Raw genomic sequence first — 112,277 nt, 5'->3', positions numbered from 1 at the left:
GGGCCGTTCCTGTCCGACGTCAACCAGCCCAAGGCCGACCACGTCACCAGTGATGGCGCCGGCATCGCCGTGGATGTGCGCCCCGAGGCCAGCGGACGGCGCCAGGTCCTGTCGTTCCTGTACGGCAACTACGACGTGCTGGTCGATCCGCGCCGCTTCGTCGATGTCATCGCCGACCCGAACGTGCGCCTTGCCCTGGCCAGCCCCGATGGGCGTCTCCTGGCCAGGCAGGACGGCATGGATCCGGCATTGCTGGAGACCCTGCTGCGCGCCCCCGATGAAGGCCTGGACCACCACACCCTGTATGCCACCGCCCGCAACGAAGAGTGGTTGGCGATCGCGACCATGCCGCGTACCGCGCTTGCCGCGACCTTCCGCCAGCAGGCGTGGCTGTTCGTGCCGATCGGCGTTCTGCTGGCCGCTGCCGGTGCCGGCCTGGTGATCTGGCTGTCGCGCCGCCGCCTGTCCCTGCGCGGCGAGCTGGCCACAGCGATCCGCCGCCGCGAGCTGTACCTGCACTACCAGCCGATCATCGAGCTGGATACCGGCATCTGCGTCGGCGCCGAAGCGCTGGTGCGCTGGCAGCGCCCGGATGGCACCCAGGTGCGGCCGGACCTGTTCATTCCGCTGGCCGAAGAGGCCGGCATGATCGGCGCGGTCACCGATCTGGTGATCGAGAACGTGGTGCGCGACATGCGTGAACTGCTGGTGGCCGACCGCAGCGCGCACATCGCGATCAACCTGGCCGCCGAAGATATCAGCAGCGGCCGTGCGCTGAAGATGATCTCCAAGCACATGGCTGGCAGCGGCATCCTGCCGCAGCAGATCTGGATGGAGGCCACCGAGCGCGGCTTCCTGGATCTGGACCGCGCCCGCACGATGCTGGCGCAGGCGCGTCGGGCCGGGCACAGCGTGGCCATTGACGATTTCGGCGTCGGCTTCCCCAGCCTCCAGTACCTGGAACAGCTGCCGCTGGACGCGTTGAAGATCGACAAATCATTCATCGATGCGATCGACACCGAGAGCGCCACCAGCCCGGTAACCCCGCACATCATCGACATGGCCAAGGAGCTGGGCCTGTGGGTGGTGGCCGAGGGCGTGGAGACCGAGGCACAGCTGGCGTATCTGCATACCCGGAAGGTCGAGTTCGCGCAGGGTTGGCTGTTCTCGCGGCCGCTGCCGCGGGATGAGTTCGTGGTGTTCCATCACAAGCGGCAGCAGCGCTATGGCGCGGCGCGGGAGCACATGCAGAACCCGCGCAGCGTGCCGATCGAGCGTGAGGGGATCGAGTAGGACGGCCAACGGCAGAGCCCCTCGTGGTGGGTCGCGCCCAGTGGATCCATCAGTTGGGGCCGGGTGGATGGGTCGCGCAGGGGGCGCTGCAAGTACGTCCATGTAAGCTCGGTCGCCGCATCCATGCGGCTCACGCCCCTGCGCAACCCACCCACCCGGCCACGGACACATTGCGGCGGCGTCCCACCACGGAATCAACAGAAGAAAGCAAAAGCAAAAGCAAACGCGGGTCGCTGCGCTCGGTAGATCCACGCCATGCGTGGATGACATGGACCACGGTAGTGCCGGCCGCTGGCCGGCACCACATCACCGATGATCGCCGCCTACGCCCAGGCCTTCGGCCGTGCCAGCAGCCACACCACGGTCACCGCCAGCAGCAGCAACGGCAACCATCCCAGCTGGCTCGGGCCACTGGCCTGCAGCAGCACACCGCCTGCTACGCCACCGGCGGCAATCGCCAGGTTCCAGCCGGTAACCAGCATCGACTGCGCCAGGTCGGCGGCAGCACCGGCACGGCGTGCGAGCGCGGTCTGGAACAGGGTCGCAACCGACCCGAACGCCACACCCCACAGGATCGTTGCCAGCAGCAGCGGTGTGGCCTGTCCTGGCCACAACAGCAGGGCCAACACCGGAAGAATGAAACCGATCACGGCCGCCCACACCAGCGTGCGCAGATGACGGTCCACGCCCCAACCGGCAATGCCGATACCAACGATGGCAGCCACGCCGAAGGCCAGCAGCAGGCGGTCCAGCCACCGGCCGGCGCCTGCCTCCACCGCCAGCGGTTCGATGTAGGTGTACAGCACGTTGTGCGCCAGCACGTACAGCACCATCACCGCAAGCGCGCTGCGCACGCCGGGCATGCGCCACACCGTACCCAACGACGTGCGCTGACCGGCCGCGGCCGCCGGTAGCGCCGGCAGTGCCCAGCGCGCGTACGCCAGCAGGCCGACCCCCAGCACGCTCATCAACGCGAACGCCCAGCGCCAGCCGATCTGCTGGCCCAGCAACGTGCCCGCCGGTACACCCAGCGACAGCGCCAACGGCGATCCAACCATCGCCACCGCGATTGCCCGGCCCTGCAGCGACGGCACCACCATGCGCGCCGCATAGCCGGCCACCAGCGACCACAGCAGGCCACCACTCACACCGGCCAGGAAACGCGCGGCAAGGATCAGCGGATAGCTGCTGCTCACGGCGGTCAGCGTGTTGACCACCACGAAGCCGGCAATGGCGGCCAGCAACAAGGGGCGTCGCGGCAGGCGCTGGGTCAACGCGGTCATCGGCAGTGCGGCCATCACCGATCCCAGCGCGTACACGCTGACCAGCTGGCCCACCGCCGCATCACTCACGCCCAGGCTCTCGCCCATCGGCCGCAGTACACCGGCCGGCAGGGTTTCGGTCAGCAGGGTGATGAAGCCGCCGCCGGCCAGCGCCAGCAGCCCCGCCCACGGCAGGCGCGTGGCTTCACCGGCCGGGCTGGCCGCATCAATGGCATGGCCGCTCATCGCGCAGCCTCCAGATCGGCGTAGACCGCGTCACGCAGCTCATCAACGAAGGCACCGTCCATGCCTTCGTACAGGGTGTTGGTCAGCGCCACCACGCTCAGCCCACGCGCAGGATCGACAAACCAGCTATGGCCGTAGGCACCGCCCCAGCGCCAGGTGCCTTCGCTCTGCGGTGTGCCACTGGCGGCGGCATCGCGCAGCACCGCAAAGCCCAACCCGAAGCCCCAGCCGGCCGGTTCCGGCGGCCCCTGCTCGCCCACCTGCGGGCTGGCCATCTCCGCCACCAGCGCGGGCGGCAACAGATTCGAAGCTTGCACATCGCGCAAGGCCTCCAACACCGCCATCACCTCGTCGGCGCTGCCAATCAGTCCAGCACCGGCCGAAGGAAAACGTCTGGCATCGGTGGCGCGCGCGAGGCTGTACTCAATGCCGACGGTACCCTCGAACGGTGCGACCACTTCGCCTTCCTGCAGGCGATGCGGCTGCGGCGTGTCACTCACATACGGCGTGGCCAGCCGCGCGGCATCGGTGGTCGCGAATGCGGTGTCGGCCAGCCCCAGTGGCGCGGCCAACAAGCGCTCGAACAGTGCCTGCAGCGTTTCACCGGTCGCGGCTTCAGCCACGGCGCCCGCGACGTCCACGCCCAACGAGTACAACCATTGGCTGCCCGGCGCGAACAACAGCGGCGCCTGCGCGATGCGATGCACGTTGTCGGTCAGTGTCAGCGGATTCGCATCCATGCCATCGCTGACGCCGGCCTGTGCGTACGGGCCATCCGCATCGGCTTCGAGGAAGCGGTAACCCAGCCCGCTGCTATGGCTGAGCAGTTGGCGCAGGCTGATCGGCGGCGTGCTGCCATCGGCCAGCGCCGGGCGGAAGTCCGGCAGCCAGCGCTGTACCGGCGCATCCAGGTCCAGCACGCCTTCGGCTACCAGGCGCAGGATCACCGTGGTCAACAGCGGCTTGCTGACCGATGCCAGCCGGAACAACTGGTCGCGCTGCATCGGCGTGGCCGTCTCGCGATCGGCCAGCCCGGTCGCGCCGGCGTGGCGCAGCACACCGTGCTCGCGCACCAGCACCACCGCGCCGACCAGGCGCTGCGGGTGCACCTGCTGCAGCAGCCGCTGCACCGATGGCAGTGTCGGCGTGGGTTCAAGGGAAGGAGCGGCATTCATCGCGGGAATCCGTGGGGGAGAGGCCCGCCACGTTAGGCAGCACGGCGCAGCGCAAAAAGCCGGTTGCCGCTCCGGGCATCATGGACCGTGCAGTCCGCAATCGGCATGATGGCCGGAACTGCTAGGCCGTAACGGCCCCCGCGCCACCCCGCACCACAGTGTTGCGATGGCGGAGCCGTCCACTACGGCCGCGCCGACCTACCCTGCCGCTTTCGTTGCCCACACGCCCATGTCAGTCCTGGACAACCTCGCCAACCTGCAGACCTTCGTGCACGCGGCCGATACCCGCAGCTTCGTCGACACCGGGCGCCTGCAGGGCATCTCGGCCTCGGCTGCCGGCAAATGCGTTGCCCGCCTGGAGCATGCGCTGGGCGTGCGCCTGTTCCACCGCAGCACGCGCAGCATCACCCTCACCGCCGAAGGCCAGCTGTTCCTGGCGCGTTGCCGGCGCATCCTCGACGAGCGCGATGCCGCACGCACCGAGCTGGCACAGCCGCACGCCACGCCTCGCGGCACGCTGCGCATCGGCCTGCCGTTGGTGGGCGACCTGACCCTGCCGCTGATGGCCGAGTTCATGGCGGCCTATCCCGATATCCGCCTCGACCTCGATTTCAGCGATCGGCTGGTCGACGTCATCGAGGAAGGATTCGATGCCGTGCTGCGCGTCGGCGAGCCCAGCGACTCACGCATGAACGCACGACGCCTGGGCGTGTTCCCACGCCGCATCGTCGCCTCGCCGGCGTACCTGCAGCGGCGCGGCACGCCGCGCACACCGGCTGATCTGATGCAGCACACGCTGCTGCACTATCGCTTCCCCAGTACCGGCAAGCTGGAACTGTGGCCTGTCCACTGGCCCGACCATGAAACTCCGCAGGAGCTGCCGGTGCACATGGTGGCCAACACCATCGAAGCGCGGGTAGCGCTGGCACTGCGCGATATCGGCCTGGCGTTCGTGCCCGTGCACTCGGTGCGCGATGCACTGGCCGACGGCCGCCTGGTTACCGTGCTGGACGAGCACGTGCACTCCTGCGGCATCTTCCACCTGCTGTGGCCCTCCGGCCGCCACGTGCTTCCGAAGCTGCGGGTGTTCATCGACTTCGTCAGCGCGCGCCTGGAAACCGTGCCGTAGGAGATCGATCCACCCCATGCCCGGCCCACAGTAGTTCCACGCCATGCGTGGATGCCTTTGTAGAGTCGCGCCATCAAACCATTCAGCCAGCCCCGCTATACTGGCCGCTCATTCCTCCCAGAGGCTCGCGACCAATGCGCCATTGATGCCGCCGTCTTCCCACCAGACGGCCTGACTCTTCCCGCCCCTGCGCGCAGGGGAGAACCCGGCATCCATGGAGGTCGCATGACCCCGCATTCCCTCACGCTCGATCGCGTGTCGTATCGATTGGCCGACGGCCGCCCGCTGTTTTCCGATCTGACGTTTTCCTTCGAACCGGTCGCCACCGGCCTGGTCGGTGCCAATGGCGCCGGCAAGAGCGTGCTCGCACGCCTGCTGGTCGGACGGTTGCTGCCCGACACTGGCCAGGTGCGCGGCAGTGGCCGCGTGTTCCTGTTGCCGACGCCCGGCTATCCGCCCGCCGGCACGGTCGGTGAACTGGCCGGCGTCGGCGCGGAACTGGCTGCACTGCAACGCATCGAAGCCGGCAGCGTGGACGAGGCCGACTTCGCCTGCGTCGGCGACCGCTGGGATCTGCGCGAACGCCTGCAGCAGCAATGGCAGGCGCTTCGACTGCCCGACGATCTCGATCCCGCCCAGCCGGCCGCGCGCCTCAGTGGTGGCCAGGCCATGCAGGTCGCGCTGTCCGGTGCCTTGGCCAGCGGTGCCGATTGGCTGATCCTGGACGAACCCAGCAACCACCTCGATGCACGCCATCGCCAACAGCTGTACGAGCAGTTGCAGCAGTGGCGCGGTGGCCTGCTGGTGATCAGTCATGATCGCGAGCTGCTGGCGCACATGCAGCAGATCGTCGAACTCGATGGGCGCGGGCTGCATCGTTACGGCGGACCGTGGCAGCACTATGCCGATGCGCGCGCCGCCGAGCGCGAAGCTGCCGCCGCCCAGCTCGATCATGCGCGCGCCCAGCACCGCCAGCAGCAACGCAGCGCGCGCGAACAGCACGAACGGCAACAACAACGCCAGGCGCGTGGCAACCGCGATGCGAAGCAGGCCAACCAGGCCCCGATCCTGCTCGGCCGGCAGAAGCAGCGCGCCGAGGCCAGCCACGGCCGCGCACAACAGGTGCAGGCCGAACGCCTGCAGGCCAGCGCAGAGCATCTGCGCGCAGCGGCATCGGCGGTGCACGCGGCGCCGGAACTGGCACTGTTCGCCGGTGCGGGTGACCGTGGCAGCATGCGCCTGCTACAGGCCGAGGCGCTGGTGCTGCCACATGGCTGCAGTGCACCGTTGCAGCTGGAGATCCGCCGCGGCCAGCGCATCGCCGTGGTCGGTGACAACGGCAGCGGCAAATCGACCCTGCTGCGTGTGCTGGCCGGCCAGCTGCCTGCACGCAGTGGCGCCGTGCAACGGCATGCGCCACTGGCCCTGCTCGACCAGCAGCTGCTGGGGCTGTCCGGCGAGCGCAGCATCCTCGACACCGTGCAGGCCGCCAACCCGGGCGCGGACCCAGGCGAGCTGCGCACGCGGCTGGCCCTGCTCGGGCTGGATGCACAGCGCATCCAGCGGGCAGCCCACAGCCTCAGCGATGGCGAACGCGTGAAAGGTGCGCTGGCCAGCGTGCTGTACGCCGATCCCGCGCCCCAGCTGTTGCTGTTGGACGAACCCGGCAATGCGCTGGATCTGAGCGCATTGCAGGCATTGGAGGAACTGCTTGCGGCGTGGCCGGGCGCGCTGGTGATGGTGAGCCACGACCGGCACCTGCTGCAGGCATTGCGACCGACGCAGGTGTTGCAGGTCACCGCCAACCACTGGCAATGGCGCGACAGTCCGTAGAGTCAAGCCATGCTCGACTCCGCCATGCATCCATCCACGCATGACGTATCGACCAGGGGTAGTGCCGGCCGCTGGCCGGCAACCCATGGATCCTCAATGCACCGTCAACGCTTCCACACCGGGAACGCCTGCGGCAACTGCTGCCACAGCAATGGCCCCGCACGCAGCTCCTGGTCGTTGAGCAGGCACGCATCCAACTCCGCACGCACCGCGCGCTCATCCATGTGCACGCCAATCACCACCAGTTCCTGGCGACGGTCGCCCCACAAGGGATGCCACAGCCGTTGCATCGCCGCGTGCGCGGCCGAATCCGGGAATTCTTCCGGCCCCGGCGGCGGCGCGCTCCAGCAGTCGGCCTGCTGCCGCGCCCATCCCAGGTCGCTGTAAGGCAGCGGTGTCGGCGGCAACAGCGGTGTGGTGTCCTCGATGCCCGCACGCACGCGATCGCGCGCGGCGTACCAGAAGCCCGCCGCCTGCGTCCGCGTCGCGGCACCCACGGTGTTCAGCTCACCCACCCAGTCCATGCGGTTGGCCAGCCAGAACCAGCCTTTGCTGCGGATCACGCCGGGCATGCCGGACTGCAGCGCGCGGGCGAAGCGCGCCGGGTGGAACGGACGTCGCGAGCGGTAGACGAAGCTGCCGATGCCGTACTCCTCGGTTTCCGGTGTGTGCTCGCCCCGCAGTTCCTTCACCCAGCCCGGCGCACGTTGCGCACGCTCCATGTCGAAGCGGCCAGTATCCAGCAGCTCGGCCAGCGGCACATCGCCGAAGCTGGACAGCAGCAGCTTCGCGTCGCGGTTCAGGCCACGCAACACGGCCAGCGTGTCCTGCAACGCTTCGTCATCCACCTGGTCCACCTTGCTGACCACGATCACGTCGGCGAACTCGACCTGCTCGCATAGCAGGTCAACCACACCTCGATCATCCTCCGGGCCGGCCTGTTGGCCGCGCTCGGCCAGTCGCGACGTCGAGCCGAAGTCGGCAAGGAACGCGCTGCCGTCGACCACCGTCACCATCGTGTCCAGCCGCGCGATATCACTCAGGCTGAAGCCATGTTCGTCGCGCACCGCGAAGGTGGCCGCCACCGGCATCGGCTCGCCGATGCCCGTGGATTCGATCAGCAGATAGTCATAGCGACCGGCATCGGCCAGGCGCCGCACTTCCTGCAGCAGGTCGTCGCGCAGCGTGCAGCAGATGCAGCCGTTGCTGAATTCCACCAGCGTCTCTTCGGTGCGGCGCAGCTCGGCGCCACCTTCGCGCACCAGCTGCGCATCGATGTTGACCTCGCTCATGTCGTTGACGATGACCGCCACGCGCAGGCCCTCGCGGTTGCGCAGGATCTGGTTGAGCAGGGTGGTCTTGCCGGCCCCCAGGAAGCCGGACAGCACGGTGACCGGCAGGCGACGGTCGGCGCGGGAAACAGTGTTCATGTCGGAGCGGGTTGGCTGCGGAACGGAAATGTTACTGTATAACAATTGTTGCGCAAGGAACCTCCCCCGATGAAGTCGCCTTCTGCCGCCCTGCTTGATGCCGGCGCGGTCGCCCTGTCCAGCCTGTGCCTGCTGCATTGCCTGGCGCTGCCCCTGCTGGCCGCCGCGCTTCCCCTGTTCGGCACCTGGGCCGAGGCGGAATGGGTGCACCTGCTGTTCGTGGCCATCGCCCTGCCACTGACCGGCTACGCGCTATGGCGCGCCGAGCGCCGTCACCCGCTGCCGGTGCTGGCCTGGGCCGCCGCTGGCGTCGGTCTGGGCCTGTTGCTGGCCGGCGCGCTTGCGCTGCCCTCACATGACTGGGAAACGCCGATGACGGTCACCGGCAGCCTGCTGCTGGCCGCAACGCATATCTGGAACGCGCGGCACCGGCACGCGGGGTAGAGTCGACTGTTAGTCGACTGCTCTTCGCTCGGGCTGCATAGAACCCCGCGCTTCGCGCGATAGTCGACTAACAGTCGACTCTACCGCCCCCCGGCCTATTTGCCGTAGCGGCGCAGCAGCTCCACCAGCACTTCGGCCTCGTCCGCCCGCTGCTGCGGGTCATCGGCACCCACCACGTGTTCCTGCAGGTGCTCGTGCAGCAGCTCCATCAGCAGGCTGTGGGCGGCGCCGCGCACGGCGGCAACCTGCACCAGCACGTCCGCACAGTCGCCGGCTTCACCCTCGGGCTGGTCCAGCGCCTGCTCCAACGCCGCCACCTGGCCCGCCATGCGGCGCACCCGGGTCAGCAGCTGCTTTCGATTCCTGTGTACATGCGCCATGGCCGGATCATATACCCTATGGGGGTATCCACTCCAGCTCCCGCCACCATGCACTTGGACGCCCTCGCCGCCGCCCGTCGCCACGAACACCGCTTCGACGACGGCAACCCGCTGGCCGAACGCAATACCCGCCGCGCCCTGTGGCTGACCGTCGGCATGATGCTGGTGGAGATCGTCGGCGGCTGGTGGTTCAACTCCATGGCCGTGCTCGCCGACGGCTGGCACATGAGTTCGCACGCGCTGGCGCTGGGCCTGGCGGTGTTCGCCTACCGCTGCGCGCGCCGCTACGCGCACGACCCGCGCTTCGCCTTCGGCACCTGGAAGATCGAGATCCTGGCCGGCTACACCAGCGCCATCGCCCTGCTCGGCGTCGCCGCGCTGATGGCCGTGCAGTCACTGCAGCGGCTGTGGGTACCGGCGCCGATCCACTACAACGAAGCCATCGCCATCGCTGCGGTCGGCCTGGGCGTGAACCTGCTCTGCGCATGGTGGCTGCACGACAGCCCGGGCCACGCGCATCACCACCACGGGCATGACCATGGCGATCATCACGGGCATGACCACCAACACCACGATCACGGCCATGCGCACGGTCACGACCTCAATCTGCGCTCGGCCTACGTGCACGTGCTGGCCGACGCCGCCACCTCGGTGCTGGCCATCGTCGCCCTGCTCGGCGGCAAGCTGCTGGGCCTGACCTGGCTGGACCCGGTGATGGGCCTGGTCGGCGCCGTGCTGGTGACGGTGTGGGCGGTGGGCCTGCTGCGCGACAGTGGCCGCATCCTGCTCGACGCGCAGATGGACGCACCGGTGGTGGCCGAAGTTCGCGAAGTGATCGAACAGGGCCCCTGGCCGGCGCGCCTGGCCGACCTGCACGTCTGGCAGGTCGGTCGCGGCAAGTACGCGGTCAGCGCCAGTGTGGTTACCAGCGACGCCCGTCTGGATGCCGATACCGTGCGCAATGCACTGGCGATCCATGAAGAGCTGGTGCATGTCACCGTGGAAATCCACCGCAGCACCTGACCCGCATCCGGTAGTGCCGGCCGCTGGCCGGCAACCTCATGGGCTTCGGAAACAATCCAGCGTTGCCGGCCAGCGGCCGGCACTACCGCTAGAGCTTCAACATCATCCGCAGCAGGTACATCAGCAGCGGTAGCGCACTCAGCACCGCACCACCGATGCCGATCCACGGCCAGCGCTCGCCGCGCACGCGCGAGGCCACCGCCAGGCCGCAGCCCACCAGTGCCGCGCCCAGCACGCCCACGCCCAATCCCGCAGCCATGCCATTGCCGCCTGCGGCCACCGCCGCCTGCGCCGCCAATGTGCCGGCTCCCCAACCCACAGCGATCCCCAGCCAACTGGCCATGCCGCACCACGGTGCCTTGCCCTGCGCCATCCGAAAACCCCTTTGTTCTTGCCGAATTTCTGTACGGGCGACGCCCGAGTGCCGCCTACACTAGCCGCACCTGCCCTGTAGGGACATCCCATGCGCATGCTTCGCCTGCTGCTGCCCGGTGCCGTCCTGCTGCTCACCGCCTGCAGTGGCGATGCCGGGCTTCCTTTCAGCGCCGATCCGTTGCAGGGCTGCTTCGCCACCGGCGCGCGCAAACCGGCCGACTTCCGCATCGACAAGGAAGGCGGCCAGTACTTCGTCTCCTTCAGCCGCGGCGACCAGTGGCAGCGCGAGCCGAATGCCCTGCATAAGGCCACCCGCAGCGAGATCAGCCGCTACTTCCGCGATGACGCCGAGCAGATCGACAGCGCGTTGATCCGCATGGCGGGCGGCTTCGGCATCTTCCACTTCAACAAGGACGCGACGTTGAAGGGCAAGGCCAGCGATAGTGACTACATGGCGTTGATGCTGATCGGTGCTGGGCCGGTGTATGCGGTGAAGTGCCCGTAAGAGGCAATGATTCTGATGGCGGCTCAGGGCACTATGGGCGCATCCTGTCTTCTTTGAGGAGCGATGCCAATGCTGCTGTTTCTGCTGCTTGCGGTAAGCGCGCCGAAGACCGAGGGGGCCTATGACGAAGTCCGGCAGCTGCCCGATGGCCAGACCCTGGTCATGCGCACCCTGGACTGGGATCTCGGTGATGGTCGCCACGAACGCGTTACCGTGCATTGGCTGCTGCAGGAAGACGGCAGCCTGCGCTACGACTTTGATCGGCAGCCACCGGAAACCCAGGACGTCCATCGTCGGTCGTGCGCGCTGCAGGGCATGCAGCCCTCACGCGGCGTCAACATGATTTCAGGAGAAGGAGCCACGCACGGCTTCAGCTGCACCAGCCAGCGGTAGCGCCGAGCCCACGCTCGGCTCCACCCGTCTACATCCACGCATGGCGTGGATCTACTGCAGCGGCCACACGTGGCCCCGGCAACAGCTGCGGTACCATGCCCTCCCCCGAACCGCCCCGGTACCCGCCGTGCCCCATTACACCGGCCCCCTGCTGACCCGCGACAGCGCCGATACCCTGCGCCGTGCCCATGACAAGGGCGCTGCCGACTGGCAGGGCTCGCTCGACCTCGGCCGCAGCGAGGACAGCGTGGTGCTGGATGCCGACGGCTTCCGCTTCCGTGACCAGCCCTACCCGTGGCCGGGCAAGCTGAAGGACCGCACGCTGTACTACTGGGACGGCGAGGACTTCGCCCCGATCTCGCGCTACAGCGGCTCGCTGATCAAGCTGGTGCCGACCGAATGGGGCGCACCGACCTTCGAGATCGACGGCATCAAGATGCTGCCGACCTCCAAGCTGTCACCGTTCGAGGACGCGCGCCGCAAGGTCGAGCTGGTCGCCCCGGCCGGCAAGGTCATCCTCGATACCTGCGGTGGCCTGGGCTACTTCGCCGCCTGCGCGCTGGAGGCCGGCGTCGGCCAGATCCGCTCGTTCGAGAAGAATGCCGACGTGATGTGGCTGCGCACGCTCAACCCGTGGTCGCCGGATCCGGACTCGGCTGCGGCCGGTGGCCGGCTGCAGTTCAGCCACGGCGATGTCTCGCAGCAGATCGAACAGGTGGCCAGCAACAGCGTCGACGCGATCCTGCACGACCCGCCGCGCTTCGGCATCGCCGGCGAACTGTACTCGCAGGTGTTCTACGACCACCTCGCCCGCGTCATCCGCAAGGGCGGGCGCCTGTTCCACTACACCGGCGCGCCGAACAAGCTGACCAGCGGCCGCGACGTGCCGCGTGAAGTGGCCAAGCGCCTGGAAAAGGCGGGGTTCAAGGCCGAACTGGCGCTTGACGGCGTGCTGGCCGTCAAGCGCTGAGCCTCATTCCGAGTCCACCTTCGCCAGCTTCATCACCCACTTCGGCACTTCCGGTTCACCGGCGTAGAAGTCCTTCGGCTTCTTCTCCGCCATCGCCCAGCGGTGCAGCCAGCTCGGGCCGTAGCGACCGCTGTAGCCCTCGGCGCCCCGCGCATAGGCCGGGTCATGCATCGCTTCGTCCAGCGAAATGAAGCGATAGCCGCGCCGCTTCGTCGCCGCCACCAGTTCGGCGAACGTGGCTGCATTGAGTTCGTTCGCATGCATCAGCCAGACCTGCGGCAGCGCGTAGCCCAGCAGCGCCTGGGACTGCTTCTCGTAGTAGTCCAGCTTGTTCAGCATGTACGGCACATAGCCCTTGCGCAGCTGCGCCAGCGTCGCCTCGCGCGCCGGGGAATCCGGCTGCTCGTTCATCACGTTGGCATAAGCGAACGCCCACACCCACTCGCCGTTGTCGACCGTCACCGGTGCCACGCGGTAGCCATGCTGCTTGAAGAACACGTCCATCTCCGCGCGTTCTTCCGGCGTGCGCCCGGCACGCAGATAGGGGTGACGCATCCACTGCGGCTTCAGCCCGCGCTCGGCCAGCAACGGCCGCAGCACCGTCTCGCCACGCAGGAAATCCTGCTGGAACGCCGGCACGCCCTTGGCGTTCAGGTCCATGTGCGAGTAGGTATGGTTGCCCAGCACATAGCCGGCCTCCAGCCAGTCGCGCAGCATCTGCACCCGCGCCGGCTGCACCTGCCCTTCGATCTCAAGCTTGTTCTCGTTGACGAAGCCAACTACCGGCACACCCGCCTGGTGCAGCTGCGCCATCAGCGCTTCATGCCGCGCCTGAAGATCCGGCGGAACGATCTCGTCCACCCGCGCCCAGGGCAGGTCGTCGATGGTCACCGCGATCCGGCGATCCACTTCAGCGGCGTGTACCGCCAACGAACACAGCAGCAATGGCACAGCACGCAGCAACCAACGCATCAGCACATCCTTGCAGGAGCGAAGCGCAGACTGTAGCGCGATTGCGGGCGCGTGGTCGGTCACACACCCGTTATGGGCTGGGCGACTGCACCTGACGTTCGCGCACGATCGCCCGCCACAGCATGAATCCTGCAGCCATTGCCACCAGCATCAACGCGACCAGCACCAGGGCAAGGTCATCGGGATTGCGCAGCAGCGGCGCATGCTCATGGGTGAGGATCTCGAACACCACCTGCTGCGCCTGTGCCAGCGGTAGCCGGCCCTGCTCGCCCAGTTCCACCAGGCACGCCGCTGGGGACAGCTTGGCCACGCTGGTCCACGCCATGTCGTACAGGTGCAATGCCCTGAGCGCCAGCGCCAGGATCGCGGCGTGCAGGGCCATCACCCCCCAGTTGGCGCGTCGCAGGCGTTCGGACAGACGCCCCAGACGGTAGACGCTGATCGACATCGCGCCCAGCAACGCCAGTACCACGCCTGCCATCGGAATCCACTGCAACGGTTGCCATGGTGCAAGCGCAGCGGACCGCGCCAGCAGCTGTTCTGCGACCTGCATGCGCGCGACAGGATCAGGCCCACCGCATGCGTCATCCACCGGCTCCAGCAGCAATCCCACGCGGTAGTGGAAGAAGCCGGCTGCAAGGGCTACCGCCAGCAGCGCCACGACCTGCAGTGCCAGCAGAATCGGGCCAGGACCACAGATACGACAGAAGCGGGCAGCAGCAGAGACCATCGGTTCATCCGTGACAACAAAGGACCATCCTAACCAAGCGCCCTGTGCTTGTCGGCTGGCGGATACGACAACCGCCGCGTGGTCCCGGTAGGATGTGGATGAGCATGGATGGTCGCATGTAGAGGTGTTGTGGATGGTCACGCTGTATCTGTGGGTGCGAACGCTGCTTCCGCTGCTGGCGTTCGTGATCGCGTGGATGCTGCTGTCGCGCCTGATCAAGGCCCGCGTGGCGCGCCTTCCACGGGTGCCCTTGAACCTGCCCGAGCACAGCAGCAGCCCGCGCAGGAAGGACCGGCGCATCTACGCGCGCAAGCTGCGGCGCAGACCGGGCCTGCGCACCGCAACGCGCCCGGCCACCGCGCCGCGCAGCTGGAACCTCGCGGCGGTGTTCGTTTCGTTCTCTGCGTTGATTGCCGCCGTGCTGGTCATGCCGGATGGCGCGCGCTTCCAGGTGCTGGTCGAGAGCCTTACGGGCTACCCGGCCACGATTGCTGAAGTACATGTTCCCGCTGCCGGGCAGCCCCTCGTGCTGCAGGCGTGGCAGCCCGCACTGGCGCAGCTGTCACGGCCGGTAACAATGCGCTACCCGATCGGGCGCACCGGCGGCCAGCATGACGCGTACGCCACGCTGCCGGTACAGGTGAGGCATCAGAGTGATCGGCTGCAGGTGGCTACGGCCGCGCCGGTGGATTCCGAGCTGTTGCGTGCAGAGCTTGCGCGCTTGGCGGGGCTGCCGACGGAGGCAATCACTGTCCGCCAGAGCGAGATCTCACCGTGGCTGGAACCCGGCTGGACGCCGCTGGACGGCATATAGATGCCGGACCAGGCCAGGCTGCTGTTGCAGTAGATCCACGCCATGCGTGGATGGGCACCGTGCGGGGTCGAACACGGCTCGACTCTACAGATCAGGATCCGCGCGGCAGCTTCGCGGCCCACATGTTGTCCACCAGATTCGGATAACGCCGCCCATTCTCTTCCGCCCGCTGCCGCGCCGCCTCTTTCTGCGCAGGCGACAGCGGCTGCGAGGTCTGGCCCTTGGGGTTGGGCTTCTTCCACGGGGGTGTCTTGGTCTGGCGCATGGCCGCAGCTTACCGCTTCAGGAAGTTCAGCAGCGCCAGATTGAAGCGGTCCGCATGGCTGGTATTGCACCCATGTGGTGCGCCTTCCAGGATCACCACTTCGCTGCCCGGAATGGCCCGGTGCGTGCGCTGGCCCGAGCCTTCAAACGGCACGATGGCATCGCTGTCACCGTGCAGGATCAGGGTTGGCACTGTGATCTTCTTCAGATCGTCGCGGAAGTCGGTAGTGGCAAACGCCTGCATGCAACCCAGCGCCGCCGTCTGGTCGGATTGATGGCAAAGCGCGATTGCGGCCTGGCGCTCATCCTCGGTTACCATCAGCTTGCCATTGGCACTGAAGAAATCGCGGGTGAAGCCATCGAAGAACGCCTCGCGATCCTTCTCCAGACCGCTACGCATTTCGTCGGCCTTGTCCTGTGTGAGCGGACCTTCCGGGTTGTCCTCGCCGCGCAGCAGATACGGCGGCACCGCTGCTGCAAACACCACGCTGTGCAGGCGCTCCTGCCCGTGATTGGCCACATACCGCGCCACCTCACCGCCGCCCATCGAGAAACCGACCAGGGTCACGTCGCGCAGGTCACGTTCCTCGATCACCCCGGCCAGATCCGCCGCCAGCGTGTCGTAGTCGTAGCCCTCGGCGGGCTTGTCGGAACGGCCGAAGCCGCGCCGGTCGTAGCTGATCACCCGGTGTTGGGCGTCGCGGAGGATCGACACCTGCGTCTTCCATGCATCGGCGGACAGCGGCCAACCGTGAATCAGAATGACCGGGCGGCCGTCGCCACCGGTGTCTTCAACGTGCAGGCGGATGCGGGAAGCAGGCATGGAACCTCCTGTGGAAGGGGAGGATTTCAGGCTACGGGCCGGCCCCTATCGCGACCGTGATGGAATCGCCGGTTGCCATGACATCCCCTGCACAGACGGCAGCCCTGGCGCTGGAGCCGAGCCGCCAATGCGGGCATTCACTCCGTGGAAGGGCCGTTTCGTCGGACGCCGGCTGCAGCGCCCCGAACGCCATGCGAGCCTGCGTGAACCCTCCCTGGAGACTCGCCATGCTGCTGCTCACCCTGCCCCTGCTGGCCGCCGGCCTCGCCGCCGCCCCCGCGCCCTCCGATGACCTGCGCGGGCAGATCCGCCAGGCCGACACCCAGCTGTTTGCCGCCGCCTTCGAGGCCTGCGATGCCGACAAGGCCGCCGCGATGACCACCCAGGACATGGAGTTCTTCCATGACAAGGATGGCAAGTCGGCCAGCAGCCGCGAAGACTTCCGCCGCAGCGTGGCCACCATGTGCAGCAATGCGCGCAAGGGCGGCTGGAGCCTGCGCCGCGAGCGGGTGGAGCCTTCGTTGCAGGTGTTCCCGCTACACGAGGAGCGGGCGCTGGAGATCGGCGACCACCGCTTCCATGAACGCGGCAAGGACGGCGTGGAGCGCTGGGTGGGCCAGGCCCGCTTCATCCAAGTCTGGCGTCGCGTGGACGGGCGCTGGTTGGCCGAGCGGGTGATCAGCTACGACCATCGGCCGGCAGACTGACCCCTCGGGCGCGCTTCACGGGTCGGATCTATACTTGGGGGGTTCACCCACGACCCACCGCTACCGTTCGATGGCCATGGCAGAGATCACCCCCAACCACCCCGACTACGGCCTCAACCAGCAGATCCGCCAGGGCGTGGCCGCACTGGATGCCCAGCACGGCCGTGCGTTCGACCAGACCAGCGAACGCCTCACCGCCAGCCTGACCGTGCTGGCCCGCGAGCAGGGCCTGCAGCAGGTCGACCACGTGCTGGTCAGCAACGCCACGGCCAATCATCCGGCCGGGCACAACGTCTTCGTCGTGCAGGGCGACCCGGCCAATCCGGCGCACCTGCGCGCGATGATGCCGACGGCTATGGCGGCGCAGACGCCGGTGGAGCAATCGATGCAGAAGCTGGGGCTGGGTGTGCAGCCGCAGGTCGAGGTGCAGGCGCAGGAAATGCAGAATCCTGCGCCGCGGATGGGATAAGCGCTGCAGCTTGAAAAGGGGGCAGCGCATCGCGGCCTGCCCCCGCGTCTACAGCCTGGGCACCGCTTACAGCTGGATGCGCGCGACGCTCTCGTCAGCGCCCTTGTCATCCTTCTCGCCGTTCTTGATGCTCACGAACAGCACGTTGTTCTTCGCATCCAGCGCCAGGCTGTTCGGGTGGGTCGGCACCTTGTAGGTCGCCACCTTCTGGTAGGTGTCACTGTTGTACGCCGTCACCGTACCCGCTTCGCGATTGGTCACGTACAGGCGCTTGCGCGGTGCATCCAGCAGGATGCCCAGCGGGCCGGCACCGGTCGGGATGCTGGCCAGTTCCTTGCCGGTACTGCGGTCCAGCACCAGCACGCGCTGGCCCGGATGCTTGCTGACCAGGCCGCTGCTCTTGGCCTGGTAGCCACGCAGGAATTCCGAGCCCTGGTCGGTCACGAACAGGCGCTTGCCGGCCGGGTCCAGCGCGATGTTCATCGGCTGCTCGGCGGCGATCCTGTGCTGCGCCACCACCTTGTTCGAATCGGTGCCCACCACCACCAGGTCGGCCAGCAGGTTGCTGGTGTAGACGCGCTTGTTGGCCGCATCCAGTGCGAGGCCCGGCGCCTTGGCATTGCCCAGGCCGTCGATGGTGTTGATCACCTTCAGCGTGGTGGTATCGATCACGAACAGCACGCTGCTCACGTCCGGCTGGCTGCTGTGGCCGGTCACGTACAGGCGGTTGGCCACGCTGTCGACCACCAGCTCGCGCAGGTCGTGGGTGTAGGCGGCCTTGCCGTCCTTGCCGGTTTTTTTCTCCATCAACTGGATGGTGCCGACGGCCTTGTTCTGTGCGGTGTCGACCACGGTCACCGACAGGTCCACGGTGTTGCCCACGTACAGGCGGTTGTGGGCGTCATCCAGCACCACGCCGAACGCCTTGCGCTCCAGCGGGATGCGGGTTTCCACGGCCAGCGTGGTCGGGTTCAGGCGCAGCACCTGGGCCGGGTCGGCGTCATCGCCGAAGCCGCCGGAGGAGGCCACGAACACGGCGTTCTGCTTCGGGCTGTAGGCCAGCTCGTACAGGCCCTTGGCCACGGCCTGGCGCTGCACGGCAGTGGTGGCGCTGGCGGCGGGTGCGTTGTCGGCGAACGCGGAGGGCGCGCCGAGGCTGAGCGAAACGGCAACGGCCAGCGCGGCCGAGCGGAAAAGAGGATTACGGAACATGCGAGCGTCCTTGAATGGGCACGGGAAGGTGTCCTGGCTCGCTGGGCCGTACTGCGACGGCCCGACCTGCATCTGTCTGCGCAGGGTGGGCTGGCTGGGGTTGCCGGGGAATGGTAGCAGGTGGGGGGCGTGGCGTGCGCCGGCGCGCGCATGGCAGGCGCGCGGATTACTGCTCCTTCAACCGCAGCGAATCAGCCACATCGGTCTTGGCCGCCACCTCGGTGGCGATACTGGCGCGGCGGTGCCCCGGGTCGTTGCGGTCGCCCTGCACGATGAAGATGCTCTCCGCCGCATGGCTGCTCTTCGTCGGCTGGCTGAGCAGCACGTGGTCCACGCGCGAGAGATTGTTCTGCTTGGCCAGCACCAGCAGGCTGGCGCTGATGCGCTGGCTGGCCGCATCGAACGGGCGGCCATGCGCGGCATCCAGTTCGGCCACTTTCTGGATCAGCTGCGAGAACAGGCGATGGTCGGGATGAGAAGGGTCCAGCAGCGTGCCGGCCACTTCAATCGGCGTCGGCGGCGGCTCATCGCTGGCGCGGTCACCCTGGCGATGGTGCTCGGCCTCGCGCTCGGGCATCGCATGATGGGTTTCGGCATTCAGATCGCTGCCCGGGAACGGCGCGGCAATGCACTGGATTTCCGGCAGGTTGAACAACACCGCGAACTCGCCCAGGTTGCTGCCGCCATCCAGCGGCGCCGGCAGCGGATGCAGGCCGGCGTAGTGCAGCGCCGCCCAGACGAAATCGCTGCAGCGATTGATGGTGGCCGGGCGATCCACATCAAATTCGAACTCGGCCGGTTCCTCAGCGAAATCACGCAGGCAGCCGTAATGCTCCTCGGTGATTTCCAGGGTGCGGCTGTAGTACGGGTCCAGATGCTCGTCCGCATCATCGTGGCGAACCTGCGCGTACTGCACGCCGGAGCGGGTTTCGCCCGGCACTTGGCGCGGTGGTGCGAAGCCATAGCTGTGGGCCTCGTCGCCCGCGGCCACCTGCAGATACATATGGCCGCGCGGCGAAATGCCCCCACTTCTTAGCGGAGTGCCGGGGGCGGCCAGGTACAGCGTTGCGGTGTAGCGTGTTGCCTGCTCCATGCCTGTTCAGCCTTGATGGGTGCTGCGGTCCTGGCCGGATGATGGCATAGGTGGGATGGGAGGCAGGTGGAGAGGCCCAAGCTGCGGGATCGGCTTTCTGAATGTGTGAACCAGCGTGCATTCCGGCGGCGTAGGGCCGAGGATATGGAGTGCGGCGGGAGGGAGTCGTATATTCTTTGGAAACAGAGCAATGGAATTGCTGATGAACACATTTTCGCAAGTCCGCGTGCCGCAATCTGAGCATCCCAACGGGACAGCGGGCAGAATGCATTCTGTCGTGTGTGATCAGGAAGATCTCGGGGGGCACAGACCTTGGCCACTGACGCGACGCCTACTCCACCCCCTTACAACGGTTTCGGCCGGAATTGATGTATGGCGCATCTCGTGATTCCTGAACCTGTGCAGCTACAGCGCCTGTTGGCGGAAGCTGGCAACGCACAGGCGCGCCACATTCATCACCAGCACCAATCAATGCCAATCTCAGGAAAAGGCGATGCCCATTGAATTCAGGCCCGATTCCAACTCTGCATTCGATGCACCCAGCGCGGTGAGAATTTCTTACCCGCGGGTTCTACCAGCCACTCTGCCCGATGGACGCGAAGTCACTGAGTATCAATACACTTTCCGTCGTGACGGTGAGCGGGTAGCGTCGCTTGGCATCTTTGGAAGAGAAACGCTTACGATTGACGAGGACGGCCGTGAGCGCATTTACACGTTGGACCTTGGTACCAGTGAAGTACTGAAATCGATCATCGATTTCAAAGAGGAAATAGGAAATTCCGATGAAGTTCCTGCATTCATCCGCGCCGTCGCGCAGGGACTTCTTAATGTATTCTCCAATCAACCCAGCATTTTCGAGAGCATTCGCTACATCGCAGTAGCTCGGGCTGATTCATTGCTTCAACTTGGCATCGCGACGCCAGCGGACAGAATTCAGCTACGGAACGAGGAAGTAGTTCTAGGCAGCTTGTTTGTTCCGCAGAAGCAGGCTGAGGCAGGGTGATATGCCCCAGTTCTCATTTGAAAATTTCGCACTGACGACCCTGATGCCTGCCACAGATGCGGCCAGTGGGGCACAGCTCACCGACCAGCAGAAGGCAGAGATAGTCAGCTACCTGAAATCCCCAGGCTCCGGGCCCGACGGAGTAACGAGCTACGAAGACTTCGTCAACTCAAAGCTACGCAGCTTCCCCGCTGAACTTCCGTTCGGCGTTGACTATGTAGCGTTCTCGGGCACGGACAGCTTCGACAAGGGCAACTATTTCAATGCAACGGACTACGGTAAGAGTTTGCAGGGAAGGGCAGGTATCATCGGGGATACCCCGTGGGGAAAGTACATTGAAGAGATTGTAGACAAACCTGAGGCTCATCCGGACTTTCACACGGTTGCCGACAAGTTCCAGGCATTCATGGATGCTCGGGGCTTCAAGCCGATGGGTAACGGCGTCGGCGCGCTCCAAGACATGATGTGGAACGCTGGCAGCCCCAAGTTTTTCGAGAACGCCATCGCCACAGGCAAGCCCTTGGTGGCATTTGTCGAGAATGCCAAGCCCGAGCGTGGCTTCCACAAATTTGAGCTAGCCACCGCCCTCGACCACCCCAACGTCCGCATCAACGGCTATCCCATAAGTGCCTTCGGGCCTGAGCCGCTGGCCTTCGCAAGCCAGTCCGCCGCCGAGTACCAGGCGCTTGAGCGCAGCCTCGCGCAGCATGCCACCACCAACAGCGCGCAACCCGTCGATGTTGCGCAGGTGCGCCTGCATCTCAAACCCATCGATGGCTATGACGCTGTCAGCAAGACGCTCTTCGAACGACCGCTGCACGATTACAGCGCGTTGAACCTGAGCGAGATGTCGACCACGCGTGCGAACTGGGTCGCCGCGCATGCCAACCTGGGCACAGGGCCACGTCTGTTCGCTGATCTTCCCGAACCACCATCGCACGCGCCCCTGCAGCCAGGAGCTCCACGCGGCCCTCCCCGTGCGGCGACGGTTGCCGAAGCAGTGGCCGACGTTGCACCGCATGGCATGCACGCCGGAATCAACCCCGCTATCAAGGTTGCCGGCGTTGCGGGCGTCGCACTGCTTGCGCACGACTTCGCCACCTCCGGGCACAAGTGGATTGAGCTGAACTCGCAAGGCAATGCCGCAGGCGCAGATTCCACCGCTGCACACTTCGTCGGCCGCAACGTCGGCGGTGCAGTGGGGGGCTTTCTTGGCGGCGCTGGTGTCGGCCTCGCTTCGGGCTCGTGGACGGGGCCCGGCGCCATTGCAACGGGTATCGGTGGCGGTGTCCTCGGTGCGTATCTCGGCGAACGCTGGGCCGAGCAGAAAGACATCGAACGCGTCTACTCCCAAGTTGACCCGATGGGGCGCACCTGGACGCGCGACCCCGCTGATCCCAATGGGCGCTGGCTGCGAGCCGGCGAACAGCAGCAGGTCCAGAGCACCGACCTGGGCACCGGCGTCGAAGTCCGCCCGGTGCAGACGGCACAGGGTGACGACGTCACCTTCCGCACCAGCTATGTTGCCACCGGCACATTGGAGCGCCAGTTGAACTGGCAGGCGGCCCGGGCCTCGTATGAGTTGGGCTTGTCGAATCCGCCACCCCCACAGAACCCCTACCGGCTGAACGCCAATGGCTTGGCCGAGCCGGCACGAGGCGCCTTCGAGACCGATCGCGCCTTTGTACGCGATGCCAGCTCGGGACAATGGGAACTTGAAATCAAGGAAATGGTGGATGGCCGAGTGCCCAACAGCCGCCACCTGCCAGTCTCGGCGGAGCAGGCGCAGGCTCTGGATGAACAGTCGCGCACGGTCATCGCCCAGAACGCGTCAAACACCAAAGCCGCGATGGCTGCGCGCTACATGGTTGCTCACGAGCAAGGACGTTGGAGCGACTTCGGCGACGCGAACAATCCATCCATTCCCCGTGCCATTCAGGACGCGCAAGCCAGCGCCGACACGTTGAAGGCGAGTGATGGCAATGCCTATACACGGCAGGCGGACGGCCAATGGGTCAGCAAGGGTGTGATCTTTGACAGCGCCGCCAACCGGAATCTGAGCGACGAGCTGGAGATCACCTGGCAAAGCCAGAATGACGGTATCGCCGGGCTGCACGACATCGCCAAGCAGCTCAAGGACACCGCACAGGTTGCACACGAGGGTATTCGCGGCCAGGTGGATGCGCTCTACGCGCGCCATGGCATCGAGCGCACCGAGCAGCAGCTTGCAGCTACAGCCGTCGCGGTGGAGCAGACGCTGAATCTGCAGGGCAGAACAGGCGACGTGGTTCTGGAACTGATGCCAGATCCCCGCACCCACGCGCCCAGCGCAGAAAGTGCCATCGCCACGTTCGGTGACGCCGGCGGAAACCGGATGGTGCTCACCGGCACCACCACCATTGAAGATATTGCGCGTGCTCAATCGCAGCTTCGGCCTGAGGCTTCACTAGCTGCCCAAGGCGCTGCGCCTGCAGATCAGGCGACGACGCCCGACGTACCCGAGCTACGCATTGCTGCGCTGACTGCAAGGGAGCAGGACGCGCACCGGCAAGCGCTGCAGGAGGCCAATCGTCAAGGCAGTGCGGCGGTGGATGCGCAGCAGGCAGCGTCTGCGGCCGTGCTGGAGGCGCGAGGGGTGCAGATCGACCCGGTTGAGGCACTGAAGGGCGACACTGACCTGCAACGAGGTGCGGCAGCCAGTGCTGTCGTTGAACCCGCTCGCGAGCCCACTCCGGCGCCCGCTCCTGTCATCGCCGCGCCCTCGGCGTCGATTGTTGAGCCAGAGCGCACGCGTCCCTCCCGTGAGAGTGAGCAGCCAGTAGAGAGTCGCCCTGAACGACAAGCCGATTCGGCGCAGCGTGCAGAGGATGCCGCCCGGCAGGACGTTCGGAAGGAGGAGCCGACACCGGCTGCACCGGCAGTGGGCCCTCAAAGTGCCTCGCAGCATGAACCGACCGCAGAGCGGGCCTATGAGCAGGGGAATGCCTCGGTCGCAAGTACTGCGGACAGTGCAGGCTCAACCCAGCCAGTTCACATGCAGGAGCGCAGGGCTGAGGGTCCAGCGCATCAGGGCGGTGCTGAGCCGCAGAAGCTTGCGGATGCACTGCCGGTGCAGCCTGCCGTCGCTACAGCTCAAGACAAAGCAGAGCAGCCGCTGCCGCAACCTTCTGAGAGCGAGCAGGCCCCAAGGACCGCCCAGGAAGTCCCGTTGGATCTCCCAGTTCCGCCACTACCGGCCCAGGACGATCCGGAGCCGGAACCTGCAGGCCCCAGAACGGCTGACGTTGGCGGAGACGCTACCCGTCAGGCAGCGCCCCCCTCTTCCCCTTCAGATGAGGAGCGCGACCTCCCTGAGCATGTAGCGCCGCCGTCGGCCGCTCTGACGGAAAGCAATCCAATGCAACCCGGTCATCCCGATCACCCGCTCTATCAGCAGATCCGCGAGGGCGTAGCGGAGCTGGATGCCCAGCACGGCCGAAGCTTCGATGCCACGAGCGAGAGGATGACGGCAAGCCTGCTGGTTCTGGCCAAGGACAATGATCTGTCCCACGTTGATCACGTACTCGTAAGCAACGCCACGGCAACGCATCCTGCCGGCCATACCCTCTTCGTGGTGCAGGGCGAGGCGAACGATCCTGCCCATCTGCGCGCCTCCATGCCAACGGCAGAAGCGGCGCAGACGCCTGTGGAGGAATCACTGCTGCAGTTCGATTCGGTCAGCAGGGAAGCGCAGCAGCGCGCACTGGCCAATCAGCAGGAGCAGCAACTGCAGGACGAGCGCGCACAGCAGGATATCCAGGTGCGTGCGGCAAGCATGGGGTGAGCACGGGTTCAGATGAAGGCTGCGCTCAATGGCTGACGCTGAGGATTCCAGCAGCTGACCTTCATTCAGCCCCTCGCTCAAACCCCGACCACCACCGTGAATTGCTCAGACAATTACCAGCGCAATGAGCGATTCGGGCCATTATCGGTCAAATCCCTCCGATTGCAGGCATCCCCAATTTTGGGATGCCTACAATCGGCGATTCTCACCTACTTACGCAGCAGCACATCTCGATGGTAGTTCAGGTAATAGATCTGCGCCGCGGAGAACGGAACGTTCGAAATCTTCTGCACAATATCCCACTTCAAGCGCACCGCCTCGGGCAACTGGCTGCTCACGACTAGTCGGCCGTCATCTTCAAACGAGATGTACCCGCGATCGAACAACCGATCGATATGAGGTGCCAGCATGAGGCCATTGTTCCCATCAAGACGCTCATCGTTGGTGCTCTTCGCCCAGGGCTTGATGTGGCTGGCGATCAAAAACTTGGGCTCACTCGTACCAGTAACGCGGCAGGATTCTTCAATTTCGCTCACGCGCTTCCGGTAGATACCCTGTCCCACTCTGGCATTGATCAGCTGGGCCCTTACGGTTTCACCAATATTGTTGTCTTCCTTAATTTGCTTGACCGACACCTCGTCCTGCCAATCACCCAGCTGGTCAATGTCAACGTTGAGCAGCGCCAACAGCTCAGTGGCCATCGCCTCGGGCACAGGGAACAGATAGGCCTGGTTAGCCTTTCCATCCAGCTTCAGCGGAGAGTACTTTTTCGGAAGACGCGGCCCAATCTTCACCATGTGATCGCTCACTTTTAGCGGGGCTTCCATTAGGTGATAGTCCACTGGAACGGCCCAGCCGTCCTTGCGCCATTCGTTGTCCGTCTTCTTGAAGTCATCAGGACGATCCCTCGCGTAGTGCACCCCATTGACGACCGCAACCGCCCTGATTCGAGTGTTGGCAAACGCAAAGACCACATCGCCCGGCTGCACCTGGGTCATGTGCTCATAGAAGGGATTCGTCTTTCCCTCCACATTAGTCTTCGGCGACCACAAATAGCCTGCCTTAACCGCCCGATCAAACGTCTGCTTTTGGTTCACCCACCAGTACGCCATCCCTGCTTCCCCTGTCTCATCTAGTGCGGCCAACTGTTGGCGCGCACTTAAAACTGACCCAGGCTGCGCGTTGAACTTTGACCCACCCGGTGTACGGGGCTGAGGGTATCAGTTGGTGGTCTGGGTGGTGGCCTCCTTTGCCCTGATTCTGGCTTTGGTCTTGTTGGCGGCGGTGCTGTTGCGCAGCCGCCAGGAGTCGTTGCCGGTCTCCAGGATGTGGCAGTGGTGGGTGATGCGATCCAGCAGCGCGGTGGTCATCTTGGCGTCGCCGAACACCTGACCCCATTCGGAGAAGGCCAAGTTGGTGGTGATGGCGAGGCTGGTGCGCTCGTAGAGCTTGCTGATCAGGTGGAACAGCAGCGCGCCGCCTGAGGGGGTGAACGGCAGGTAGCCCAGTTCATCGAGGATGACCAGGTCGGCATAGGTCAGGCGCAGGGCGATCTGCCCGGCCTTGCCCTGGGCCTGTTCCTTCTCCAGCGCATTGACCAGTTCGATGGTGGAGAAGAAGCGCACGCGCAGGCGATGCTGGCGCACGGCCTGGATGCCGATGGCGGTGGCCAGGTGGGTCTTGCCGGTGCCCGGTCCACCGACAAGGACGACGTTCTCGGGGGTGTGGATGAAGTCACCCTGGTGGAGTCGTTCGACCAGTGCGCGATCAACGGGACTGGCCGCGAAGTCGAACCCGAGCAGGTCACGATGGACGGGGAAACGTGCGGCCTTCATCTGGTTGGCCTGGGCACGAACCTGCCGTTCGGCGGACTCGGCCTGCAGCAGTTCGGCCATCCAGTGTTCGGGCTCCATGGTGTGCAGGCGCATCTTGGCCAGCAGTTCGGGCCACTGGCTGGCCATGCCGTGCAGCTTGAGCTGCTGCATGCGCAGCGGCAGGTCAGGCGTCGACATGATCTGCCTCCCGCAGGGCGTCGTAGCGGGCCGGATCGGACACCGGCGGATGACGCAGCGTCACTCGCGAGGCGACCGTCTCGATCGTGCGGTCCGGATGCTGCAATCGCCCCAGCACGTTGAGCACGTGGTCGGCGCGCACCAGGCCGGACTCGAGTGCCAGTTCCACCGCCACCAGTACCGCTTCGAGCCCGTGCACGGGTACGGCGGCCAGCACCTGGGCCATGGCGCGGTCGCCGTGAGGCTGGCGCAGCAACACCTGCTGCAGCTTGCGCAGCGGATCGGGCATGGACAGGAACGGCGCGCCGTCACGCAGTGCCCCCGGCTTGCGCTGGACCAGGGCGATGTAGTGCTGCCAGTCGTAGTGGACCCGATCACGCTCGAAGCTGCGCCGGTGGCGGGCGACCTCGGCCTCGCCGACCACCACGGCCAGTTCGAAGGGATACACGCGCAGGCTGGCGACGGCGTGGGCGTGTTCGCACGGCACGCTGTAGCGGTTGCGCTGGAAGCTGACCAGCGCGGTCGAACTGACCCGCACCGGCCGCTCGATGTAGCCGTCGAAGGGCGCGGGCATCGGCATCAGGTGGGGCTGTTCGTCCTCCAGAGCTTCGGCCACGGTGATGTCGGAGGCATCCGGATGCGCCTGCATCGGCCAAGCGGCGCGGCACTCGCTGGCGAGCCAGGCGTTGAGGGTGTCCAGATCTGGCCAGTGGCGGGCCCCGGCCTCGATCCAGATCTGTCGGCGCCGGTCCTGCACGTTCTTCTCGACCCGCCCCTTCTCCCAACCCGCGGCGCGGTTGCAGAACTCCGCGGCGAACAGGTAGTGGCTGGTCATGGCGTGGAAGCGGGCGTTGACCCGCCGTTCCCGGTGCTGGCCGATCCCGTCCACCGCCGTCTTCATGTTGTCGTAGATGCCGCGGCGCGGCACGCCACCGAAGGCGGTAAACGCCTGGGTATGAGCATCGAACAGCATCTCGTGGCTCTGGGTGGGATAGGCCACCAACCAGAAGGCGCGGCTGCAGGCCAGCTTCACGTGGGCGAGATCCAGCGGCATCTTGGCGTGGCTGCCGACGAAGGCGTACTCGCGGCTCCAGTCGAACTGGAAGGCTTCACCCGGAGGAAAGTGCAACGGCACGAAGGCCGGGCGGCGGCTGGCGCCGCCGGCCGCCTTCCACTGGCGGATGAAGGCCGTCACCCGGGTGTAGGTGCCCGGATAGCCGATCGCCTGCAACTGCGAGAACAGCACCTTGGCGGTGCGTTGTTCCCGCCGGGGACGATGGCTGTCGGCACGCAGCCACGTCTCCAACTGGGACCGGTAGGGATCGAGCCGGGAGGGCGAGGCTCGCCTGGGATAGACCGGCTCGGACTGGCCGCTGCGCAGCCATCGCCGGATGGTATTGCGGGATAGGCCCGTGCGCTTGGCGATCTCGCGCAGCGGCAGGCCATCGCGGAAATGCATCCGCCGGATCTTGGCCAACATGACCATGGTGATCACTCCTGAAATCCCCCGAGCAAAAGATGCTCAGGATGTGGGCTTCAGGTGGGTCAGTTTTACCCGCGCATCACCGCCGAAAGTGGGTCAGTTCTGGATGCGCGCCAACAGCCAACTGGCCTCCGAGACGGGATAGTACCTTTCGATGTCGCAATCAGCACGTTTCTGGCAAGCACAGTTCGGCAGAGGAAGCCCCGCCTTCCTTGCCTTGACGTGGCAACACGCCTTGCAACCGGCCCCGCACCGCGCGCTCGTCCACGCTCCTTTCGCTGGCCTTGACACTCACGAAGAGCACTTTGTTCTTCTTGTCGGGAGTCAGGCTCTACGGGTGGGTCGGGACCGGATAGATCGCCACCTTCTGGTAGCTAGCACTGCTTTCCGTTCTAGCCGTGCCCGCATCGTGGTTGGGCACGAACAGGCACGTGCCGCCCAGTCCAGTGTATTGGCAGAACGTAAGATCTCGGGAGAACTGAAGCTCCACGCCAGAAGTTCAGACCTGCGACACATGTTGTCGCAACTTCACACAGAATGGACTTCGATGGAATCGTTTGAGGCAGGGACGCCTACTCCCCTCAACCAAGAAGAGGAAGTGCGATGTTCAGAATCATTGGAGCAGTTGTTGTATACGGATTTGCGCTCTATGGCGTTGGCCACTGGTTGGCCAATCGCGATGACCCGTCGGTTTTCGATCAGGAACCGCGCTGATCAGCCCCTGGCGAAGCCTGTGCCTGCAGAAAGCGGCATGCCTGCACGTTGATCTCAACGAAGGCATCCCAAGACATTGTTGCCGCATAGTGCCTATGGAATTGAAGATCGACTCGACAAATGTCGGGTCGATCTTCGTATATGCCACAGCGCCGATTCTCTTCGCAGTAGTGGCGGCAGACTCCATCGCCTCTGTCCAGGAAACGCGTCTGCTCAGCCACGTGGACCTGCTGGCAACAAAGTCCACAGCCGCTGCACGGAAACGGCGCGTTCACGCCCTAGCCAGTCCAGAAAGCCACGCGCGCGTGCCAGATACATTGCCAACCTCGTATGGCAATTCAATGCCACGTCGCTCGATCTCAGTCGCCAGCACCAACGAGCGTTCGAACTCAGCGTTGCAGGCCGCCAGGTCCTGAGCAAATTCAACCATCGCGCACGGATCAACATTCAGTTCAATCGCAGCCAGTTCCATCAGGTAGGTATCAAGGCGACGGTTGATCTCGATGAAGTCCGCCAGAGTCTGGACATGTGCGCTGCGCGCCATGAAATCCCATATCTTTGCAGCCAAAGGACTGTGCAGAAGTGACCAGGTCAAGCCCAAGGTCACCACGCCACTCACCAGTGCCGCCAGGAACGAAACCAGCGGCCCGCCGATGATTGGGGTCGCAGAAAGCGCTGCCAGCTGGCTCAGAACCAGTGAAGCCGCGATCGCCCCTGCACCCACAGTAAGTGCTTCCAGTGCTGCCCGCTTCTGATCGATGTCATTCAACCTGCCCGGGTTGAGGCACATGATCTTGATCGACTTCACCAGCGACCCCCACATCTCGCGGATGATCTTGGCGGTGTTCTTGGCCGACCTTGCGAAGATATTGAACACCGTCGTGGTGATGCTGGCCGCAACGCCGCCGAGGAAGGAGTCTCCAAATTCAGCAAGCAAGTCGCCGAATCGGCGCTGCACCCTTCGCCAGATGCCACTAAGCAACGCACTTACCCTATAAAGAAATCGCTCGAACGTGAATCGCCGCTTCAACCCCTTCAGGGCTGACGGGAGTTTGGCCCGCAACTCAAACCAAACCTCGCTCGCAATCAACCCTAACACCTGGCGCAGCCCCATTCGCAGCCCGACGTTCGCGGACGCGTACGCTGTATTCTTGAGGAACTTGCTACCGGTGTAGTAAGCAACGTTGACCTCCCGCTCATAGGCATCACGCGCCTCGGCATCACGCTGACGCATTCCGTCCTGGTCAATGTCCTTCAGCGTGTCATTGCGCTTTTCAACCTTGGCAATGCCGGCTTCCAGGGTTCTTGCATGATGCTGCTGTTCCGGGGTGTCACGCGGCATTGCATCCAGCTCCCGCTTCCACGCCGCGATCTTCCGCTCATTCTCCTTGATGGTCCTGGAGACGTCGGCCAGATACGCGTCGACCGGCTTGGCGCCCTTGGAAGAATTGATGGTTTGGTGCGTTGACTGCAGATTGCTGGACCGGTTGGCAAGCTCCACCCCATCCAACTCCGCCAGCACGCGACCCGGATCGTCATGCACCTCCTTGGCCGCGATGACATGATCCAAGGCACGCTTGTCCTGCGCCCCCATGGTCTTCCCACGATAAGGATCCGTGAGCGTGCCGGCCTGATGGCTCGTCTTGTCCGCCCTGCCCTGGTTCTTGTAGTTGTCGTGGGTGTGATAGGCCGTGGTGTCGTACTCCCCGCGGTTCTCATACCGCTGCCTTTCGGTATTGGCGGCACCGCTGTCACCATCCGCCACGTAGTGCCCCTGACGAACATTGTGGATGGTGTCCACATCCCCCCCCTGCTTATCCTGAAGCAACAGGAAGTCGAGGCCAAAGCTGGTCGCCAGGCTGTTCACGACGGTCTTCTCCAACTGGGGCATCCAGTCGAAATCGTGATCTGCATACGATGAGATCATGGGATAGTCCAAATGAGGAGATTTGATGAAGATGGCGGATGTCGAGCACCCGCCACTGGATGCTTACTGGGGGTTGAATCGCATTGCGCTGTTGCGACCTTCAGCCAAGGCCGCGTCAATGCCGTCCTTGTTGAGAATCATCGATCCATCCGCGTCAGTCTCCATCTGCGGCACGCCATCGGTGCTTACCACCACATCGCCATCCTTCATCTTGACCTTGAACAGTGGCGTGGAAATGATGTCGGTTAGGATCGCCGCCAACGCGTAGCCATTGCCGATGGCCAGCATGATCTCGTCCTCAAACTTCGACAGCTCTTCGTCGACATTCCGACCCAGGCGCTTCAGACCGCCTACGAGACTGTCCATCCCCTCCAGCGTATCGAGGTAGCGCTCGAAGTTGACGCGGATCTCTTCCAACGCCGCCTTCACCTTGCGTGCTGACAGCGCAGTGCTCGCAAGCGAAACGCCTGCCTTTTCCATCTTGGAAACAGCCTTGTCGACCTCAATGCTGGACTGCTTGGCATTCTTCAACGCCTTGTCGCCATGGCTGTCATAGGCCCAACCCGCAATGGCGAAGATGGGGGCGGCTACCGCGGCGCCGAGGATGGCCGTGCCGCCCGCGATACCCATCCCACCAGCAGCCAGCGATCCTCCACCTATCGCTGCCAGCGTCGCATTCGTCGCCGCAACACCCGCCAGACTGGAGATGGCAGTGCCCGTTGAAGCCGCAGCAAACGTCATCACGCCGCCATACACGGCGAAGCCAGCGGCGACACCACCAGCGCCCGCCCCGGCAATACTCCCCAGCACACCCACCGCGGAATACGCATAGGCCTCGACCTTCTGCAACGTGTGCCGCGGCAGCTTGACCTCGAGCTTCAGATCGCGGCTCTGGTTGAGCTGCTCCAACAATGCCGCCGACAGCAATGAGAAGCGCTCGAAGTCCTTTCCGATGCTCAGTTCCAACTGCCCGAGCGCGTCGAGCGACTCAAGTGCCTTGGCCTCCTGGCGATCAAACTGCTCTCGACGAACCTGATAGCGGGAACGCGCGGCATCGGCGATGTCGTCCGATTCACTATGCTTCTTGTAGCCGTCGTAGACCTTCTTGGCGCCAACCGAGAGGGCTGCCGCAGCGCCGAGTCCGATGATGATGGGTAGTGGCATGTTCTTGTTTCCTGGCAGTGGTGGTGTTGGGTATGAACAGCGTTGGGGTGTGAATCAGACGTCGGTCAGCAGGTAAGCTGCTGCTGCGCTCTGCACTCGGACTGCGATGCGCTGGCGGAGGGAATCTGGCTCAATTACACGGATGCGCTCGGCCTGGGCCAGAATCCAAGTGATCATCTCTTGGTCGTCAGGCACCTGGACCCGCAGCCTTTGCCAGTCACTTTCTTCGATGGCCTGCAGCTGCTGCCCGGTGGCAAGTGGCGTTTCGGCCAGGGCCCAGGCTAGATGCGGATGCACTTCGGCATGCAGCTCTGTGGTCCCAATGCTGTTGCGGGGACTGAACGCGGCCGACTGTAGATAGCTCGGCATATCGAAGCCACGATCGTCGGCCTCCTCCTCCTGTACAGAGATATCCAGGATGCGATGCAAGGCATAGTGGCGAAAATCATCAAAGTCGCCGACGCGAGCAATCAGATAAGTCGTCGCTCCGCGCGATGCAAGTCCCGCGGGATGAAGCATCAGTTCTACCGGCGTCTCCTTTGCGCGGCTGAGATACCGAACCTGAAGTACGCGGCCGGCGAGTAGACCGGTAGCGACGCGGTCCCAGATCTCCGGCACAACCGAAGCAGGTAGAAGCGGCTTCACGGGAGGGACTACCCGAACACGCCGAGACCACTGCGAAAAGCCGTTGTGGTCCATTGCCTGCAGCAAAGCCCGGGACTCGTTGAAATGCGGGTCTAGTAGATCGAGAACGGTAGGCGGGAGGATATGGCGAAGGTGCTCTTCCGCCATGGTCATCGCCAACGCCGCCGCCGGACTGATGGAGGGGACTGTCGTCTGCGCGCTTGCGGCAAATGACCATCGATAAGGACGCAAGCGACGCACAGCCTCATCACTGTCTTCTGAGCTGCATACCAGCTGGAAGAGCGTGCTCAGCTTTCCCGAGAGATCGCGCTGCAACGAGCGCAAGTTAATATCAAAACCCTCCGCCCACAGTGCATCACGCAGTTCAACTGTGGAGATGCTACGCGGATAGCGCGGGATCAGCCGCAACAGGACAAGATTCCTGGCGAGTGGGTCCTTGTTTGAGCGTTGACTCATGGTTCCTTGCTGGGCCCGACCTAAGTCGCCGCCCCCCTCAAAGTGTGGGAACAGACTGCGGGGAGCACGCGACAATCCGTGTCGCCTCATACTGATCAGTACGACTGAGATTCAAATGATCGGTGTTGAGTGCGTGGCGCGTGCTTGGGTACAGGCGTCGTTGCCCGTTACCGCACAGCCGTGGGCAAGGCCATCGGCTTGGTGCACCGAAGTTGAGGCTGGTTAAAAACCATGGAAAGATTGGCGGCGTAAGGCGCGCCTGGGCCGTGCGACAGTATCCCTGCCGCCACGAGAGAATTCCCTTTCATCTTCAGCCCCCCCCTGTGGGCCAATCCATTTTTGCAGAGTCTACGACATTGGAACGACAGGATGGCCCCAATTTCCATAGGAATTTATGCAACTCATGGAGACCAGAAACAAGCCTAAAGATCCTCTGTGCGGCGCCGCTAACTTCCTAATCGAAAATGCGCTGACAATCTGAAGCCGAGATCCGGGCATTTACGACAGCTCTCTGCGTCCGGGTGCCTTTGGCGGCTAGTTGACGAATTTCCCGGCAATCTGCATTCGGCACCGCAATCGCTGGTACTTCTGCTGTCGATCCACCTCATCGACAATGGCCTGGGCGACTTCGCTGGTACTGCACACGCAATGTCTGCGGCTGCGTACCACTGCGACGTCGGCATGGATGAGTACCTGCTGGGCCGCTACGCGGACCTCCCTCCACGCGAGGCTGCACTGGCGTTCGGCAGCGACTACCACCTGGATCGCGACGATGCGCTGTGGCCACGGTCGGGTGCGCCTATGTAGTCCGCGCAGCAATCCCGTACACCGGCATTCAAGGCAAGCGATGCCAGAGGATGGCCGCTATGCTGGCAGCGCACTGGAATGGAAACCACGTATGCCCCGCTTCAACACCGCCCTGGCACTGAACCTCGTTCTGATGCAGCTGGGCGCTACACCTGCCACGGCCATGGCGGCAGACCCGCAGGTTTCCACTGAGGTGTTCGTGGAGCGCGGTGACAACCCCACCTTCGAGCTGCAGCAGGCGCCTGCCATTGAGTATTCAACGGCCCCTGCCAGGCCGCCCGATACCTTCCTGCAGGCTCCCATGCAGGTGGTGCTGGTTGCTCAGCTGGATGAGCTGGGCCACGTTTCCAACGTGATGGTGGCGCGGTCCAGCGGACTGCGGGAGATGGATCGTGCGGCCCTTACCTCAGTACGCCAGTGGCGCTTTGATCCGGTCGTGGTTGAGGGCGTCGCACTGCATGCGCGGGTGCGGGTCCGTCTGACCTTCGCGCCCACGGCCGAGGCGCCACCCGGCTGAACCGCTGCCCCAATCTGTCGCAATTGGGCCTACGCCATAACCGTGGCTGCGGGCATTCCTGCGCTTGGAGCCAATAGCGCCAAGCCCTTCAAGACCCTTGTGGCGCAATCGCTTGCTGGCTTAACACCGTGTGCGACAATGCCGAAAACGTCAGGACTGGCAATCATCAGTCCTGTGGTTTCTTGGCATTTGGTTGCTGCACGGGTATCTCTTGGCGTGCCACCGGAAAAGGGTGGCGCGGGACTCGAAAACCCGTCTATGTACCAGATGTATGCGCTTGCCGGCCGGCGTCGCCTTTGTGTGGCGCCGGCTGGCAATCCGTTCGCGTTCCATGGCGGGCGGTGCGTGGGGATCTTCGGATCCGCCGGTCTGGTACATACCGGTTTTCGAGCCCGCACCGTCCGCCACCTTTATCGGTGGCACTGCTATCTGTCCTGTACGGAGCATTGCCATGAACACATCGGACTTCCGTTCCCTGCACGCGCACTACGATCCGGACAACGCCGAACCCGAGCGCGAACCGTCCGTCGATCCCAACGCCTTCGTCGCCACGCTACACCGCATCGGAACCGGTGCAGCGGCGGACGGCCAGCCTTGGCCGGAGCGGCATCAATTGCCTGGGCGCTGCCTTCAGTTGGCGGATGCGGATTGCGCATTGGCTGGTCTGCGCGTGGTAGCGGAGCTGATGCTGGCTGCGGAGCGGACTCGGCAGAATGGTGCGCCCGAGGAGTACCTGGGGGATCGGGTGATGGAGGGGTTGAAGATGGCGTGTGTGGCGCTGACTGCGCAGGTGGCTGAGCGGTTGCAGGTTCACCGATAAAGATGAGCGTTCACGCACACATGTAGCCAAATGATTGTTGAGGAAAATTAATGAGAAGAGGCAATTGAGCCTGCAATGATGCAGGAACAGCGTTGCAGACTCAAAGTGTGAAACTTGGCAAACACGGAACGTGTGTGGCAAAACCTAAGCCGCAAGCCATTCCACTATCTCAGGCAGGGGGAAAATATCCTCAGGCACTGTTTTAGCCAACAAAGTTGCCATATAACGTTGCCGCTCATCCCGCCCAAAACTCACAATGCTGTTACAGACCACACTATCAACCCCCGAAAGGCGAGCGTATGCACCTATACACGCCCAGATACACTCCTCTCCCGCGTGACCATGAGGAAGCCATTGAATTGAGATATTTGTGCTGAGGGAATCCTCATGATTCTCAACAAGCCCATTTATACGATCGACGATCATTTTCGCTCGAGGTTCGGCACATCCTCGACTTTCAAGTGAAGAGATCAAGGAAGTGGCGATCACAACACGATCTGAATTGGGCTCAAAGTGCTCGTGCCTCAATAACCCCCCTACCCTTGATAAAACCCCCTCCTCCTGCAGTGCAAGCGAAAGACACGAGGAGACTACAAGGATTTTTTTAAATTCATCATTAATTAATGAGAAGAATCCATTCTTCAGTGACCCACTAAACGCCATCTTCAAATAGGCGACGACATGATCCCGCCGAAAATTGTAGTTCTCAATAGAATGACCTTGCGTGGAGAATTCTCTGGCTCCCTGGACAGGCGCGACCCAAGCATTAGAAAGTCGGAACTCACCCGGGGGCAATCCATCCCATTCCCGATCTTTCAGCACCGCGAGCACATCATTGATCCTCGGCAAATTATTCGCGAGCTGCTGCGCCACTCTTACCACTTCCTTCACTTTTTCTTTATTACCCATTCCAGCACAGCATTCACCTTCAAGAATGCCGGCCTGATCAACCGTAAATACTGCGTCACAATCCCTTTCAGCATGCAGCCTAAGAATAACATTCCGGTCGGATATCCCTTCTACAAGGAGCGTCTTGCCACTCCTCCGCAGGGCTGCATTAATAAATCCATTTATGCTGTATTTCGATCCCATTTCTTATGCCTCATCCACGTCATCAGGCTGAACATCGTCAAAAAGTGAAGGCTGCTTTCGCGCAGAAGCATTAGGCTCAAAATCTTGAACATCGAACAAATGCTCAGCCCCAACTTCAGGCGAGTGAGTGCACACGACAATTTGTCGATCCGGTGCTTGGCGGGTCAACTCGTTGAGAATTATGCGCTGCCAATCGATATGGAGCGAAAGCTCCGGCTCGTCAATCAGGAACATTCCAGACGTGAACTTGGTACGGCTCGCGCAGTACAGCATCGTTATAATTTGCCTCTCACCCGAGGAGAGCGCATTCATTCCATATGAATGACCTGCCCCGGTCGAAATTGAAACAAGTCTTTTCGTCGGCCGCTTTTCCTCAATGTTCCTGCCAATCTTCAGCTGTTTTCCATCCAAGAATTTGTTAACTGAATTCTCGAACTCTCGCGTTTTGCGAAGCGCATTTCTTCGAGTCCCCTCTCGCTCCAACAATGCCTTCCTATAAATATCAAGAAGATATCTATTGACTCCAGAGGGTTGAGGTGACGAGCCAAGCTGACGTGCGGACCGCAGAAGGTCCTGATTTATTTCTTTGGAATTCTCGACACCCGAAGCCAATTCCTGAGCCTCAAGAAGATCGGATATCTCCTGAAGAATACCTTCATTGGAATCCTTGGATTCAGTGCTTTCTAGCCCAGCACTAACTCTAAATACCTTTACGAATGTTTCCTCGAACATTCGCTGCTCTTTGGCAGTTATTTCGTACTGTGCGCGGCGCCACTCTTCAGTTAAGGAAGTCTCGACATCTGAAATACTTGGGTAGCGAATAACAGGAACAAATTCGCCAAACCACTGGCGGCAAACAAGTGTTTTTTCTACCGAGGAGAGTGCTTCCTCGTGCACCTGCCGGGGGGACAGATTTTCTCTGGAACCCTCCCTCAAGGCTATGAATTCCAATTTCTGAAGCGATTCCAATTCTTCAGATCGTGCTTCACTGTACCTGCCAACACCATATCCATCTCGCCTTGTTCGCTCCAGAACCGAGCGGAAAGCCGGAAGATATGTCGCGCGGCCGCCGAGAACAGTTCTGAGAGAAGTCAGCTCTAGCGGCGATAGCGCGTCTATAGAAGATCCGGTCAAAGCCCCGTTAACAGATACTCTGATCGCCGAACTATCCTCATCCCTTTCAATTTCGACCTTGTCATCTGCAGACGTCCAAACGCAGATTCGCTGAAACTTGATGTATCTAAATCTGTTGAAATCGAGCTCAAGAAGATTAGCCAGAAGGTGCAGCATTGTCGTCTTGCCACGACCATTCTTGCCATAGATGACATTCAGACCTGGGCCCAGCGTCATATCGACATCCATTTGCCCATGAAGCCCCTCAACGACAATGCGCCGAATAAACAACGGACTAGCAGTGGACTTGCGCTCTTCCATAATTCCATTTCCTCTTATTATTCAGCGCCTGACAGCACACTCGAAGCAGAAGTACGTATCGCACTATCAACTAAAAGAATGGCGACCTAGGGTCGCCATTCACTAATGTCCTCAAGAATTCGAATCAAACCCCAACAGGATTAGCCTTCTCCGGATCAATCTTGTACTGCTTGATCGCCCGGGCCACATCCTTCGCGGTCATCTTCCCTTCCTTCGCCAGCGCCGCAATCGCGGCATGCGCGATGTAGTACCGGTCAACCTCGAAGAACCTACGCAGGTTCGCACGCGTATCCGAGCGACCAAACCCATCCGTACCCAGCACGGTGTACGACATCGGCACGAACGCACGGATCTGGTCCGCATACGCGCGCACATAGTCGGTGGCGGCAATCGCCGGGCCCTGGCGGCCTTCCAGCAGCTCGGTCACGTAGGCCTTGCGCTGCTCACCTTCCGGATGCAGGCGGTTGGCACGTTCCACATCGAAACCATCGCGACGCAATTCGTTGAAGCTCGGGCAGCTCCAGATATCGGCGGTCACGCCGAAGTCCTTGTCCAGCAGCTCGGCCGCGGCAATGGCTTCGCGCAGGATGGTGCCCGAACCCAGCAGCTGCACGCGCAGCTCGCCCTTCTTCGGCTTGCCGGCGTCGGTCAGCAGATACATGCCCTTGACGATGCCTTCGGCCGCGCCTTCCGGCATTTCCGGGTGGGTGTAGTTCTCGTTCATCAGGGTGACGTAGTAATACTCGTCCACCTGGTCTTCCATCATGCGCTTGGTGCCGTGCTGCAGGATCACCGTCACTTCGAAGCCGAAGGTCGGGTCGTAGCTGCGCACGTTCGGGATGCCACCGGCCACCAGATGGCTGAAGCCATCTTCGTGCTGCAGGCCTTCACCGTTCAGCGTGGTGCGGCCGGCGGTGCCCCCCAGCAGGAAGCCGCGGGTACGCATGTCGGCGGCCTGCCAGGCGATGTCGCCCACGCGCTGGAAGCCGAACATCGAGTAGTAGATGTAGAACGGCAGCATCGGCACGTTGCTGACCGAATAGCTGGTACCGGCGGCCATCCACGAGCTGATCGCGCCCGGCTCGCTGATGCCCTGCTGCAGCACCTGGCCGCTCTGGTCTTCGCGGTAGAACATCAGCTGGTCGGCGTCCACCGGCTTGTACTTCTGGCCGAACGGCGCGTAGATGCCGATCTGGCGGAACAGGCCTTCCATACCGAAGGTACGGGCTTCGTCGGCCACGATCGGCACAATGTGCGGGCCCAGTTCCTTGTCACGCAGGGTGATGTTCAGGCTCTGCACGAACGCCATGGTGGTGGAGTAGCTGCGCTCGCCGCTGCTCTTCAGCAGGCGGTCGTAGGCTTCCAGCTTCGGTGCCACGAAGGTCTTGTCGGCCTTGCGGCGGCGCTGCGGCAGGTAACCGCCCAGCGCGGCACGGCGTTCCTGCAGGTACTGCACTTCCGGCGAATCCGGGCCCGGGTGGTAGAACGGCACCTGGCCGTCGGCCAGCTGCGCGTCGGTCACCGGAATGTTGAAGCGGTCGCGGAAGTGGCGCACCGCTTCGTCGTCCAGCTTCTTGGTCTGGTGGGTCGGGTTCAGCGCCTCACCGGCGCTGCCCATGCCGTAACCCTTCACGGTCTTGGCCAGGATGACGGTCGGCATGCCCTTGGTGTTCACGGCCTGGTGGTAGGCGGCGTACACCTTGTGCGGGTCGTGGCCACCACGGTTCAGGCGCCAGATGTCGTCGTCGGAAAGGCCGGCGACCATCGCGGCGGTTTCCGGGTACTTGCCGAAGAAATGCTCGCGGGTATACGCGCCGCCGAAGGCCTTGCAGTTCTGGTATTCGCCGTCGACGGTTTCCATCATCAGCTTCTTCAGGACGCCATTGGTGTCCTTGGCCAGCAGGGCATCCCAGTAACCGCCCCACAGCAGCTTGATCACGTTCCAGCCGCCGCCACGGAACACGCCTTCCAGTTCCTGGATGATCTTGCCGTTGCCGCGCACCGGACCGTCCAGGCGCTGCAGGTTGCAGTTCACCACGAAGATCAGGTTGTCCAGGCCCTCACGGCCGGCCAGGGCGATGGCACCCAGGGTTTCCGGCTCGTCGCTCTCGCCGTCGCCGATGAAGCACCACACCTTGCGGTCGGACTTCTCGATCAGGCCACGGTTTTCCAGGTAGCGCATGAACTGCGCCTGGTAGATGGCGGCCAGCGGGCCCAGGCCCATCGACACGGTCGGGGTCTGCCAGTAGTCCGGCATCAGCCACGGGTGCGGGTACGAGGACAGGCCACCGCCGTCCACTTCCATGCGGAACTTGTCCAGCTGCTCTTCGCTGATGCGGCCTTCCAGGAAGGAACGCGCGTAGATGCCCGGGGCGCTGTGGCCCTGGATGAACAGCAGGTCGCCCGGGTGGTTTTCGCTCGGGGCGCGCCAGAAGTGGTTGAAGCCCACGTCGTACAGGGTGGCGCCGGAGGCGAACGAGGCAATGTGGCCGCCCAGGTCGCCCGGCTTGCGGTTGGCGCGTACCACGGTGGCCATCGCGTTCCAGCGGATGATCGAACGGATGCGCCATTCCAGTTCGGCATTGCCCGGGCTCTTGGCCTCGAGCTGCGGCTCGATGGTATTGACGTACTCGGTGGTGGGAGAGAACGGCAGGTAGGCGCCCGAACGACGGGTCAGTTCCACCATGCCTTCCAGCAGCTGATGCGCGCGCTCGGAGCCCTCGACATCAATAACGGCCTTCAACGACTCGATCCACTCCTGGGTTTCCACAGGATTCGGGTCGTTGTTCAGCACCTCGTTCAACCAGTTCATTAGCGCTCCCATAACCGCACGCACGCGCGCGACTGTTGTATAGATTTCTAGACCGCAAAGTGTAGCGCACCAAGGGCTTTCGTCACTTGGCTACGCAGGCGTATGGATGCAACCGGCCGGTGTCCGCAAGGGGCTTGCCGGGCCCGCTGAAGGCCCTGCGGCGGGCCTTGGCGGCTGCGCGGGCTGTCGCTTGCGGGCTGCTGCGCCCATGTGCAGGACGCAGTGTTACCGCGGCCGATGACGGTTGTGGGGCAGCGCCACGCCCACCTGTATCGGCTGCGCGTGCCGGCGCTGAACGGGCGACAACGTGTCGCACCTGCCTCTGGATCGCCCCCCGCCCTGCCCTCAGGGTAGGCCTCGAGTGTTGGCCTCGCCCGCTTCGGTCCGCCGTCTGGCCCTGCCTCACTCCCTTCCACAGTGTTGCCCGGGGCGCCTCGCAAGGGGCGCCCTTTTTGCTGTGCGCGGGGCCGGCCGTGGCCCAAAACTGACCTGCTTGTGGCCGGATCGATGATTGTCGGCTTCGATATATCGATATATCGTTTGCACACTCGTTTACCGATATATCGAAATGAGCCGTACCGCTTCTCCCAGAGCCCGTTCCACCAATCCGGAAGTGCCACGCCGCAACGGCCAGCCGCGGGTGCTCAGCCGCGGCGACCTGCGCCTGCTGGTGCTGGCCCTGATCGGCGAGCAGCCGCGCCACGGCTACGAGCTGATGCAGCTGATCAGCAATCAGTTCATGCAGGCCTACACGCCCAGCGCCGGCACCATGTACCCGCTGCTGGCCAGCTTCGAGCAGGCCGGCTGGATCGAGGCCGAGGAAGTGGACGGCAAGCGGATCTTCCGCATCACCACCGCCGGCGAGTTCGAGCTGAAGGTGCAGCGCACCCAGGTGCGCCTGGCCCAGCGACGCGCCTTCGACCGCGCCCGCGAGATCACCAAGGCCTCGCTGCCGCCGCCGCTGGCCGGTGCCCTGCGCGAGTTCAAGCGGGCGCTGGTGCATCACCACGGCCGCTGGGCCGAGGGCGAGGCGGAAGAAGTTGCGGCGCTGCTGACGCGGGCATCCGCGCTGCTCAACGGTACGGCCGGTAGCGAGAGCCAATCCTTTTCAACGACCCAGCCAGACTGAATCCAGCCAGGTCTCCCCTACGCCGCGCAGCACTGCGCGACACCTTTACAGGTAACCCAATGACCGAACACAACAACACGCGCCTGCGCCTGGATGTGCGCTTCCGTGAACTGACCGTGCTGCGCACCGAAGAGGTCACCCCGCACATGCGCCGCATCGTGCTGGGTGGCTCCGAGCTGGCCGGTTTCGATTCGCCCGGCGCTGACGACCACATCAAGCTGTTCTTCCCCAATGCCAGCGGCGAGATGGTGCTGCCGGTGGTCACTGCCGAAGGCCGCAGCTATCCGGCCGGCAAGGAGCCCTCGCCGGCCCGCGACTACACGCCGCGCTGGTGGGACCACGAAACCGGCGAGCTGGCCATCGACTTCGTGCTGCACGACCAGGGCATTGCCGGGCCGTGGGCCGAGCAGGCCAAGGCTGGCGACACGCTGGTGATCGGCGGCCCGCGCGGCTCGTTCGTGGTGGCCGACAGCTACGACGCCTATGTGCTGATTGGCGATGAAACCGCGCTGCCGGCCATCGCCCGCTGGCTGGATGTGCTGCCGGAGGGTGCCGAGGTGCAGGCCTTCATCGAAGTGAGCGATGAGGACGAACGCCAGGACCTGCCGCAGTACGAGAACGTGCGCATCCACTGGCTGGAGCGCAACGGCTTCCCGGCGGCCAGCAGCACGCTGCTGGAAGACATGCTGACCGACTTCGAAGCGCCGGACGGCGACGTCTTCTACTGGATCGCCACCGAATCGCGCCGCGCACGGATGATGCGCAAATTCATCGAAGGCCACCTGGGCGTACCGCGCGACTGGATCCGTTCCACCGGCTACTGGAAGGCCCACCCGGACGAAACCGACGGCGATTGACCGGGCAGCCGGTGGGTGCGGACCCTGCTTGGTGGGTGCGGACCGTTGGTCCGCACGCCCTGCAACAGGTAGTGCCGGCCGCTGGCCGGCAACCTCATGAACCTTCGGCAGCAACCTGCAACTGCCGGCCAGCGGCCGGCACTACCGCGTTGGATGCCACCTGCCGCTTCCACCCGAACCGCTGCGCGGCCCAGATCTCCAGCGCCACCAGCAGCGCGATGATCAGCAACGGCAACAGCAGCCCGAAGTACACGCCGGGCATCATGCCGTTGATCTGCGCCTTCACCAGCCGCAGCACACCACGGGTGTGCAGCAGCTCATCCACATGCATCGTCAGCGCCTCGCGCACCACCTTGGGCTCCAGCCCGACCGTGCCGGCCTTGTCCACCAGCGTGTCTTCCACCATGCCGCGCAACAGGCCTTCGCGCACTTTGCCGATCACCCAACCGGTGCCGCGCGCCAACGGGCCGTTGCCAAGACGATCGAGGCCAGGCAACGGATGTTCGCTGAGGTAGGCCGAGGCGATGGTGTCGGCCACATCCCCCACCGTGCCCTGGCTGCGCAATGCCTCGCGCATGCGCGGGTCGTCCAGCGAATCGGTGAAGCCTTCGCTCCAGCCTTCCACCAGGGTCTGCAGGCGCGGCTGGAAATGATCGAGCTGCTTGAACAGCGCGCGGTGCGCGCCAGCAGTAAAGCCCAGCTGCAGGCCGAAGAAGGCGGTGGCCAGCGGCAGCAGCACCACGTAGCTGGCCAGCAGCCAGTGATGCCAGCGCTTGCGCCGCTGCAGCCAACCGCGGCGGTACAGCCAGCGCCAGGCGAAGATGCCCAGCACCAGGCCAAGCAGCGTACCGAGCACGCTGCCGCCCACCAGGTCGAGCACGCTCAGGCCCGTCCAGAATTCGTTCAACCAGTACTGCGTGTCCTGCATGGGTCTTCCTTCCGTGGGTGGTACAGCGGGCCATTGTAGAGCCGAGCCCATGCTCGGCTGCTCTCCGCCTCCGGTGGGTGCGGACCGCCATCGACTGGTGGGTGCGGACCGTTGGCCCGCACACTCCCATGCAATTGCCGGCCAGCGGCCGGCACGACCCGCCAAGCAATGCGACAATCGCGCTCCTTTCCTGCAGCAACGAGGGCCACATGGCCAAACTGACCCTGGCCAGCGTGGATGCGCTGCGTACCCGCTTTGCCGATGACGCCGCCTGCGACGCGGCACTGGCCGCCTTCGCCGACACCGCTGCCCTGCGCGTACCGCTGCGTGAGCTGGTGGAAGCACAACACCGCTACCTGCAGGCCGAATTCGAAGTGGCGCAGGTGGCCGATGTGCTGCGCCGCGACCAGAAGTACGCGCCGGTGGGCCGGCCTTCGATCAACATCGTGCAGCTGCGCAAGCAGCAGGCCGCGACCAAGCAGGCCGCGCTGATCGCACGTCAGGTCGTGGCGCAGGCGGCGCAGACCTTCGTGCGCGTGAGCGGGCTGGCGGTGAAGGCCAAGCAGAGCCCGAGCGAAGCGTGTGGGGCGTGGTTGGGCGCGCTGCGCTGAACCCGCGTACCCGGTAGTGGCCAACCTTGGTTGGCCCGCGAAATGCTCGTGTGCCAACCAAGGTTGGCACCTACCAAAGCACTCTCCGGCCCTGCATGAACCGGTAGTGGCCAACCTTGGTTGGCCCGCGAAGTGCTCGTGCGCCAACCAAGGTTGGCACCTACCAAAGCACTCTCCGGCCCTGCATGAACCGGTAGTGGCCAACCTTGGTTGGCCTGCGAAATGCTCGTGTGCCAACCAAGGTTGGCACCTACCAAAGCACTCTCCGGCCCTGCATGAACCGGTAGTGGCCAACCTTGGTTGGCCCGCGAAGTGCTCGTGCGCCAACCAAGGTTGGCACCTACCAAAGCACTCTCCGGCCCTGCATGAACCGGTAGTGGCCAACCTTGGTTGGCCCGCGAAATGCTCGTGTGCCAACCAAGGTTGGCACCTACCAAAGCACTCTCCCGCCCTGCATGAACCGGTAGTGGCCAACCTTGGTTGGCCCGCGAAATGCTCGTGTGCCAACCAAGGTTGGCATCTACCAAGGCGTCCCCCACGCCCAAAAAAGAAGGCCCGCTTTTCAGCGGGCCTTCTGCCTTCTCACGACGAGTGAGCGGGGTGCATCAAGCCGCCGGCTTTTCGCCGGTGGCTTCGGTGGTGATGCGGATCTTCACTTCATCGCTGACGTTCGGGGCATACGCGCCGACGCCGAAATCGCTGCGCTTCAGGGTGGTGGTGGCATCGAAGCCGGCGGCCGGAACCTTGGCCATCGGGTGCTCGCCGCCGCCGTTGACGGTCACGTCCAGGGTGACCGGCTTGGTGATGCCCTTGATGGTCAGGTCACCGGTGACGGTCAGCTTGTTGGTGCCAGCGGCTTCCACCTTGGTGCTCTTGAAGGTGGCATCGGCGAACTTGGCGGCGTCGAAGAAGTCGGCGCTCTTCAGGTGCTCGTCGAACTTGGCGGTGAAGCTGTTCAGGCCGCTCAGCGGCAGCTTCACTTCCACGGTGGACTTGGTCACGTCTTCGGCGTTGTACACCAGGGTGCCTTCAACGTTGCCGAAGTGCGCGCTCGGGTTGGAGAAGCCAAAGTGGCTCCACTGGGCCAGCACGTCGGTGTGGGTCGGGTCCAGCTTGTAGGTGCCCGAGGCGATCTTGATCGCTTCGGCGGCCGGCGCGGCAGCGGCGGCATCGGCGGCCGGGGTGGCGGCCTGCTCGGTGGTGGCCGGGGCGGCGGCATCGGCGGCCGGGGCAGCGGTGTCGGCCGGCTTGGAGCAGGCGGCGATGGCCAGGGTCAGGGCCAGCGGCAGCAGCAGTTTACGGGTGGCGCTCATCTGAGGAACTCTCCGGATCGTAGGGTGGGTACACGGTGCAGCAAGAGCCTGCCACGGGACGGCAGGCCCGAAACCGATACAGCGACTTACGCGATGCGCGCCGCTTCGTCGAACGACAGGCGCGGCAGACGCGGGAACAGGCCCGCCGAGTCACCGTAACCCAGGTTGACCAGGAAATTCGACTTGATGGAGGTGCCGGCGAAGAAGGCTTCATCCACCTTGGCTGCATCGAAGCCCGACATCGGGCCGGCATCCAGGCCCAGCGCGCGTGCGGCCAAGATCAGGTAGGCGCCCTGCAGGCTGCCGTTGCGGATGGCGGCTTCGTGGCGGCCTTCCTGCGGGCCGTCGAACCAGGCCTTGGCATCGGTGTGCGGGAACAGGTACGGCAGCTTCTCGTGGAAGTCCAGGTCGAAGCCGATGATGACGGTGACCGGGGCGGCCATGGTCTTGTCGTGGTTGCCTTCGGACAGGGCCGGGGCCAGCTTGGCCTTGGCTTCCTTCGAGGTGACGAAGACGAAACGGGCCGGCGTGGTGTTGGCGGCGGTCGGGCCCCACTTCACCAGGTCATACAGTTCCTGCAGCAGGCTGGCCGGGACCGGCTTGTCGAGGAAAGCGTTCTGGGTGCGGGCAGTACGGAACAGCTGGTCGAGGGCAGCAGCGTCGAGCGCGTGGGACATCGGTGGATCTCCAGGGCGGCTAAAGGAAGTCAGTGCCCGCGGGCGGCGCGGGGCGAAACGACGAGCCGCAGTGTAGAGTGTCGCGACTGTTGCAACACCCAGCAGGGCTGAAACGAATTAATGCCACAGGTGAAACGATCGAGTGCGCCCTGGACGGTCACGGACGGCCGTGCGGGCAATGTCCGCCAGGCGGTCGCGCTGGCCTCTGCGCTGCGCCAGGGCACCCATCGCCCGCTGGTCCTGCAGCCCCGCGCCCCCTGGCGCTGGCTGTCGCCGCGGCGGCTGCCCGGTGATGTGAACGGCTACGGCGAGGCATTCGCGACGCTGGCCGCGGACGCGCCGCCGCTGGCGATCGGCTGTGGCCGCCAGGCCGCCGGCGCACTGCGCGTGCTGCGCGCACGTGGCAGCCAGGTGGTGCAGATCCTCGACCCGCGCATCAATGCCCGCCACTGGGACATGGTGGTGGTGCCCGAACACGATGCCCTGCGTGGCAGCAACGTGCTGACCTTGCTCGGCAGCCTCAACCCGGTGGATGACGACTGGCTGGCCTGGGGCCGCGCCGCGTTCGCTGGCTTCAGTACCCTGCCCGGCCCGCGCACCGCACTGCTGGTGGGCGGTCCGACGCCGCTGGCGCCATGGGACGAGACCGCGATGGTGGGCGTGTTCCAGGCGCTGGCCGAGCAGATCCGCAGCGAGGGCGGCAGCCTGCTGGCCACGACTTCGCGGCGCACGCCACCGGCATTGGCCGAGATCCTGCGCGCGACGTTCGCCGACCTGCCGCACGTGATCTGGGGCGACGGCGGCGACGGCACGAATCCTTATGGCGGCCTGCTCGGCTGGGCCAACCGCGTGGTGGTCTCGCCCGATTCGGTGAACCTGCTGTCTGAAGCCTGCGCCACGCGCATGCCGGTGATGGTGGCGCTGGCCGATACCGTGCAGGGCCGGCTGGCACGCTTCCAGCAGCAGCTGCGCGAGCGCGGCCGGCTGCAGGCGCACTGGCTGGACTGGCAGTACAACCGCATCGAGCCACTGCGCGAAACCGCACGGATCGCGGCAGAAGTGAAACAGCGCCTGGCAGCGGGGTAGTGCCGGCCGCTGGCCGGCAATGCTCTACGCGCTACCGAAGATCCTGACATTGCCGGCCAGCGGCCGGCACTACCGGGGTATCCAGCGATTTCTGAACATTTCGATCCAGCTGCGCGGTTAGAGTCCAACGTCCCCCATCACTCTGAACGTCTTCATGCGTACCTTGCTCCTGCTGCCCCTGGCCCTGCTCGCGGCCTGCTCCACCACGCCCACCGAGCTGGATCCGATTTCGTATCAATGCCAGCAGCAGTTGGACGCGTACCGCGAACAACCGGCGCTGCGCGATCCGAAGGGCCAGCGCCCGCCCCTGCCGGTGGCCCCGATCAGCGATGCCTGCGACAAGGAGCTCCAGCGCAAGGGCGTGGATCGTCCCCTGCGCTGAGCAGCGTATGATCGGCGCGCGGGCCTGCCCGCCGTTGAAGGTATCGACATGGATCGTTTCTCCCGCCTGCCGCGCGCCGCGCTGCTGATCGCCAGCCTGCTGGCGACCGCACCGGCCTGGGCCAACAGCACCGAATGCCGCGAGCGCTACCCGAGCGTGGCCGCGCAGGCGGCGATGCTGGACGTGGCCTGGACCACCGCTGAGCGCCTGGACGCGCTGCCCGATGTGGACGTGGTGGTGGCCGCGCGCGGTGGCCAGGACCTGAGCCGCTATGGCCTGCGCCACAGCCACCTGGCCTTCCTGGTGCGTGAGGACAATGGCCGCTGGCGCGCGATGCACCTGCTCAACCGCTGCAAGACCGACAGCTCGCAGCTGTACCACGAAGGGCTGGGCAACTTCGTCGGCGAAAGCGGCGGCCATACCGACCTGCGCATCGGCGTGCCCTCGGCGCCGCTGCGTGCCGCGTTGAAGGCGATGCTGGTGTCGCCGTCGATCCAGCCGAAGGCGCTGCACGAAACCAAATACAACGTGGTTGCCTACCCGTTTGCCACCGACTACCAGAACTCCAACCAGTGGGTGCTGGAGGTGCTGGCCGCGGCAATGGCGCAGGCCGAAGGCGCGCCGGCCATCGTCAAGCGCGAACAGGCGCAGCAGTGGCTGCGCCAGCAGAAGTACCAGCCCAGCGTGCTGCATATCGGCCTCGGCAAGCGCGTGGGTGCGCGCCTGTTCGTGGCCAACGCCACCACCACTGACCATCCGGCCGGCGAGCGCATCTCCGGCAACTATTCGGTGGTGACGGTGGAATCGGTGTTCGATTTCCTGCACCAGCGCAGCCAGCTGCAGCAGGAACTGGTGATCCCCCACGTGCCGGTAGCTGGTGCTGCCGCCGCCACGCCCTGAATCCAGCAAGGAGAACGACATGCGTACCCTGCCCGCCGTCCTGATGCCGATGCTGATCGTCGCAAGCCTGGCCTGGTCCACGGCCGCTCATGCAGAGCGCCGCATCGTGATCATCCACGACCCGGGCCCGCAGGGACCGAGCCTGGAGATGTCCACACAGATGGTGACGTCGGCCCGCGCGGCGGCGGCGAAGGAAGCCCAGGATGCCGCCGATGCTGGCCAGCCGCTGGCCCGCCCGCAGCAGATCAAGCTGCCGCAGATGCAGGTGAGTGCGATCGCCACCACCGTGGATGGCCGCCGCGAAGTGCTGCTGCGCGATGCCAACGACCCGCAGAACACCGCATCGATGCAGTACCCGCGCGGCATCGGCGATCCCGCCGTGCAGTTCACCGTGGGCCAGACCGTGAACTTCGAACCGACCGGCGCCGACCAGGGCTGGCAGTTGAAGGACAACCAGGGCCGTCCATTGGAATACCTGCCCGAGGCCACCGGCCCGCGCGACATCTTCGATGCCCGGCGCTGAGCCGCCGTCCCCACCCTGACCAGGAGGTCTCCATGTTCCGTTGCCTGCGCGTTCCCGCCACTGCCCTGCTGCTTTCGGCGCTGGTGGTGCCCACCGTCCATGCCGGCGCCGCGCCGCAGTTGAACAGCGGCCAGACCAGCGTGCTGGTCACGTCGCTGATCGTGCTGTCGATTCCGTTGGCCACGTTGATGGGACTGGCCGAACTGTCCAAGGCCCCGTTCAAGGCCAGCGAGCGCAACGGCAAGGTCGCCGCACGCACGCCGGCGGTGCCGCTGCCACCGATGGAAGTGAAGCAGGTCGCCACCACGCCAACCGGTGATCGCCAGGTGCACCTGCAGGTGCCCGGCAAGGCCGACCAGACCGCAACGCTGCAATGGCCGGCGGCTGCAGGCGATGACCCGATTGCCGGTTTCGTCGTCGGCCAGCAGGTGCGCTTCGACCCGACCGACGCGGGTGCCGGCTGGACCGTGAAGAGCGCGCAGGGCCAGGCGCTGGCCTATGTGCCGACCGCCTATGCCGCCGGCGATGTGATGAGCGAAACGCTGTAAAGCTGAACGGCCGGTTTTGGCATTGCCGCGGGCCGGGCGGATAATGGGCGATCCCCTTTGTCCCCCTGGCTCGCCATGTCCGTGCGTCCTGCCCCTGTGTTTGCCCCGTTGACCGCCCGCGCCCTGGTGCTGGCGGTGCTGGCGATGGGCGCAGTGGTGCTGCTGTCCAACGTGCTGGTGCAGTACCCGATCAACGATTGGCTGACCTGGGGTGCTTTCAGTTACCCGGTCGCGTTCCTGGTCAGCAACCTGATCAACCGCCGCTTCGGCCCGGGCCCTGCCCGCCGCGTGGCGTGGATCGGTTTCGCGGTGGCGGTGCTGCTGTCGATCTGGGTGGCCACCCCGCGCATCGCCATTGCCTCGTGCTCGGCCTTCATCGTGGCGCAGCTGCTGGACATCACCGTGTTCGACCGCCTGCGCCGTGGCAGCTGGTGGCGCGCACCGATGGTGGCCACCACCTGCAGCGCCACGGTGGATACCACCATTTTCTGGTCGATCGCGTTTGCCGGTTCGACCCTGCCGTGGGTGAGTTGGGCCGCTGGCGACCTGGCGGTGAAGCTGGCGATTGGCGTCTGCCTGCTGGCCCCGTTCCGCGCACTGTTGTGGAAGATGGCGCCGCTGCGCACCACCAGCTGACCGCCGTTGCTCTGGTAGGTGCCAACCTTGGTTGGCACGCTGTTGCCGGGGTCATGAACGCTGACGGATTGTGCCAACCAAGGTTGGCACCTACCAACAGCAGGCCAATGCTCAGATCATTGATCCGGCGGGCCATCGCAGGGCTATTGATCCGGTAGTCGCCAACCTTGGTTGGCGCTTTGCATTCATGCCAACCAAGGTTGGCAGCTACCAACAGCAGGTCATCGCCGGCCATTGATCCGGTGGGTGCCGACCGTTGGTCGGCACGCCCTGCAGAACCCATCGCTGCCGACAGATGGTGCCGACCAACGGTCGGCACCTACCAACGGCGGGTCATCGCCGAGCCACTGATCTGGTAGCTGCCAACCTTGGTTGGCGCTTTGCATTCATGCCAACCAAGGTTGGCATCTACCAACAGCGGGTCATCGCCGACCAATGATCCGGTCGGTACCCACCCAAAGTTGTTGCAGCATTTGCACCCACTCAGGCGAACGGCAGCTCCGCGGCGATGCACGCGGCGGTAATCGCGGCACACGCGTCTTCAATCGCGGGCGTGGTCGGTGCCAGTCGCGGGCGCCGGTCCAGGGTGCAGGCCAGGCCCACGTCCAGCAGCGTGGCATGTGCTCCATGCAATGCCTGCGCCGTGTCTTCCGGCAGGAAACCGGCAACGGCCAACGCATCGATCAACGAAGGTGTATCGCGCGGCTGCAGCAGCGCTGCATGCCGGGCGCTACGCGCCAACACGCCGGTCTGCAGCAGGAACTCCAGGTCCACCACGCCACCCGCACCCTGCTTCAGGTCCAACCGCGAGGCATCGCTGCGGTCAAGTTCGGTGCGCATGCGGCCGCGCATCTTCAGCACGTCCGCGTACAGCACACCCGTGTCGCGCTCACGCCCAAGCGTCTGCGCACGCACCTGCTCGAAGTCGGCCAGCAGGCTGGCATCGCCGGCCACGCCACGCGCGCGCACCAGCGCCTGGTGTTCCCAGGTCCACGCGCGTTCGCGCTGGTATTCGGTGTAACTGGCCAACGAAGACACCAGCGAACCCTTGCCACCATCCGGGCGCAGGCGCACATCGATGTCGTACAGGCGGCCGGCAGCGGTGACCGCACCAAGCAGCGCCATCACCTTCTGCGCGAGGCGCGCATACCAGCGCCCCGGCTCCAGCGGACGCGCGCCATCACTGGCATCTACGCCGGCCGGGTTGTCGTGCAGGAACACCAGGTCCAGGTCGGAACCGAAGCCCAGTTCAAGCCCACCAAGGCTGCCGTAGCCGATGATCGCGAAGCGCCCGCCGGGAATCTCGCCGTGTGCGGCATGCATGTCCGCTTCGGCCATCGCCAACACGGTGACCACCACGGCCTGCGCCAGCTCGGCCAGTTGCCGGGTGCTGTCCACCGCACCCTGGCGGCCATCCAGCGTGGCCATCGCCATGCGGAAGCTGAGTGCCAGCCGCGTTTCATTGAGCCAGCGCAGTGCGGATTCGGGATCTTCCACCGCCAGTACCTGCTGGCACTCCGCCAGCATTCCGGCGGCATCCGGCATCGGCCCGGACACGCGCACGTCCAGCAGTTCGTCCAGCAGCAGCGGATACGCCGCCAACCGTTCGGCCAGCAGCGCGCTGCGCGCCAGCACATCGACCAACCGCGCCAGTGCGCTGGGCTGTTCGTCCAGCAAGGCGAGATAGCTGGTCCGGCGCAGCACCGCCTGCAACAGGCCGAGCACGCGCTTGAGTGCGGCATCCGGCTGCGGCGAACGCGTGGCCGCATGCAGCAGCGCGGGCAGCACGCGATCCAGCCGCGCACGCGCGGCATCGGACAACGACTTCACGCCGGTGCCCTGGGCGAAATCGCGTAGCGACTGGTCGGCGCCGTTGGCATCGAGGAAACCGGCTTCGGCCAGCAGCGGTGCGTTGCTGCCTTCGGGCAGGCTGCGCCAGTAGTTGGCCAGCGCGTCGGGCGCGGCCTGGCCCTTGCGCGGTGCCAGCAACGCGGCGAATTCGGTACTGACGCGCTGCTGCTGCACGGCCAGTGCCGCGCGCAGCACCTCCCAGTCCGGGTAGCCGAGCCCAACAGCGATGCGTTCGCGGTCAAGTGCGTCGCTGGGCAGCACATGGGTCTGCGCGTCACGCAGCATCTGCAGGCGATTTTCCAGCCGGCGCAGGAACAGGTAAGCCTCGCGCAATGCGCTGCCATCCTCGGGCGCGATCTGCCCGGCGGCCACCAGTGCGTCCAGCGCCACCAGCAGCCGACGCTCGCGCAATGCCGGTTCGCGACCACCGCGGATCAGCTGCAGCGCCTGGCACAGGAATTCGATCTCGCGGATGCCACCGGCACCGCGCTTGATGTCGTCGTGCAGTTCGCGGCGTGCGACTTCAGCGGTGATGGCCGCCTTCATTTCGCGCAGGCCGTCTAGCGCGGTGAAATCCAGGTAGCGGCGGTACACGAATGGGCGCAGGGTCTGCAGCCACGCCTCACCGGCATCGATATCGCCGGCCACTGCGCGCGCCTTCAGCCACGCATAGCGCTCCCAGTCGCGGCCCTCGCGCTGGAAGTACTGGTCCATCGCTGCGAACGACAGCGCGACCCGACCGGCGCTGCCGAACGGGCGCAGGCGCAGGTCGACGCGGTGGCTGAAGCCATCGACAGTGGTCTCGTCCAGCAGCTTGGCCAGGCGCTGGCCGAGACGGGCGAAATATTCTTCGGCCGCCAACGGACGCGGTCCATCGGATTCACCTCCCTGCGGATAGGCGTAGACCAGGTCCACATCGGAACTGAAGTTGAGCTCGCCACCGCCCAGCTTGCCAAGGCCGAACACCACCAGCTGCTGCGGGATGCCGTGTTCATCGGCGATGACGCCGTGACGCTGGGCGAATTCCTGCTGCAGGGCGTCCAGCGCCAGCCGCAGGCAGTCTTCGGCCAAAGCGGTGGCACCGGCCAGAGTCTGCGCCACGTCGTCCAGACCGGTCAGGTCACGCCAGATCAGCCGTGTGGACATCGCGGTACGCCAGCGCCGGATCTGCGCCGGCCAGTCGCTGGGCTGCAGCGGATCGAGCACCGGCGCTGGGATCGGCGGGCAGCCGGGCGCGGCCAGCTGTGCCAGCAAGGCCGGTTGCCGCACCAGGGTGTCCAGCGCGAAGTCGCTGGCCACCGCCAGCCGGGTCAGCAACGGCAGCAGGTTGGCCGGGATAGGCTCGGGCAGGACCTGGGCCAGGCGCGCCAAGGCGCGGTCGACAAGAGGCTGCAGGGAGGCGGGCACGTCAGCGGAGGCGAGGGTCATGAACTGATTGTATCGACCCGGCCGGGACGCAACGGACCCGGTAGTGCCGGCCGCTGGCCGGCAGATCCGACGATCCTGCCGAAGGTTGCTGGGGTTGCCGGCCAGCGGCCGGCACTACCGATAATGGAGACCGCGTATTCATACTGGACGACAGGCAATAAAAAAGCCCGCTTGCAGCGAACTGCCAGCGGGCTCTGCATCCCTCCCCCACGTCGGGATGCAGGGCCATCGTGCGGGCTGCGAAAGCACTTTGCACGCTGCACTGCAAAACAAAACCGGCGGGTTTGGGTGAGCCCCTGGGGAAAAGCCATTCCACGAAGGTAGAACCCCCCGTACGGATGAGGATGGCCGATAATCGGAATTCCCCCCAGCAACACGTGTCGTCATGTCTGTTGATCGCATCGCCAACGCGCGTCTCCGTGACCGCGTGGTCTCCGCAGAGGCCGCAGCCGCGCTGATCCAGCCCGGTGAAACCGTGGCCATGAGCGGCTTTACCGGCTCCGGGTATCCCAAGGCCGTTCCCGTCGAACTGGCCCGCCGCATCGAAGCGGTGCATGCCCAGGGCAACCCTTTCCAGATCAAGCTGATGACCGGCGCCTCCACCGCGCCGGAACTCGATGGCGCGCTGGCCAAGGCCGATGGCATCGCCATGCGCATGCCGTTCCAGAGCGACCCGGATGCGCGCAACCGCATCAACGAGGGCAAGCTGGATTACATCGACATCCACCTCAGCCACGTGGCCCAGCACGTGTGGTTCGGTTTCTATGGCGAGATCGATACCGCCGTGCTCGAAGTCTCGGCCATCCGCGAAGACGGTTCGCTGGTGCCCTCCACCTCGGTCGGCAACAACAAGACCTGGCTGGACCTGGCCAAGAAGGTGATCGTCGAGGTCAACGAATGGCAGCCGGCCGGCGTCGACGGCATGCATGACATCTACTACGGCACCGCGCTGCCGCCGCACCGCAAGCCGATTCCGCTGGTGAACGCCAACGACCGCATCGGCGACACCGCGCTGCGCTGCGACCCGGACAAGATCGTGGCCGTGGTGCGCACCAACGGCCCGGACCGCAACAGCCCGTTCAGCCCGATCGATGCGACCAGCGAGCAGATCGCTTCGCACCTGATCGAGTTCCTCAAGCATGAAGTGAAGAAGGGCCGTCTGCCGCCGAACCTGCTGCCGCTGCAGTCGGGCGTGGGCAATATTCCGAACGCGGTGCTGGCCGGCCTGGCCAAGAGCGGCTTCCGCGACCTGGCCGCGTTCACCGAAGTGATCCAGGACGGCATGCTCGACCTGCTGCGTGACGGCGTGCTGAGCTATGCCTCGTGCACCGGCTTCGCGCTGAGTCCGCAGGCCAACGAGACGTTCAAGGAGAACATCGATTTCTACCGCGAGCGCATCATCATGCGCACGCAGGAAATCTCCAACCATCCGGAACTGGTGCGCCGCCTCGGCTGCATCGGCATGAACGGCATGATCGAGGTGGACATCTACGGCAACGTCAATTCGACGCACGTGATGGGCACGCGGATCATGAACGGCATCGGCGGTTCCGGTGACTTTGCCCGCAACGGTTTCCTGTCGGCGTTCCTGAGCCCGTCCACCGCGAAGAACGGCACCATCTCGGCGATCGTGCCGATGGCCAGCCACGTGGACCACACCGAACACGACGTGTCGGTGATCGTCACCGAGCAGGGCCTGGCCGACCTGCGTGGTCTGACCCCGCGCAAGCGTGCGCAGGTGCTGATCGACAACTGCGCGCACCCGGATTTCCGCCCGCAGCTGCAGGACTACTTCGACCGTGCCAGCCGCGAGAGCTACGGCAAGCACACCCCGCATCTGCTGCCGGAAGCGTTGTCGTGGCACCAGCGCTGGCTGGATACCGGCACGATGAAGAGCTGAGATCCGGAGACTCTGGCAGAGCCGGCCGCTGGCCGGCTCCCCAGAACAGCCGGCCAGCGGCCGGCTCTACCTTCACGCGATGCGCAGCGCCGCCAGCGACTCAGCCTGCAGCCGCTCGTAGATCTCGAACTCGTCATTCACCGCCACGCCCAGCGCCTGCTCGAAGGCTTCGCGGTTGGCGTGTGCGGCATACGCACGCTGTTCTTCGCCGCCCAGGTTCGACTGGAAGATGCCCGCCGCACTGACCGGCAGGAAATCCTCGTAGACGATCGGGTCGGCGGTGGCCAGGCCGGCGGCCACCAGCACTTCGGCCGGCAGATCAGCCACGCGCTCCGGCGCGGCGCGACCGGCATCGGTCAACTGGTAGCGGTAATAGCCCAGGCCTTCCTGGCGCAGCGTGTCGTGGTCATCCGGGAAGCTGGCGAACACCGCCTGCAGGCGCTGGCCGTAGTCGCCGCCCGTGCTGCCTTCGCCACCGGCATCGCGTGCCTGCGACAGCAGCTGGTCGTAGAGCGCGCGGCCCTTCGGGGTCAGCGCAAGGCCACGCTGTTCGATCTCGCCGAAGCGCGCGGTGTGGGTGCCGGCATCGCCACCCTCGCTGTCCGGGAAATGCACGGCTTCTTCCAGTGCCTTGAAGCTGGTCTGGCGCAACAGGATCGGGCAGGCACGGCGCGGCGGACCTTCGATCACCGCCTTGGCGGCCATGCCATGCTCGATCATCGCCGCCTGCGCCGCGTCGATATCCAGCGTACGCGGGGTCAGATGGTTGATGTGCGGGCCACGGAAGCTGACCACGTCGGCCACCAGGCGATGCGCGTTGTGCAGCGCGTGGTAGGTCGGCAGATCGACGGTGGCATCGCCATGCCAGCGGAAGGTTTCCAGTGCTTCATCGACGAAGCGCTCGGCATCGGCCTGCGACAGCCCGCCATCACGCTCGGCCTGCTCGATCAGCGCCAGCGCGCCCTCGGTGAAGATGCGGCGGCGTTCGAGGATGCGCGCCGATTCGGCACGCAGCGCTTCATCTTCGATCAGCTCCAGGCGCAGCAGCGAGGTGAACACGCGGAACGGATTCTGCGCCAGCGCCGCGGCGGTGAGCGGGCGGAACGCGGTGGAATGCACCGGCACGCCCGCGACCGACAGGTCGTAGTAGCCGACCGGGTACATGCCCATCACGGCGAACAGGCGGCGCAGCGTCGCCAGTTCCTGCACGGTGCCGACGCGGATCGCGCCGTGGCGCTCTTCATCCAGGCGTGCGCGCTCGTCGTTGCGCTGCAGCTGCGCGGCCAGAGCGGGGTCCTGCTCCAGCACCTGCGCGTTGATCCGCTCCACCAGTTCCACCAGCGTGCCGTACAGCGGCACTTCGGTGCGGTACATGCGGGACATGGCCTGCGCGAACAGGCGGCGGATCACATCAGGCGAAACGAAAGAGGCGCTCATCAGTCACTCGATTACGGGAACGGGGAACAGCTCGAACCCGTATTGTCGCCGGAGCGCGGGGCCGCGGCGATATGCAGAGCAACATGAAGGAAATCGGTAGTGCCGGCCGCTGGCCGGCAACCTCCGGATGCCTGGAATGATGCAGTTGCCGGCCAGTGGCCGGCACTACCGCTTGAGCTGGCGCCTCAGGGTGGCATCCAGGGTGATCGGCCGGTCCCAGTGCTGGTAGCTGGCCACGATGGCATGGCGCACGGCGCGGTAATGCAGGTTGTCCGGCTTGGCCGGCATGCGCTTCACCACCGCCTCCCAGCCGCCCTCCGGGTCCTGGCTGAAGGCGCGCACGCTGTCGCGACAGGTCTGGCCGCTGGCCTTGGCCCAGAAGCAGGCGAAGTAGATATCCCCGGCCTGCCAGCCATGGGTGGTGAACAGCGCGCTGATGTAACCGCGCGGCACCTCGGCATAGCGCGACACTTCGTCGAGGAAGGCGTCGGGGTAGCGTTCGGCGTAGTGGTTGATGTCCTGCAGCTGGGCATCGACCCAGCGGTCACCGGTTTCCACCGTGTAGGCCGCCGAACGCTTGGCGGTCTGCTGGGCCAGCACGATGGCCGGCACCAGCAGCAGGGACAACAACAGCGCTCGCAGTCGGACGTTCATGCCACGATTCTGCCGCAGCCGCCGGGTCCTGTCAGGCCGCCGCCGAGGCCTTGGCCTCGATCGCGGCCAGTGCGGCCGGCCAATCATGGGCGGTATCGGCAGTGACCATGCGCGGTTCGTCGTCGGCCACGCCGTGCTGGGTCTCGTGGGCCCAGGTCACCGCGTACGGGGTATGCACGCCCCAGCCACCCAAGGTCACCACCGGCTCGATGTCCGAGCGCAGCGAGTTGCCGACCATCACGAAGCGCTGCATCGGCAGGTCGAATTCGGCCAGCACGCGGGCGTAGGTCTCCGGGTCCTTCTCGGAGACGATCTCGATGCGCGGGAACAGCTCGGCCAAGTTGGCGACCTTGATCTTCGCTTCCTGGTGGAACAGGTCGCCCTTGGTGATCAGCACCACCGGGTAGTGCTCGGCGATGGCCGCCACCGCTTCGCGCACACCGTCGATCAGTTCGACCGGGTGGCGCAGGGTGTCGTGGCCGATGTCCAGGATGCGCTGGATGTCCTTGGCCTCGATGCGCTGGCCGGTGATGTCGATGGCCGCTTCGATCATCGACAGCGTCATGCTCTTCACGCCGTAGCCGAAGGTACCCAGATGGCGCTGCTGCACTTCCAGCAGGTGGCGCGCGGTCTGCGTGTCATGCACGTCGACGTAGCGCGACAGCAGGTCAAGATAATCCTGCTCGGCCTTGCGGTAGTAGTCCTCGCTCTTCCACAGCGTATCGTCACCGTCAAAACCGACCAGGCCGATGGCGCGCGACGGCGCAGGCGTGGGGGTGTTCATCGCACAAGGATACAGGGGTGCTGGTGACGATAAAAACCCGGGCGGCCGCAGCCGCCCAGGTCCCCATGCACCGGTCTTCCCGAATCAGGCGTGGATCAGCGGCCCTGCGCCGCGCCGGCACCTGCACCTGCCTGCTGGGCGGCCACGTAGGCCTTGTACTCATCGGCGCTCAGCTCGCCGTCCTTGTTGGTATCGGCCTGGTCGAACACCTGGGCCAGGCCTGCGTTCACCTGCGCCTCGGTCTTGCTGATGGTGCCGTTGCCATCGGTATCGATGCTGGCCCAGGTCTGGCCACCGCCGTTGGCCTGCGCCGATGCGGCTGCGGCAGCGTTGGTCGCCTGGTCGGCGGCCTGGCCGGCCTGTGCAGCCGCCTGCTGGGCCTGTGCGGCCTCGTTCTGCGCATGCGCCGCCTGCTGCTTGGCCGACTGGGCCATCGCCGGAATGGCCAGCACGCTGCCAGCGGCGACGATCAGGGCGATCAGGGGCTTGCGGTTGCGAATAGTCATCAGGGGTGTCTCCTACCGATTGGGTGGTGTTGCGCGGCGTGTTGTCTCCGCACGGCACCTACCCTGCCACCGCGTTTCTGAATCGATTTTGCCCCGCGACCGGCGTCAACACGCACGATTAACCACTCACCTCCACGCATGCTTTAGCGCGGTGGTTAGCAGCAAGTGAGCGGCTCATAAGATGCGCATTCAGCGCTGCCGGATTTAACCGGCAGCGAACGAAAAACCTGCGTCAGTCGACGTTCTGAGCCGATGACCGCGAACTGAACACCACCCAGCCGAGGGCGACACCAGCGAGCGCGCCGGCGATTTCCAGCACCACCCGGCTGCCGAGTTCGTTCGGATCGTGGATGGTGGCGAGAAAAAGGCGCGCATACAGGGGCGACTCCAGACGCACGATGCCTATGTAGAACAGCTTCCAGGCATCGATGCCGGCGGAGATGATCACGGCGATGACGCAGGACCAGCCGATGGCGTGGCCGACCGTCCAGTGCAGGAGCCGGCACAGCTGCGACCACAGGAAGTACACCAGCAGCCCGACCAGCAGGGCAATGGCGCCCGCTTCGAGGGTACCGAGCAGGCCGAAGTGCAGGGGAAGGTTCATCGGGTGGGCAACGGTGGGATGGCGGCCAGTGTAAGGGATCTGCCCCGGACCCAATCCGGTAGCCACGGTAGATCCACGCCATGCGTGGATGAAATCTCCATCGAAATCGAATACTCCGATGATTGAACGAAAGGCGTCCACGCATGGCGTGGATCTACCGTGTCGACCAAGGTCGACACCTACCAACAGCAGCGCCCCTCTGCCGATGTCCCTACCGCACGGGGACGTCGTATGCGGTGCCCGGGTCCGGTTCGGGCTGCAGGGTGTAGTGCCACCACTCCTGCGGATAGTTGACGAAACCACGGCGCGCCATCGCCTGCACCAGCTGCTTGCGGTTCGCCTGCTGCGCAGCGCTCAGCCCGCTCGTCTGCGTATGCGCGCGTGGCCCGAAGAAATCGAAGTCGGTACCCATGTCCATCGGCCTACATGCACCACTGCCGCAATCCAGCAGCCCCAGATCCACCGTGGCACCGCGGCTATGGCCGGAGCGCTCGGCGATGTAGCCGTCGGCCAGCAGCCATGGCTTGTCCAGATCCGGGTACTGCAGAGCCTTGCGCGAGCGCTCGCGCGGATCGTTCACCCAGGCCATGAAGGCCTGCACCGAACGCACCGGCCGGTAGCAGTCGTAGAGGCGCAGGCCAAAGCCATCCGCGCGCAGGTCCTGTTCCACCTGTGCCAGCGCCTTCGCCACCGGCGCCAGCAGGTAACAGGACGGCCCCTCGTAACCCGGCACGCGCGCGCCGGTGAAGTTGTTCGCGCCGGCGTAGCGGATGTCCATCTCGATGCCTGGCGACAACGTGCGGATCTCCACGAATCCGGCGCTGGCGGCATCAGTGGCCGGCGAAACACGCGGCGGCTCAGCGGCGCTGGCGCTCGCTGCCAGGGCAGTCGCCAGTACGAGTGAAATGCAGGTCCTGGAAGTCATAGCTGAAGTCGATGTCCGGATCGATGGCACGCAGGTCCAGTGTGGGCGGTGCACCGTCACCGGGCTGCAGCCAGGCCTGTGCGTCTTCGCCCAGCGTATCCCAGCGCAGCAGCCAGCGCCCCTGCAACTGCAGCACGGCCGCCTGCAGCTTTGGCGACTTGTCCACGCTGAAGCGCAGGCCGTCCGCGCCCGGGCACAGTGAGGCCGGGCCCAGCCACGGATCGCGGTAACGGCCCTGCCAGTGCGGCAGATCCGTGCGGCTCGTCTCCTGCGCCGCAACGGTGGACGGCCGCTGATGCGCGGTTGCCGCACGAGCGGCCTGGTCCGCCTTCAATTCGGCCAGATACTCCAACGCAGGCCGCGCACCGTCCGCTGCGGTGAAGCGCTTCAGCGCGGCCTGCATCAACGCGGTACGCGCATCCTCGCCTTCACCGTTGATCAACATCACTACCCCCACCTTCCGGTCGGGCAGCAGCGCCAGCGACGAGTACATCCCCGACAGCGTGCCGGTGTGTGCCACCTTCCACTGCCCGTCCATGTCCGACACGCGCCAGCCATAGCCGTAGCCGTAGAAGTGCGCGTTGTCCCAGCGCCGCTGGCGTTCACCCAGCGGCATCGGCATATGGAATGTCCACAGCGTGCGGCGCTGTTCATTGCCCAACCAGTCCGGCACCAGCGCGGGGTCGAGCAGCACCTGCATCCAGCGCGTCATGTCGCGCAGCGAACAGCGGATGCCTCCGGCCGCCATGGACGGCAGGTCCGGGCTGATGGCACCGTCGGCGTTCACCACCGCATTGCGATCACCATGCCAGGCATGTGGCTGGGCGACGTTGCCCACGCGTTTCAGCGACCAGGCCCCCACCTGGCAGCGCGTCATGCCGAGTGGTTCGAACACCTGCTCGCGCATCAGCTGGTCATAGGGTTTGCCAGCGGCCGCAGCGGCCACTTCGCCGGCCACCACGTACATCAGGTTGTCGTAGGCATAGTGACTGCGGAAGCTGCTGACCGGCTTCAAGTGCGCCAGTCCGGCAATGATGTCGGCGCGGGTGAACGAGTTCGGTTCCGGCCACAGCATCAGGTCGCCGGCACCCAGGCCGAGGCCGCTGTTGTGGATCAGCAAGTCGCGCACCTGCATCTGCTGGCCCACCCATGCGTCATGCATGCGGAAACCGGGCAGGTGCCGCCGCACCGGGTCATCCCAGCGCAGCCTGCCCTGCTGCACCAGCCGCGCCAGCAACGCGGCGGTCATCGCCTTGCTGTTGGAGGCGATCTTGAACAGCGTGTCCTCGTCGATGCGGCCGCCATCACCGCGCGCGCCCTCGGCATGGCGATAGACCACCTGTCCGTTCTCGACCACCGCCATGGCCAGCCCGGGCAGGTGCTCGTGCCGGACCACGGCGGCGACATCGGTATCGAGGGGGGCGGTGTCGGTCGCCGATGCGGAGGGTGCGGCCAATGCCGCTGCGAGGATCAGCAGATGATGCATGCACGCTTCCCTTCCAATGCCCGCGCCGCCCACACGGACGGCACGGGATGCAGCCTCAGAAATTCCAGGTCACCACCAACTGTGTATAGCGCGGAGCCTGCCAGCGCGTCCCGGTGGCGAACGTCGCCTCGCGGTACTGGCCGGGCTGCGCTTCATAGCGCTGGTGCACGTTGATGGTCTTCTGATTGTTGAACAGGTTGTAGACCGACAGCCGTGCGCTGAGGTCGACGCCTTCCACCGGCAAACGCCACGTCACATTGGCGCCCATGGTCCACGTCCATGGCAGGCGACCGAACGCGCCGCGCGGACTGTACTCGAACTGTCGCTGGTTGTATGGGCCGGAGCAGTTGGCCACGCACAGCCAACCGGTGCCACCGCCACTACCTTCACTGGAGGTACTGCCACCGGCGATGGAGTCGTTTGGCCACATCACGCCATACGCAGTGATCGGGCCACCGGACTGCACCTGCAACGTGGTGCCGAAGGACCATTGCTTGTTCAGTGCGTACGCAGCTCGCAGCTTGAACTGGTGGCGGAAGTCGTTGAACAGTACGCCGTAGCGCTCGTTGGTGGCGGGGTGGTCCCAGAACTGGACCATGCCGGTATCACCGTAGTTGGTATCGGAGTTCACTGGTCCTTCGAAGTTGCCTTCACTCTTCGACCACAGGTAGGACGCGTTGAACATCCACTTCTCGTCCCATGCACGGTCGATCTGGAACTCCAGCGCCTTGTAGGTACGCTTGGGCTTGGAGTAACCGATCACCTCGCCGCTGCCGCCCTTTCGATAGCCGCTGTTGGCGGTGTCGATGGTGATCCAGCCTTCGTTGGCGCAGCCGATGCTCTTGTCGCCCCAGATCGTCAGGCTCTCGCCCGGATTGGCGATCGGCCACAGCGTGCTCGGGGTCGGGCCGCACGGGGTGTAGTTGATGCGGATGTCATCCAGCGCACGGGTCATCCGTCGATAGGTGGCGTTGACGCCCCAGGACCACGCCTGGTTGATCATGTTCTGGAAGCCCAGGATGTACTCGTCCTGGTAGACCGCCTTGAGATCGCGGTCCACGCTCTGGCGCAGGTCGGCACCGCCGGTGTTCATGCGTGTGTCGGTCGGCCCGATCTGCTGGCCGACGATCGGTGCCATGTACGGCGAGCCTGTCGGCGAGGTCTTCTGTTCCCAGCCATTGAGCACGTAGTAGCTGTATTCGTCGGTGAGACCACCGGCGAAGTTCACGTTGATGTTGTTGGTAACCGGCAGGTAGTAGCGGCCGGCGTTGCCGAACAGCTTGGTGCTGCCATCACCGCGCATGTCCCACGAGAAGCCCACACGCGGCGCGACCAGGTCGTCCATCTTGATGAACGCCTTGCCGGCGGCGGTGCGGTTTTCGAAACGGTCCCAGCGCACGCCGAGGTTGAGCATCAGGTTCGGAGTGATGTTCCAGATGTCTTCCACGTAGAAGGCATTGGCTTCAGTCTCGAACGTGCCTCCCGACTTGCGGTTGCGCGCACGCAGCATTTCGGTAACGCCTGCTGGCACGTAGGCATTGGCACCGTCCCAGACTTCATCGCCAGGTCGCGCTACGTAGGCCGTGTAGCTCAACTCGGTCGGACCGGGGTAGCGGGTGGACTGCTTTGTGGTCATCAGCTCACGGTCGACACCGAAGCGCAGCAGGTGATCACCCAGCTGCCATTCGAAGTCCAGTCGCGCCACGTCACGGGTATCGTCACGCTCGGCCACTGCCGTGCCGGTGGGGTGGCAGCCTGCGCGCAGGCCCAGCAGCTTGCCCAGCCGCGCGCCGTAGGTGCTGTCGGTGAACACCGGGCTGCAGGCCTGGTCCAGCGACGAATTGGTGAACGCACGCTGGTTGTTCTGGCCGACCATGGCGCGGGCGGTGAAGTTCTGGCCGAAGTGGCCGGTATAGGTGGCCGACCAGTTGCGACCACCCGTCTCGGTGACCGAATCACCGCCCCATGCACCGAGCTGGTCTGCGTTCCAGTTGTAGCCATACGAGGCGTTGGTGACGTCACCTTCGTCGGAGAACGCCAGCAGCGCCAGGCTGTGGTTGTCGTTGATGTTCCAGTCCAGCTTGGTGCCCCAGAAGCCGTTGCCGGAATCATTCTTGAACCAGGTACTGCCATCGGACGAGGTGTTGTGCCCTTTGTCACTGCGGTCTTCATACATCGCGAACAGGAACAGCTTGTCCTTGATGATCGGACCGGAGCCCCACACGTTGGTCTTCAGGAACGAGTTGTTGTCGCGGCTGCCATACGAATGCGGGGTTCCATCACGATGGAAGTGGTCGCCGCCGCTGGAGCGCCATGCACTGGGTTCAGCGGTGACTTCCACGCCGCCTTCGAACTCGTTGCTGCCCGAACGGGTCACCGCATTGATCACGCCACCGGTGGAGCGGCCGAACTCGACCGAGTATCCGCCGGTCTTGACCTGAAACTCCTTGAAGAAGGCGAACGGCGCGGTACTGAAGCCGCGACGGGTGTACATGTCGGTGACATTCAGGCCATTGATGAAGACGGCATTTTCAGCCACCGACGAGCCGGCGAAGGACAAGCCACCAAAGGACGAGTTGCCGCCGACCACGCCAGGCGCCATCAGTGCGACCGCAGACAGGTCCTGCGCCACAGGAAGGCGCGAGATTTCCTGTCGATTGATGTTGAAGGATGTTTCGGTGGAATAGACATCCACGCGATTGACGACGCGTGTGCCGACCACCTGCAGTGCATCGAGATTGGTGACGCCGCCGCCGCTTGCCAGATTGACCGTGGTGGTGCCGCCGATCGCGACGCTGACAGCAACCTGATCACCCAGCTTCTGGCCATCACGGCTGAGCTGCAACTGGTAGTCGCCCACCGGTAGCTGGCCAAGGCGATAGCTGCCATCGGCACCGACCGTGACAGAGCGGGTCAGGCCCGTGCTGTTGCTGATCACGGTCACCTGATCACCGGCGGTGGCACGGCCCGCCACCGCGCCGCTCACGTTCTGCGCCATTGCGGTGCCGGGCAGCATCACGCCCAGACACGCCCCGAGGGCGACGCACAACGCCGCCCGCTTGATGCTGTAAGCCTTCATCCCCTGCTCTCTCCTGCAAGAATTGAATGGTGTGGAATGCGATGTGTCGCGCTAGCGTTGCCCGGCTGGCAGTACCCGCCACTGGAAGTCGTAGCTCCATTGGTCGAAGTACAGGTTGCCGCCTGCCCACTCGGCCTCGCCGCGCTGCGAGTCGACCGTTTCCGAGCGGAAGTGCTGCTTGGCCGGCGCGAAGCGCTGGCCGAAATCGTCGTTGAAGGCGATGCGGTAGCCGTCGAGGCCACCCAGGTAGAAATCGCGCAGGGCCGGCACGTCGCTGGCCAGCGCGCCTGTGGTCACGTCCATTGGCAGCCAGCCATACGGCGCCAGGTAGACCTGCCCCCAGTCATGCAGGTTGTTGTAGCCGCTGCCATCGTCGGAGAACACCATGCCCGACTGCCAACGCGCGGGAATGCCGTTCATGCGCAGCAGCGCGATCAGCAACAGCGTCTGCTGGCCGCAGTCGGCATGTCCGGCACGCAGCGCGTAATCGCTGATGTTGCTGAACGTGGAGTATTCGCGCGCACCGGCCCATGGAATGCGATCCACGGCAGCAAACAGCTTGCGCACCACTTCATACGGGCGGGTTTCCCCCTGCAGCACCTGGTCGGAGAACAGCTTCAGCGCCGGCGTGAATCGCACATGCGGCAGCTGCTCGGCCAGATAGGGTTTCAGCGCCGGATCGGACGGTGTCGGCTGCACCTTGGCCGGATTGATCGCGGTATGCCGGGCCAGGATCGTGACCGCGTAGCGGACCTCGAAGCGAGTCGGCTGCCCCGCCACCGCCTTGGCTTCCAGATAGGCGGTGCGCTGCTGAGTGCTGGCCGGTGCCACGCGCGCCCTACTGGGGGTGCTGCCCAGCCACTGCACGCGTTCCTGTTGGCCAGGAATTTCGCGCGGGTAGGGAATCCAGGCGCGTACGGTCTCGCCGGCCGGCACCGCATCGGCTTTCACCGTGAGCGACTGGGTGAATTCAATGCGCTGCGGCAGTACCGACGCCTGGCCACTTTGTTCCGCTGCGGCAAGCACGCGTGCGTGGTGCGCGTTGAGCACCTCGTTCGGACCCGGCGCCGGCACCGGTGCATCCGCGCGGCGGCGCGCACGTGCCTCGTCGCTGAGCAGGAACAGGTTCGACGGTGCGCGCTTGAAGTACCAGCGCGTGCCATCGATGTCGAGATGCTCAATCAGGCCGAGCTGATCCCACCGCGCGAATTCCTCGTCGGTCAGGTCGGGAATCCAGCGGCGCACGGCAGACTTGGCGGCGGCTTCGTCGAGGGAAAAATCCAGGCGGATGCGGCGCATGCGCTCTTCCTGGAACGCGATGTCGTCGAAACTGACGCCAGGCTCCGCCGCGTCCGCAGCCGTCCAGGTGTTCAGTTCGCTGCCGGCTTCGGAGAACCGTCCCGCGTCGATCATCTGCACGACCCGCGCAAACTGGATGGCCGAGGGTGGCGGCTCCGCTCCCGCCGACCACGCCCACAGCAGCAGCGCGACACACAGGCCGGCAGTGGCAGGCAGACGTGGTTTGCGAACGGCAGGATCCACAGCGACACTTCCCCAGCGCGGGTGGTAACGGCTGTGTAACACGGGCCGGGATGCCGGTCAATAATTTATTCTTGCTTTCGATGCCAAAAGGAATAAATATTCCAGCAGGCATTCGAGGAGGGTGTGCAGCGCATGATCCTGGCTTCCCGCGAACGGCATCGGCATTGGCCACGCCGCTTGACCCTGGCCCTGTGCCTGCTGGCCGCACCGGCCTTTGCACAGGCGGCCCCGCCGCCCGACCCCGGCGCGCCGCTGCCCTATGTGATCGGCCTGCACGAGGCCTACCTCACCCCCCAGTACTGGGCCGCGCGCCTGGACAACGCCGATGTGCCGATCCTGGACCGCAGCCAGATCGAGGCACAGAACGCACGGATGCGGTCACAGGACAGCCACATCCAGGACATCGCCGCATTGCCAGCCCAGCTGGATGCGGCGGCGGTGCGCGCAAGCATCACCGCGCTGTCGAGCTGGCCCACGCGTGCCCTCTACAACGACAAGGGTCAGGCCATTGCGACGGCACTGCGCAGCGCGACCGAAGCCAATCTGGGCCTGCAGTCCATTCCCGCGCAGACGACACCGCAATACGGGCTGGTGGTGAAGCGCGCGGCACTGCGTACCTTCCCCACCCGCGAGCGCGTCTTCAGCACCGCCGGTGACACCGACATCGACCGCTTCCAGGAATCGGCGCTGTTCCCCGGTGACAAGGTCGCGGTGGTTCACCGCAGTGCCGACGGCCGCTGGCTGTTCGTGCACAGCAAGCGCTACAGCGCGTGGATCGAGACCGATGCCATCGCCAGCGGCGACAAAGCCACCGTGCTCGGCTACGGCGCGAAGGGGCCGTACCGGATCGTCACCGGCGCCACCGCGCAGACTGCCTACACCCCGGAAGAACCACGCGTCTCGCGTCTGCAGCTGGACATGGGCGTGCGCCTGCCGGTACTGGCCGACTGGCCGGCCGCCGAACCGGTGAACGGCCAGCAGGCGCATGCCTCGTGGGTGGTGCAGTTGCCGGTACGCGAGGCCGATGGTCGATTGAAGCTGGTGCCGGCGCTGCTGCCACGTTCGCAGGACACTGCCGCCGACTACCTGCCACTGACGCCGCGCCTGCTGCTGCAGCAGGCCTTCAAATTCCTCGGTGAACGCTACGGCTGGGGCCACGACTACGACACCCGCGACTGCAGCGGTTTCGTTTCCGAGATCTACCGCAGCTTCGGCGTGCTCCTACCGCGCAATACCAGCGCGCAGGCGGTCAGCCCGGCGCTGGACCGCGTGCCATTCACCGGCAAGGACGGCAAGGCCGTGCGCGACCGCGCCGTCACCGATCTGCAGGTGGGCGATCTGGTCTACATCCCCGGCCACGTGATGATGGCCATCGGCCACGTCGACGGCCGCACCTGGGTGATCCACGATACGGCGGGCGGCAGCTGGTTCGGTGCTGACGGCAAGCGTGTGCAGGCCCATCTCAATGGTGTTTCGGTCACCCCGCTGGAGCCGATGATGGCCAGCGACAGCGTCCGCTACATCGACCGCATCACCAACATCCAACGCCTGCGTGCCAAGACCCCCTGAATGAAGATCACTGCCATCGAACTGGGCATGCTGCGCGTGCCGCTGAAAACACCGTTCAAGACCGCCCTGCGCACGGTGGAAACCGTGGAAGACGTAGTGGTGCTGATCCGCACCGACACCGGCCACACCGGCTACGGCGAAGCGCCGGCCACCGCGGTGATCACCGGTGATACCCACGGCTCGATCATCGAGGCGATCCGTCACTTCATCGCGCCGCGCCTGATCGGCCAGGACGTGGCCAACCTCAATCGCCTGTGCGGTCTGGTGCAGACCGCGATGGAGCGCAACACCAGCGCCAAGGCGGCGGTGGAGATCGCGCTGTACGACCTGTGGGCACAGCTGCATGGCGCGCCGCTGTACCAGATGCTGGGTGGCGGCGACCCGGTGATCACCACCGACATTACCATCAGCGTGGACTACATCGACAAGATGGTGGCCGATTCGCTGTCGGCGATCGAACGCGGCTTCGAGTCGCTGAAGATCAAGGTCGGCAAGGACATCGGTCTGGACATCGAACGGGTCAAGGCGATCCACGCCGCCGTGGAAGGCCGCGCCCTGCTTCGGCTGGACGCCAACCAGGGCTGGACCGCCAAGCAGGCCGTGCACGCAATGCGCACGCTGGAAGAAGCCGGCGTGGTGCTGGAACTGCTGGAGCAGCCGGTAAAGGCCGCCGACATCAGTGGCCTGAAGTACGTGACCGACCGCGTCAACACGCCGGTGATGGCCGACGAAAGCGTGTTCAGCCCGAGCCAGGTGATGGACCTGATCCAGCAGCGCGCGGCCGACATCATCAACATCAAGCTGATGAAGACCGGCGGCCTGTCCAACGCGATCCGCATCGCGGACATCGCGGGTATCTACGGTGTGCCCTGCATGATCGGCTGCATGATCGAATCCAGCATCAGCGTAGCCGCGGCGGTGCACCTGGCGGTGGCCAAGAGCGATGTGATCACCAAGGTCGACCTCGACGGCCCCTCGCTGGGCCAGTTCGACCCGGTCAGCGGGGGCGTGCATTTCAACGAATCGGAGATCAGCATCAGCGACGTGCCGGGGCTGGGCATCACCGAAGTGCGCGGGCTGGAGATGCTGGGTTGATTTCGGCCTTTCGGCTGACGCTGCGTGCCACTGACGTTGGGTCGCGCGTTACTTTTCTTTTCGCGAAAAGAAAAGTAACCAAAAGAAACGCTCCGCCGGCCGCGAGCCGACGTGCTGCGCACGGCGGTGACCTGCGCTCCTCGGTCCGCCGAGGGACGGCGCGGAACTCGCTGCGCTCAGACACCCGCGCCTCTTCGCCCTCGCCGGACCTGCGGTGCTCGGCTCGCTTGAAGGCGGACTCAACGTCAAAGGCGATAACTGCACTCCGTATCCCCTTCGCGGCTGGCACGCGCGCGACCCATTCCATGAAACGCTCTACGCTGCCAACCGCAGCGCGCCTACATATGCCCGGACTCCCCGCATGCCGCCCCTGCTGAAGATCCGTTCCGAGCGCGGGCAGATGTCGGCCATCGAGCGTCGCATCGCCGACTTCATCCTCGACAACGCTCACCTGCTGCGCGACTACTCGTCCCAGCAGCTGGCCAGCGCGTTGGGCATCAGCCAGTCCAGCGTGGTGAAGTTCAGCCAGAAGCTCGGCTTCAAGGGCTACCCGGACCTGAAGTACTCGATCGGCCAGGATGTGGCTCGCGCCGGTGCCGATCCGCAGCAGGCGCCCAGCGAACCCGACAGCGGCGATGACTACCTGCGCCTGGGCGAGGCCCTGCGCCGCAGCAAGGCACAAGCCGAGGAGGAAACCCGCCAGGCCAATCCACGCGGGGAAATCGAGCGCATCGTGCAGCTGATCGACGGCGCGCCGAAGCTGTTCGTGTACGGCCTGGGTGATGACGGCCTGTACGCGCGTGAGTTCGCCATGCGATTGTCGCTGCTCGGCCTGCTGGTGGTGCCGCATACCGACCCGATCCTGATGCTGGCCAACCTGTCGGCGGCACGCCCGGGTGACGTGCTGTTGATGTTCTCCGAGTTCGGCAACCTGCCCCAGCTTTCGCAGCTGTCGCGCCAGTTCCAGGACATGGGTGGCAAGGTGATTTCCATCACCCGCCACACCGCCAACCCGCTGCGCGCGCATGCTGATGCAACACTGGTGGTGTGTGCGCACGACCGCACGCCGCAGGTCGCGCAGCTGCTGTACCGTAGCGCCATGCACGCGCTGCTCGATTTCCTGTTCGTGCTGCTCTGCCACGCCAATCCGGACCGCCAGCAGCAGCTCGCGGTGAACCTGGAGCGGATCGACCACCTGCTGGATTCCTGACCGGAGCGCACGTTGATGAAATCGCTGGTCCGCCTTGCCACCACTGCCGTGCTGCTTTCTGCAGCGATATCCGCCCACGCCGCGCCGCTGGATGGTGCGCGCCAGCTGATCGTGGTCACCAGCGAAAGCTGGGGCAGCACCGAGGGGCAACTGCAGGCCTATGTGCGCGATCGCAAGGGCTGGCATGCACATGGGCAGGCGTTCCCGGTGGCGCTCGGCCGTACCGGCAGCGCCTGGGGGCTGGGCCTGCATCCGGTACAGGCCGACGGCCCGCAGAAACAGGAAGGCGATGGCCGCAGCCCGGCCGGCGTCTTCGCGCTGGGCAGCGCGTTCGGCTATGCCGTTACACGCCCCGGCACCGCCATGCCCTACCAGCCGATGCTGGACAGCAGCTACTGCATGGATGTGCCCGGCTCTCCGTTCTACAACCGCATCGTGGATGAAAAGAAGGTCGGCAGTGCAGCGGTCAAGGGCTCCACCGAGCCGATGCGGCTGGACCTGCACAACAAGGGCGACGTGCGCTACCGGGAAGGCTTCGTCATCGCCCACAACCCGGATAACCAGCCCGGCAAGGGCAGCTGCATCTTCGCCCACCTGTGGCGCGCGCCCGGTGAGGCCACGGCTGGCTGCACCGCCATGCCGCAGCCACGCATGCAGGCGCTGCTGGACTGGTTGCGCCCGCAGGATACGCCGCGCTTCGTGCTGCTGCCGCGCGCCGAGTACACGCGCCTGCAGGCCCAGTGGCAGCTGCCCGCACTGAGCGGAGACGCCCGTTGAGCGCGCAGGACGAACCGCAGCTGCAGCGCGCGGTCAGCCGCTGGCAGATCGTCGGCCTGTCGATCAACGATGTGATCGGCAGCGGCATCTACCTGCTGCCGGCCGCCACCGTCGCCCTGCTCGGCCCCTTCAGCCTGTGGGGCGTGGTCGCCGCCGGCATCGTCGTTGCCCTGCTGGTGCTGTGCTACGCGCAGGCCGCCAGCTACTTCGATGAACCCGGTGGCAGCTACCTGTATGCCCGTGAGGCGTTCGGGCGATTCGCCGGGTTCGAGATCGGCTGGATGATCTGGTTGACCCGCATCAGCTCGGCGGCCGCATTGAGCAATGCACTGGCCGATGCGGTCGCGCGCTTCTGGCCGTGGGCCGGCGCCGGCATGGGCCGCATCGCGGTGATCGTGGTGTCGCTGGGCTTCCTGACCGGCGTCAACATCATCGGCGTGCGCTCGGCTGCGCGTACCGGCGTGGTGCTGGTGATCGGCAAGATGCTGCCGCTGCTGCTGTTCGTGGCCATCGGTGCGTTCTACATCGATCCGCAGCTGGCCTTCTCCGGCCAGCGCCCGGACCCGCATGACCTGCAGCGCATGGGCGAAGCCGCCTTGCTGCTGCTGTACGCCTACGCCGGCTTCGAGAACATTCCGGCGGCCGCCGGCGAGTACCGTAATCCGCGCCGCGATATTCCATTCGCCCTGATCACCATGATCATCACCGTCACCGTCATCTACGGCGCGGTGCAGGTGGTGGCGCAGGGCACGCTGGCCGGCCTGGCCAGCTCGGCCACGCCGCTGGCCGATGCCGCCGCCGGCTTCGGTGGCGAGGCACTGGCGCTGATCCTGACCGTGGGCGCCACCATTTCCATCCTCGGCACCAACAGCAACACGATGATGATGGGCCCGCGCTTCCTGTTCGCGCTGGCCCGCGATGGCTACGGCCCGAAGATCCTGGCCCAGGTGCATCCGCGCTTCCACACGCCGGCCGCGTCGATCCTGTGCCAGGGTCTGATCGCACTCGGCCTGGCCCTGTCCGGTTCGTTCGTGCAGCTGGCGCTGCTGTCGATGACCACGCGCCTGTTCGCCTACATCGGTACTGCCGCGGCAGTGCTGGTACTGGCCAAGCTCTACGCCGACCGCCCCGGTGCATTGAAGCTGCCCGGTGGCCCGCTGATTCCGGTGCTGGCGCTGCTGCTGTGCCTGGCCCTGTTCGCCAGTGCCAGCTGGCAGAACATCGCCGCCGCGCTGGTCGCCTTCGCCATAGGTGCAGTGATCTACAAACTGCCGCGCAAGGATGCCGACGCCGGGTGAACGGTGGCGCGCCCTGACCGGCAGATTGATCTAACGATCACGCTGCCGGCCCCGGCCGTTAACCACCGCGCAGGCACGATCAGGCTTCGTCCACCACGGAGCCCTTCCATGACCGACTACCAGATTCCCGGCCGCGTACCGGACGACAGCACGCCGCGCGACGCGGTCAGCAACTACTGGCGCGAGCGCTATACCTCTGAACCGTACTATGACGATCAGCTGTTCTTCGACGACTACGAACCGGCCTACCGTATTGGCCACTCGGCCCGCGCGCAGGACATGATCCGCGCCTACGAGGAAGTGGAAGGCGAACTGGAATCACGCTGGGCCAGCGAACGAGGCAAGAGCCGGCTGGAGTGGGCGCAGGCACGCAGTGCCGTTCGCCGTGGCTGGGAGGAAGCGCGGCAGGTGGAACCGCGCCTGGCACGCGGCCCCTGACGGATCCGATATGCGGCAACGCCGGGCATGGCCCGGCGCTACCGTTGCTGCATCACTCCTGTTCCGGCAGCGGCGGCACGGCCGTGCTGCGCTTGCTCTCACCGCCACCGGCGGCGATCAGGTCGCGGGTGTTCTTCTGCACCGCCACCGCACCGAACAGCGACAGCGCGAAGGCCATGCCGTAGAAGCCCTTCTCGCTCAGCACCAGGGTGGCGTTCCACAGGCCAACCAGCAGCAACAACAGCGCAGACAGCAATGCGAACCAGCACAGCGCGTAATACAGGCCACTCACCGGGATTCCCTCGACACGGTCACGCACGCTCTTCTGCAGCGACACCGCCGCGAACAGGCCGAACAGCAGCAGGGTCAGGTAGTAGCCCTTTTCGTTCAGCGGCATCTCCGCATTGAACAGGCCTATCAGGTAGGCCACCGCGCCGAGCAGCAGGGCCACCCAGGAGGCGGCAATGAAGGCCGGCGAGGGTCGATGGATGATCGGTGCGTTCATTGCGGTTCCTTGCAGTCAGGCGGGCATGCTTTACCCGGGCGAACCCACCCTAGACGATCCCGCCGCCGCCGCACAGGGGGAAACAGGACCTTCGGGCCAGGACCGTCACCGCCCCGGTGGTATACAAGGGAGAGCCTGGCCATCCGCATCCCCTTCCGCTGGAGATACCCATGACCCGCACGCCCCTGCTGCTCGCCCTCGGCCTGTTGCCGATCCTCGCCACCACGGCCTGCAGTGCCGCCGGCCCCGATGCCAGTGGGCAGAAAGCTGCCGCTGCCAGCACAGACGCTGCCGACCAGCGACCGTTCACCGCATCCGAAATCAGTCGTTTCGACCAGCCGTGGGCAATGACCTTCCTGCCCGATGGCAGCCTGCTGGTCACCGAAAAGCGCGGAAAGCTGCAGCACCTGGACCTGGCCAGTGGCCAGAAACACGAGATCACCGGCGTTCCGAAGGTCGCCTACGGTGGCCAGGGTGGTTTCGGTGACGTGATCCTGCACCCGCAGTTCGCAAGCAACCACGTGATCTATCTCAGCTATGCCGAGGAAGGCACGCTGGACACCCGTGGCGCTGCCGTCGCACGCGCCACGCTGGCGCTGGATGCCAAGGGTGGCGGTGAGCTGAAGGACCTGAAGGTGATCTGGCGACAGACGCCCAAGGTCAGTGGCGAGGGCCACTACGGCCACCGCCTCGTCTTCGGCCCGGACGGCAAGCTGTGGATCAGTTCCAGCGAGCGCCAGAAGTTCGATCCGGCGCAGGACATGGGCAGCAACCTCGGCAAGATCATCCGCCTCAACGACGATGGCAGCCTACCGGCCGACAACCCGTTCGCCTCGCAGGGCGGCGTGGCCGCGCAGGTGTGGTCGCTGGGCCACCGCAACATCCTCGGCATGGCCTTCGATGCCAACGGCAAGCTGTGGGCGCACGAGATGGGCCCGGCCGGCGGCGACGAGCTGAACCTGATCGTGCGCGGCGCCAACTACGGCTACCCGATCGTCTCCAACGGCAACCACTACGACGGCCGCCCGATTCCCGACCACAGCACCCGCCCGGAATTCGCCGCCCCGAAGGTGACCTGGACGCCGGTGATCTCGCCGGCCGGCTTCGTGATCTACAGCGGTAACCTGTTCCCGCAGTGGAAGGGCAGCGGCTTCATCGGCGGCCTGTCGTCCACCTCGCTGGTGCGCGTGGCCTTCGATGGTGACAGCGCGCGCGAAGCCGAACGCTTCAACATGGGCGAGCGCATCCGCGAAGTGGAACAGGGCCCGGATGGCGCCCTGTGGCTGCTGGAGGACGGCAACAAGGCGCGCCTGCTGAAGCTCACCCCGAAGACCTGATGTCCTGGTAGTGCCGGCCGCTGGCCGGCACCCTGGGTTCTTCCGGCATCCTGCGGTTGCCGGCCAGCGGCCGGCACTACCCATACGAAACGGCCCCGTATGCGGGGCCGTTCGCATTTACTGGATGGTGATGACCTTCACCTCGGTCTTCGTGCAAGCCTGGTCCAGGCACTGCCCGTTCAACCACACCTGGCCATCACCGATCATCACGCCCTGCTGGTTGACGAACACCTTGCCGAAGTCCTGTTCGGACACCGCCTTGACCACCGCCGGCGTGATGATCTTCTCGTAGCTGCGCTGGAACTCACCGGGGCCGGTGATCTTCTTTCCGTTAGCGATATTCAGCGGGAAGCGCACCTCTTCCACCACCGCAGCGCGATCACCGCCGACCACCGCGGTCTTGAACGCGTTGAACACCTTCTCGTACTGCGCGGCATCACCGAGCAGGGTCTCGATACGCGCACGCGCGTCTTCCGCGGGCACATCCGCCGGTGCGGCGCCGGCCGGCTCGGCAGCAGCCTTCGCCGATTCAGCCGCGGGCGTGGCCGCAGCACTGGCCTCCATCGGCGGCGGTGCGTCCACCGCAGGCTCGGCCGGCGGTGCCGGCTGCGAACAGGCCGCCAGCAACAGGGCGGGAATCAACACAGCGATCATGCGCATGCGCAGGCATCCATCGGTTCAAGAACACCGATGGTAGCGCCGTGCCAGTGAGAACAACAAAAAGGGGGGGACGGAGGGGATTAAGTCGTTTGTGCCACAAACGACTTAATCCCCTCCGTCCCCTTTTTCTCGATCAGGCCTTCAGCAGCTCGAACTGCACGGCTTCGCCTGCTGCCGACGAGGCGCAGACCCACAGGTCGAACTGGCCCGGCTCGGCACGCAGCACGCCGTCGCGGCCGGTGAACGCCAGCTGCTCGCGGGTCAGGGTGAACACCACTTCGGCCGACTCGCCCGGCTGCAGCGCCACTTTGCGGAAGTCCTTCAGTTCGCGCACCGGACGTACGCGGCTGGCCACGCGGTCGTGGATGTACAGCTGCACCACTTCCTCGCCGGCCACGTCGCCGCTGTTGGTCAGCGTGGTGATGATGGTCAGGGTGTCGTCCCAGCCGAGCTGCGCCGCACTCAGCTGCGGCACGCCGTAGGCGAAGGTGGTGTAACCGATGCCGTGGCCGAACGGGTACAGCGGCTCATTCGGGATCTCGCGCCAGCGAGCCTTGAACTCCGACATGGTCGGCAGTTCCGGGCGGCCGGTGCGCGGGTGGTTGTAGAAGTACGGCTGCTGGCCGGACACCTGCGGGAAGCTGACCGGCAGGCGGCCGGACGGGCTGTAGTCGCCGAACAGCACATCGGCCACGGCATGGCCGGTCTGCGTGCCCAGGTACCAGGTGACCGCCACCGCGTGCGCGTTGCGCACCGCGCCCTGCAGTGCCAGCGCACGGCCGTTGCGCAGCAGCACCACCAGCGGCTTGCCGGTCATCGCCACCGCCTCGGCCAGTGCCTGCTGTGCCGGCGGCAGGGTGATCTCCACGCGCGACTGCGCTTCACCGCTGTAGCGCTGCGGTTCGCCCAGCGCCAGCACCACCACGTCGGCGCGCAGCGCGGCCGCCACGGCGGCTTCGGTGCCGCCCGGAATGGCAGTTTCCAGTTCGCAGCCCGGCACGATCTCCAGCAGCGCTTCATCGCCGATGGCGGCGCGCACGCCGGTTTCCAGATCCACGTAACGCTGCTTGTCGCCGAACAGCGTCCAGCAGCCTTCAATGTTCTCGCGGTCCTGCACGAACGGGCCGATCAGCGCGATCTTCTGCCCGGTCTTCTGCAGCGGCAGCACGTTGTCGCGGTTGTTCAGCAGCACGATCGAACGGCGCGCGGCATCGCGCGACAGTTCGTCATGCGCGGCGAGGTACGAGGTATCGGCTTCGCGCGCCGGGTCCAGCGAACGGTACGGGTCGTCGAACAGGCCGATGGTTTCCTTCAGCCACAGGATGCGGCGCACGCCCTCATCCAGCACCGCCATCGGCACCTCGCCGCTCTCGACCAGGCCCGGCAGGTGCTCGGCGTAGAAGCCGCTCTGCATGCTCAGGTCCAGGCCGGCGGTGAACGCCTTGGCAGTGGCATCGCGGTCGTCGGCGGCATAGCCGTGCGCGACCAGTTCCATATCGGCGGTGTAGTCGGAGATCACCACGCCCGGGAACTTCCATTCACCGCGCAGGATGTCGGTCAGCAGTTCGGCGTTGGCACTGGCCGGCACGCCGTTGATGTCGTTGAACGAGGACATCACGGTGATCGCGCCGGCGTCGAAGGCGGCCTTGAACGGCGGCAGGTGCACGTCGCGCAGGGTCTGCGGCGAGATGTCCACCATGTTGTATTCCATGCCGGCCATCACCGCGCCATAGGCGGCGAAGTGCTTCGGCGTGGCCAGCAGCGAATCGGCGGCGCGCAGGTCGCTGCCCTGGAAGCCGCGCACGCGGGCGGCGGCAAAGGCACAGCCCAGCACCACGTCCTCACCGGCACCTTCGGCGCCACGGCCCCAGCGCTGGTCGCGGGCGATGTCCACGGCCGGAGCATAGGTCCAGTGCAGGCCGGCAGCGGTGGCCTCGATGGCGGTGGCGCGCGCGGTGCGCTCGGCCAGCGCCGGCTCGAAGCTGGCGGCCTCGCCCAGTGGAATCGGGAACACGGTGCGCATGCCGTGGATGACGTCGGCCGCCAGGATCACGGGGATGCCCAGGCGGCTCTCTTCGGTGGCGACCTGCTGGATCCGGCGGCCCAGTTCGGCGCCCACACCATTGAACAGCGAGCCGACCTTGCCCTCGCGCACCTGCTGCAGCACCTGGTCGGCATTGCGCACGTTGGCTTCCGGGTTCACGTCCGGGGCGAACGGGCGGACCATGTCCGCGAAGACACCCAGCTGGCCGACCTTTTCCTCGACGGTCATCTGGGCAATGAGGGATTCGATGCGATCGGAGGCCACCGGCAGTCCTTGATGAAAACGTTTACAAGCCCGGCATTCTAGCGATCCCGGGCGATTTGGCGAGGGGTTTGTTCATTCAGTTTCAGCCACCAGCGGGGTCCGTATGGCCCCGCCGGGGGCACCGCAGCTTACTCCGAGCCGGCCAGCTGGCGCTGCCCGGCCATCAACATGGCGTCGCTGGAGGCCTGGAATACCCGCAGGCCGAAGGCCGGCAGGATCGCCAGCAGGTGGTCGAAGATGTCCGACTGCACCGCCTCGTACTCGCCCCAGGCGGTGCTGCGGGTGAAGCAGTACAGCTCCAGCGGCAGGCCTTCGGTGGTCGGCTGCAGCTGGCGTACCAGCAGGGTCATGTCGGTATGGATGCCCGGGTGGCTGCGCAGGTAACGCTCCACATAGGCCCGGAAGGTACCCAGGTTGGTCACCCGGCGGCTGTTGACCTCGGCCACGCCCTGCTCGCGCAGGCGCCCGTTCCACTGGCCAAGCTCCTGCTCCTTCTCCTGCAGGTAATCACGCAGCAGCGCGAACTGGCCGAGGAAGGCCAAGTCGCCTTCGTCCAGGAAGCCGACGCTGTGCTGGTCCAGGTACAGCGCGCGCTTGATGCGGCGGCCACCGGCCTCCTGCATGCCGCGCCAGTTCTTGAACGACTCGGTCACCAGCTTCTTGGTCGGAATGGTGGTGATGGTCTTATCGAAGTTCTGCACGGTGACGGTGTGCAGCGCGATATCGATGACGTCACCGTCGGCGTTCTGGCTGGGCATTTCGATCCAGTCGCCGATGCGCACACGGCCATCGCCACTGATCTGCACGCTGGCCACCAGCGACAGGATGGTGTCCTGGAAAATCAGCATCAGCACCGCCGTGGCCGCCCCCAGGCCGGTCACCAACGGCCCCAGTTTCACCCCCAGCAGCGTGGCGATGATGGACAGACCGGCGGCCACGAACACCACGATCTTGACCACCTGCAGGTAGCCCTTGATCGGCTTGTTGCGCGCATCGGGCTTGCGTTCGTACAGGCTGTTGGCCGCGTCCAGCGCATGCGAGAACGCCATCGACACCGTCAGCACGGCCCATACGATGCACAGCTTGATGATGACGTTGACCAGGCCGGGTGGCAGGTCGGGAATGAGGGTGATGCCCGAGGCGATCACCTGGCTGGGCACCACGTTGGACAGGCGCGAGATGACCCGCATCAGATGGCTGCCGCGCCCGGACTCGGCACCGGGCAGGCGCTGCAGCAGGCGCCGCAGGCCACGCACCAGGATGCGCTTGGTAACCCAGTTGGCCAAGCCCGCAGCGATCAGCAGCGCCGAGATCATCAACGCCAGGTAGGCGCCGGGATAGGGTTCCAGTGTGTTCTGCAGCTTTTCCAGCCACTGTACCGCCACCACCGCGTCCACCATCAGTTGTCTCCTTGCGTTGTCGTTGTTGTTGGGGGTGCCGGCCAGCGGCCGGCACTACCGGATCAGTCCTGCGAGCGCTCGATGATCACGCCCACCGCGCGCGCGCCACGCACCGCGCCCGGCTTGCTCAGTTTCAGGCGCAGCCACTTCACGTCGAATTCGTCCAGCACGATCTGTGCGCAGCGCTCGGCCAGGGTTTCGACCAGGCCGAATTCCGACTCGCGCACGAACTGCTCCAGGCGCTTGCTGACCGCCTTGTAGTTCAGGGTGTGGGCGATGTCGTCGGAGGCCGCCGGACGACGGTTGTCGAAGCCCATCTCCAGGTCGAACACCAGGTCCTGGCGGATCCGTCGTTCCCAATCGTAGATACCGATCAGGGCGTCGATCGTCAGCCCCTCGATGAAAACCTTGTCCATTGCGCTTAACCAGCCCGAATACAGGGGGCCATGGTAACGGCACGACGGTGAGCCTGCCCGGAACGGGCGGTGGGTGGCCGGCAGGAACGCGGCTCCAGAAAAGACAAAGGGCCCTGCTAGCGGGGCCCTTTGGTACCTCTCAACGTCCCCAGGGGAAGCTGGAATTCAGCCGCGAGTCCCGGAGCACACGCCGCAAGGTTAGGAGTGCCCCCCTGACCAGTCAATTGGCAAATGCGTCACGGCAGACGACCGGGTGAAAAACCGAGCCGATCCACGAAAGAACACTGACGATCATGATGCCGTTTTCTGATGTTCCTGCATCGTTCCCAGGGTCAAGGTGAAACCACGTTCCCTGGGAGTGAGTTGATGAAGGAAAGCAGGATCCTGCAGGCAGCTCTATCCAGGCAGAGATGGTCGACCTACGAGCGCATCGCTTCTCGTTGCGTAGCCGATCCAGCCACGCTCTATGCCTGGAACATGCAGATGTGTGCTGCTCTCCTGCCACCGTTGCACATCTGTGAAGTCGTGATCCGCAATGCAGCAGCTACGGCGCTGGTGCATCGCTATGGTCGATGCTGGCCCTGGCATCCAGCGCTGCTGCGCAGCCTTCCTACCGAAGGCGCCCTTGCCTCGCTATGCGATGTCCGCGGCAGCGCCGGAGCTCCACGGGATGTACCGGAGGTCATCGCCAAACTGCGATTCGGCTTCTGGCAGCAATTGTTCGCTCGACGGTTCGAGCATTCGATCTGGGCCGGGACCATGGGCCTGGCGCTGCCACACGCACCCTCGGTGCCGCTGTCCGTCCTGCGTCGGTCCATCCATGCCGACCTCGACCGCATCCGCCTCCTGCGCAATCGGATCGCCCACCACGAACCCATCCTGGAACGCGACATCGGTGCCGACCTGGCGGCGATCGGACGGCTGATCCACGCCCGCTGCCCGCATACGCTGGGCTGGCTGCAGCGCCATGAGCGGGCGACAACGGTGTTGGCGGCGTCGCCATTGGCAGGGCGTCCGTAATGTGTAGCCGGGCGTGGCCCGGCGCTACGGAGGCCTGCCTGTAGAGTCGAGCTTGCTCGACTGCTCTGTGTCCGTCATTGCGCCCAGTCGAGCAAGCTCGACTCTACAAACGCCGATCGAGCGGTTCGCGCGGCCGGGGGCTCACACCGCCGGCAGGGTCGCCATGTCCCAGCGGGGGGTGACGTCCACCTTCGGCGGGCTGTGCTGGCCGGCCTGCAGCCGCAGCGCGCCGGCGAAGGCGATCATCGCGCCGTTGTCGGTGCACAACGCCGGCCGCGGGAAACAGGCCCGTCCGCCGAGGCGCTCGGCCATCTGCTGCAGGCGGGCGCGCAGGCGCTTGTTGGCACCGACACCGCCGGCCACCACGATCACATTGGTCCCGGCCGCTTCCAGCGCGCGCTCGCACTTGATCGACAGGGTCTCGACCACGGCGTCTTCGAAGCCCCGGGCGATGTCGGCGCGGGTCTGCTCGCTCTGGTCGCTGTCGCGCCAGGCCATCAGAACCTGGGTCTTCAGGCCGGAGAAGCTGAAATCCAGCCCCGGGCGGTCGGTCATCGGCCGCGCGAAGCGGTAGGCCCCCGGCGTGCCCTGCTCGGCCAGCCTGGCCAGCTGCGGGCCGCCCGGGTACGGCAGGCCCATCATCTTGGCGGTCTTGTCGAAGGCCTCGCCGGCCGCATCGTCCAAGGTCTCGCCCAGCAGGCGGTACTGGCCGATCGCGTCCACCGCCACCAGCTGGGTATGGCCACCGGACACCAGCAGTGCCACGAACGGCGCTTCCGGCGGGTCGTCCTCCATCAGCGGGGCCAGCAGGTGGCCTTCCATATGGTGTACGCCCACCGCCGGCACCTCCAGCGCCCAGGCCAGCGACCGCGCCACGCCGGCGCCGACCAGCAGCGCGCCGACCAGGCCGGGACCGGCCGTATAGGCCACGCCGTCGATATCACCTACACCCAGGCCGGCGTCGGCCAGGGTCTGGCGCACCAGCGGCAGCAGCTTGCGGACGTGGTCGCGGCTGGCCAGTTCGGGCACCACACCACCGTATTCGGCGTGCAGGGCGATCTGGCTGTAGACCGCATGGGCGCGCAGGGCCGCGCTGCCGGCCAGGTCGGTGTCATACACCGCCACGCCGGTCTCATCACAGGAAGATTCGATGCCAAGGACTCGCATGCCTGCTATTATGACGCCCCTGCTGCCCCCTCGGGGGACGTGCAGGTCTCACTGCTTTCGAACCTCTGGCCCGTATTCAGGGTTAGCCGCTTGCAGTTTGTCTATTCGCCGCTATAATGTGCGGCTCGCCGGGCGTGACCCGGTTCTACTGTGTCCCGGAGATTCCATGCCCAGCGTCAAAGTCCGCGAGAACGAGCCCTTCGAGTTTGCTCTTCGCCGCTTCAAGCGCACTTGCGAAAAGGCCGGTGTGCTGGCCGAAACCCGCAAGCGCGAGTTCTACGAAAAGCCGACCCAGGAGCGCAAGCGCAAGGCCGCCGCTGTTGTGAAGCGTCAGCTGCGCCGCTCGTCGCGCGACGTCACCAAGCGTCAGCGCCTGTACTGATCGGACGCATCTTCATTGCGGCGGGCCTGCCCGTCGCGATGGAGCCGAAGCCGGCACGCGCGAGCGTCGCCGGCTTTTCGCGTTTCCGGGTTCGGGCATCCGCCCCGCCCCACCTACCACCACGAGGTTCCTCATGAGCATGAAGCAGCAGCTCACCGAAGACATGAAGGCCGCCATGAAGGCGGGCGAGAAGCACAAGCTGGGCGTGATCCGCCTGATCAATGCCGCCATCAAGCAGCGCGAAGTGGACGAGCGCATCGAGCTGGATGACACCGCCGTGATCGCCGTGCTCGACAAGATGGTCAAGCAGCGCAAGGACTCGGTCAGCCAGTACGAAGCGGCCAACCGCGAAGACCTGGCCGAGATCGAGCGCGCCGAGATCGTGGTCATCGAAGCCTATCTGCCGGCCAAGATGGGCGAAGCCGAGATCGTGGCCGCCATCCAGGCCGCCATCGCCGAGACCGGCGCCTCCGGCCCGGCCGACATGGGCAAGCTGATGGGCGCACTGAAGCCCAAGCTCGCTGGCCAGGCCGACATGGGCCTGGTGTCCAAGCTGGTCAAGCAGCAGCTGGCGTAATCCGGTACACGGAGTCGGATCCCTTTCGCAACGCGAAAGGGCTCTGACCCCATTGATGCACCCGCTTCACCGCACCTTCGTCGCTCGCCTGCTACAACCACACCCATGGTTGAACCCGAGCCCAACGTTCCCGTGTCACTGCACAAGTACATCAAGCGCCTGCAGGACAGCTTCCCGATGGCGGTGGCCAAGCGCTTCATCGACGTCGACGTGCTGACCCAGGCAGCTTCCGTCTCCTTCTACGCGCTGCTGTCGATGGCGCCGTTGCTGGTGCTGCTGCTGTGGCTGACCGCCTCGCTGTACCCACCGGCCCAGCAGGCACTGATCGACCAGATCAGCTCGGTGGCCGGCAGCAGCGCGGCTACCGTGGCCGAAACCGTTCTGAGGAACGCCGACAACCAGCCGGATGTCGGCTCGCTGGCGGGGGTGTGGAGCACGCTGCTGCTGTTCGTCGGCGCCACCGCCGTGTTCGCGCAGCTGCAGAACGCGCTCAACCTGATCTTCCGCACCAGCGGCGAGCGCCTGGAAGGCCTCAAGGCCTGGCTGCGCAAGCGCGTGTTCTCGTTCGGCGTGGTGCTGGCGCTGGGCTTCCTGCTGATCCTGTCGATGACCGCCACCACGGTGCTGCAGGTGGCCTTCGCGCAACTGCCCTCGATCCTGCCCGCGCTGGGGTACGTCACGAGCCTGCTGCTGTACGCAGTCGGCTTCGCCTTCATGTACCACTACCTGCCCGACCGTCGCGTGGCGTGGCGCCAGGCCTTCATCGGCGGCGTCATCACCTCGGCACTGTTCGCACTGGGCCGGTACGGCATCGGCGTCTACATCGCCACCGTGGCACCCGGCAGTGCCTACGGCTCGATGGGCGCGCTGGTGATCTCGCTGGTCTGGATCTACTACGCCACCGTCGTGTTCTTCGTTGGCGCCCTGATGACGGCGGTGATCGATGAGCGCCTGCGCGCGCGTCATCACCTGGCCGCCGCCGGCATTGATCCGGCAACCGCCAGCCAGGTGCCCGACAGGGGGTAAACTAGGCCGACCGCCCCCGGTTCCGTCGCGTGGTCCTGCACCGCGCCCTGCCCTGTTGCCCATGGCCCGTATCCCCGACGCTTTCATCGACGACCTGCTCGCCCGCACCGACATCGTCGAGGTGGTAGGCAGCCGCGTGCCGTTGAAGCGCCAGGGCAAGGAGTACGCCGCGCGCTGCCCGTTCCATGACGAGCGCTCGGCGTCGTTCACGGTCTCGCCCACCAAGCAGTTCTATCACTGCTTCGGCTGCGGCGCGCACGGCACCGCGATCAGCTTCCTGATGAACTACGACCGCCTCGAGTTCCTCGACGCGGTGGATGAGCTGGCCAAGCGCGCTGGCATGGAAGTACCGCGCAACGAGAACCCGCGCAGCCCCCAGCAGCAGGACGACAGCCGCGAGCTGTATTCGGCACTGGATGCCGCCGCCCGGTTCTTCCAGAAGAACCTGGAAGGCAGCGACAAGGCACGCAGTTACCTTGATGGGCGTGGCGTGGACGAAGAGAACCGCGCGCGCTTCCAGATCGGCTACGCCCCGGATGGCTACAGCGGCCTGCGCGATGCACTGGGCAAGGACGAGCGGCGCATGAAGCTGCTCGACCGCGCCGGCCTGTTCTCGAAGAATGACCGCGGCCACGTCTACGACAAGTTCCGCGACCGGGTGATGTTCCCGATCTTCGACCGCCGTGGCCGGGTGATCGCCTTCGGTGGCCGCGTGTTCGAGAAGGACGACGGCCCCAAGTACCTCAACTCGCCCGAAACCGCGCTGTTCCACAAGGGCCGCGAACTGTACGGCCTGTGGCAGGTGCGCCAGGCCAACCAGAAGATCGAGCGGTTGATCGTGGTCGAGGGCTACATGGACGTGGTCTCGCTGTTCCAGTTCGGTGTCACCCAGGCGGTGGCAACACTGGGTACCGCAACCACGCCGGACCATGCCGAGCTGCTGTTCCGCAACGCGCCGGACGTGTTCTTCTGCTTCGACGGCGACGCCGCCGGCCGACGCGCCGGCTGGAAGGCGCTGGAGTCGGTGCTGCCGCGCATGAAGGACGGCCGCCAGGCCTTCTTCCTGTTCCTGCCCGATGGCGAGGACCCGGACACCATCGTGCGCAAGGAAGGCGCCGAGGCCTTCAACGAGCGCCTGAAGCAGGCCACGCCGCTGTCGCAGTTCTTCTTCGATGAACTGACCCGCGAGATCAACCTGGGCACGCTGGACGGCAAGGCGCGCCTGGCCGAACGCGCAAAGCCGATGCTGGCGCAGATTCCCGACGGTGCCTTCGGCGACCTGATGAAGCAGCAGCTGGCGCAGCTGACCGGGCTCGGCGGCAACGCCCAGGCTGCACGCACGCCGATGCCGCAACGCCAGCCTTCGCGCACGATCCAACCAGTGGCCAGGCGCAGCCTGGTGCGCGGCGCGATCGCCGTGCTGCTGCAGCAGCCGTCGCTGGCGCTGACCCTGGGCGGCAAGCATCACTTCCAGGGCCTTCGCCTGCCCGGTGTGGAACTGCTGTTGGAGCTGCTGGGGCTGGTCGAACAGCGCCCGGACATCAGCACCGGCGCCCTGCTGGAACACTTCGACGGCCGCGAGGAACAGGCCTCGCTGCATACATTGGCCGCACAGACGCTGCCCGGCACCGAAGCCAGCTGGACCCAGGAACTGCACGACGCGGTGGCACAACTGGAGAAACAGCTGCTGGTGCAACGTCTGGAAGAGTTGTTGGCAAAGCAGCGCCAGCAGGGCCTGGACGATACTGACAAGTACGAACTGCGCGAGCTGCTGAAGGCGCGCGCCGGACTGCGCCTGTAGCGGCAGAACGTTTTCACGGAGAGGACCATGCTGCTGCGCCTGACCTGCCTGCTGTTGTTGTCGCTCTGCCTGCCGCTGACGGCCCTGGCCGAAGACGCGCCCCTCAACGAAGTCCGCCCCGGCCTGTACGCCGGCGGCCAGCCCAGCGCCGCACAGCTGCAGGCCTTGGCCGCACAGGGCGTGCGCACCGTGATCGACCTGCGCCAGCCCGACGAGGACCGGGGTTTTGATGAAACCCGCGTAGCCGAATCACTGGGCCTGCGCTACGTACGCATTCCGGTGGCCGGTGCCGACGGCCTGGATGCGGCCAACATCCGTGCCGTGCACCAGGCCCTGCAGCAGAGCCAGGGGCCGGTGCTGCTGCACTGTGCGTCCGGCAACCGCGCCGGTGCCGTGCTCGGCCTGGTCAACGCACGCTACGAACACGCCAGCCCGGAACAGGCACTGCAGCTCGGCCAGCGCGCCGGCCTGAAGTCGCTGGAGGCCGCTACCCGCCAGCGCCTGGCCACACCGGTCACTTCGCCCTGAACCCTCCGCACCAAGGACTCTGCCCACCATGACCCGCTGGTGGTCGCGCCTGCGACCGGACAATTTCACCCTCGCCCTGCTGTGCACCGTCGGCCTGGCCTCGCTGCTGCCGATGAAGGGCGCCGCCGCCATCGTCCTCGACGATGTCACCACCGTCGCCATCGCCGCGCTGTTCTTCCTGCATGGTGCGCGCCTGCCGCGCGAGTCGATCATCGGCGGCATGCTGCACTGGCGGCTGCACCTGACCATCCTGGCCTGCACCTTCATCCTGTTCCCGCTGCTGGGGCTGATGTTCAAGCCGCTGTCGGGCTGGCTGCTGACCCCGGAGCTGTATCTGGGCGTGCTGTTCCTGTGCACCTTGCCCTCCACCGTGCAGTCGTCCATCGCGTTCACCTCGATGGCGCATGGCAACGTGCCCGCAGCGGTGTGCAGCGCTTCGTTGTCGAGCATCCTCGGCGTATTCCTGACCCCGCTGCTGCTGACCGCGCTGGCCGGCACCTCCGGCGGCATCCACGATCCGCTGCATGCGATCGGCGGCATCATGCTGCAGCTGCTGGTGCCGTTCGGGGCCGGCCATCTGCTGCGGCCCTGGATCGCCGGCTGGGTGGAAAAGCAGCGCGCGCTGCTGCGCTACACCGACCAGGCCACCATCCTGCTGGTGGTGTACTCGGCCTTCGGCGAAGCTGTCACCGAGGGCCTGTGGAGTAAGACGCCACTGCTGTCGCTGCTGGCCGTGGCGGTCGTGGCCGCCGTGCTGCTGGGCATCGCCATGCCGCTGATCACCTTCATCGCCCGCCGCCTGCGCTTCAACCGCGAGGACGAGATCGCCATCGTGTTCTGCGGCTCGAAGAAGAGCCTGGCCACCGGCGTGCCGATCGCCAAGGTGCTGTTCGCCGGTGGAAGCCTCGGCGCCATCGTGTTGCCGGTGATGATCTACCACCAGATCCAGCTGATCGTCTGCGGCGTGATCGCGCAGCGGTATGCGAAGCGCGCGCCCTGATTGGGCGCGCGGGTTTTTGTAGAGAGCCCATCCACGCGCGGCGTGGATCTACCAAACCGCGGATGGCGTGAACCCGCAGTAGATCCACGCCATGCGTGGATGACGCATACGCCGCCGCTAATCCACGATGGCCGCGGCGATGTCGTGCAGCACTCGGGCGTTGCGCTCCACGTCGCTGCCCGGCTCGCCCGTGACGGTCAGACTGTAGGTCTTGCTGTCTCCCGTCCAGGCAAGCTCAACCCGAGTACGGCCGACACTATCCACAACCTTCCCGAGGTGAGCGGGCTTGCCGTCCACCACGGTGTTCTGCGCCTCCGCGATGACCTCGATCTGCATGCCCGCAGCGAGGAAGTTGTTCTCGCTGAACTCCACGATGCCGACACCCTCCAGCCGGTAGAAACGGCTCAAGCCCGAGGACTTTCCACCCTCCAACGCACCACTGGGCTCCATGCCAATCATCTCGGCTGCGCCCAGCAGGCTGCTTTCCAGCCTGCTGGGTGGCTGCGGCAGGCGCTGGCGTAGTTCTGGAGTTGAGCGGTGAGTCCGCGGCACGGCAGCCAGCATTTCGGCCTGCGTTGGGATGCTCCCTGCTGCAACCCGCACGACACCGTTGGATCGTTCGATGTCATCGCGAAGCTGCCGCTTCACTTCTCGGGGGGCATCAAGGTCTGCCAGTTTCACCATCTGGTAGCTGCCCACTCTGGCGGACGATCTTCCCATTGCCGAGGCCTCCTGCATTGCAGCCTGCATGGCACGTTGGTGTAGCCAGCTCCCTACCGCATCGGGAGCAGGTTCATTCTGGGATGCTTGAGCTGACATCGACATGGCCAGCGAGAATGCGATAAAGCAAAGACTCTTCATGATGCTCACCACTCCGAAAGTTGGCAATCGACCGCACTCGTGGATTGCGTGAATACGCGTCCGCCCAGCACCCATGTGTGATATCCGTGAACAACCATTCGTTCTGGATCACTGCCATCGCCTGCGTAAAATCGCCAGGAGTACAGTCCATTGTTAGGCGCACCGAAAGCATGCTTCGGCTCAATGTTCCCGAGGGGAACGTGCCTGGTTACGGCCGACCCCTGAAAATTGCGAAACTGGGGCCGTTCATAGGTCACGGATTCGTTGATGAATCCAATGCAGTTGGCCCGACTCAGTGCTTTTACTTCTGCTGCTGCATTGCCAGCCAGGCAGGTAAGCGCGGCACACAGAACGATGGGCAGAGAAACATGACATCTCATTGATTGCTCCACAGAATTGCGAGTCATCCCGCAATACCTGTGTATCTACTGTTGATGATCCGGTCTGGTGGAACAGTCGGTATCTGTGACGCCTTGCGTGCAGGAAGCTGACAGCGCGGCAAAACCCTACAGCGCGACGGCTTGGTCGATGGGCGCAGTTGCAGCCCTCCCGGGCGAAACCCGACACTGGCTGCGCCGGGTTCCGTGAGAGCCCATCCACGCATGGCGTGGCTCTACTCCCACCGATGGCGTGAACCACCAGTAGATCCACGCCATTCGTGGACGGGTTGCCTGCCGTTACGGGCCCACCAGCGTGCCGACGCTCAGCTCCGGCATCCACACCCACAGGTCGTACGGCCGTTTCGCATCGGCATCGACCCGCGGCGCCGTGGCCACCTGCTCTGGAAGTGACCGCGCCACGCAGCGGCCCGCGCATCCCCACACCTGACCACGCTGCGCGCCCAACCGCACGCTGTAGATCTCCAGATCCCGCAGCTGGGAGGCCATCGGGTGCAGCTGCATTTCCGGCGGCATGCCCTGCGGCCGCTGCAGCATGGCGTGCACGTTGCCGGTCAGCACCAGCATGCGTGCGCCAGCCGGCAGTCGCCGGTGCAGCCGCCGCAGCTCGGCCGCCATGCGGTCATCGCGTGCCTGGTTGCCGCCATCGCTGTTGTCGACGTCATAGCCGACCACATCGATGGCACGACCCTGTGCCTTCAGCGCACGCAGGTCTTCGATCATCGCCAGCATGTCGCGGCTGCGACGGCCGTCATGCTGGTCATCGCGCACGGTCCAGAACGCGCGGCCATGCAGGTGCTGGCGCGCCGCGGCCCCGCCATCGGATTCCAGATAGTCGTGCAGCGCAGGGTTCTCTGCACGTGGCAGTTCCAGCGCCAGCACGACCGGGCCGTTACGGCTGTAGTCGTCCACCAGCTGGCGTACCAGCAGCGGTGTCTCGCGGGTACCGTGAAATTCACCCAGCACCAGCAGGCGATGCTCACCGGCGTGCTGGCGGATCTGCACGGCGGTGTCGTCGGCATGCGCACTAAGGGCCATGCCCAGCGTCAGCAGCAGCGCCGCAGTCCAGCGGAAGATCGAATGCATCCCTGCGCCTTCCTTTCCTTGGGGTCAGGAACAGCAATGGCGACACAGCAACCGCGGTTCAAGTAGATCCACGCCATGCGTGGATGCGCCCACCATCAGACCGGGTCAGAGCCCCGACGGGGATCCGCCCCCGAGTCGAGCATGGCTCGACTCTACAGCCAGGGCAGGATCCAATGGTCCACCAGCAGGAAGGCGAACAGCGCCATCAGGTAGACGATGGAGTAATAGAACATCTTCATCGAGAACAGTTCGTCCGGCGGATTGAGCATGCGCCAGGCGTACCAGAGGAACACGGCGTTGAGCACGATCGCGCCACCCAGGTAGAACGCACCGCTCATGCCCACCAGGTACGGCAGCAGACAGACCAGCGCCAGCACCACCGAATACACCATGATCTGCTTGCGGGTGTGCACCACGCCATGGGTCACCGGCAGCATCGGGATCTCCGCCTTGGCGTAGTCCTCGCGGCGGAAGATCGCCAGCGCCCAGAAGTGCGGCGGCGTCCAGATGAAGATGATCAGCACCAGCAGCGACGAGTACGCCCAGTCCGACGAGCCCTGCATGCCGGTCACCGCGGCCCAGCCCAGCATCGGCGGCATTGCGCCGGCCAGGCCACCGATGACGATGTTCTGCGAGGTCGCACGCTTCAGGTACACGGTGTAGATGACCGCGTAACCGATCAGCGAGGCGAAGGTCAGCACTGCGGTGATCAGGTTCACCCACAGCACCAGGATGACCATCGACAGCACGATCAGCACGCCGGCGAACACCAGCACCTGCCACGGCTTGACCTTGCCCACCACCAGCGGACGCCACGAGGTGCGGGCCATCTGCGCATCGATGTGCGCATCCAGCAGCTGGTTGATCGCCGCGGCGGCCGAAGCGGCCAGCCAGATACCGAGGAAGCCGAGCACGCCTGCGCGCACCTGCTCCCAGCTGGGCACGCCAGGGATGGCCAGGACCATGCCGACCAGGGCGGTGAAGACAATGAGGGCAACGACCTTGGGCTTGGTCAGGTCCCAGTACTGGCGGTAATTGGAAAACATGGAATCAGTCCGGGGCACGCAGGCGGGCCAGCAGGCTGACCAGCACGAACAACAGGGCAACGGCCACGCCGTTGTGGGCCACCGCCACTTCCAGCGGCAGCGCCAGCTTCACATTGAGGATGCCGAGGGTGACCTGCAGCACCAGCAGCGCGATCAACGCGCTGGCCCAGCCACGCATGCTCGGCAACCGGAACAGGCGCACGCCCAGCCACAGCAGGTAGACAGCCACCACCACCGCGAACAGGCGGTGCGCCATCTGGATGGCGATACGCGAGGCGCCATCCAGCACGCCGCCTTCGTAGTCCACGCCGATGCCACGCCACAGGGTGAAGCCTTCGACGAAGTTGTGCTGCGGCCACCACTGGTTGGCGCAGCGCGGGAAGTTGTCCAGCGAGGCGCTGCCACCGCCGCAGGCCAGCGCCGCGTAATTGGCGCTGACCCAGCCCCCCAGCGCGATCTGGGTGACCAGCACCGCTACGCCGATGCGCAGCAGCCACTTCAGCTTCGGCGCCTCGGCCAGGGTGATCGGCATGTGCGTCGCGCGCCAGGCCATCCACACCAGCAGGCCGAACATCAGCATGCCACCGAGCAGATGGCCCATCACTACGATGGGTTTGAGCAGCAGGGTCACCGTCCACATGCCCAGCAAGGCCTGGAAGATCACCACCGCCAGGGTCAGCAATGCAGCGCGCGCCAGGTCGATGTTGCTCCAGCGCAGCGCGGCGATCAGCAGGATCGCCTCACCGATCAACGCCAGCACGCTGGCCGTGCCATGCCAGCCCATCATGTACAGCGGTATGCCGGCGGCCACCAGCACGCAGGCGGTCACCACCGCCGTGCTTCCGAATCGCCGCTTGCGCGTGGCCAACAGGGCCAGAGTCAGGATCTCGATGCCCAGCGCGCCAGCCAGGAAGCGGTGCACCTGCTCACGCCAGGCCTTGTGGGTCTCCAGCGGGCGGATCTCCGCCGCCGGGTGGCCGATGGTCTCTTCCACGTGCTGCGGCCAGGTGGCCTGGCCATAGCAGGTCGGCCAGTCCGGGCAGCTCAGGCCGGCATCGGACAGGCGCACGAACGCGCCGAACATGATCGTGCTCGCGGTCATGATCATGGCGAACCACGCCAGGCGGTGGAAATTGCGGTGCAGCGCCGGACGCGCGGAAAGGCTCATCAAACGGGACTCACTTCAGTTTCAGCAACGTGGCCATGTCCTTGCGCAGGCCACCCAGGTCGGTGCCCGGGGCATGACGCATGATCACGAAGCCGTTCGGATCGATCACGTAGACCGGCAGGCCAGCCGGATCGTCGACGCCGGGCAGGGCCGCGCGCAGTGCTGGCGACGGAGCCAGCGGCCGCAGCGCGGGCAGCGAGGCGATCGACGCCGGTGGCGTTCCCAGCCACAGGATTTCGACATTATCGGCGTTATGGCCGAACAGCTGCCACACCTTGCCCAGTCCCTGCGACAAAGTGACGCACTGCGCGTCGCAGGCACCGGCCGGCGCCACCAGCAGACGCCAGGTACGGGCCTCGGGGTTCCAGGCGTAGGGCTGGCCGCTGGCCAGGGTCGGCGCCTGCTGGCGCAGGTCCACCGGCGGCTTCAGCAGCTGGCCGGCATTGCGGTGCCCGGTCGGTTGCCAGCCGGAGAAGCGCAGCACGGCGGCCAGTGCCATCGCACCGAAGAACACGGCAAACAGCAGCACCAGGGTCCGGCGGCCGGAGCCGCGCGCCTGCGGGGACGTAGCAGTGTTCATGCGGGGCATTTTCTCATGGTTGGGTAAGGGATGCGGGTGTGGTGCCCCGGTAGTGCCGGCCGCTGGCCGGCATCCAGGAATCCGAGGGGATGCCGGCCAGCGGCCGGCACTACCGGGCCACGGCACGTCTCCTGCGCCACTCCAGCACCAGCGCGACCACCAGCACGGTCAGGGCCAGGCCGAACCACTGCACGGCGTAGCCCAGGTGACGCTGCGGCGGCAGCGTGTTCGGCAGCAGGTCCAGATCGCGTTCGTCGCCGAATGGCAGTGCCGGGTCCAGGCGCAGGACGCGGTCGGGCAATACCGGTAGGCCAAGCGCCGCCGCCAGGCCTTCGGCGGGCAAACGGCTGGCCAGCCAACGCCCGGCCTCATCGGTAGCGGAGAACGCCGGGCCCAGTGCCAGTCCCGCCGACGGCGGCGGCGCCAATAACCCACGCACCGCCACCGGCGAAGGCGGCGCCGGCACATCCGGCAGCGTGCGATCCGGCGGCAGCGCGCGCCAGCCGAGGTCGACCAGCAGCACGCTGCCTCCGTCACTGCGGAACGGACGATAGATCTTCACCCCGGCGCGACCATGCCGGGTCTGGTTGTCCAGCAGCACCACGCCGGGCAGGAAGCGGCCGTGGTCGGCCACGCCGTGCAAGGCGCCGGGCGCCGCCAGGGCCTGCGACAACGGAAGCGCTTCCGCCACAGCTGGACCCTGCGCATCCAACATTGCCTGTTTGGCATGCATGCGCTGCAGTTGCCACAGCCCCAATGCGCTGAAACCGGCCATCGCCAGCACCGCCAACAGCCAGCCGATCACGCGCGTGTGCTGGCGCATCATGACAAGTCCGCGCAAACGCGGTCAGATAGGCGCATCCACCCTGCCCTCGAGCCGCGCATGAGTGATTCGCTGAAGACCCTGCTGGTAATCGCGTTTCTGATCGTCATCGTCTGGAATCTGGGCGCCGGCCTGTATTACCTGCTGGTCGACCGCGGCCAGACCAAGCGCACGGTCAACGCACTGACCCGCCGCATCGCGGTGTCGGTGGCGTTAATCCTGCTGGTGATCGTGAGCATCTACATGGGCTGGATAAAACCGCACGGCATCGGCGGCTGAGGCCACCGATACGTGCGCGGTCAAAGCACGTAGACGAACATGAAGAGCATCAGCCACACCACGTCGACGAAGTGCCAGTACCACGCGGCGGCTTCGAAACCGAAATGGTTGTCGCGGGTGAAGTGCCCCTTGGCCGATCGCAGCCACATCACGATCAGCATGATCGTGCCCAGCAGCACGTGCGCGCCGTGGAAGCCGGTCAGCATGAAGAACGTCGAACCGTAGATGCCCGAACCGAGCGTCAGGTTCAGTTCCTTGTATGCGTGGATGTACTCCTCCGCCTGCAGGGTCAGGAAGCCGAGGCCGAGCACCACGGTCAGGCCCAGCCAGATCAGCAGCTGGCGACGGTTGCCCGCCTTCAGTGCGTGGTGGGCGATGGTCAGGGTCACGCCGGAGGTCAGCAGGATCAGCGTATTGATCAGTGGCAGGCCCCAGGCCGGAATGGTCTGGAACGCACCACCGATCGCCGCCGGGCCATTGGTGGGCCAACCCGCCGAGTAGCCCTGCCAGAGCAGCTCGTTGGTCATCACCCCGCGGCCTTCGCCGCTGAGCCACGACAGGCCCAGGTTGCGGGTGTAGAACAGCGCGCCGAAGAACGCACCGAAGAACATCACTTCGGAGAAGATGAACCAGATCATCCCCATCCGGAACGAGCCATCGACCTGATGGTTGTAGTTGCCGGCCTGCGATTCGCGCACCACATCGCTGAACCACCAGAACAGGGTCAGCACCAGCATCGCGATGCCGATGTAGAACGTCCAACGTCCCCAGCTGGCATCGTTGAGCCAGCTGGCCACGCCGACCATGGTCACCATCATCGCGATGGAACCCACGAACGGCCATTTGCTCTGGGCCGGGACGAAGTACACGTTGGCGTCGGTCGGTGTCTGGGCCATGTCGGTATCCGGGGTCAGGGTGCGGCGTGCGCGCCTTCCGAGGTGGCGGCCGGAGCCAGCCGATCGGACAGCGCGTCGTTGCGGTAGAAGGTGTAGGACAGCGTGATCGTCTTGATCTCCGGTGGCAGGTCCGGATCGACGATGAAGCGCACCGGCATGTCGCGCTTCTCGCCGGCCTGCAGCGTCTGCGCGGTGAAACAGAAGCACTCGGTCTTGCTGAAGAAGCCCGACGCACGCGCCGGCGCCACCGAAGGCACCGCGCTGCCGACCACTGCCTGCTGGCTGTCATTGCGGGCGAAGTACAGCGCTTCGTTGAGTTCGCCGGGCACCACGTCCATGGTCAGCTGCTCGGGATGGAACGACCATGGCAGCCGTGAGTTGACCCCGCCATCGAATTCCACGCGCACGGTGCGCTTGCCGGTCACGGCGCCGGTACTGGCCTCGCTGCCGGGACCGCGCTCCAGGCGCACGCCGAATACCTTTTCGCAGGCGATGCGGTACAGCGGCACCAGCGAGAACGTCAGCAGGAACACCGCCACCGCCACGCCGATCAGGCGCGGCAGCCCCGCACTGCGTGACGGTGTGCTGGCCGGCGCCTCGCTCATCGGCCGATCACCCCGCTGAGGATGAAACCGACGTAGACCAGCACGGCGATGGCGCCGACCCACATCGCCGTGCGCCTGGCGCGCTGGCGTTGCTGGTCGATGCTTCCACCCTGGTAGAGCCGACCGCTGGTCGGCTGCGCTTCGCTGTTGTAGAGCCGAGCCGTGCTCGGCTGCTTTTCGTCAGTCGAGCATGGCTCGACTCTACCGATCGGGAGCGGGCTTTCGTTATGCATGCCCCACCTCAATGCGTGATGTCGTCATGTGCCAGATCCCCCGGGCGGATGGTCGGCGGCGTGGTGAACGTATGCGCCGGTGCCGGCGACGGCAGCGTCCATTCCAGGCCGCGCGCACCTTCCCACGATCGGGCCTCGGCCTTCTCGCCGTTGCGCAGCGAGGACAGCAGGATCGCGGCCATCATGAACGGCGTGGCAAACATGCCGAACGCACCGATCGAGCTGATCAGGTTCCAGTCGGCGAAGGCCACGCTGTAGTCGGGAATACGCCGCGGCATGCCGGCCAGGCCGAGGAAGTGCTGCGGGAAGAACAGCAGGTTGACGAACACGATCGACCACCAGAAGTGCACCTTGGCCCACTTCTCGCTATACATCCGCCCGGTCCACTTCGGCCACCAGTAGTACACCGCGGCGATCAGCGCGAACACCGCGCCGGTCACCAGCACGTAGTGGAAGTGCGCGACCACGAAGTAGGTATCGTGGTACTGGAAGTCGGCGGCGACGATCGCCAGCATCAGGCCGGAGAAGCCACCGATGGTGAACAGGATGACGAAGGCCACCGACCACAGCATCGGTGCCTCGAACGTCAGCGAGCCACGCCACATGGTGCTGACCCAGTTGAACACCTTCACCCCGGTCGGGATCGAGATCAGCATGGTGGCGAACATGAAGTAGATCTCGCCACCCAGCGGCATGCCCACGGTGAACATGTGGTGGGCCCAGACGATGAACGACAGGAACGCGATCGCGGCGGTGGCGTACACCATCGCCTGGTAGCCGAACAGCGGCTTGCGACTGAAGGTCGGGATGATCTCGCTGACCACGCCAAAGGCGGGCAGGATCATGATGTAGACCTCGGGGTGCCCGAAGAACCAGAAGATGTGCTGGTACATCACCGGGTCACCGCCACCGGCGGCGTTGAAGAAGCTGGTGCCGAAGAACTTGTCGGTCAGCAGCATGGTCACCGCACCGGCCAGCACCGGCATCACCGCGATCAGCAGGAACGCGGTGATCAGCCAGGCCCAGCAGAAGATCGGCATCTTCAGCAGGTCGATGCCCGGCGCACGCATGTTCAGCACGGTGGCGATGATGTTGATCGCGCCCATGATCGAACTGATGCCGGCCACATGGATGGCGAACACGCTGAAGGCGACGTTGTAGCCGCCCTGCAGCGACAGCGGCGGGTACAACGTCCAGCCACCGGCCGGTGCACCGCCAGGGAGGAACAGGGTCAGCAGCAGCAGGCTGAAGGCCACCGGCAGCAGCCAGAACGACCAGTTGTTCATGCGCGGCAGCGCCATGTCCGGCGCGCCGATCTGCAGCGGGATCATCCAGTTGGCGAGGCCGACGAAGGCCGGCATCACGCCGCCAAAGATCATCACCAGCGCATGCACGGTGGTCATCTGGTTGAAGAACTCGGGCTTGACGAACTGCAGGCCCGGCTGCGCCAGCTCGGCGCGGATCACCACGCTCATCGCCGCACCGATGATGAACATGATGAAGCTGAAACCCAGGTACAGCGTGCCGATGTCCTTGTGGTTGGTCGAGAAGAACCAACGCTCGAAGAAACTCTGCTGGTGATGGTGATCGTCGTGCCCAACTGCCGAGTGCGCCATTGCAAAACACCTCTCAGAATCGGTTGTCACCACGGCCGCGAACGGCCGCGGGCTTTACATCACGCGCCGCTGGCCACGGTGGCAGGCGCGCTGCCCGCTTCTGCAGCAGCAGGCGCAGCCGGTGCCTCGCTCGCCGGTGCAGTCGGTGCCGCCGGTTCGGCAGGTGCCGCCGGCGTTGCCGGCTCGGCGGGCGGCGCCGGCTTGCGCTGCGCCAGCCACTGCTTGAACTCTTCCTTGGACACCGCCTCGACCACGATCGGCATGAAGCCATGGTCCTTGCCGCACAGCTCGGCGCACTGGCCGCGGTAGACGCCGGGCTGCTCGATGCTGGTCCAGGCCTCATTGATGAAACCGGGGATGGCGTCCTGCTTCCAGCCCAGCGCCGGCACCCACCAGGCGTGGATCACGTCGTCGGAGGTGATGACGAAGCGCACCTTGGTATCGACCGGCAGCACCAGGCGGTTGTCGACATCCAGCAGGTAATGCGGGTGAGTCTCGCGGGTCGGCACGATGCCACTTTGCCGCACGCGGTCGGACTCGCGGTCCAGGCGGCTGGTGAAGGTGACGTTCTCGCCGAGATATTCGTACTTCCACATCCACTGGTAGCCGGTGACCTTCACCGTCATCTCGGCATCACGGGTGTCGTACATCTTGATCAGGTTGGCCGTGGCCGGCCATGCCATCACGATCAGGATGATCACCGGGATCACTGTCCAGATGATCTCGGCCTTGGTGTTGTGGCTGAAGGTGGCGGCGACCGCGCCCTTGGATTTGCGGAACTTGAAGATGGCGTAGGCCATCGCCCCGAACACGATGACGCCGATCACCGTGCAGATGATCAACGAGAGATTGTTCGATTCCCAGGCCAGGCGCGAGGTCTGGGTCACCCCCTTGCCCATGTTCAGCTGCCACGGCTTGGGATCGGCCGCCTGGGCCCAAGCCAACGCCGGCATCAGTCCCCCGGCCACCATGGCGGCGACCGCTGCAACGCACTTCGTGCCCCACCTGCTGCTTTGCTTCATTGCCTAGACCCTTAGCGTCGTCGGTTGCCGCCATCGCTGGCGGCGAGCAAGCTTTCAAGTGTCTCTGCGAGCGTCTGACGTTCGGCCGGCGCGAGGAAACTCCCCCACCTCCACCTGCCGGCCGCTGGATGCCAGCCGGACCCTCTCGTCGTCGGTGAGCAGGCGCACCCAGTGGGGGTGGGCCCGGAACACCGGCGATCCACCGGGTACGGGGATGACCTCCACGTACGCCGGCACTACCCGGATCTCCTCCTGCCGTTCACCACTGCGCCACAAGGCACGCAGTGCCGCCGCCAGCACCAGGCTGTACAGCAGCGCGAACAGGGGGGCGAATGCATTGCCGGCCAACCACCCGAGGGCGGACACCAGCCACATCGCACCCGACAACACGGTGAACAACAGGACGAACTGCCGGGCATCGAGCGCCCGTGGGGGACGCAGCCGCAGCTGCGTACCTGACCCATCCGGAGCTGGAAGCACCTCGATCATGTCGCAACCGCGTTCCTGCCGCGGGAAACGTCTCGATGGTAGCCCCGCCCTCTCGCCGGTAGCAAGGGTGCATTCACACTTTTTCCCATGCTGCAACACAGCATGAGGTCGGCGGTGCGAATGACGAATTCAGCACAAATTCTGCCGAGCTTGCTGAACACGCTGAATCCACCGCAGCTAGGGGCTATCAGCGCTTCACGAAGGTGGCTGAGGGGCACTTCCGCAACCCGCAAAAATGATTAAAATCGCCAAGTTTTCCACTGGCCGGACCGGCATGAACGCACCTTCCTCCTCCCCTGCCGCCACCGACGCCCTGCGTCCCGGCGCGCTGCTGTCGCCGGAACTGCCGGCGCCCCCCAACCCGTTCCGCCAGGCCATCACCGATGGCTGGTTGAAGGACGAGGCGAGCCACGTGCGCGAGCTGCTGGCGCAGGCCCGCCTGCCCGCCGAGGAGCAGGCCAAGGTACAGGCGCTGGCCGCCGACCTGGTCGGCCGCGTGCGCGTGCGTGCCAAGGACCAGGGCGCGATCGAAGCCTTCATGCGCCAGTACGACCTGGGCAGCGAGGAAGGCGTGCTGCTGATGTGCGTGGCCGAGGCGCTGCTGCGCATTCCGGACCAGGACACCGCCGACAAGCTGATCCGCGACAAGCTGGCCGATGCCGACTGGGAAAAGCACCTGGGCGGCAGCGACTCGGTGCTGGTCAACGCCTCCACCTGGGGCCTGATGCTGACCGGCAAGCTGGTGCAGATGAACGACGCCACCCGCGCCGATGCGCCCAGCGCGTTCAAGCGCCTGGTCGGCCGCGTCGGTGAGCCGGTGGTGCGCCTGGCCGTGCGCCAGGCGATGAAGATCATGGGCCACCAGTTCGTCATGGGCCGCACCATCAGCGAAGCGCTGTCGCGCTCGCACAAGGGCGACAACGCCAGCTACCGCTACTCCTTCGACATGCTGGGCGAAGGCGCGCTGACCATGAAGGACGCGCTGCGCTACCTGGAAGACTACCGTCGTGCGATCCACGCCATCGGCGGCGATCACAAGGCACGCGGCGGCCGTCCGGATGGCGACGTCAACAACGCCCCGGGCATCTCGATCAAGCTGTCGGCGCTGTACCCGCGCTACGAGCACGCCAAGCGCGAGCGCGTGCTGAAGGACCTGGTGCCGGGCGTGCTGGAACTGGCACAGCTGGCCAAGAGCTACGGCATCGGCTGCACCGTCGACGCCGAAGAGTCCGACCGCCTGGAACTGTCGCTGGACATCATCGAGCAGGTGTTCTCCGATGCGTCGCTGGCCGGCTGGGATGGCTTCGGTGTGGTCGTGCAGGCCTACCAGAAGCGCACGCCGTACACGATCGACCACCTGGCCGACATGGCGCGCCGCGCCGGTCGCCGCCTGCAGGTGCGCCTGGTCAAGGGCGCCTACTGGGACGCCGAGATCAAGCGCGCGCAGATCGAAGGCTATCCGGGCTACCCGGTGTTCACCCGCAAGCAGAACACCGATGTCTCCTACCTGGCCTGCGCCAAGCGCCTGTTCACGCATGCCGACGCGATCTACCCGATGTTCGCCACGCACAACGCGCACACCATCGCGGCCGTGCGCAGCATCGCCAATGGCGGCGTGTACGAGCACCAGAAGCTGCACGGCATGGGCGACGACCTGTACGCCGAAGTGGTGCCGGCCGACCGCTTGAACCTGCCCTGCCGCGTGTATGCGCCGGTCGGTTCGCATGAAGACCTGCTGCCGTACCTGGTACGCCGCCTGCTGGAAAACGGCGCCAACTCCAGCTTCGTCAACCGCATCACCGACGAACGCGTGCCGATCGCCGACCTGATCCGCGATCCGGTCGAGATGGTCGCTTCGTTCGAATCGATTCCGCATCCCAAGATCCCGCTGCCGGTTGACCTGCTGCGCAGCCAGAACCACGACAGGAAGAACTCCATGGGCGCCAACCTCGCCAACGACAACGAACTGCGCGCCCTCGCCGAGCAGATCAACGCTGCAGTGAAGCCGTGGCAGGCCGCCCCGCTGGTGCCGGGTGCGAACCCGGCCGGCGCCGCGCTGCCGGTGACCAACCCGGCCGACACCCGCGAAGTGGTCGGCCAGTGGCTGGCCGCCGATGCCGCCACCGTGCAGAAGGCCCTGGCCAACGCCGTGGCCGCGCAGCCGGCCTGGAACCGCACCCCGGCCGCCAGCCGCGCCGCCATCCTCGAGCACGCCGCCGACCAGCTGGAAGCGCGCATGCCGGAGTTCATGGCGCTGTGCGTGAAGGAAGCCGGCAAGAGCCTGCCCGACAGCATCGCCGAAGTGCGCGAAGCCGTGGATTTCCTGCGCTACTACGCCAAGCAGGCACGCGAGCAGTTCAGCCACGCCGAGAAGCTGCCGAGCCCGACCGGTGAATCCAACGAGCTGCAGCTGCACGGCCGCGGCGTGTTCGTCTGCATCAGCCCGTGGAACTTCCCGCTGGCGATCTTCCTGGGCCAGGTCGCTGCCGCCCTGGCCGCCGGCAACAGCGTCATCGCCAAGCCGGCCGAGCAGACCAACCTGATCGGCTACTACGCGGTGAAGCTGCTGCATGACGCCGGCGTGCCGGCCGAGGTGGTGCAGTTCCTGCCGGGCGACGGTGCCACCGTCGGTGCCGCGCTGACCGCCGACCCGCGCGTGGCCGGCGTGGCCTTCACCGGCTCCACCGACACCGCCCGTGCGATCAACCGCGCGATGGCCGCACGTGACGCCGCCATCGGTGTGCTGATTGCCGAGACCGGCGGCCAGAACGCCTTCATCGCCGACTCCTCGGCGCTGCCGGAACAGCTGGTCAAGGACGCGATCGGTTCGGCCTTTACCTCCGCCGGCCAGCGCTGCTCGGCCGCGCGCGTGCTGTTCGTGCAGGACGACATCGCCGACAAGGTGATGACCATGCTGGCCGGTGCGATGAAGGAACTGAAGGTCGGCAACCCCGGCCTGCTGTCCACCGACGTCGGCCCGGTGATCGACGCCGACGCGCTGAAGATCCTGCAGGACCACGCCGAGCGCATGGACCGCGAAGCGCGCCTGATCGCGGCCGCCGAGCTGTCCGCCGAAGCGGCCAATGGCACCTTCTTCGCACCGCGTGCGTATGAACTGAAGGACCTAGGCCAGCTGCACAAGGAAATCTTCGGGCCGGTCCTGCACGTGATCCGCTGGAAGGGCGACCAGCTCGACGCAGTGATCGACCAGATCAACGCCACCGGCTACGGCCTGACCCTGGGCGTGCATTCGCGTATCGACGAGACCGTTGATCGCATCAGCAACGGCGTCCACGTCGGCAACGTCTACGTCAACCGCAACCAGATCGGTGCGGTGGTCGGCGTGCAGCCGTTCGGCGGCCAGGGCCTGTCCGGCACTGGCCCGAAGGCCGGCGGCCCGCACTACCTGCTGCGCTTCGCCACCGAAAAGACGGTGACGGTGAATACCACCGCCGCCGGTGGCAACGCCTCGCTGCTGACCCTGGGCGACTGATCGCCCGGTTGATGCGGTGAACGAAAAACCCCGCGAAAGCGGGGTTTTTTGTGCCTTGTTTCCTGTAGCGCCGAGCCCATGCTCGGCTTGCACGGTGCAGCCGAGCATGGGCTCGGCTCTACCCCCGCATCAGGTGCCGCCAGTGGCGCAACGCCACCAGCGCGTTGATCCAGAAGCCCACGTACAGGATCGAGGTCAGGTGCAGGCCACGGCTGTAGTACAGCGGCACTGCCACGGTGTTCACCAACAGCCACACCCACCACGATTCCAGCTTGCGCCGCATCATCAGGATCTGCGCGATCACGCTCAGCACCAGTACCGCCGAATCGATGTACGGCGCATAGGCATTGGTCAGGCGGGTCAGCATCCAGCCGTAGCCGAACGTGGCCACCACCGCCAGCGGCGCCAGCCAGGCCCATGCACGCGGTCGCAATGAGGTGATCGGCAGCGGCGCACCGTGATCGCCGCGCAGCCACTGCCACCAGCCCAGCACGCTGATGGCAATGAAGAAGAACTGCAGCACCATGTCCGCGTACAGATGCGAGCGCTCGAACACCGCGGCAAACAGCGCACAGCCGACGATGCCCAGCCACCAGGTGTGCACGTTGTTGCGGCCGGCCAGCAGGATCGAGCCGGCGACGGCGATGTTGGCGGCCAGCTCCAGCTGGAAGTTCGGATCGGACAGGTTCATGGCGCTATTGTCGTGGATCCACGCCGTGGATGGCTGCGATCTTCGGTAGATCCACGCCACGCGTGGATGGCCCGTGGCCACAGAAAAAGAAAGCCCCGCTTGCGCGGGGCCTTCCGTGTGCTGCGTCAGGCCGAGGCCCGAATCAGAACTTGTACTGGAACGAAGCCGCCAGCACGTCGCCACGGACCTTGTACTTGCCCGACAGCGAGTTGCCCTGGTTGGCAGTGGTGGCACGCACGTTCACGTTCGGATCGCTGGTGAACAGGTGGGTGTAGCCAAAGTTGTACTCGGTGTTTGCCGACGGGGTCCAGCCCACGCCCAGCGACAGCCACTTGCGGCTGGTATCCGGCACGCGCGCGTCGCGGTGGGCGTCGGTGGTCGGGGTCTGGTCCAGCGCAACACCACCGCGCAGGGTGACGGTGTCGCTCAGCTTGTAGTCGGCGCCCAGCGACACGAAGGTGGTGTCACGGTAGCCGAACTCCAGGACCGAGTCCGCCTGCGGCGACGCGTAGTCGACGGTGACGCTGTCAAAGGCGGTCGACCAGGCGGTACGGGTCACGTCGCCCATCACGGTCCAGCGGTCGTTGACCTTGTGGGTCACGCTCAGGGTGGCCGAGGCCGGCATGGTCACCGTGGCCTTGCCGCTGGTGTCCATGAACCAACCGCGGGTACGCGGCGAGTTGGTCAGCAGCGAACGTGCGCGGTCGGCGCCGCTGAAGGTCGCATCACCACCGGTGATCTTGTGCTCGACCTTCGAACGGTAGCTCAGGCCGATGTGGGTGTTCTCGTCGATCGAGAACAGGCCACCGACGGTCCAGCCCACGGCATTGTTGTCACCCTCGATCTTCAGGGTGCCATCCGCGCTGCCCGGGGCGAAGCCCGGAGCGCCGGCGCCGGCCAGGATGCTGCCGTAGTCGACGGCGTTGCTCAGCTCGATGGTCAGGTGCTCGACGAACACCGACGCGCCGAACGACACGTACGGGTTGACGTCATACGACGCGGCGAAGCCAAGGTCGATGGCCTTCAGATCGGTCTTCAGGCCGCTGTAACGACCGACCCAACCGTTGTCGTATTCGGTCTTGAAGCCGAACGGTGCGGTCAGCGACACACCGAAGTGGGCCTTCTCGCCGATCGGCATGTGGAAGTACGCAGCCGGGACCGGAGCGATCATGCCGGCGTCGCCGCCGTCACCACCGGTCTGCGGGCGGCCTGCCGCATTGCGGCCCTGGCCCTTGAACTCGGCCTTGAAGCTGATGGCGCTCAGGTCGCCCTGGACCATCGTGCCTTCCAGCTGGCGCATGCCGGCCGGGTTGACGGCGATGATGGAGGCGTCGCCTTCGGCGCTGCCGGAACCGGCGAACGCGCGGCCGAGGCCCTTGGCGCTGTTTTCCTTCAGCTGGAAGGCAGCAGCGTTGGCGTCGGCGGCGGCCAGCGCACCGGCAACGCCGACGGCCAGCAGGGTCAGACGGGCAATGGTGGAAGCGGTTTGCATCGTAGTTCTCTCTCCGGTAAGCGGTGATGGTGCTCTGAGTGCGCCTGCGCCCGGCAGGCCTTGGGGCCCTTCGGAGCGCGCCGGATTCCCCTCCCGACATACGACGCCGTATGCGAGTATTACCCAGAGCTGTTAATGAAACAATAACAGCGCAGGCGCTTTTTTCGTCCCAGAAGCTGAACAGGACAATCCCCGCCGTAAGCGCCCACACGCTAGGCTATTGCCCATGTTCGTCTCCCTCCCGTCGCGCAAGAAGGCGGCCCTGCGCTGGGCCACGCCCGTGCTGTTTGCGGCACTGTGGCTGGCGTTCCTGTGGTCGATCTCGCGTCCGGACGACGCCCGCGGCAGCCTCTGGCTGGACTGGGGCGCGCTGTCCACCGGCCTGACCCACCCGCTGGACTGGTGGGCGACCCTGCAGGACGGCAGCGTGCTGCGCCTGTTCACGGCCCTGTTCCTGCACGCGGACTGGTCACACCTGCTGGGCAACCTGGTGTTCCTGCTGATCTTCGGCCTGCCTGCTGAGCGGGTGCTGGGCCCGTGGCGGCTGCTGCTGCTGTTCCTGGTCGGAGGCGCGGTGTCCAACCTGGTGGCGATCTACACCATGGGCAGCCCGGACCAGATCATCATCGGTGCCAGCGGCGCGGTGTCCGCACTGATCGGCGCCTATCTGGCCCTGTTCCCGGGCGCCCGGCTGGGCGTGGTCATTCCGCTCGGCCTGTTCCTGGAGTTCGTGCGCGCCCCGGCCTACCTGCTGATCGGCGTCTGGGCCGCCCTGCAGGTGGTGTTCGCCCATATCGGCCCAAGCTTCGGCATGGTCGCCTGGTGGGCGCACATCGGCGGCTTCGTGTTCGGCGTGGTGTACGGGGTCTACGTGCGAGCGGCCATCGCCCGCCGCCTGCGCAAGCGCCACGGCTTCTGACCCCTGGTAGTGCCGGCCGCTGGCCGGCTCCACGCGCACCCGCTCGTTCGTGGATCAGTCGAGCACGGCTCGACTCTACAGAATCAGGGCTTGGCCGGGACGGGTGCGGGCTTCGCTTCCGGCTTCGCTTCCGGCTTCGCTTCTGGCTTCGCTTCTGGCTTCGCCGCAGCGGCCTTCGCAGCCTTGGCCGCATCCGCTTTTGCCGCTTCGGCCTTCAAGCGTGCAGCCACCGAACCCGGGTTCTTCAGCTCGGCCAGCGCGTCGTTGATCGGGCCATCGCCCGGCAGTACCGCACCGGCGTGATAGCCCTCGGTGCCCTCGTCGTCACCGCGCAGATGGCCCGGCAGGGTCGCTTCGCTGTAATCGCTCAGGCTGGCCGGCAGTGCATCCTCGGCCGGCGTAGCGGCCGGCTTCAGTTCGACCTCCGGCACGATGCCCGTGGCCTGGATCGACTTGCCGCTGGGCGTGTAATAACGCGCGGTGGTCAGCTTCACCGAGTCACCGTTGTCCAGCGGCAGCACGGTCTGCACCGAGCCCTTGCCGAAGGTGCGGCTGCCAACCACGCGGGCGCGCTTGTTGTCGCGCAGTGCGCCGGCCAGCACTTCCGAGGCACTGGCCGAACCGGCGTCGACCAGCACCACCACCGGTGCGCCCTTCAGCAGGTCGCCCGGCGTTGCATCGAAACGTGCATCGCTGATGCTGATGCGGCCGCGGGTACTGACGATGTTGCCCTTGTCGAGCAGGTCGTCGGCCACCTGCACGGCAGCGGTCAGCAGGCCACCCGGGTTGCTGCGCAGATCCAGCACCAGGCCCTTGAGCTGGCCACCGGACTGCTTCTGCAGCTGCTGCACGTGCTTCTGGAAGTCCGAACCGGTGTCGGCTTGGAAGGTGCTCAGGCGGATGTAGCCATAGCCCGGTTCCAGCAGGCGGCTGCGCACGCTGGTCACGCGGATGGTCTGGCGGGTGAGGCTGACATCGAACGGCTTGGGCTTGCCTTCGCGCACGATGGTCAGCACCACCTTGCTGCCGGCCGGTCCGCGCAGCGGTTCGCTGGCATCGATCGCGCTGATCGGCTTGCCGTCGATGGCGATGATCAGGTCACCGGCGAGGATGCCGGCCTTGGCCGCCGGCGTGTCGTCGATCGGCGAGATCACCTTCATGCTGGCGTTGTCCGGCTGCTGCTGCAGCTCCACGCCGATGCCTTCGTAGGCGCCGCTGGCCTGTTCGTCGAAGGCCTGCGCGTCTTCCTTGTTGAAGTAGGTGCTGTGCGGGTCGAGGTCGAGCAGCAGGCCACGCACCGCTGCCTGCATCAGCTTCTTGTCATCGACCGGATCGACGTAGGCGGCCCGCACTGCGTTGTAGACGGCCACGAAGCGGCGGATGTCCTCCAGCGGCACCTTCGAGGTCACCGCCTCCTCGCTGTTCGCTGCCTGCCCGCTGGTTTCCTGGCTCGGGGCGGGCGCGGTCTGCTGCGCCCAGGACAGCGCTGGCAACAGGGCCAGCAAGAGGGTGGCGGTACGGGCTGCGCGCATGGATCACTCCTGTCGACGTTGGCATCGTGCCCAAGGCACATGCACCGATTATGCGCGAAGCACAGCTAAATTCCCGTTGAATCCAGCCCGCACGTGGCGAGCCGGGATTCAGCGCCGCTGCAGCCAGCTGTCCGGATTCACCGGTTGCCCGCCACGACGCAGCTCGAAGTACAGCGCGGTGACCCCTTGGCCCCCCGAGTTGCCGACCTTGGCCACCGCATCGCCACGGCTGACCCGTGCACCGGCGTCCTTGAGCAGGGTGTCGTTGTGGGCGTACAGGCTCATGTAGCCATTGCCGTGGTCGACGATCAGGATCATGCCGTAGCCGGTCATCCAGTCGGAGAACACCACGGTACCGTCGGCCACGGCGGTGACGGTGCTGCCGGCCGGTGCGCCGATCAGCACGCCGCTGCTGGTACGCCCGTCAGGCAGCTTGCCGCCGTAGCGGGCCAGCAGGTTGCCGGACAACGGCCAGCCCAGGCCCCCCACCTTCGGGGCCGGTGCGGAAGCCACCGCCGGCGGAACCTTGGTGGGCGGTGGCGGCCGTCCCTGTGCCGCGGCCTGGCGTGCGGCACGTTCGGCAGCGGCCTTCTCCGCTGCCGCACGGCGCGCAGCCGCGCGACGCTCGGCCTCGGCACGGGCGGCGGCCGCACGCAGATTGGCCAGCAGTGTTTCCAGCGCCTTGGCGTCCTGGCCCAGCGCCTGTTCCTTCTCGCGCTGGTCCTTGAAGCGCTCGTCCAGCGAGGCCACGGTCTTTGCACGATCGCGGCGGTCGGCTTCCAGCGCCGCTGCCTGCTGCTTCTGGTCCTGCTGCGCCCCCTGCAGCTTCTGCTTGCGCTCGGCAATCTGCGCCTGCAGCGCTTCCAGTTCCTTCAGGTCGGCGGTCAGCGTGGTGATGCGCTGGGCCCGCTCACGCTGCAGGTAGCGGTGGTAGGCCAGGGCGCGATTGGCATCGGCCACCGTGTCCTGCGACAGCAGCAGCTTCAATGGTGCGTGGTTGCCCAGCTGGTAGGCCGCACGCAGCAGGCCGGCCAGCTCGCGATGCTGCTGGGCGAGGTTGACCTGCAGCGTGCTGCGGCGTTGTTCGGCCTCGGCCAGGGCCCTTCCCTGCTCGCGCAGCGCGGTCTCGGTCTGCGCAAGCGCACGGCCGGTGCGGGCCACCTTCTCATCTGCCTCGCGCAGCTGCTGCGAGGCCTGGCCACGCTGGCCTTCGATCTGCCGGCGCTCCTGCGCCACGCCCTTCAGCTCACTGCGCAGCTTCTGCAGCTTGCGCTCGGTCTCGCGCGTGGTCTGCGCGGCACCCGGCAGCGGCAACGCCAGTGCCAGGGCCAGCCCCAACAGCAGGCAGCGCCCGCCGCGAGCAGCGGCGATGTGATGTCGGCGTGATGGGAAGGCGTTGTTGCGCAAGGGCTTTCCAGTGACTTCAGGCAGTTGCAGGGGGTACCGGGGAATGGTGACATCTCCGCACGCGGCCTGCCAGCCGCACATCCATCGAGGTCCCCATGAAAGCTCTCTCCATTCCGCTGCTGTTGGGCGTACTGCTGGTCACCGGGCCAGTGGCAGCGCAGGAAAACATCAGCAAGGTCAACGGCAGCATCAGCGCCGAACCCGGCCAGCGCTACGGCAAGCTGGACACCGTCAACGGCGGCATCCGTGTCGGCGAAGGTGTCGAGACCGGCAGCATCGACACCGTCAACGGCGGGGTCAAGGTCGCCGATCGCGCGCGCACCGGCAAGATCGAAACGGTCAACGGCGGCGTACGCCTGGGCCGCGAAGTGATCGCACACGGCAGCGTCAGCACCGTCAACGGCAGCATCTTCAGCGATCGCGGCAGCCAGATCGAAGGCGGCGTTGAAACCGTGAACGGTGGCATCGGGCTGGTCGAAAGCCGCGTCGGCAACGACGTGGAAACCGTCAACGGTGACATCACCGTGGGCATCGGTTCGCAGGTCAAGGGCGGTGTGCACGTGCGCAAGCCGAACTTCAGCGTCTCGCTGACCGCCAGCCGCAAGCCACGCGTGATCATCGGTCCGAATGCCGTGGTGGACGGCCCGTTGCAGTTCGAACGCGAGGTGGTGCTGTACGTGCACCGCACGGCCCGCATCGGCCCGGTCACCGGCGCCGAGCCGATCCCGTTCGACACCGAAACCGCTCCGGCGGACTGAGCACACCGCGCCCATCGGTTCGGTGATACTCGCTGTTACCGGTCGTACACGTGGTGCGGCCGCCCTTTGTTTTCCAGGAATCGACGATGCCCCGCAAACTCCTCCTGTGCCTGGCCGCTGCGGCCGCGCTCAGTGCCTGCAAAGGCGAAGACACTCCGGCGCCCGCGCCGGCCACCGACACCGCCACTGCCAAGCCGGCGGCCCATGCGTTCTCGCCGGAGATCAACGCCGGCGACTTCGCCGAGATGGTCAAGACGCTGGCTTCGGATGAATTCGAAGGCCGCGCCCCGGGCAGCAAGGGCGAGGAACTGACGGTCAACTACATCCGCGACCAGATGCAGCGCATCGGCCTGCAGCCCGGCAACGGCGACAGCTGGTTCCAGGATGTGCCGATGACCGAGACCACGGCCGACGAATCGACCGTGCTGAAGATCACCCAGGGCGGCAAGACCACCGAGCTGAAGTTCGGCACCGACATGGTGGTGGGTACCCGTACCGGCCAGGCCGAGGTGAAGGTCGATGCCAGCGACCTGGTGTTCGTCGGCTACGGCGTCGACGCGCCGGAGCAGAAGTGGAACGACTACGCCGGCCAGGACTGGAAGGGCAAAACGGTCGTCATGTTCGTCAACGACCCGGGTTTCCATGTCGATGACGCGAAGCTGTTCGACGGCAAGCGCATGACCTATTACGGGCGCTGGACCTACAAGTTCGAGGAGGCTGCGCGAAAGGGCGCCGCTGCCGCGCTGATCGTGCACGACACCGCCGGCGCTTCCTACGGCTGGGATGTGGTGAAGAACTCCTGGGCAGGCCCGCAGTACGACCTGCCGGCCAAGGATGACCCGGAAGCCCGCATTCCGGTGCAGGGCTGGCTGAGTGCCGACGCTGCCAAGGCGCTGTTCGCCGGTGCCGGCCTGGACCTGGCGCAGGCCTACAAGGACGCCAGCAAGCGCGGCTTCAAGCCGGTGCCGCTGAAGGCCACCGCTGCAGTCGATCTGAAGAGCCAGATCGCGCAGAAGCAGTCGCGCAACGTGGTGGGCGTGCTGCCGGGCAGCAAGCGCGCTGACGAGGCCGTGCTGTACATGGCGCACTGGGATCACCTGGGCAAGCACGAGGGCGAGACCGGCGACAACATCTACAACGGCGCGGTCGACAACGCGACCGGCGTGGCCGGCATTCTCGAAGTGGCCGAAGCCATGGCCCATCAGGAGCCGAAGCCGGAACGTTCGGTGGTGTTCCTGGCGGTGACCCTGGAAGAATCCGGCCTGCTGGGTTCGAAGTACTACGTTGCCCATCCGACCTTCCCGCTGGACAAGATCGCCGGCGTGATCAACATCGACGCGATGTCGGTGGCCGGCCGTGCCAAGGACGTTACCGTCACCGGCTTCGGCAGCTCGGAGCTGGAAGACATCCTCAAGCCGCTGGCCGCGGCCCAGGACCGTACCCTGCACGGCGAGACCTCGGTACAGAGTGGCTTCTACTTCCGTTCCGACCACTTCAACTTCGCCAAGGCCGGCGTGCCGGCCCTGTACGCCGATGGCGGCGAGGACCTGCGCGAGGGTGGCGTGGACGCCGGCCGCAAGGCCGCAGCGGACTACGGCGCCAACCGCTACCACGGCCCGAAGGATGAGTTCGATGCGGCCACCTGGAAGCTGGACGGTACTGTCGAAGACCTGCAGCTGATGTACGGCGTCGGCAAGGAACTGGCCGGCGGCGATCGCTGGCCGAACTGGTACGAAGGCAACCCGTTCAAGGCAGCCCGCGACGCGATGATGAAGGACAAGGCCCCGGCTGCGGCGAAGTAGCGTCGAGCTTGCTCGACTGAGTACTGAAGCAAGCGAAGGCGGCGCCCGCAAGGGCGCCGCTTTTTTGTGTGTGCTCGCGCCCTGCAGTTGTAGATGCCAACCTTGGTTGGCGCCGTGGTTCCGTGCAGAGAGCATCCACGCATGGCGTGGATCTACCGGCCGGTGTGCAGCCACGGCAGTGCCGGCCAGCGGCCGGCACTACCCGCATTTCGCGCGCACAAAGAAAAACCCCGCTGCGCGAGCAGCGGGGTTTTGGGTGTAAACCCTGGCGATGACCTACTCTCGCATGGCTTGAGCCACACTACCATCGGCGCAGCTGCGTTTCACTTCCGAGTTCGGGATGGGATCGGGTGGTTCCACAGCGCTAATTTCACCAGGGAGACGGTTGCAGCAGCGCTTGCAGCGCCAGCTTCGCGATCTTGCCCTTGGGGCGGAAGGCACCCGGAAAATGCAGTGCCTTCACTTAATAAGAAAAACCCCGCTGCGTAAGCAGCGGGGTTTTGGGTGTAAACCCTGGCGATGACCTACTCTCGCATGGCTTGAGCCACACTACCATCGGCGCAGCTGCGTTTCACTTCCGAGTTCGGGATGGGATCGGGTGGTTCCACAGCGCTAATTTCACCAGGGAGGCGGTTGGAGCGTCGCCATCCGATACAGCTGGATAAGGCGCCTGCCTCTCGTAGTTCTTGTGACGTAGCGTGCACTTGGATGCTCTTACGACGTTGTCGTAAAGCCAAGGCAACTTGAGGTTATATGGTCAAGCCTCTCGGATCATTAGTATCAGTTAGCTCAATACATTGCTGTACTTACACACCTGACCTATCAACCACGTAGTCTACATGGTTCCTTCAGGGGGCTTGTGCCCCGGGAGATCTCATCTTGAGGCGCGCTTCCCGCTTAGATGCTTTCAGCGGTTATCGCTTCCGAACATAGCTACCCGGCAATGCCACTGGCGTGACAACCGGAACACCAGAGGTTCGTCCACTCCGGTCCTCTCGTACTAGGAGCAGCCCCTCTCAAATCTCCAACGCCCATGGCAGATAGGGACCGAACTGTCTCACGACGTTCTGAACCCAGCTCGCGTACCACTTTAAATGGCGAACAGCCATACCCTTGGGACCGACTACAGCCCCAGGATGTGATGAGCCGACATCGAGGTGCCAAACACCGCCGTCGATATGAACTCTTGGGCGGTATCAGCCTGTTATCCCCGGAGTACCTTTTATCCGTTGAGCGATGGCCCTTCCATACAGAACCACCGGATCACTAAGTCCTAGTTTCCTACCTGCTTGATCCGTCGATCTTGCAGTCAAGCACGCTTATGCCTTTGCACACAGTGCGCGATGTCCGACCGCGCTGAGCGTACCTTCGAGCTCCTCCGTTACTCTTTAGGAGGAGACCGCCCCAGTCAAACTACCCACCATACACGGTCCCCGACCCAGATAATGGGCCCAGGTTAGAACGTCAAGCACGACAGGGTGGTATTTCAAGGATGGCTCCACTGCAGCTAGCGCCACAGTTTCATAGCCTCCCACCTATCCTACACAGACGAACTCAACGTTCAGTGTAAAGCTATAGTAAAGGTTCACGGGGTCTTTCCGTCTTGCCACGGGAACGCTGCATCTTCACAGCGATTTCAATTTCACTGAGTCTCGGGTGGAGACAGCGCCGCTGTCGTTACGCCATTCGTGCAGGTCGGAACTTACCCGACAAGGAATTTCGCTACCTTAGGACCGTTATAGTTACGGCCGCCGTTTACTGGGGCTTCGATCAAGAGCTTCGCCTTGCGGCTGACCCCATCAATTAACCTTCCAGCACCGGGCAGGCGTCACACCCTATACGTCCACTTTCGTGTTTGCAGAGTGCTGTGTTTTTGATAAACAGTCGCAGCGGCCTGGTTACTGCGACCCTCTTCAGCTATAGCTCGCACGAGCCACCAAAAAGGGTGCACCTTCTCCCGAAGTTACGGTGCCATGTTGCCTAGTTCCTTCACCCGAGTTCTCTCAAGCGCCTGAGAATTCTCATCCTACCCACCTGTGTCGGTTTACGGTACGGTCTGCGTAAGCTGAAGCTTAGGAGCTTTTCCTGGAAGCGTGGTATCAGTGACTTCGCCTTAAAGGCTCGTCTCGGTGCTCGGTCTTAGAGGATCCCGGATTTGCCAAAGATCCAAACCTACCGCCTTTCCCCAGGACAACCAACGCCTGGTACACCTAACCTTCTCCGTCCCTCCATCGCACTTACGCGAGGTGCAGGAATATTAACCTGCTTCCCATCGACTACGACTTTCGTCCTCGCCTTAGGGGCCGACTCACCCTGCGCCGATTAACGTTGCGCAAGGAAACCTTGGGCTTTCGGCGTGCGGGTTTTTCACCCGCATTATCGTTACTCATGTCAGCATTCGCACTTCCGATACCTCCAGCAGACTTCTCAATCCACCTTCAACGGCTTACGGAACGCTCCTCTACCGCGCATAACAAAGTTATGCACCCCAAGCTTCGGTTCTGTGCTTAGCCCCGTTAAATCTTCCCCG

102 protein-coding genes, 3 rRNA genes and 1 pseudogene (2 of these 106 running past the window's edge) are annotated in these 112,277 nt (G+C 65.3%); 47 read left to right on the top strand and 59 right to left on the bottom strand.

Going from position 1 to position 112,277, the window contains the following annotated elements; genetic code table 11:
• Nucleotides 1–1,293 carry the 3' portion of an EAL domain-containing protein gene (locus ACZK3J_RS02150; protein ID WP_478476363.1) on the top strand. Its footprint begins 324 nt before the window's first position, so the window shows 1,293 of its 1,617 coding nt (coding positions 325–1,617); the start codon falls outside the window, past its left edge; its stop codon occupies nucleotides 1,291–1,293.
• A 323-nt stretch (nucleotides 1,294–1,616) separates the two neighbouring features.
• Here the strand turns inward: ACZK3J_RS02150 and ACZK3J_RS02145 are convergent, their stop codons facing one another.
• On the bottom strand, nucleotides 1,617–2,801 hold the full coding sequence (locus ACZK3J_RS02145; protein ID WP_423164053.1) for an MFS transporter: 1,185 nt from the start codon (nucleotides 2,799–2,801) through the stop codon (nucleotides 1,617–1,619).
• Nucleotides 2,798–3,976: a serine hydrolase domain-containing protein gene (locus tag ACZK3J_RS02140; protein ID WP_478476362.1), complete on the bottom strand. Its 1,179-nt coding sequence runs from the start codon at nucleotides 3,974–3,976 to the stop codon at nucleotides 2,798–2,800. The genes ACZK3J_RS02145 and ACZK3J_RS02140 overlap by 4 nt, the downstream gene beginning before the upstream one ends.
• A 229-nt stretch (nucleotides 3,977–4,205) precedes the next feature.
• Between ACZK3J_RS02140 and ACZK3J_RS02135 the strand changes: the two genes are divergently transcribed.
• Both ACZK3J_RS02135 and ACZK3J_RS02130 read left to right on the top strand, forming a co-directional pair.
• A complete protein-coding gene (locus tag ACZK3J_RS02135; protein ID WP_478476361.1) occupies nucleotides 4,206–5,105 on the top strand; it encodes a LysR family transcriptional regulator in 900 nt (299 codons plus the stop codon).
• Between the two features lie 225 nt (nucleotides 5,106–5,330).
• Complete coding sequence (locus ACZK3J_RS02130) at nucleotides 5,331–6,938, top strand: ABC-F family ATP-binding cassette domain-containing protein (protein ID WP_478476360.1); 1,608 nt, start codon at nucleotides 5,331–5,333, stop codon at nucleotides 6,936–6,938.
• 104 nt (nucleotides 6,939–7,042) lie between these two features.
• Here ACZK3J_RS02130 and ACZK3J_RS02125 read toward each other — a convergent pair whose 3' ends face one another.
• A complete protein-coding gene (locus ACZK3J_RS02125) occupies nucleotides 7,043–8,368 on the bottom strand; it encodes a GTP-binding protein (RefSeq protein ID WP_088435672.1) in 1,326 nt (441 codons plus the stop codon).
• A gap of 69 nt (nucleotides 8,369–8,437) precedes the next feature.
• On the opposite strand from ACZK3J_RS02125, the gene ACZK3J_RS02120 reads away from it, so the two are divergent.
• Nucleotides 8,438–8,812, top strand: coding sequence for a MerC domain-containing protein (locus ACZK3J_RS02120; protein ID WP_049448807.1), 375 nt, complete (start codon nucleotides 8,438–8,440; stop codon nucleotides 8,810–8,812).
• 95 nt (nucleotides 8,813–8,907) lie between these two features.
• Here the strand turns inward: ACZK3J_RS02120 and ACZK3J_RS02115 are convergent, their stop codons facing one another.
• Nucleotides 8,908–9,192, bottom strand: coding sequence for a metal-sensing transcriptional repressor (locus ACZK3J_RS02115; RefSeq protein WP_049448809.1), 285 nt, complete (start codon nucleotides 9,190–9,192; stop codon nucleotides 8,908–8,910).
• 48 nt (nucleotides 9,193–9,240) lie between these two features.
• Between ACZK3J_RS02115 and dmeF the strand changes: the two genes are divergently transcribed.
• Complete coding sequence (gene dmeF / locus ACZK3J_RS02110) at nucleotides 9,241–10,215, top strand: CDF family Co(II)/Ni(II) efflux transporter DmeF (protein ID WP_049448812.1); 975 nt, start codon at nucleotides 9,241–9,243, stop codon at nucleotides 10,213–10,215.
• Between the two features lie 88 nt (nucleotides 10,216–10,303).
• Here the strand turns inward: dmeF and ACZK3J_RS02105 are convergent, their stop codons facing one another.
• Nucleotides 10,304–10,588, bottom strand: a complete 285-nt coding sequence (locus ACZK3J_RS02105) for a hypothetical protein (protein ID WP_012478993.1) — start codon at nucleotides 10,586–10,588, stop codon at nucleotides 10,304–10,306.
• Nucleotides 10,589–10,678: 90 nt separating this feature from the next.
• On the opposite strand from ACZK3J_RS02105, the gene ACZK3J_RS02100 reads away from it, so the two are divergent.
• From ACZK3J_RS02100 to ACZK3J_RS02090, 3 genes are all read left to right on the top strand, one after another.
• Nucleotides 10,679–11,095: a hypothetical protein gene (locus ACZK3J_RS02100; protein ID WP_049448813.1), complete on the top strand. Its 417-nt coding sequence runs from the start codon at nucleotides 10,679–10,681 to the stop codon at nucleotides 11,093–11,095.
• Nucleotides 11,096–11,164: 69 nt separating this feature from the next.
• A complete protein-coding gene (locus ACZK3J_RS02095; protein ID WP_446832356.1) occupies nucleotides 11,165–11,488 on the top strand; it encodes a hypothetical protein in 324 nt (107 codons plus the stop codon).
• Nucleotides 11,489–11,615: 127 nt separating this feature from the next.
• Nucleotides 11,616–12,458, top strand: coding sequence for a class I SAM-dependent methyltransferase (locus ACZK3J_RS02090; RefSeq protein WP_049448817.1), 843 nt, complete (start codon nucleotides 11,616–11,618; stop codon nucleotides 12,456–12,458).
• Between the two features lie 3 nt (nucleotides 12,459–12,461).
• Here the strand turns inward: ACZK3J_RS02090 and ACZK3J_RS02085 are convergent, their stop codons facing one another.
• Complete coding sequence (locus tag ACZK3J_RS02085) at nucleotides 12,462–13,430, bottom strand: polysaccharide deacetylase family protein (RefSeq protein ID WP_478476359.1); 969 nt, start codon at nucleotides 13,428–13,430, stop codon at nucleotides 12,462–12,464.
• A 70-nt stretch (nucleotides 13,431–13,500) separates the two neighbouring features.
• Nucleotides 13,501–14,160: a hypothetical protein gene (locus tag ACZK3J_RS02080; protein ID WP_043033956.1), complete on the bottom strand. Its 660-nt coding sequence runs from the start codon at nucleotides 14,158–14,160 to the stop codon at nucleotides 13,501–13,503.
• 133 nt (nucleotides 14,161–14,293) lie between these two features.
• On the opposite strand from ACZK3J_RS02080, the gene ACZK3J_RS02075 reads away from it, so the two are divergent.
• Complete coding sequence (locus ACZK3J_RS02075; RefSeq protein ID WP_164222367.1) at nucleotides 14,294–14,974, top strand: hypothetical protein; 681 nt, start codon at nucleotides 14,294–14,296, stop codon at nucleotides 14,972–14,974.
• Nucleotides 14,975–15,065: 91 nt separating this feature from the next.
• Here ACZK3J_RS02075 and ACZK3J_RS02070 read toward each other — a convergent pair whose 3' ends face one another.
• The gene (locus ACZK3J_RS02070; RefSeq protein WP_005412082.1) at nucleotides 15,066–15,239 is read right to left on the bottom strand and encodes a hypothetical protein; all 174 of its coding nucleotides are present in this window, start codon (nucleotides 15,237–15,239) and stop codon (nucleotides 15,066–15,068) included.
• A gap of 9 nt (nucleotides 15,240–15,248) precedes the next feature.
• The gene (locus ACZK3J_RS02065; RefSeq protein ID WP_099604895.1) at nucleotides 15,249–16,061 is read right to left on the bottom strand and encodes an alpha/beta fold hydrolase; all 813 of its coding nucleotides are present in this window, start codon (nucleotides 16,059–16,061) and stop codon (nucleotides 15,249–15,251) included.
• 227 nt (nucleotides 16,062–16,288) lie between these two features.
• On the opposite strand from ACZK3J_RS02065, the gene ACZK3J_RS02060 reads away from it, so the two are divergent.
• Both ACZK3J_RS02060 and ACZK3J_RS02055 read left to right on the top strand, forming a co-directional pair.
• A complete protein-coding gene (locus ACZK3J_RS02060; RefSeq protein WP_049448825.1) occupies nucleotides 16,289–16,768 on the top strand; it encodes a DUF4440 domain-containing protein in 480 nt (159 codons plus the stop codon).
• Nucleotides 16,769–16,844: 76 nt separating this feature from the next.
• Nucleotides 16,845–17,237 (top strand): XVIPCD domain-containing protein, encoded by a 393-nt coding sequence (locus ACZK3J_RS02055; RefSeq protein ID WP_049448862.1) that lies wholly within the window; start codon nucleotides 16,845–16,847, stop codon nucleotides 17,235–17,237.
• A gap of 66 nt (nucleotides 17,238–17,303) precedes the next feature.
• On the opposite strand, the gene ACZK3J_RS02050 is transcribed toward ACZK3J_RS02055, so the two are convergent.
• Nucleotides 17,304–18,449 carry a YncE family protein gene (locus ACZK3J_RS02050; RefSeq protein ID WP_478476358.1) on the bottom strand — a complete coding sequence of 382 codons (1,146 nt, stop codon included), beginning with the start codon at nucleotides 18,447–18,449 and terminating at the stop codon, nucleotides 17,304–17,306.
• 166 nt (nucleotides 18,450–18,615) lie between these two features.
• Nucleotides 18,616–19,542: an XVIPCD domain-containing protein gene (locus ACZK3J_RS02045; RefSeq protein ID WP_099479146.1), complete on the bottom strand. Its 927-nt coding sequence runs from the start codon at nucleotides 19,540–19,542 to the stop codon at nucleotides 18,616–18,618.
• Nucleotides 19,543–20,035: 493 nt separating this feature from the next.
• Here ACZK3J_RS02045 and ACZK3J_RS02040 point away from each other — a divergent pair, with 493 nt between their 5' ends.
• Together ACZK3J_RS02040 and ACZK3J_RS02035 are read left to right on the top strand one after the other, a co-directional pair.
• Nucleotides 20,036–20,545 (top strand): hypothetical protein, encoded by a 510-nt coding sequence (locus ACZK3J_RS02040; protein ID WP_478476357.1) that lies wholly within the window; start codon nucleotides 20,036–20,038, stop codon nucleotides 20,543–20,545.
• Between the two features lies 1 nt (nucleotide 20,546).
• Nucleotides 20,547–24,368 (top strand): XVIPCD domain-containing protein, encoded by a 3,822-nt coding sequence (locus tag ACZK3J_RS02035; RefSeq protein WP_478476356.1) that lies wholly within the window; start codon nucleotides 20,547–20,549, stop codon nucleotides 24,366–24,368.
• 209 nt (nucleotides 24,369–24,577) lie between these two features.
• Here ACZK3J_RS02035 and ACZK3J_RS02030 read toward each other — a convergent pair whose 3' ends face one another.
• The 3 genes from ACZK3J_RS02030 to istA form a co-directional block, all read right to left on the bottom strand.
• Nucleotides 24,578–25,480 carry an HNH endonuclease gene (locus ACZK3J_RS02030; protein WP_478476355.1) on the bottom strand — a complete coding sequence of 301 codons (903 nt, stop codon included), beginning with the start codon at nucleotides 25,478–25,480 and terminating at the stop codon, nucleotides 24,578–24,580.
• Nucleotides 25,481–25,588: 108 nt separating this feature from the next.
• The gene (istB, locus tag ACZK3J_RS02025) at nucleotides 25,589–26,380 is read right to left on the bottom strand and encodes an IS21-like element ISPa36 family helper ATPase IstB (RefSeq protein WP_003097544.1); all 792 of its coding nucleotides are present in this window, start codon (nucleotides 26,378–26,380) and stop codon (nucleotides 25,589–25,591) included.
• The gene (istA, locus tag ACZK3J_RS02020; protein ID WP_003097546.1) at nucleotides 26,367–27,866 is read right to left on the bottom strand and encodes an IS21-like element ISPa36 family transposase; all 1,500 of its coding nucleotides are present in this window, start codon (nucleotides 27,864–27,866) and stop codon (nucleotides 26,367–26,369) included. Before istA ends, istB begins: the two co-directional genes overlap by 14 nt.
• Here istA and ACZK3J_RS02015 point away from each other — a divergent pair.
• Nucleotides 27,859–28,008, top strand: coding sequence for a hypothetical protein (locus ACZK3J_RS02015; RefSeq protein ID WP_478476354.1), 150 nt, complete (start codon nucleotides 27,859–27,861; stop codon nucleotides 28,006–28,008). The two genes, istA and ACZK3J_RS02015, sit on opposite strands and share 8 nt — an antisense overlap.
• A 553-nt stretch (nucleotides 28,009–28,561) precedes the next feature.
• On the opposite strand, the gene ACZK3J_RS02010 is transcribed toward ACZK3J_RS02015, so the two are convergent.
• The 4 genes from ACZK3J_RS02010 to ACZK3J_RS01995 all read right to left on the bottom strand — a co-directional run bounded on the left by ACZK3J_RS02010 (nucleotide 28,562) and on the right by ACZK3J_RS01995 (nucleotide 32,769).
• Nucleotides 28,562–28,798, bottom strand: coding sequence for a YkgJ family cysteine cluster protein (locus tag ACZK3J_RS02010; protein WP_197592574.1), 237 nt, complete (start codon nucleotides 28,796–28,798; stop codon nucleotides 28,562–28,564).
• Nucleotides 28,799–28,848: 50 nt separating this feature from the next.
• Nucleotides 28,849–30,504 (bottom strand): hypothetical protein, encoded by a 1,656-nt coding sequence (locus tag ACZK3J_RS02005; RefSeq protein WP_478476353.1) that lies wholly within the window; start codon nucleotides 30,502–30,504, stop codon nucleotides 28,849–28,851.
• A gap of 63 nt (nucleotides 30,505–30,567) precedes the next feature.
• Nucleotides 30,568–31,668, bottom strand: coding sequence for a hypothetical protein (locus ACZK3J_RS02000; RefSeq protein WP_401742501.1), 1,101 nt, complete (start codon nucleotides 31,666–31,668; stop codon nucleotides 30,568–30,570).
• Nucleotides 31,669–31,722: 54 nt separating this feature from the next.
• Nucleotides 31,723–32,769: a helix-turn-helix transcriptional regulator gene (locus tag ACZK3J_RS01995; RefSeq protein ID WP_478476352.1), complete on the bottom strand. Its 1,047-nt coding sequence runs from the start codon at nucleotides 32,767–32,769 to the stop codon at nucleotides 31,723–31,725.
• 648 nt (nucleotides 32,770–33,417) lie between these two features.
• Here ACZK3J_RS01995 and ACZK3J_RS01990 point away from each other — a divergent pair.
• The 3 genes from ACZK3J_RS01990 (at nucleotide 33,418) to ACZK3J_RS01980 (ending at nucleotide 34,913) form a co-directional block, all read left to right on the top strand.
• On the top strand, nucleotides 33,418–33,576 hold the full coding sequence (locus tag ACZK3J_RS01990; RefSeq protein ID WP_478476997.1) for a hypothetical protein: 159 nt from the start codon (nucleotides 33,418–33,420) through the stop codon (nucleotides 33,574–33,576).
• Between the two features lie 91 nt (nucleotides 33,577–33,667).
• Nucleotides 33,668–34,093: an energy transducer TonB gene (locus tag ACZK3J_RS01985; RefSeq protein WP_478476351.1), complete on the top strand. Its 426-nt coding sequence runs from the start codon at nucleotides 33,668–33,670 to the stop codon at nucleotides 34,091–34,093.
• Nucleotides 34,094–34,544: 451 nt separating this feature from the next.
• The gene (locus tag ACZK3J_RS01980; RefSeq protein WP_279938966.1) at nucleotides 34,545–34,913 is read left to right on the top strand and encodes a hypothetical protein; all 369 of its coding nucleotides are present in this window, start codon (nucleotides 34,545–34,547) and stop codon (nucleotides 34,911–34,913) included.
• A gap of 144 nt (nucleotides 34,914–35,057) precedes the next feature.
• Here the strand turns inward: ACZK3J_RS01980 and ACZK3J_RS01975 are convergent, their stop codons facing one another.
• The 3 genes from ACZK3J_RS01975 to aceE form a co-directional block, all read right to left on the bottom strand.
• Nucleotides 35,058–36,005 (bottom strand): hypothetical protein, encoded by a 948-nt coding sequence (locus ACZK3J_RS01975; protein WP_146257714.1) that lies wholly within the window; start codon nucleotides 36,003–36,005, stop codon nucleotides 35,058–35,060.
• Between the two features lie 3 nt (nucleotides 36,006–36,008).
• Nucleotides 36,009–37,439 carry an AAA family ATPase gene (locus ACZK3J_RS01970; protein WP_100449284.1) on the bottom strand — a complete coding sequence of 477 codons (1,431 nt, stop codon included), beginning with the start codon at nucleotides 37,437–37,439 and terminating at the stop codon, nucleotides 36,009–36,011.
• A 124-nt stretch (nucleotides 37,440–37,563) separates the two neighbouring features.
• The gene (gene aceE, locus ACZK3J_RS01965) at nucleotides 37,564–40,251 is read right to left on the bottom strand and encodes a pyruvate dehydrogenase (acetyl-transferring), homodimeric type (protein WP_159359708.1); all 2,688 of its coding nucleotides are present in this window, start codon (nucleotides 40,249–40,251) and stop codon (nucleotides 37,564–37,566) included.
• Between the two features lie 568 nt (nucleotides 40,252–40,819).
• Between aceE and ACZK3J_RS01960 the strand changes: the two genes are divergently transcribed.
• Together ACZK3J_RS01960 and ACZK3J_RS01955 are read left to right on the top strand one after the other, a co-directional pair.
• Complete coding sequence (locus ACZK3J_RS01960) at nucleotides 40,820–41,380, top strand: PadR family transcriptional regulator (protein ID WP_049399094.1); 561 nt, start codon at nucleotides 40,820–40,822, stop codon at nucleotides 41,378–41,380.
• 59 nt (nucleotides 41,381–41,439) lie between these two features.
• Nucleotides 41,440–42,237: a siderophore-interacting protein gene (locus ACZK3J_RS01955; RefSeq protein WP_478476350.1), complete on the top strand. Its 798-nt coding sequence runs from the start codon at nucleotides 41,440–41,442 to the stop codon at nucleotides 42,235–42,237.
• 94 nt (nucleotides 42,238–42,331) lie between these two features.
• On the opposite strand, the gene ACZK3J_RS01950 is transcribed toward ACZK3J_RS01955, so the two are convergent.
• Complete coding sequence (locus ACZK3J_RS01950; RefSeq protein WP_478476349.1) at nucleotides 42,332–43,165, bottom strand: hypothetical protein; 834 nt, start codon at nucleotides 43,163–43,165, stop codon at nucleotides 42,332–42,334.
• Between the two features lie 209 nt (nucleotides 43,166–43,374).
• Between ACZK3J_RS01950 and ACZK3J_RS01945 the strand changes: the two genes are divergently transcribed.
• Nucleotides 43,375–43,776: a hypothetical protein gene (locus tag ACZK3J_RS01945; RefSeq protein ID WP_121504743.1), complete on the top strand. Its 402-nt coding sequence runs from the start codon at nucleotides 43,375–43,377 to the stop codon at nucleotides 43,774–43,776.
• A gap of 605 nt (nucleotides 43,777–44,381) precedes the next feature.
• Here the strand turns inward: ACZK3J_RS01945 and ACZK3J_RS01940 are convergent.
• Entirely contained in the window at nucleotides 44,382–45,089 is a 708-nt protein-coding gene (locus ACZK3J_RS01940) for a YceI family protein (protein ID WP_005407837.1), read from the bottom strand.
• A gap of 86 nt (nucleotides 45,090–45,175) precedes the next feature.
• On the bottom strand, nucleotides 45,176–45,766 hold the full coding sequence (locus ACZK3J_RS01935; RefSeq protein ID WP_004139510.1) for a malonic semialdehyde reductase: 591 nt from the start codon (nucleotides 45,764–45,766) through the stop codon (nucleotides 45,176–45,178).
• A gap of 120 nt (nucleotides 45,767–45,886) precedes the next feature.
• On the opposite strand from ACZK3J_RS01935, the gene ACZK3J_RS01930 reads away from it, so the two are divergent.
• The 7 genes from ACZK3J_RS01930 to ACZK3J_RS01900 all read left to right on the top strand — a co-directional run bounded on the left by ACZK3J_RS01930 (nucleotide 45,887) and on the right by ACZK3J_RS01900 (nucleotide 50,079).
• Nucleotides 45,887–46,852: a mitochondrial fission ELM1 family protein gene (locus tag ACZK3J_RS01930; protein WP_478476348.1), complete on the top strand. Its 966-nt coding sequence runs from the start codon at nucleotides 45,887–45,889 to the stop codon at nucleotides 46,850–46,852.
• 154 nt (nucleotides 46,853–47,006) lie between these two features.
• Nucleotides 47,007–47,234 (top strand): hypothetical protein, encoded by a 228-nt coding sequence (locus ACZK3J_RS01925; protein ID WP_004139505.1) that lies wholly within the window; start codon nucleotides 47,007–47,009, stop codon nucleotides 47,232–47,234.
• Nucleotides 47,235–47,282: 48 nt separating this feature from the next.
• Nucleotides 47,283–48,134, top strand: coding sequence for a DUF2145 domain-containing protein (locus ACZK3J_RS01920; RefSeq protein ID WP_121504740.1), 852 nt, complete (start codon nucleotides 47,283–47,285; stop codon nucleotides 48,132–48,134).
• A gap of 19 nt (nucleotides 48,135–48,153) precedes the next feature.
• The gene (locus tag ACZK3J_RS01915; RefSeq protein WP_478476347.1) at nucleotides 48,154–48,657 is read left to right on the top strand and encodes a hypothetical protein; all 504 of its coding nucleotides are present in this window, start codon (nucleotides 48,154–48,156) and stop codon (nucleotides 48,655–48,657) included.
• A gap of 32 nt (nucleotides 48,658–48,689) precedes the next feature.
• Nucleotides 48,690–49,205 (top strand): hypothetical protein, encoded by a 516-nt coding sequence (locus ACZK3J_RS01910; protein WP_478476346.1) that lies wholly within the window; start codon nucleotides 48,690–48,692, stop codon nucleotides 49,203–49,205.
• A 75-nt stretch (nucleotides 49,206–49,280) separates the two neighbouring features.
• The gene (locus ACZK3J_RS01905; RefSeq protein WP_004139497.1) at nucleotides 49,281–49,841 is read left to right on the top strand and encodes a queuosine precursor transporter; all 561 of its coding nucleotides are present in this window, start codon (nucleotides 49,281–49,283) and stop codon (nucleotides 49,839–49,841) included.
• 70 nt (nucleotides 49,842–49,911) lie between these two features.
• Complete coding sequence (locus ACZK3J_RS01900) at nucleotides 49,912–50,079, top strand: hypothetical protein (RefSeq protein WP_157805918.1); 168 nt, start codon at nucleotides 49,912–49,914, stop codon at nucleotides 50,077–50,079.
• Between the two features lie 245 nt (nucleotides 50,080–50,324).
• Here the strand turns inward: ACZK3J_RS01900 and glnE are convergent, their stop codons facing one another.
• Nucleotides 50,325–53,120 (bottom strand): bifunctional [glutamate--ammonia ligase]-adenylyl-L-tyrosine phosphorylase/[glutamate--ammonia-ligase] adenylyltransferase, encoded by a 2,796-nt coding sequence (gene glnE, locus ACZK3J_RS01895; RefSeq protein ID WP_478476345.1) that lies wholly within the window; start codon nucleotides 53,118–53,120, stop codon nucleotides 50,325–50,327.
• 385 nt (nucleotides 53,121–53,505) lie between these two features.
• Here glnE and ACZK3J_RS01890 point away from each other — a divergent pair, with 385 nt between their 5' ends.
• A complete protein-coding gene (locus tag ACZK3J_RS01890; RefSeq protein WP_478476344.1) occupies nucleotides 53,506–55,020 on the top strand; it encodes an acetyl-CoA hydrolase/transferase family protein in 1,515 nt (504 codons plus the stop codon).
• Nucleotides 55,021–55,092: 72 nt separating this feature from the next.
• Here ACZK3J_RS01890 and hglS read toward each other — a convergent pair whose 3' ends face one another.
• The 9 genes from hglS to ACZK3J_RS01845 all read right to left on the bottom strand — a co-directional run bounded on the left by hglS (nucleotide 55,093) and on the right by ACZK3J_RS01845 (nucleotide 66,037).
• Nucleotides 55,093–56,457, bottom strand: coding sequence for a 2-oxoadipate dioxygenase/decarboxylase HglS (gene hglS / locus ACZK3J_RS01885; protein WP_478476343.1), 1,365 nt, complete (start codon nucleotides 56,455–56,457; stop codon nucleotides 55,093–55,095).
• Nucleotides 56,458–56,622: 165 nt separating this feature from the next.
• Entirely contained in the window at nucleotides 56,623–57,111 is a 489-nt protein-coding gene (locus ACZK3J_RS01880) for a hypothetical protein (RefSeq protein ID WP_049462171.1), read from the bottom strand.
• Nucleotides 57,112–57,142: 31 nt separating this feature from the next.
• Nucleotides 57,143–57,895 (bottom strand): HAD family hydrolase, encoded by a 753-nt coding sequence (locus tag ACZK3J_RS01875; RefSeq protein ID WP_032130030.1) that lies wholly within the window; start codon nucleotides 57,893–57,895, stop codon nucleotides 57,143–57,145.
• A 95-nt stretch (nucleotides 57,896–57,990) separates the two neighbouring features.
• Nucleotides 57,991–58,401 carry an EF-hand domain-containing protein gene (locus ACZK3J_RS01870; protein ID WP_049437070.1) on the bottom strand — a complete coding sequence of 137 codons (411 nt, stop codon included), beginning with the start codon at nucleotides 58,399–58,401 and terminating at the stop codon, nucleotides 57,991–57,993.
• A 232-nt stretch (nucleotides 58,402–58,633) separates the two neighbouring features.
• Nucleotides 58,634–59,005, bottom strand: coding sequence for a hypothetical protein (locus ACZK3J_RS01865; RefSeq protein WP_100437722.1), 372 nt, complete (start codon nucleotides 59,003–59,005; stop codon nucleotides 58,634–58,636).
• Nucleotides 59,006–59,216: 211 nt separating this feature from the next.
• Nucleotides 59,217–59,930 carry a M15 family metallopeptidase gene (locus ACZK3J_RS01860; protein ID WP_478476342.1) on the bottom strand — a complete coding sequence of 238 codons (714 nt, stop codon included), beginning with the start codon at nucleotides 59,928–59,930 and terminating at the stop codon, nucleotides 59,217–59,219.
• A complete protein-coding gene (locus tag ACZK3J_RS01855) occupies nucleotides 59,863–61,416 on the bottom strand; it encodes a serine hydrolase domain-containing protein (protein WP_478476341.1) in 1,554 nt (517 codons plus the stop codon). Before ACZK3J_RS01855 ends, ACZK3J_RS01860 begins: the two co-directional genes overlap by 68 nt.
• 55 nt (nucleotides 61,417–61,471) lie before the next feature.
• Nucleotides 61,472–64,495, bottom strand: a complete 3,024-nt coding sequence (locus tag ACZK3J_RS01850; protein ID WP_478476340.1) for a TonB-dependent receptor — start codon at nucleotides 64,493–64,495, stop codon at nucleotides 61,472–61,474.
• Between the two features lie 51 nt (nucleotides 64,496–64,546).
• Nucleotides 64,547–66,037, bottom strand: coding sequence for a transglutaminase-like domain-containing protein (locus ACZK3J_RS01845; RefSeq protein ID WP_478476339.1), 1,491 nt, complete (start codon nucleotides 66,035–66,037; stop codon nucleotides 64,547–64,549).
• A gap of 132 nt (nucleotides 66,038–66,169) precedes the next feature.
• Here ACZK3J_RS01845 and ACZK3J_RS01840 point away from each other — a divergent pair, with 132 nt between their 5' ends.
• The 6 genes from ACZK3J_RS01840 to ACZK3J_RS01815 all read left to right on the top strand — a co-directional run bounded on the left by ACZK3J_RS01840 (nucleotide 66,170) and on the right by ACZK3J_RS01815 (nucleotide 72,424).
• Nucleotides 66,170–67,606, top strand: a complete 1,437-nt coding sequence (locus ACZK3J_RS01840) for an SH3 domain-containing protein (RefSeq protein ID WP_134951014.1) — start codon at nucleotides 66,170–66,172, stop codon at nucleotides 67,604–67,606.
• Complete coding sequence (locus ACZK3J_RS01835; RefSeq protein WP_032130035.1) at nucleotides 67,607–68,701, top strand: dipeptide epimerase; 1,095 nt, start codon at nucleotides 67,607–67,609, stop codon at nucleotides 68,699–68,701. It abuts the gene before it with no gap.
• Between the two features lie 361 nt (nucleotides 68,702–69,062).
• Complete coding sequence (locus tag ACZK3J_RS01830; RefSeq protein ID WP_132808943.1) at nucleotides 69,063–69,911, top strand: MurR/RpiR family transcriptional regulator; 849 nt, start codon at nucleotides 69,063–69,065, stop codon at nucleotides 69,909–69,911.
• Between the two features lie 15 nt (nucleotides 69,912–69,926).
• Nucleotides 69,927–70,688 (top strand): L,D-transpeptidase family protein, encoded by a 762-nt coding sequence (locus ACZK3J_RS01825; protein ID WP_189720478.1) that lies wholly within the window; start codon nucleotides 69,927–69,929, stop codon nucleotides 70,686–70,688.
• The gene (locus ACZK3J_RS01820; RefSeq protein ID WP_478476338.1) at nucleotides 70,685–71,986 is read left to right on the top strand and encodes an APC family permease; all 1,302 of its coding nucleotides are present in this window, start codon (nucleotides 70,685–70,687) and stop codon (nucleotides 71,984–71,986) included. The genes ACZK3J_RS01825 and ACZK3J_RS01820 overlap by 4 nt, the downstream gene beginning before the upstream one ends.
• 108 nt (nucleotides 71,987–72,094) lie before the next feature.
• A complete protein-coding gene (locus ACZK3J_RS01815; protein ID WP_478476337.1) occupies nucleotides 72,095–72,424 on the top strand; it encodes a hypothetical protein in 330 nt (109 codons plus the stop codon).
• A gap of 52 nt (nucleotides 72,425–72,476) precedes the next feature.
• On the opposite strand, the gene yiaA is transcribed toward ACZK3J_RS01815, so the two are convergent.
• Nucleotides 72,477–72,929, bottom strand: a complete 453-nt coding sequence (yiaA, locus tag ACZK3J_RS01810) for an inner membrane protein YiaA (protein ID WP_032130378.1) — start codon at nucleotides 72,927–72,929, stop codon at nucleotides 72,477–72,479.
• Nucleotides 72,930–73,099: 170 nt separating this feature from the next.
• On the opposite strand from yiaA, the gene ACZK3J_RS01805 reads away from it, so the two are divergent.
• Entirely contained in the window at nucleotides 73,100–74,266 is a 1,167-nt protein-coding gene (locus tag ACZK3J_RS01805; RefSeq protein ID WP_149909059.1) for a PQQ-dependent sugar dehydrogenase, read from the top strand.
• 117 nt (nucleotides 74,267–74,383) lie between these two features.
• Here ACZK3J_RS01805 and ACZK3J_RS01800 read toward each other — a convergent pair whose 3' ends face one another.
• The 4 genes from ACZK3J_RS01800 to folB all read right to left on the bottom strand — a co-directional run bounded on the left by ACZK3J_RS01800 (nucleotide 74,384) and on the right by folB (nucleotide 79,050).
• Nucleotides 74,384–74,926, bottom strand: a complete 543-nt coding sequence (locus ACZK3J_RS01800; protein ID WP_478476336.1) for a hypothetical protein — start codon at nucleotides 74,924–74,926, stop codon at nucleotides 74,384–74,386.
• Between the two features lie 133 nt (nucleotides 74,927–75,059).
• Entirely contained in the window at nucleotides 75,060–77,234 is a 2,175-nt protein-coding gene (locus tag ACZK3J_RS01795) for a glycoside hydrolase family 3 N-terminal domain-containing protein (protein WP_478476335.1), read from the bottom strand.
• Between the two features lie 128 nt (nucleotides 77,235–77,362).
• Nucleotides 77,363–78,634 carry a mechanosensitive ion channel family protein gene (locus ACZK3J_RS01790; RefSeq protein ID WP_049461899.1) on the bottom strand — a complete coding sequence of 424 codons (1,272 nt, stop codon included), beginning with the start codon at nucleotides 78,632–78,634 and terminating at the stop codon, nucleotides 77,363–77,365.
• 62 nt (nucleotides 78,635–78,696) lie between these two features.
• Entirely contained in the window at nucleotides 78,697–79,050 is a 354-nt protein-coding gene (gene folB / locus ACZK3J_RS01785) for a dihydroneopterin aldolase (protein ID WP_100437711.1), read from the bottom strand.
• A 309-nt stretch (nucleotides 79,051–79,359) separates the two neighbouring features.
• On the opposite strand from folB, the gene ACZK3J_RS01780 reads away from it, so the two are divergent.
• Nucleotides 79,360–80,070 (top strand): hypothetical protein, encoded by a 711-nt coding sequence (locus ACZK3J_RS01780; RefSeq protein WP_478476334.1) that lies wholly within the window; start codon nucleotides 79,360–79,362, stop codon nucleotides 80,068–80,070.
• 141 nt (nucleotides 80,071–80,211) lie between these two features.
• Here the strand turns inward: ACZK3J_RS01780 and tsaD are convergent, their stop codons facing one another.
• Complete coding sequence (tsaD, locus tag ACZK3J_RS01775) at nucleotides 80,212–81,237, bottom strand: tRNA (adenosine(37)-N6)-threonylcarbamoyltransferase complex transferase subunit TsaD (protein ID WP_134951711.1); 1,026 nt, start codon at nucleotides 81,235–81,237, stop codon at nucleotides 80,212–80,214.
• 166 nt (nucleotides 81,238–81,403) lie between these two features.
• Here tsaD and rpsU point away from each other — a divergent pair, with 166 nt between their 5' ends.
• The 6 genes from rpsU (at nucleotide 81,404) to ACZK3J_RS01745 (ending at nucleotide 86,551) form a co-directional block, all read left to right on the top strand.
• Complete coding sequence (rpsU, locus tag ACZK3J_RS01770; protein WP_478476333.1) at nucleotides 81,404–81,619, top strand: 30S ribosomal protein S21; 216 nt, start codon at nucleotides 81,404–81,406, stop codon at nucleotides 81,617–81,619.
• 133 nt (nucleotides 81,620–81,752) lie between these two features.
• Nucleotides 81,753–82,196 carry a GatB/YqeY domain-containing protein gene (locus ACZK3J_RS01765; protein WP_005415013.1) on the top strand — a complete coding sequence of 148 codons (444 nt, stop codon included), beginning with the start codon at nucleotides 81,753–81,755 and terminating at the stop codon, nucleotides 82,194–82,196.
• A 105-nt stretch (nucleotides 82,197–82,301) separates the two neighbouring features.
• Nucleotides 82,302–83,222 carry a YihY/virulence factor BrkB family protein gene (locus ACZK3J_RS01760; protein WP_100437709.1) on the top strand — a complete coding sequence of 307 codons (921 nt, stop codon included), beginning with the start codon at nucleotides 82,302–82,304 and terminating at the stop codon, nucleotides 83,220–83,222.
• Between the two features lie 61 nt (nucleotides 83,223–83,283).
• Nucleotides 83,284–85,023, top strand: coding sequence for a DNA primase (gene dnaG, locus ACZK3J_RS01755; RefSeq protein ID WP_033833640.1), 1,740 nt, complete (start codon nucleotides 83,284–83,286; stop codon nucleotides 85,021–85,023).
• A gap of 27 nt (nucleotides 85,024–85,050) precedes the next feature.
• A complete protein-coding gene (locus ACZK3J_RS01750; protein ID WP_049461904.1) occupies nucleotides 85,051–85,551 on the top strand; it encodes a protein tyrosine phosphatase family protein in 501 nt (166 codons plus the stop codon).
• 28 nt (nucleotides 85,552–85,579) lie between these two features.
• Nucleotides 85,580–86,551 (top strand): bile acid:sodium symporter family protein, encoded by a 972-nt coding sequence (locus tag ACZK3J_RS01745; RefSeq protein ID WP_478476332.1) that lies wholly within the window; start codon nucleotides 85,580–85,582, stop codon nucleotides 86,549–86,551.
• 117 nt (nucleotides 86,552–86,668) lie between these two features.
• Here the strand turns inward: ACZK3J_RS01745 and ACZK3J_RS01740 are convergent, their stop codons facing one another.
• The 6 genes from ACZK3J_RS01740 to ACZK3J_RS01715 form a co-directional block, all read right to left on the bottom strand.
• Complete coding sequence (locus ACZK3J_RS01740) at nucleotides 86,669–87,412, bottom strand: hypothetical protein (protein WP_149909063.1); 744 nt, start codon at nucleotides 87,410–87,412, stop codon at nucleotides 86,669–86,671.
• A 677-nt stretch (nucleotides 87,413–88,089) separates the two neighbouring features.
• Nucleotides 88,090–88,896 carry a calcium-binding protein gene (locus ACZK3J_RS01735; protein ID WP_478476331.1) on the bottom strand — a complete coding sequence of 269 codons (807 nt, stop codon included), beginning with the start codon at nucleotides 88,894–88,896 and terminating at the stop codon, nucleotides 88,090–88,092.
• A 152-nt stretch (nucleotides 88,897–89,048) separates the two neighbouring features.
• On the bottom strand, nucleotides 89,049–89,942 hold the full coding sequence (gene cyoE, locus ACZK3J_RS01730; protein ID WP_010484229.1) for a heme o synthase: 894 nt from the start codon (nucleotides 89,940–89,942) through the stop codon (nucleotides 89,049–89,051).
• Nucleotides 89,943–89,946: 4 nt separating this feature from the next.
• A complete protein-coding gene (locus ACZK3J_RS01725) occupies nucleotides 89,947–91,110 on the bottom strand; it encodes a COX15/CtaA family protein (RefSeq protein ID WP_032129725.1) in 1,164 nt (387 codons plus the stop codon).
• Between the two features lie 10 nt (nucleotides 91,111–91,120).
• The gene (locus tag ACZK3J_RS01720) at nucleotides 91,121–91,690 is read right to left on the bottom strand and encodes a hypothetical protein (RefSeq protein ID WP_032129724.1); all 570 of its coding nucleotides are present in this window, start codon (nucleotides 91,688–91,690) and stop codon (nucleotides 91,121–91,123) included.
• Nucleotides 91,691–91,799: 109 nt separating this feature from the next.
• Nucleotides 91,800–92,516 carry an SURF1 family protein gene (locus tag ACZK3J_RS01715; protein WP_478476330.1) on the bottom strand — a complete coding sequence of 239 codons (717 nt, stop codon included), beginning with the start codon at nucleotides 92,514–92,516 and terminating at the stop codon, nucleotides 91,800–91,802.
• A gap of 57 nt (nucleotides 92,517–92,573) precedes the next feature.
• Here ACZK3J_RS01715 and ACZK3J_RS01710 point away from each other — a divergent pair, with 57 nt between their 5' ends.
• Complete coding sequence (locus ACZK3J_RS01710) at nucleotides 92,574–92,792, top strand: twin transmembrane helix small protein (protein ID WP_005412025.1); 219 nt, start codon at nucleotides 92,574–92,576, stop codon at nucleotides 92,790–92,792.
• Between the two features lie 20 nt (nucleotides 92,793–92,812).
• Here ACZK3J_RS01710 and ACZK3J_RS01705 read toward each other — a convergent pair whose 3' ends face one another.
• The 6 genes and pseudogenes from ACZK3J_RS01705 to ACZK3J_RS01680 form a co-directional block, all read right to left on the bottom strand.
• Nucleotides 92,813–93,688, bottom strand: a complete 876-nt coding sequence (locus tag ACZK3J_RS01705) for a cytochrome c oxidase subunit 3 (protein ID WP_005412024.1) — start codon at nucleotides 93,686–93,688, stop codon at nucleotides 92,813–92,815.
• 14 nt (nucleotides 93,689–93,702) lie between these two features.
• Complete coding sequence (locus ACZK3J_RS01700) at nucleotides 93,703–94,293, bottom strand: cytochrome c oxidase assembly protein (protein ID WP_032129722.1); 591 nt, start codon at nucleotides 94,291–94,293, stop codon at nucleotides 93,703–93,705.
• Complete coding sequence (locus ACZK3J_RS01695) at nucleotides 94,290–94,526, bottom strand: hypothetical protein (protein ID WP_100437703.1); 237 nt, start codon at nucleotides 94,524–94,526, stop codon at nucleotides 94,290–94,292. The genes ACZK3J_RS01700 and ACZK3J_RS01695 overlap by 4 nt, the downstream gene beginning before the upstream one ends.
• Nucleotides 94,527–94,534: 8 nt before the next feature.
• Nucleotides 94,535–96,142, bottom strand: a complete 1,608-nt coding sequence (gene ctaD, locus ACZK3J_RS01690; RefSeq protein ID WP_100467696.1) for a cytochrome c oxidase subunit I — start codon at nucleotides 96,140–96,142, stop codon at nucleotides 94,535–94,537.
• 59 nt (nucleotides 96,143–96,201) lie between these two features.
• On the bottom strand, nucleotides 96,202–97,164 hold the full coding sequence (gene coxB, locus ACZK3J_RS01685; RefSeq protein ID WP_189720468.1) for a cytochrome c oxidase subunit II: 963 nt from the start codon (nucleotides 97,162–97,164) through the stop codon (nucleotides 96,202–96,204).
• A gap of 11 nt (nucleotides 97,165–97,175) precedes the next feature.
• A pseudogene (locus ACZK3J_RS01680) lies at nucleotides 97,176–97,653 on the bottom strand (DUF2244 domain-containing protein).
• Between the two features lie 274 nt (nucleotides 97,654–97,927).
• Here ACZK3J_RS01680 and putA point away from each other — a divergent pair.
• Entirely contained in the window at nucleotides 97,928–101,146 is a 3,219-nt protein-coding gene (gene putA / locus ACZK3J_RS01675; protein WP_478476329.1) for a bifunctional proline dehydrogenase/L-glutamate gamma-semialdehyde dehydrogenase PutA, read from the top strand.
• A gap of 118 nt (nucleotides 101,147–101,264) precedes the next feature.
• Here putA and pnuC read toward each other — a convergent pair whose 3' ends face one another.
• Entirely contained in the window at nucleotides 101,265–101,837 is a 573-nt protein-coding gene (gene pnuC / locus ACZK3J_RS01670) for a nicotinamide riboside transporter PnuC (protein ID WP_032968313.1), read from the bottom strand.
• Between the two features lie 142 nt (nucleotides 101,838–101,979).
• Nucleotides 101,980–103,329: an outer membrane protein transport protein gene (locus tag ACZK3J_RS01665; RefSeq protein ID WP_049461914.1), complete on the bottom strand. Its 1,350-nt coding sequence runs from the start codon at nucleotides 103,327–103,329 to the stop codon at nucleotides 101,980–101,982.
• A 226-nt stretch (nucleotides 103,330–103,555) separates the two neighbouring features.
• Between ACZK3J_RS01665 and ACZK3J_RS01660 the strand changes: the two genes are divergently transcribed.
• Nucleotides 103,556–104,248, top strand: a complete 693-nt coding sequence (locus tag ACZK3J_RS01660; RefSeq protein ID WP_019662230.1) for a rhomboid family intramembrane serine protease — start codon at nucleotides 103,556–103,558, stop codon at nucleotides 104,246–104,248.
• An 83-nt stretch (nucleotides 104,249–104,331) separates the two neighbouring features.
• Here ACZK3J_RS01660 and ACZK3J_RS01655 read toward each other — a convergent pair whose 3' ends face one another.
• Together ACZK3J_RS01655 and ACZK3J_RS01650 are read right to left on the bottom strand one after the other, a co-directional pair.
• A complete protein-coding gene (locus ACZK3J_RS01655; RefSeq protein WP_478476328.1) occupies nucleotides 104,332–105,780 on the bottom strand; it encodes a S41 family peptidase in 1,449 nt (482 codons plus the stop codon).
• A gap of 108 nt (nucleotides 105,781–105,888) precedes the next feature.
• Nucleotides 105,889–107,187 (bottom strand): murein hydrolase activator EnvC family protein, encoded by a 1,299-nt coding sequence (locus ACZK3J_RS01650; protein WP_049461916.1) that lies wholly within the window; start codon nucleotides 107,185–107,187, stop codon nucleotides 105,889–105,891.
• A 95-nt stretch (nucleotides 107,188–107,282) separates the two neighbouring features.
• Here ACZK3J_RS01650 and ACZK3J_RS01645 point away from each other — a divergent pair, with 95 nt between their 5' ends.
• Complete coding sequence (locus tag ACZK3J_RS01645; protein WP_032129713.1) at nucleotides 107,283–107,945, top strand: DUF4097 family beta strand repeat-containing protein; 663 nt, start codon at nucleotides 107,283–107,285, stop codon at nucleotides 107,943–107,945.
• 86 nt (nucleotides 107,946–108,031) lie between these two features.
• Complete coding sequence (locus ACZK3J_RS01640) at nucleotides 108,032–109,747, top strand: M28 family metallopeptidase (protein WP_049401620.1); 1,716 nt, start codon at nucleotides 108,032–108,034, stop codon at nucleotides 109,745–109,747.
• 263 nt (nucleotides 109,748–110,010) lie between these two features.
• On the opposite strand, the gene rrf (ACZK3J_RS01635) is transcribed toward ACZK3J_RS01640, so the two are convergent.
• The 3 genes from rrf (ACZK3J_RS01635) to ACZK3J_RS01625 form a co-directional block, all read right to left on the bottom strand.
• A 5S ribosomal RNA gene (rrf, locus tag ACZK3J_RS01635) occupies nucleotides 110,011–110,125 on the bottom strand.
• 133 nt (nucleotides 110,126–110,258) lie between these two features.
• Nucleotides 110,259–110,373: ribosomal RNA gene (gene rrf, locus ACZK3J_RS01630) — 5S ribosomal RNA — on the bottom strand.
• 127 nt (nucleotides 110,374–110,500) lie between these two features.
• Nucleotides 110,501–112,277: ribosomal RNA gene (locus ACZK3J_RS01625) — 23S ribosomal RNA — on the bottom strand; it runs 1,103 nt beyond the window's last position.

It is taken from the genome of Stenotrophomonas sp. 86428_Sma (assembly GCF_056481585.1).
The sequence above is the reverse complement of the archived record's forward strand: the minus strand, read 5'-3'. Positions and strand labels throughout refer to the sequence as shown.

Coding starts and splice junctions, on each gene's coding strand:
- ACZK3J_RS02145 (WP_423164053.1), bottom strand. CDS start 2,801: ATGAGCGGCCATGCCATTGATGCGGCCAGCCCGGCCGGTGAAGCCACG.
- ACZK3J_RS02140 (WP_478476362.1), bottom strand. CDS start 3,976: ATGAATGCCGCTCCTTCCCTTGAACCCACGCCGACACTGCCATCGGTG.
- ACZK3J_RS02135 (WP_478476361.1), top strand. CDS start 4,206: ATGTCAGTCCTGGACAACCTCGCCAACCTGCAGACCTTCGTGCACGCG.
- ACZK3J_RS02130 (WP_478476360.1), top strand. CDS start 5,331: ATGACCCCGCATTCCCTCACGCTCGATCGCGTGTCGTATCGATTGGCC.
- ACZK3J_RS02125 (WP_088435672.1), bottom strand. CDS start 8,368: ATGAACACTGTTTCCCGCGCCGACCGTCGCCTGCCGGTCACCGTGCTG.
- ACZK3J_RS02120 (WP_049448807.1), top strand. CDS start 8,438: ATGAAGTCGCCTTCTGCCGCCCTGCTTGATGCCGGCGCGGTCGCCCTG.
- ACZK3J_RS02115 (WP_049448809.1), bottom strand. CDS start 9,192: ATGGCGCATGTACACAGGAATCGAAAGCAGCTGCTGACCCGGGTGCGC.
- dmeF (WP_049448812.1), top strand. CDS start 9,241: ATGCACTTGGACGCCCTCGCCGCCGCCCGTCGCCACGAACACCGCTTC.
- ACZK3J_RS02105 (WP_012478993.1), bottom strand. CDS start 10,588: ATGGCGCAGGGCAAGGCACCGTGGTGCGGCATGGCCAGTTGGCTGGGG.
- ACZK3J_RS02100 (WP_049448813.1), top strand. CDS start 10,679: ATGCGCATGCTTCGCCTGCTGCTGCCCGGTGCCGTCCTGCTGCTCACC.
- ACZK3J_RS02095 (WP_446832356.1), top strand. CDS start 11,165: ATGCTGCTGTTTCTGCTGCTTGCGGTAAGCGCGCCGAAGACCGAGGGG.
- ACZK3J_RS02085 (WP_478476359.1), bottom strand. CDS start 13,430: ATGCGTTGGTTGCTGCGTGCTGTGCCATTGCTGCTGTGTTCGTTGGCG.
- ACZK3J_RS02080 (WP_043033956.1), bottom strand. CDS start 14,160: ATGGTCTCTGCTGCTGCCCGCTTCTGTCGTATCTGTGGTCCTGGCCCG.
- ACZK3J_RS02075 (WP_164222367.1), top strand. CDS start 14,294: ATGGTCACGCTGTATCTGTGGGTGCGAACGCTGCTTCCGCTGCTGGCG.
- ACZK3J_RS02070 (WP_005412082.1), bottom strand. CDS start 15,239: ATGCGCCAGACCAAGACACCCCCGTGGAAGAAGCCCAACCCCAAGGGC.
- ACZK3J_RS02065 (WP_099604895.1), bottom strand. CDS start 16,061: ATGCCTGCTTCCCGCATCCGCCTGCACGTTGAAGACACCGGTGGCGAC.
- ACZK3J_RS02060 (WP_049448825.1), top strand. CDS start 16,289: ATGCTGCTGCTCACCCTGCCCCTGCTGGCCGCCGGCCTCGCCGCCGCC.
- ACZK3J_RS02055 (WP_049448862.1), top strand. CDS start 16,845: ATGGCAGAGATCACCCCCAACCACCCCGACTACGGCCTCAACCAGCAG.
- ACZK3J_RS02050 (WP_478476358.1), bottom strand. CDS start 18,449: ATGTTCCGTAATCCTCTTTTCCGCTCGGCCGCGCTGGCCGTTGCCGTT.
- ACZK3J_RS02045 (WP_099479146.1), bottom strand. CDS start 19,542: ATGGAGCAGGCAACACGCTACACCGCAACGCTGTACCTGGCCGCCCCC.
- ACZK3J_RS02040 (WP_478476357.1), top strand. CDS start 20,036: ATGCCCATTGAATTCAGGCCCGATTCCAACTCTGCATTCGATGCACCC.
- ACZK3J_RS02035 (WP_478476356.1), top strand. CDS start 20,547: ATGCCCCAGTTCTCATTTGAAAATTTCGCACTGACGACCCTGATGCCT.
- ACZK3J_RS02030 (WP_478476355.1), bottom strand. CDS start 25,480: ATGGCGTACTGGTGGGTGAACCAAAAGCAGACGTTTGATCGGGCGGTT.
- istB (WP_003097544.1), bottom strand. CDS start 26,380: ATGTCGACGCCTGACCTGCCGCTGCGCATGCAGCAGCTCAAGCTGCAC.
- ACZK3J_RS02015 (WP_478476354.1), top strand. CDS start 27,859: ATGACCATGGTGATCACTCCTGAAATCCCCCGAGCAAAAGATGCTCAG.
- istA (WP_003097546.1), bottom strand. CDS start 27,866: ATGGTCATGTTGGCCAAGATCCGGCGGATGCATTTCCGCGATGGCCTG.
- ACZK3J_RS02005 (WP_478476353.1), bottom strand. CDS start 30,504: ATGATCTCATCGTATGCAGATCACGATTTCGACTGGATGCCCCAGTTG.
- ACZK3J_RS02000 (WP_401742501.1), bottom strand. CDS start 31,668: ATGCCACTACCCATCATCATCGGACTCGGCGCTGCGGCAGCCCTCTCG.
- ACZK3J_RS01995 (WP_478476352.1), bottom strand. CDS start 32,769: ATGAGTCAACGCTCAAACAAGGACCCACTCGCCAGGAATCTTGTCCTG.
- ACZK3J_RS01990 (WP_478476997.1), top strand. CDS start 33,418: ATGTCTGCGGCTGCGTACCACTGCGACGTCGGCATGGATGAGTACCTG.
- ACZK3J_RS01985 (WP_478476351.1), top strand. CDS start 33,668: ATGCCCCGCTTCAACACCGCCCTGGCACTGAACCTCGTTCTGATGCAG.
- ACZK3J_RS01980 (WP_279938966.1), top strand. CDS start 34,545: ATGAACACATCGGACTTCCGTTCCCTGCACGCGCACTACGATCCGGAC.
- ACZK3J_RS01975 (WP_146257714.1), bottom strand. CDS start 36,005: ATGGGATCGAAATACAGCATAAATGGATTTATTAATGCAGCCCTGCGG.
- ACZK3J_RS01970 (WP_100449284.1), bottom strand. CDS start 37,439: ATGGAAGAGCGCAAGTCCACTGCTAGTCCGTTGTTTATTCGGCGCATT.
- aceE (WP_159359708.1), bottom strand. CDS start 40,251: ATGAACTGGTTGAACGAGGTGCTGAACAACGACCCGAATCCTGTGGAA.
- ACZK3J_RS01960 (WP_049399094.1), top strand. CDS start 40,820: ATGAGCCGTACCGCTTCTCCCAGAGCCCGTTCCACCAATCCGGAAGTG.
- ACZK3J_RS01955 (WP_478476350.1), top strand. CDS start 41,440: ATGACCGAACACAACAACACGCGCCTGCGCCTGGATGTGCGCTTCCGT.
- ACZK3J_RS01950 (WP_478476349.1), bottom strand. CDS start 43,165: ATGCAGGACACGCAGTACTGGTTGAACGAATTCTGGACGGGCCTGAGC.
- ACZK3J_RS01945 (WP_121504743.1), top strand. CDS start 43,375: ATGGCCAAACTGACCCTGGCCAGCGTGGATGCGCTGCGTACCCGCTTT.
- ACZK3J_RS01940 (WP_005407837.1), bottom strand. CDS start 45,089: ATGAGCGCCACCCGTAAACTGCTGCTGCCGCTGGCCCTGACCCTGGCC.
- ACZK3J_RS01935 (WP_004139510.1), bottom strand. CDS start 45,766: ATGTCCCACGCGCTCGACGCTGCTGCCCTCGACCAGCTGTTCCGTACT.
- ACZK3J_RS01930 (WP_478476348.1), top strand. CDS start 45,887: ATGCCACAGGTGAAACGATCGAGTGCGCCCTGGACGGTCACGGACGGC.
- ACZK3J_RS01925 (WP_004139505.1), top strand. CDS start 47,007: ATGCGTACCTTGCTCCTGCTGCCCCTGGCCCTGCTCGCGGCCTGCTCC.
- ACZK3J_RS01920 (WP_121504740.1), top strand. CDS start 47,283: ATGGATCGTTTCTCCCGCCTGCCGCGCGCCGCGCTGCTGATCGCCAGC.
- ACZK3J_RS01915 (WP_478476347.1), top strand. CDS start 48,154: ATGCGTACCCTGCCCGCCGTCCTGATGCCGATGCTGATCGTCGCAAGC.
- ACZK3J_RS01910 (WP_478476346.1), top strand. CDS start 48,690: ATGTTCCGTTGCCTGCGCGTTCCCGCCACTGCCCTGCTGCTTTCGGCG.
- ACZK3J_RS01905 (WP_004139497.1), top strand. CDS start 49,281: ATGTCCGTGCGTCCTGCCCCTGTGTTTGCCCCGTTGACCGCCCGCGCC.
- glnE (WP_478476345.1), bottom strand. CDS start 53,120: ATGACCCTCGCCTCCGCTGACGTGCCCGCCTCCCTGCAGCCTCTTGTC.
- ACZK3J_RS01890 (WP_478476344.1), top strand. CDS start 53,506: ATGTCTGTTGATCGCATCGCCAACGCGCGTCTCCGTGACCGCGTGGTC.
- hglS (WP_478476343.1), bottom strand. CDS start 56,457: ATGAGCGCCTCTTTCGTTTCGCCTGATGTGATCCGCCGCCTGTTCGCG.
- ACZK3J_RS01880 (WP_049462171.1), bottom strand. CDS start 57,111: ATGAACGTCCGACTGCGAGCGCTGTTGTTGTCCCTGCTGCTGGTGCCG.
- ACZK3J_RS01875 (WP_032130030.1), bottom strand. CDS start 57,895: ATGAACACCCCCACGCCTGCGCCGTCGCGCGCCATCGGCCTGGTCGGT.
- ACZK3J_RS01870 (WP_049437070.1), bottom strand. CDS start 58,401: ATGACTATTCGCAACCGCAAGCCCCTGATCGCCCTGATCGTCGCCGCT.
- ACZK3J_RS01865 (WP_100437722.1), bottom strand. CDS start 59,005: ATGAACCTTCCCCTGCACTTCGGCCTGCTCGGTACCCTCGAAGCGGGC.
- ACZK3J_RS01860 (WP_478476342.1), bottom strand. CDS start 59,930: ATGACTTCCAGGACCTGCATTTCACTCGTACTGGCGACTGCCCTGGCA.
- ACZK3J_RS01855 (WP_478476341.1), bottom strand. CDS start 61,416: ATGCATCATCTGCTGATCCTCGCAGCGGCATTGGCCGCACCCTCCGCA.
- ACZK3J_RS01850 (WP_478476340.1), bottom strand. CDS start 64,495: ATGAAGGCTTACAGCATCAAGCGGGCGGCGTTGTGCGTCGCCCTCGGG.
- ACZK3J_RS01840 (WP_134951014.1), top strand. CDS start 66,170: ATGATCCTGGCTTCCCGCGAACGGCATCGGCATTGGCCACGCCGCTTG.
- ACZK3J_RS01835 (WP_032130035.1), top strand. CDS start 67,607: ATGAAGATCACTGCCATCGAACTGGGCATGCTGCGCGTGCCGCTGAAA.
- ACZK3J_RS01830 (WP_132808943.1), top strand. CDS start 69,063: ATGCCGCCCCTGCTGAAGATCCGTTCCGAGCGCGGGCAGATGTCGGCC.
- ACZK3J_RS01825 (WP_189720478.1), top strand. CDS start 69,927: ATGAAATCGCTGGTCCGCCTTGCCACCACTGCCGTGCTGCTTTCTGCA.
- ACZK3J_RS01815 (WP_478476337.1), top strand. CDS start 72,095: ATGACCGACTACCAGATTCCCGGCCGCGTACCGGACGACAGCACGCCG.
- yiaA (WP_032130378.1), bottom strand. CDS start 72,929: ATGAACGCACCGATCATCCATCGACCCTCGCCGGCCTTCATTGCCGCC.
- ACZK3J_RS01805 (WP_149909059.1), top strand. CDS start 73,100: ATGACCCGCACGCCCCTGCTGCTCGCCCTCGGCCTGTTGCCGATCCTC.
- ACZK3J_RS01800 (WP_478476336.1), bottom strand. CDS start 74,926: ATGCGCATGATCGCTGTGTTGATTCCCGCCCTGTTGCTGGCGGCCTGT.
- ACZK3J_RS01790 (WP_049461899.1), bottom strand. CDS start 78,634: ATGGTGGACGCGGTGGTGGCGGTACAGTGGCTGGAAAAGCTGCAGAAC.
- folB (WP_100437711.1), bottom strand. CDS start 79,050: ATGGACAAGGTTTTCATCGAGGGGCTGACGATCGACGCCCTGATCGGT.
- ACZK3J_RS01780 (WP_478476334.1), top strand. CDS start 79,360: ATGTTCCTGCATCGTTCCCAGGGTCAAGGTGAAACCACGTTCCCTGGG.
- tsaD (WP_134951711.1), bottom strand. CDS start 81,237: ATGCGAGTCCTTGGCATCGAATCTTCCTGTGATGAGACCGGCGTGGCG.
- rpsU (WP_478476333.1), top strand. CDS start 81,404: ATGCCCAGCGTCAAAGTCCGCGAGAACGAGCCCTTCGAGTTTGCTCTT.
- ACZK3J_RS01765 (WP_005415013.1), top strand. CDS start 81,753: ATGAGCATGAAGCAGCAGCTCACCGAAGACATGAAGGCCGCCATGAAG.
- ACZK3J_RS01760 (WP_100437709.1), top strand. CDS start 82,302: ATGGTTGAACCCGAGCCCAACGTTCCCGTGTCACTGCACAAGTACATC.
- dnaG (WP_033833640.1), top strand. CDS start 83,284: ATGGCCCGTATCCCCGACGCTTTCATCGACGACCTGCTCGCCCGCACC.
- ACZK3J_RS01750 (WP_049461904.1), top strand. CDS start 85,051: ATGCTGCTGCGCCTGACCTGCCTGCTGTTGTTGTCGCTCTGCCTGCCG.
- ACZK3J_RS01745 (WP_478476332.1), top strand. CDS start 85,580: ATGACCCGCTGGTGGTCGCGCCTGCGACCGGACAATTTCACCCTCGCC.
- ACZK3J_RS01740 (WP_149909063.1), bottom strand. CDS start 87,412: ATGAAGAGTCTTTGCTTTATCGCATTCTCGCTGGCCATGTCGATGTCA.
- ACZK3J_RS01735 (WP_478476331.1), bottom strand. CDS start 88,896: ATGCATTCGATCTTCCGCTGGACTGCGGCGCTGCTGCTGACGCTGGGC.
- cyoE (WP_010484229.1), bottom strand. CDS start 89,942: ATGTTTTCCAATTACCGCCAGTACTGGGACCTGACCAAGCCCAAGGTC.
- ACZK3J_RS01725 (WP_032129725.1), bottom strand. CDS start 91,110: ATGAGCCTTTCCGCGCGTCCGGCGCTGCACCGCAATTTCCACCGCCTG.
- ACZK3J_RS01720 (WP_032129724.1), bottom strand. CDS start 91,690: ATGAACACTGCTACGTCCCCGCAGGCGCGCGGCTCCGGCCGCCGGACC.
- ACZK3J_RS01715 (WP_478476330.1), bottom strand. CDS start 92,516: ATGATGCGCCAGCACACGCGCGTGATCGGCTGGCTGTTGGCGGTGCTG.
- ACZK3J_RS01710 (WP_005412025.1), top strand. CDS start 92,574: ATGAGTGATTCGCTGAAGACCCTGCTGGTAATCGCGTTTCTGATCGTC.
- ACZK3J_RS01705 (WP_005412024.1), bottom strand. CDS start 93,688: ATGGCCCAGACACCGACCGACGCCAACGTGTACTTCGTCCCGGCCCAG.
- ACZK3J_RS01700 (WP_032129722.1), bottom strand. CDS start 94,293: ATGAGCGAGGCGCCGGCCAGCACACCGTCACGCAGTGCGGGGCTGCCG.
- ACZK3J_RS01695 (WP_100437703.1), bottom strand. CDS start 94,526: ATGCATAACGAAAGCCCGCTCCCGATCGGTAGAGTCGAGCCATGCTCG.
- ctaD (WP_100467696.1), bottom strand. CDS start 96,142: ATGGCGCACTCGGCAGTTGGGCACGACGATCACCATCACCAGCAGAGT.
- coxB (WP_189720468.1), bottom strand. CDS start 97,164: ATGAAGCAAAGCAGCAGGTGGGGCACGAAGTGCGTTGCAGCGGTCGCC.
- putA (WP_478476329.1), top strand. CDS start 97,928: ATGAACGCACCTTCCTCCTCCCCTGCCGCCACCGACGCCCTGCGTCCC.
- pnuC (WP_032968313.1), bottom strand. CDS start 101,837: ATGAACCTGTCCGATCCGAACTTCCAGCTGGAGCTGGCCGCCAACATC.
- ACZK3J_RS01665 (WP_049461914.1), bottom strand. CDS start 103,329: ATGCAAACCGCTTCCACCATTGCCCGTCTGACCCTGCTGGCCGTCGGC.
- ACZK3J_RS01660 (WP_019662230.1), top strand. CDS start 103,556: ATGTTCGTCTCCCTCCCGTCGCGCAAGAAGGCGGCCCTGCGCTGGGCC.
- ACZK3J_RS01655 (WP_478476328.1), bottom strand. CDS start 105,780: ATGCGCGCAGCCCGTACCGCCACCCTCTTGCTGGCCCTGTTGCCAGCG.
- ACZK3J_RS01645 (WP_032129713.1), top strand. CDS start 107,283: ATGAAAGCTCTCTCCATTCCGCTGCTGTTGGGCGTACTGCTGGTCACC.
- ACZK3J_RS01640 (WP_049401620.1), top strand. CDS start 108,032: ATGCCCCGCAAACTCCTCCTGTGCCTGGCCGCTGCGGCCGCGCTCAGT.